We start from the raw sequence: 115,343 nt of genomic DNA, 5'->3' as shown, positions 1-115,343 counted from the left end.
GTCAAGGCCGCGGCCATCTTCGGCAAGAAGCGCGTCCTGCTCGCCGCCACCGGGCTCGGCTTCATCGGCGACCTGGTCGCCGCCGTCGCCACCGACTACCGCACCCTGTTGATCGGGCGCGGCATCGCGGGCATCTACACGGCCACCGCGCCGCTCGCCTACGCGATCACCCGCGACGTGTTCCCCCGCCGCTGGGTCGGCCTCGCCAGCGGAATCCTCGCCGGCGGTATCGGCCTCGTCGCCTTCGGCGGACCTTTCCTGTCCGGCTGGCTCCTGGACGACTACGGCTTCCGCGGCGTGCTGTGGTTCATGGCCATCAGCACCGCGCTGAGCTTCGTACTGGTGGGCGCCTTCGTGCCGGAGAGCCCGATCCGTGCGGCGGCCGGCCGAATGGACTGGGCCGGCGGAATCCTCCTGGGCGGAGGAATCACGGCGCTCGTCTACGCCGTCGGTGAGGGATCGCACTGGGGCTGGAGCAGCGGCAGGTTCATCACCTGGGTCGTCGGGTCGGCGGTCGCGTTGATCGCCTTCGTGCTCGTCGAGCGCAAGGTCGCCGAACCACTGTTCCCGTCGGCCATGACCCGGCGTCGTCCGGTGTGGACCGTGCTCCTGGCCACGTCCGTCGCGGCCGGCGCGCTCAGCGCCGTCGGCGTGGTGATCCAGTTGCTGATCCTGATGCCGAAGATCCCCACCATCTCCGACGGCCTGGGCTGGTCCGGGACCCACAACGCCATCGTCACCAGCCCGATCAGCGCCATGATCATCGTGGGGGCCGTCGGTACCGGCGCGCTCGCCCGCCGGATGGACTCGCGGATCCTGCTGGGCGCCGGCGCCCTGCTCGCGATCTTCGGCTACGGTCTCGGCACCCACCTGCACCACAGCGCTCCGCAGATCATCGGGATGGGTGTGTTCGCCGGGCTGGGCACAGGCATCGTCATGGCCAGCGTGCCCATCATGATCATCGAGGCGGTGACTCCCGAGGAGCAGGCCTTGGCCAACGGCGTCCAGACCCTCGGTATGGGCGTCGTGCAGATCATCGTCTCCCAGGTGGCCTTCGTCGTGATGGCACAGCACGGGGCGATCCTCAAGGGCACCCAGTTCTACCTCGACGCCGGGTTCACCAACGGGCTCTGGTTGGTCGTCGGTTGCGTCACCGTGGGTGCGGTACTCGTACTCCTGATCCCCAAGACCAAGCACCTCGACGAGGTGCAGGTCGGCCAGGCTGTCGCCTGACCCCACCCGCACAACCACCCGCACACGGAAGGCCGTTCTCCCGGCGACGGGCGAACGGCCTTCGGCGCGGGGCGGGTTCAGTCGTTGCGCACGTACTCCGCCGCCGCGTCGAGCAGCCAGTCCGTCAGATACCCGGCGAAGGAGGAACGGACCAACACCCAGAATCCGGCGCCGACTTCGTCCCGTGCGACTAGGACGACCTGGGCGCGGGCCAGGGTCGTCTGGGCGCAGCGTCCGGCGCCGAAGGCGCGCGGGTGCAGGTCCAGCGGGCAGCCGTGGGCCAGCAGATCGCGGGCACGCGCACCGGATACCAGAAGGGTCGTGCGCTGGGCCGAGACATCGGTGACGGCCACGTGCTCGTCACCGCTCGCCGCCCGGATCCGGCTCTCCACATCCCGCTGCGTGTCCGGCGGCCCCACCACCAGCCACTCGTCAGGACCCAGCCACAGCACGGTCAACTCCCCCGCCCGCACCACCGTGTCGGGCTCAAGGGGCAACGACAGACCCAACGCGAGTCCTACGGCGTCCGCCGCCGCGCCCTTCGCGTCGAGCCTGACGTTCACCTGGGCCAGGAAGGGCAGTTCGGCCAGCCGGACCGCGCCGCCGGAGGAGCGGGTCGTGGCCGCCAGCCGTTCGGCGGCGCCCGCGAGAGGGCTGCGGCGCGGGACGGAAAGGGCGGTGTCAGCCATCGCGGCGGGCTCCCTCGGGGTCGTAGAGGACGGGGCTTGCGACGGTGACCGGGATCAACTCGCCGCCGACGGGGGCGTAGAGGCGTTCGCCGATGCGGTCCCGGCCGCCCTTGATCAGGGCGAGGGCGAAGGTGCGGCCGAGGGCGGCGCTGCGGTAGCTGGAGGTGACATGGCCGAGCATCGGGACGGGCGGCGGCGGGAGCACGCTGTCGGCGATCAGTTGGGTGCCCTCGGGGAGGAACGCGGTGGGGTCGTCGGGAAGCAGGCCGACGAGGTGTTTGCGGTCGGGGCGGACGGCGTCGGCGCGGGCGTAGGAGCGCTTGCCGATGAAGTCGGGCTTCTTCTTCGAGACCGCCCAACTCATGCCCAGATCCTGGGGCGTCACGGTGCCGTCGGTGTCCTGGCCGATGATCGGGTAGCCCTTCTCGGCGCGCAGGACGTGCATGGTCTCGGTGCCGTACGGGGCGATACCGAAGGGGGCACCGGCCTCGTACAGCGCCTCCCACAGGGCGAGGGCCTCCCATGGTGACACGTTGATCTCGTAGGCGAGTTCACCGGAGAAACTGATCCGGCACACCCTGGCCTCGATGCCCGCGACGGTGGTGTCCCGCCAGGCCATGAACGGGAAGTCGTCGTTGCCGACGGCCAGTTGGGGCGCGAGCGAGCCGAGCACCTCACGGGAGCGGGGGCCGACCAGGGCGACGGTGGCCCACTGTTCGGTCACCGAGGCGCAGTGGACGCGGAGTTCGGGCCACTCGGTCTGGTGCCACTCCTCCATCCAGTCCAGTACGGCGGCGGCGTTGCCCGTGGTCGTGGTGACCAGGTAGCGGTCCGGTGCGAGGCGGATGGCGGTGCCGTCGTCGAAGACCATGCCGTCCGGGCGGCACATGACGCCGTAGCGGATCATGCCGACCTTCAGGTTGCTCATCATGTTGGTGTAGAGCCGGTCGAGGAAGACGGGCGCGTCCGGGCCCTGGACGTCGATCTTGCCGAGGGTGGAGCCGTCCATGAAGCCGACTCCCTCGCGGGCCGCCGCGCACTCGCGCAGGACCGCGGTCTCCATGTCCTCGCCGTCGCGCGGGTAGTACCAAGGGCGCTTCCACTGGCCGACGTTCTCGAACTGGGCGCCCTGCATCACGTGCCAGTCGTGCAGGGCCGTCGTGCGGATCGGGTCGTGCAGCGCGCCCCGGTCGCGGCCGGCGAGGGTGGCGAAGGAGACGGGTGTGTACGGCGGGCGGAATGTTGTCGTGCCGAGGTCCGAGATGTCGACGCCGAGGAGTTCGGCGACCACTCCGCTGGCCAGGACGCCGGAGGTCTTGCCCTGGTCGTTGGCCGTGCCGGCCGTCGTGTAGCGCTTGGTGTGCTCGACGGAGGTGAGGCCGGCGGCGGTGGCGCGGGTCAAGTCGGCGACGGTGACGTCTCGTTGGAGATCCACGAAGCGGGGGGCTTCGGTGGCGGAAGGGACCAGGAAGACCTGCATGGCGGGGGTGGTGTCGGGCTCCGTGGGCACCTGGGGCAGGTTCGGTGCCTCGGCGGTGTAGCCCTCGGCCTCGATCGCACGGATGCCTGCGGACGCGCCCTGCGCGAGGGTTTCGGCCAGGTCCGATGCCCCGTTCGCGCTGCCCGCGACCTCGACTGCCTGTCGGCAGGTGTCGGGGACGAAGGAGCCGAGGGTTTCGTCGTGGCGGAGTTTGCCGCCGGCCTGGCTGAAGAGGTGGGCGACCGGGTTCCAGCCGCCGGAGACCAGGAGGAGGTCGGTCGTGAAGTGCCGTGTCGTGGTTGCGCTTTCGGCGTACGGGGCGACCGTCACGGCGGTGAGTCGTGGGGCGCCCTCGGTGCCTACGACCGCGTGGCCGGTCAGTACCTCGATGCCGGCCTCGCGGGCTCGGCGTGCCCACTCCCTCGGCTCGTTCTCGGACGAGCGGGTGTCTACGATCGCCGCGATGTGGATTCCGGCCCTCGCGAGGTCCAACGCGGCTGCGTACGCGGTGTCGTTGGTGGTGAAGACGACGGCCTGGCGGCCGGGCAGGACGCCGTGGCGGTTGACGTAGGCGCGGGCCGAGGCGGCGAGCATCACTCCGGGGCGGTCGTTGTCCGCGAAGGCGAGTGAGCGTTCGTGCGCGCCTGTCGCGAGGACGACTCGGCGGGCTCGGATGCGCCAGACGCGTTCGCGGGAGACGTGGGTGGGGGCGGCTGCGCCGAGGTGGTTGGTGCGGCGTTCGACGGCCAGGAGGTGGTTGTCGTCGTAGTGGCCGAAGACTGTGGTGCGGGGCAGGATGCGTACGTCGGGGGCGGTGGTGAGGTTCTCGTTCAACTCCCTTACCCAGTCCTGGAGTTCGGCTGTGTCCAGGAGGCTGCCGCCCAGGTCGGGGCGGTCGTCGGCGAGGATGACTCGGGCTCCGGTGTGGGCGGCGGCGGATGCTGCGGCCAGGCCAGCCGGGCCCGCGCCCACGATCAGGAGGTCACAGTGGGCGTGGACGGCGTCGTAGCGGGCGGGGTCCGGTTCCGTGGCGAGGCGGCCCTGGCCCGGGAGGCTGGTCGCTACCAGGCCGTCGTACAGCTCGACCGTCGTCGCGGGGAGCATCGGCTCGGGGAAGGGGGCCTCTATCTGGATGACGGCGTTGGGTTCTTCGACGCCTGCGGTGAAGATGCCTCGGGGGCGGCCGAGTTTGATGCTGGTGCCGGTTTGGATGATGCCGTTGGCGAGGAGGGCGGAGGCGAGGGTGTCGCCTTTGTAGCCCGTGTATTCGGTGCCGTCGAAGGTGAAGGTGAGGGGGGTGTTTCGGTGGATTCGGCCGCGGGTGGGGTGGCGGAAGGGATTGCCCTCGGCAGAGCCGCTGATGGATGCAGCGCCCCCGCCGCCCCCACCCGTCCCGTCCTCCAGGGGCTCTGCCCCTTCGACCCCGTTCCCAGGGGGCTCCGCCCCCTGGACCCCCGTCGGCCCTGAAGGGGCCTCGTCCTCAAACGCCGGACGGGCTGATGGTGCGGGCCTGTGCTGAAGAGTGGACGCCGGGCCGGCTGGAAGTGACGTGCCCGGCTGCGAAGTCGCCGGACCGGCCGAGGACGCCTGGCCTGGCTGAGAGGGTGCCGGGCTCCCAGGCACAGTCCCGAAATCACTGGCCTCCGGTCGCGGCTCCCCCGCCCGATACACCCTCAGGATCTCGTTCGTCGACGTGTCCCGTACCGCGTTGAACCAGCGGCGGCAGCCCGCCGCGTGGCTCCAGCGTTCCGCGAACGGGCCCTTCGGGTTGGCGCGGAAGAACAGGTAGCGCGCCCACTCCTCGTCGCTCAGGTCTGCGGGGGTCTCCGGGTAGGCCACGTGGGCCTGGCCGCCGTAGTGGAACTCGGATTCGTCGCGGGGCCCGCACCAGGGGCAGGGGATCAGCAGCATGGTTGGGCTCCCTAGTGGGCCACCGCGGCGGCGCCGTGCTCGTCGACGAGCGCGCCGGTGGTGAAACGGTCGAGCGAGAAGGGGGCGTTGAGGTGGTGAGGCGTGTCGTGGGCGATGGTGTGGGCGTAGACCCAGCCGACGCCTGGAGTCGCCTTGAAGCCTCCGGTTCCCCAACCGCAGTTCAGGTAGAGGTTGTTGACCGGGGTGAGGCCGACTATGGGGGAAGCGTCGGGGGTGACGTCTACGATGCCGCCCCAGGTGCGCAGGACGTGCGCTCGGGCGAAGACCGGGAAGAGTTCCAGGGCCGCCGCCATCTGTTCCTCGATGATGTGGAACGCGCCGCGCTGGGTGTAGGAGTTGTACGAGTCGATGCCCGCGCCCATCACCAACTCGCCCTTGTGCGCCTGGCTCACGTACACGTGGACCGCGTTGGACATGACGACCGTGGGGTGGACCGGTTCCAGCAGTTCCGACACCAGTGCCTGCAACGGGTGGCTCTGGAGCGGGAGTTGGATGCCCGCCATGGCCGCGAGGACCGAGGTGTGGCCGGCTGAGCACAGGGCTACCTTGCCTGCCGCTATCGGGCCGAGTGTCGTCTGTACGCCGACCACCCTGCCGTCGACGATGTCCAGCCCGGTGACTTCGCAGTTCTGGATGATGTCGATGCCCGCGGCGTCCGCCGAGCGGGCCAGGCCCCAGGCCACGTGGTCGTGCTTCGCTATGCCCGCGCGTGGTTGGTAGGTGCCGCCCATGACCGGATAGCGCACGTCCGGCGAGACGTTGACGATCGGGCAGACCTCCTTGACCTGCCGTTCGTCGAGCCATTCCGCGTCCACGCCGTTCAGGCGGTTCGCCTCGACGCGGCGGACACTGTCGCGGACGTCCTGGAGGCTGTGGGCGAGGTTGAGCACTCCTCGCTGGGAGAAGAGGATCGGGTAGTCCAGCTCCTCCTCCAGGCCCTCCCACAGCTTCAGCGCGTGCTCGTAGATGCCCGCGCTCTCGTCCCAGAGGTAGTTGGAGCGGATGATCGTGGTGTTGCGGGCCATGTTGCCGCCCGCCAGCCAGCCCTTCTCCAGCACCGCGACATTGGTGATGCCGTGGTTCTTCGCCAAGTAGTGGGCGGTGGCCAGGCCGTGGCCTCCGCCGCCGACCACGATCACGTCGTACGAGCGTTTCGGCTCGGGGGTGCGCCAGAGCCAGTCGGGGTGTTCGGGGAGGTCGGCGCCCGGGGTGCGCGGGGTCATCGGGGGTCGTCCTCCTCGGACAGGTGCGGGTAGAGCGGGTGCTTCGCCGCGAGGGCTTCCGTGCGGGTGCGCAACTGGCCTGTGTCCGGCTCCGGTTGGAGGGCCAACGCGATCACGTCGGACACCTCCGCGAAGTCCTCCTCCGTGAAGCCTCGCGTCGCCAGTGCCGGGGTGCCGATGCGCAGCCCCGACGTGACCATGGGCGGGCGGGGGTCGAAGGGGACCGCGTTGCGGTTGACGGTGATGCCGATCTCGTGGAGGAGGTCCTCCGCCTGTCTGCCGTCCAGTTCGGAGTCGCGCAGGTCGACCAGGACGAGGTGGACGTCCGTGCCGCCGGTCAGGACCCTCACACCGGTCGCGGCCACGTCGGCGCGGGTGAGGCGTTCGGCGAGGATGCGGGAGCCGGCGAGGGTTCGGGCCTGACGTTCGGCGAACTCGGGTGAGGCGGCGACCTTGAACGAGACCGCCTTCGCGGCGATGACATGCTCCAGCGGGCCGCCCTGCATACCGGGGAACACCGCCGAGTTGATCTTTTTGGCGAGGTCGGCCTCGTTGGTGAGGATGACTCCGCCGCGCGGGCCGCCGAGGGTCTTGTGCGTCGTCGTCGTGGTCACGTGTGCGTGCGGGACCGGGTTCGGGTGCAGGCCCGCCGCTACCAGGCCCGCGAAGTGCGCCATGTCGACCATCAGCAGGGCGCCCACCTCGTCGGCGATCCGCCGGAACTCCGCGAAGTCCAACTGCCTTGGGTACGCCGACCAGCCCGCGATGATCATCTTGGGGCCGTGTTCCTTGGCGAGGCGTTCCACCTCGTCCATGTCGACCAGGTTGTCGGTCTCGGAGACGTGGTACGGCACCACGTTCAGCATCTTGCCGCTGTAGTTGAGGCGCATGCCGTGGGTGAGGTGGCCGCCGTGCGCGAGGTCGAGGCCGAGGATCGTGTCGCCGGGCTTCAACAGGGCGAAGAAGACCGCCGTGTTGGCCTGCGCGCCCGAGTGCGGCTGGACGTTTGCGAAGCCCGCGCCGAAGAGGGACTTGACCCGCTCGATCGCCAACCGCTCGGTGACGTCCACGTGTTCGCAGCCGCCGTAGTAGCGGCGGCCGGGGTAGCCCTCCGCGTACTTGTTGGTGAGGACCGAGCCCTGCGCCTCCAGCACGGCGGAGGGCGCGAAGTTCTCGGAGGCGATCATCTCCAACGTGGACTGCTGGCGGTGCAGTTCGGCGCGGAGCGCGGCGTGGACCTCGGGGTCCAGTTCGGACAGGGGGGTGTTCAGCGCGTTCATTCGGCGTTCTCGTCCTTCCGGCTAACCGCGGAGGCGGGACATCGTCGGATCGAACAGTGGCTCCGCCGCGACGACCGCCTCGACGCGCTCGTCGAAGTAGCCGATGTGCAACGTCGTTCCGGGGGTGGCGAGTTCGGAGGGCAGCCAGGCGTACGCGATGCCCTTGCCGATCGTGTAGCCGTAGGCCGCGCTGGTGACGTAGCCGACGGGGCGCTCGCCGTCGTAGACCGGCTCCTTGCCCATGACGACGGACCTGGGGTCGTCGATGGTGAGGCAGGTCAACTGCCTCTGTACGGCGGTCTTTCGGCGTTCCAGTGCGGCCTTGCCGATGAAGTCGCCCTTGTCGAGCTTGACGGCGAAGCCGACGCCGGCCTCGTAGGGGTCGTGCTCGTAGGTCATGTCGGTGCCGAAGGAGCGGTAACCCTTCTCCAGGCGGAGGCTGTTGAAGGCGCCGCGGCCCGCGATGACACCGCCGAGGGGCTGCGCCGCCTGCCACAGGGTGTCCCAGAGTTTCTGGCCCTGGTCGGCGGTGGTGTACAGCTCCCAGCCGAGTTCGCCGACGTAGGACAGGCGCATGGCGGTGACGGGGACCGTGCCGATGTAGGCGTGTTTGGCGCGGAAGTACTTGAGGCCGTCGTTGGTGAAGTCCTCGTCCGTCAGGGGCTGGAGGACCTTGCGGGCCAGGGGGCCCCACAGACCGATGCAGCAGGTGCCGGGGGTGATGTCGCGGACCTGGACCGTGCCGTCGGCGGGCAGGTGGCGGGTGAACCAGTCGAGGTCGAGGTTGCCGTTGGCGCCTACCTGGAAGCGGTCGCGGGACAGGCGGGCCACGGTGATGTCGCTGCGGATGCCGCCGTCCTCGTCCAGGAGCAACGTGTACGTCACCGAGCCGACCGACTTGGCTACCTTGCCGGTGACCAGGCCCTCCAGGAAGTCGGCGGCACCGGGGCCGGTCACCTCAAGGCGTTTGAGGGCCGTCATGTCGTACATCGCGACGGTCTCGCGGGTGGCCTGTGCCTCGGCGCCGACGATGGGCGACCAGTACTGGGCCGCCCAGTCGTTCGGGGTGGGGACCGAACGGCCTTCCACCAGGCCGGAGTTGGCCTCGTACCACTGCGGGCGCTCCCAGCCGTTCGCCTCCAGGAAGACCGCGCCGTGTTCCTGCTGGCGGGTGTAGAAGGGGCTGGTGCGGATCGGGCGCGGCTTACCGGACGGCTGGAGGGGGTGGAGGATGTCGTAGACCTCGACGAAGTTCTGGCAGTCGCGGGCCAGGACGTACTCCGGGGCGAGTTGGTGCTGTTCGAAGCGGTTGACGTCGCACTCGTGGAGGTCGAAGGACGAGCAGTGTCCGTCGACCAGCCATTCCGCCATCGCGCGGCCGACGCCCGCCGAGTGCGTGACCCAGACCGCCTCGGCGACCCAGAAGCCCTTGACCTCCGAACTCTCCCCGAGGAGCGGGAAGTTGTCGGTGGTGAAGGAGAAGAGGCCGTTGATGCCCTCCTCGACCTTCGCGTCCTTCGTCGCGGGGAGCAGGGACTGCGTCTCCGTCCACGCGGGCGCGAAGTCGTCCTCGGTGAACTTGAGGACGGACGGCATGTCCGCCGCCTCGTCGACCGAGAGGATCTCGTCGGCCGTGATGGGCATCGGGCGGTGGCCGTAGTAGCCGATGCCGATGGCGTCGAAGCGGTCGCGGTAGTAGAGGTCGGCGTCCTGGTGGCGCAGGATCGGGCGGACGGCCTCCTCGGTCTGTCCGGCGAGGGCGGGTACCGGTCCCGTCCAGGCGAGTTGGTGGCCGAGCGGGGTCAGCGGAAGGTTCATGCCGACCATGCGGGCGATCTTCGGGCCCCAGATGCCGGCGCAGCACACGACGATGTCGGCGGGGATCTCGCCCTGGTCAGTGAGGACGCCGGTGACGCGACCCTCGGACCGCTGGACGTCCAGGACCTCGTGGCGGGCCAGGAAGGTCACGCCACGCTCCGTCGCGCGGCGGATCTGGGCCTCCACCGCGAGGACGGCCTTCGCGAGGCCGTCGGTGGGAACCAGGAGGCCGCCGAGGACCCGGTCGGGGTTCACCAGCGAGTGCTGCTCGACGCACTCGTCCGCGGTGAGCAGACGGGCCTCGATGCCCCAGGCGGTGATCCAGCCGTGGCGGCGGTGGAGTTCCGCGACGCGCTCGGGGGTGGTGGCGACTTCGAGGCCGCCGACCTGGAGGAAGCAGGGCTTGCCGTCGACGTCGAGGGAGCAGAACTTCTCGACGGTGTAGCGGGCCAACTCGGTCATGGTCTTCGAGGAGTTGGTCTGGAAGACCAGCCCTGGGGCGTGCGAGGAGGAGCCCCCGGTGGCGGGCAGCGGGCCCTGGTCGACCACGGTCACTTCGGTCCAGCCTCGCGCGGAGATCTCGTCCGCCAGCGCCGCCCCCACGACGCCCGCTCCGATGATGACCACTCGGGGTCCCGCCATCGCCGCACCTCCGGCTAGAGAGCAATCCGGTTGCTGTCTGCGCAACATGCTTCAGGTTGCGCAACTCAATGTGCCCGGCGCGAGGAGTGGGTGTCAAGGGGTCCCGTGACGTCGGACGGCACCCCTGATCACCGGCCGGAACATGGCGATGCCCGGTGGGCGGTACGCACCTGCGCGCACCGCCCACCGGGCATGGTCAACCCTGTTCTTCCGCCGCCTACTTGACCCAGGCGTCCACCTTGGCCTGGTTGGCGTCGACCCACTTCTTCGCCGCCGCGTCGTCGGACAGCTTGTCCTGCGCTATGTACTTGGCGACGGTGTTCTGGTCCTCGTTCGTCCAGTTGAAGTTCTTCACCAGGTTGTAGGCGGGGCTGCCCGACTTGGCGAACTTCGCGCTGACGATCTTGTCCAGGTCGTAGACCGGGTAGTCGCAGGCGATCTTCGAGGCGACCGCGTCACAACCCGTCGTGTACGTGGGCAGCGTGACCTTCTTGAGCGCCACCTCGGACAGGAACCACTGCGGCTCGTAGAAGTAGCCGATGACCCACTGCTTGTTCTTCTCGGCGGTGCGGAAGGCCTGGATGAGCGCGGTCTCGCTGCCCGCGTACACCACCTTGAAGTCGAGCTTCAGGTTCTTCACCAGCGCGGCGTCATTGGTGACGTACGACGGGTCTCCGTCGAGGAGTTGGCCCTTGCCGCCCGACTCGGAGGTCTTGAACTTCGACGCGTACTTGTTGAGGTTCTTGTAGTTGAGGATGTCGGGGTGCGCCTTGGCCAGCCACGGCGGCACGTACCAGCCGATGATGCCTTTGTTGCCGGTCTGGCCGGCCTCGACGGCGGTCTTCTGGCCGGTGATGTACTTCTTCTTGAGGTCGTCGTGGCCCCAGTTCTCCAGGACCGCGTCGACCTCGCCGGTGCCGAAGCCCTGCCAGGCGATCTCCTCTTTCAGGTCCTTCTTGTTGACCGTACAGCCGAGTTGGTGCTGGGCGACGTACGCGACGACCGCCGCGTCCGCCTCGTAGCCCACCCACGGGTTGACCGCGAGGTTGAAGGTCCCGCACTTCGCCGAGCTGCCCGCGCTGCTGCCCGAGCCGGAGCCCGAGGACGTGTCGCCGACCTTCGCCCCGCCGCAGGCGGTGAGGGTGAGGCCGAGGACGGCCAGGCCGGCCGCGCCGGTTCGCCAGTGTCTTGCCATGGTGTCGTGCTCCTTTAAGCGCTGGTTCGGCGCGCGGCCGCCTGAGTGATCCGGTCGAACATGACTCCGAGCAGGACGATGGCCAGCCCCGCCGCCAACCCCTTGCCGTACAGCTCGCTCTGGGAGAATCCGGCCACGACGTCGTAGCCGAGGGCGCCGGCTCCCACCAGGCCGCCCACAACAACCATCGACAGCACATAGATCAGGCCCTGGTTGGTCGCGAGAGTCAGGGCGCTGCGTGCCATCGGCAGTTGAACCTTGGTGATGATCTGCCAGGTGTTGCACCCGGCCGCCGTGGCCGCCTCAACTGTCGTCTCCGGTACGGTCCGTACCCCGTCGGCGACGATCTTGATGGCGACCGGTACGGCGTACACGACGGCGGCGACGATCGCGGTGAAGCGGGTCGCGCCGAACAGCGCCAGGAACGGCACGAGATAGACGAACGGCGGCATGACCTGCGCCGCGTCCAGCGTGGGCCGCAGCAGCCGGTCCACCATCGTGCTGCGCCCCATCCACACGCCGAAGGCGATGCCGAACAGCATCACGATCACGGTCGCCACGACGGTCGAGGCCAGCGTGGTCATCGCGTCCGACCAGACGCCGGTGCCCACAAGCAGCCCTACACACACGGCGGTTGTGATCCCGGAGCGCCAGCCGCCGACGACCACGCCGATCCCGATCAGTGCCGCGCCGACGAGCCACCACGGCGAGTCGGTGAGCAGCGACTGGAACGGGTTGAGCAGACCGTTGGTGATCGCGTCCCGGAAGGCGTTGGTGATGCCGGAGAGGTTGTCCTGCGCCCAAGTCGTCACGCTGTCCGCCGCGTTGGCGATGTGCGTGCCCGTGGTGCCGTCACCGGGGAATTGCGCCGCCCAGAGGTAGGTGTGCGACAGATAGATCAGCACCACGGCGACCACCGCGCCCGAACCGAGCAGCGGGCGGCGCCACTTGAGGAAGCGGCCACTCGAATTGCGGGCCTGTTCCGCCCTGGTGCTGGACGCGGTGGTGACGCGGTCGAGGACGATGGCCATGATGACGATCGCCAGGCCCGCGTTGAACGCCGTACCGACGTCGAGCGACTGGAGGGCCTGCATGACGGTCTTGCCAAGGCCGGGGGCGTCGATCAGGGCCGCGATGGTGACCATCGCCAGGGCGGCCATGATGGTCTGGTTGACGCCCATCACCACGGTCCGTTTGGCCATCGGCAGCAGCACCTTGATCAGCGACTGCCAGCGGGTCGAGCCCATGGAGTCGGCCGCCTCGACCGTCGTCTCCGGGACGTTGCGGATGCCGTGCGCGGTGATGCGGATCGCGGGCGGGGCCGCGTAGATCACCGTGGCGATCACGGCGGAGGCCGGGCCGATGAGGAAGATCAGCGTCAGCGGCGCGAGGTAGACGAAGGTCGGCATCGTCTGCATGAAGTCGAGGAAGGGCGTGATGATCCGGTTGAACCGGTCGGACAGCCCCGCCCACACCCCCAGGGGGATGGCGAACACCAGCGCCACGAGCACGGCGGAGAGGGTGAGCGCCAGGGTGTCCATGCTCTCCTGCCACAGGCCCTGGAGCCCGAAGAAGGCGAAGCCGGCCATGGCGAGGAGCGCGACCCGCCAGTTGCCGACGGCCCAGGACACGAAGCCGGCGATGCCGACGACCCCGAGCCAGCCGATCTGCGGCACCGGACGGTCGCCGCTCGGCTGCGAGATCAGGTCCTGGACGAAGGTCACCAGGTTGTCGATGACCAGGCGGATCTCGTTGAAGAAGTAGAGGAAGAGCGGGTTGGAGTTACGGTTGGCGCCGACCGAGTCGTTGAGGTCGTTGAACCACCGGTGCAGTCCGGTGAGATCGGCCGCCGCGAGCGTCAGCGTCTGCTTGCCGCGCAGTACGGCGAACAGCACCAGCCATGCGACGAGGATCGCGCCGACCATCATGGGCCGCGTGATCTTGCGGCGCGGGCCCTTCAAGTCCGGTACGGCGTCCGCGACTTGCGCTGCGGGCTCCGGTTTCTCCACGGCGACGGTCATCACGCGTCGCCTTCCCGCCCGGCGACGACCGCGAGGATCTCCTCGTCGCCGACGATGCCGAGCAGCTTGCCGTTCTCGACGACCTTGACCGGCCTGTCGGCGGCCAGAACAGCCCGGGTGGCCTCGCGTACGACGACGTCCGGGCCCAACTCGGGCCCGTCCAGGGCGTCTTCGTCCACGGCGGGGCGCATGATCCAGCGCAGGGTGAGGACGTCCCCGCGCGGCACGTCCTTCACGAACTCACGCACGTAGTCGTCGGCCGGAGCACCGACCAGCTCGTCGCCCGTACCGCACTGCACCATCTTGCCGTCACGCATGATGAGGATGCGGTCACCCAACTTCAGGGCCTCGGACAGGTCGTGGGTGATGAACACCATGGTCTTGCCGACCTCGTGGTGCAGCCGGATGACCTCGTTCTGCATGTCGCGGCGGATCAGCGGGTCGAGCGCGGAGAACGGTTCGTCGAAGAGGAGGACGTCCGGGTCTCCGGCCAACGCCCGGGCGAGCCCGACGCGTTGCTGCATGCCGCCGGACAGCTGGTCGGGGTAGGAGTTCTCGTATCCGGAGAGGCCGACCAACTCGACGACTTCCAGGGCCCGTTTGGTGCGCTCGGCCTTGCTCATGCCGCGGATCTCCAGGCCGAACGACACGTTGTCGACGACCCGGCGGTGCGGCAGCAGCCCGAAGTGCTGGAAGACCATGGAGAACTTACGGCGCCGCAGCTCGCGCAGCCGCTTGGCGTCCGCGTCCCGGATGTCCTCGCCCTCGAAGACGATCTCCCCCGCGGTGGGTTCGATCAGCCGGGTCAGACATCGCACCAGGGTGGACTTCCCGGAGCCGGAAAGACCCATGACGACGAAGACCTCGCCGGGCGAGACCTCGAAGTTCACATCGCGTACGGCGGCGGTGCAGCCGGTGCGGTCCATCAGCTCACGACGGGTGAGCCCGCACAGTTCCTCTGAGTCGGGTACCTGGTCCGCCTTCGGCCCGAACACCTTCCACAGCTTGCGCACGGAGATGACCGGGGTGGGGCCCGAGTCCTGGGGCGTGCCGCGCCGCTGCGGCACCTCGGTCTGTGCTGGGGTCACGATCGACCTCTTTTCGGCGTTCAGCCGCGGAACCAGTGCTGCGGCCGGGGTTGGATGTTCTGCCAGATGTGCTTGGGCTCTCGGTACTCGTCCAGGCCGGTCGGTCCCAACTCCCGGCCCACGCCCGAGTGTCCGAAGCCACCCCATTCCGCCTGCGGCACATAGGGGTGGTAGTCGTTGATCCACACCGTGCCGTGCCGCAGCCGCCGGGCGACCCGCTGGGCCTTCCCGGCGTCCTGGGTCCAGACGGCGCCGGCGAGTCCGTACTCGGTGTCGTTGGCGATGCGTACGGCGTCGTCCTCGTCGGTGAAGCGCTCGACGGTCAGCACGGGTCCGAAGGACTCCTCGTGCACCACCCGCATGTCCTGCGTGCAGCCGTCGAGGACGGTCGGGGGGTAGAAATGCCCGTCGGCGAGGGCGAGTTCGGTCGGCCGCGCGCCACCGCAGCGCAGTACGGCACCCTCGGCGATACCGGCCGCGACATACGCCTCGACCTTCTCGCGGTGCTGTGCGGAGATCAGCGCGCCGGTCTCGGCCTCGGGGTCGAAGGGGCCGCCGAGCCTGATCTGCCGGGCGCGGCGCACCACTTCGTCCACGAAGCGGTCGTGCAGCGAGTCCTCGACGATCAACCGGGCGCCTGCGGAGCAGACTTGGCCGGAGTGCAGGAAGACGGCCGTGAGCGCGAAGTCCACGGCCGTCTCGAAGTCGGCGTCGGCGAAGATGACGTTGGGGTTCTTGCCACCCAGCTCCAGCGCCACCTTTTTCACGGTCGCGGCGGCGGTGGCCATGATGCGTTTGCCGGTCTCCAGGCCCCCGGTGAAGGAGACCAGGTCGACGGCGGGGTCCTCGGAGAGCGGCGCGCCCACCTCGGGTCCGGCGCCGAGCACGAGATTGGCGACCCCGGCCGGCAGCCCCGCCTCCTCCAGCGCCTTCATCAGCAGGATGGAGGTGGAGGGCGTCAGCTCACTGGGCTTGAGGACGATCGTGTTCCCGGCGAGCAGCGCCGGGGCGACCTTCCAACTGGCTTGCAGCAGCGGGTAGTTCCAGGGCGTGATGAGCCCGCACACCCCAACGGGCTCGTAGACGACCCGGCTTACGGCGTCGTCGCGCCCGGTGTCGATGACCCGGCCGGCGTCGGTCCCGCCGATCCCGCCGTAGTAGCGGAAGCAGGAGACGACATCGGCGATGTCGTACTCGCTCTCCACCAGCCGCTTGCCGGTGTCCAGCGACTCGGCGCGGGCGAATTCCTTGGCGTCGCGCTCGAGGATGTCTGCGGTGCGCAGCAGCAGGGCACCGCGCTCCCGCTCGGGGGTATGCGGCCAGGGCCCTTCGTCGAACGCACGGCGGGCGGCGGCGATCGCGGCCTCGGTGTCGGGACGCGTTCCCTCGGACACCGTCGCGGCGAGCGTGCCGTCGGCGGGACAGCGAATGTCACGGTGACCGCCGGCCACCGCGGCGCGCCATTCTCCGTCCACATACAGGTCTGCCACGTGTGGAGCCCTTCGAGCGAATTTCGTTGCGCATCGTGCACCGTATTGCTTGTGGTGGAACACCCTGGCGAATGTGCAGACATACGTCAAGGGGTTGGCAGATGACGATTTCGCCATGCGGCCCATTGCCCGGCCGCCTCTTGACCGAGAGCGGCACGGGACCCAACCATGTTGCGTATCGCTCACCATGTTGTGCGATACGCACCAGCATGACGCACCGACGGAGGCCTCCCATGTCCCCTCGACCGCACCCTGGCCGCGAATTCGTCCTCACTCTCTCGTGTCCGGACAGCGCCGGACTGGTCCATGCCGTGAGCGGCTTTCTCGTCCGGAACTCCGGCAACATCCTCGAAAGCCAGCAATTCGATGATCGCCTCAAGGGCCGCTTCTTCATGAGGGTCCACTTCGACGTTTCCGATCCAAACGCCGACCTGAAAACACTGCGTTACCGATTCGGCCCGGTCGCCGAGGCGTATCACATCTCCTGGACCCTCCGGGACGCGGCGACCCCGACCAGGACCCTGATCATGGTGTCCAAGTTCGGCCACTGCCTGAACGACCTGCTGTTCCGCAGGCGCACCGGCGCCCTGAACATCGAGATCCCCGCGATCGTCTCCAACCACCGCGACTTCGAGGGCCTCGCGGAGACGTACGGCATCCCCTTCCACCACATCCCGGTCACCAGGGACACGAAGGCCGAGGCGGAAGCCCGACTCCTCGATCTGGTACGGGATTTGGACATCGACCTGGTGGTCCTGGCCCGCTATATGCAGATCCTCTCCGACGACCTCTGCAAGCAGTTGGAGGGCCACGCCATCAACATCCACCACTCCTTCCTCCCCAGCTTCAAGGGCGCCCGCCCCTACCAGCAGGCGTACGACCGAGGAGTGAAGCTCGTGGGCGCCACCGCGCACTACGTCACGCCGGAACTGGACGAGGGCCAGATCATCGACCAGGACGTGGTCCGGGTGGACCACTCGCTCGACCCGGAGGAACTGGTGACGGTGGGACGGGACGTGGAGGCACAGGTGCTGGCGCACGCGGTGAAGTGGCACAGCGAGAGCAGGGTGATGGTGTACGGGAACCGTACGGTGGTGTTCCGCTGAGTGGCAGTCGTATACGGGCGCGGGCAGCGGTCGTGAGCGGGCGCCGGCGGGCATCATCCAGCCCGTCCGGCGCCCTGCCAACACAGGCCGCCTGTATCCAGCCCGTCCGGCGTTTGAGGACGAGGCCCCTTCAGGGCCGACGGGGGTCTGGGGGCGGAGCCCCCAGGGCGTCACGGTGCCGGTAGTACACCGCCGCGGACGGAGCCGGCGGCTCCTTCCCCAGGATCAGGTCCGCCGCCTTCTCCGCGATCATCATCACCGGCGCGTAGATGTTCCCGTTGGTCACGTACGGCATCACCGACGCGTCCACGACCCGCAGCCCCTCCACCCCGTGCACCCGCATGCTCGCGGGGTCCACGACAGCCATCTCGTCCGTGCCCATCTTGCACGTGCAGGACGGATGCAGAGCGGTCTCGCCCTCCTTGGCGACCCACGCGAGGATCTCCTCGTCGCTCTCCACGGACGGCCCGGGCGAGATCTCCCCGTCGTTGTACGGAGCCATCGCCGGCTGGTTGAGCAGCTTGCGGGCGACCCGGATCGACTCGACCCATTCTCGCCGGTCCTGCTCCGTGGACAGGTAGTTGAAGCGCAGCGCCGGATGCTCCAGCGGATCTTTGCTCTTGATCTTCACCGAGCCGATCGCGTCGGAGTACATGGGCCCGACGTGCACCTGGTACCCGTGGCCGCCGGCCGGCGACGAGCCGTCGTAGCGGACCGCGATGGGCAGGAAGTGGAACATCAGGTTGGGATAGTCGACGTCTTCGTTGCTGCGGGCGAACCCGCCCGCCTCGAAGTGGTTCGTCGCGGCGGGGCCCTTGCGGAAGAGCCATTGCAGGCCGATGAAGGGGGCGCGCCACTTCGCCATGTACGGCTGCATGGAGACGGGTTGCTTGCAGGCGTACTGGATGTACACCTCCAGATGGTCCTGCATGTTCTCGCCGACGCCCGGCAGGTCGTGGACGACGTCGATGCCGAGCGCACTCAGCTCCTCCGCGTTGCCGACGCCCGAAAGCTGAAGCAACTGGGGGGAGTTGATGGCGCCGCCGCAGAGGATGACCTCGCGGGCGCGCACCTGCTGGACCTTGCCGCGGTGCCGGTACTCGACGCCGACGGCCTTCTTGCCCTCGAAGAGGACGCGGGTGACCATCGCGCGGGTGGTGACGGTGAGGTTGGGCCGCTTGCGTACGGGCTTCAGGTACGCCTTGGAGGCGGAGAGCCGGCGCCCCCGGCTGACGTTGCGGTCGAAGGGCGCGAAGCCCTCCTGCTGATAGCCGTTGACGTCGTCGGTACGCGGATAGCCCGCTTCCTGCACGGCGTTGAGGAACGCGCCGAACAACGGGTTGGCGGCGGGTCCGCGTTCGAGCACGAGCGGGCCGTCGTGGCCGCGGAACTCGTCGTCGGGATCGGCCGCGAGGCAATTCTCCATCCGCCGGAAGTACGGCAGACAGTGCGCGTAGTCCCAGCTCTCCATGCCGGCGTCGGCGGCCCAGCGTTCGTAGTCCATGGGGTTGCCGCGCTGGAAGATCATGCCGTTGATGCTGCTGGAACCGCCCAGCACCTTGCCGCGCGCGTGGTAGACGCGCCGGTCGCCCATGTGCGGTTCGGGTTCGGACTCGTACTTCCAGTCGTAGAACCGGCTGCCGATCGGATAGGTCAGCGCGGCCGGCATGTGGATGAAGACGTCCCACGGATAGTCGGGCCGGCCGGCCTCCAGGACCAGCACCTGGTGGGCCGGGTCCGCGGAGAGCCGGTTCGCCAGTGCGCTGCCGGCTGATCCACCGCCGACGATGACGAAGTCGTATTGCAGGGGAGCCATGATCTCTCGTCTCGCTCGCGCCGTAGATACGCGAGGCATGCTAATACGAGTACCGCTATACGCACCAGGTTGCGCGCCACGCAACCTGGAGACGCAGGTTTCCGCACTGTTTCGCCGGTACGGAACCGTTTGTGAGTACGCGTACTCATGCCCGCGCCGCCCGGCCGCGTGACGATACGACTCGTCCGCACACAGCGCACCACCGGCAGATCAGAGAGTCAGCAGCACGTGCTCAGCGCCTTCGCCCGTACCGTCGTCCCCCTCCTCGGCCGTCTGACGGTGACCACCGGAGCGGTCGACACCGTCGCGCCCGGCAGTATCGTCGCGCCCAACCACACCGCCCTGGCCGATCCCGGACTCGTCCTGGCCGCGCTGCACCGGCTGGGCGTCGAGCCGGTCGTGCTCGCCACCGCGGGGCTGTGGAAGGTCCCCGTCCTCGGGCGCCGGCTCACCCGCGAGGGCCACATACCGGTACGCCGGGGCAGCCGTAGCGCGGCGGCGGCCCTGGATCTGGCGGCCGAGGCCCTCGCCGTCGGCCGGGTCGTGGTGATCTACCCCGAGGGCGGACTCCCCCGCCGCCGGGACTCCGGGGACCGCGGACCCGGCACCTTCCGCACCGGCCTGGCCCGGCTCGCCCTCACCACCGGCGCACCCGTCGTCCCGCTCGGCCACGCCGGTGCCCGCCGGATCGTCTCCGGCGGCCGGGTGAAGCAGCTCGCCGGTGTCCTCACCGCGCCGCTGCGCCGCCCCGACCTCCATGTCCACCTCGGCGAACCCGTCCACCTCACCGGGGACATCACCGCGGCCACCGCACAGGCCCGCTCGGCAGTGGAGGCCGCCTGGCAGCGGGCGGTCGGTCAACTGCCGCCATCGGCCCGGCATACCGGGGCTCGGTGAGCCGGTGCACGCACCGCCCCTTACCAGGCGAAAGGGCCTGATCAAAGTCCCGGCAGTAAACACGTTGTACCGCCCTGCGCGTATAGTTTCGCTGTGAGCAACTACAGTCCAGATACTGAAACGACAGGTTCGCAGTCCGGCGGAGTCCAGTCCGTGGACCGTGCCATCAGCGTGCTGGAGATCCTGGCCCAGCGTGGCGAGGCCGGTGTCAGTGAGGTGGCCGGCGAGATCGAGGTTCACAAGTCGACCGCGTTCCGGCTGCTCGGGGCGCTGGAGGCGCGCGGGTTGGTCGAGCAGGCGGGCGAGCGCGGCAAGTACCGGCTCGGCTTCGGGATCGTGCGGCTGGCCGGTGCGGTCACCGGGCGCATCGACATCACCCAGCAGGGCCGCCCGGTCTGCGAGCGCCTCGCCGAGGAGATCGGCGAGACCGTCAACATCGCGGTCATGCAGGAGCAGTACGCGATCAACCTGTACGAGGTGCGCGGCCCCGGCGCCGTCACCGCGCACAACTGGGTGGGCGAACTGACCCCGTTGCACGCGACCTCCAGCGGCAAGGTCCTGCTGGCCCACCTGCCCGCCAAGGAGCGCGCCGCGCTGCTCACGGAGGCCGGCCTGAAGAAGGTGACCCCGCGCACGCTGACCTCGAAGACGAAGCTGGAGAAGAACCTCGCCGAGGCCCGGGAGCGCGGATACGCCTGGACGCTGGAGGAGTTGGAGCTCGGGCTGCACGCCGTGGCCGCGCCGGTACGCAACCGCGACGGCGAGGTCATCGCCGCGGTGAGCGCCTCGGGACCGGCCTACCGGTTCACCGAGGAGCGGCTGCACGAACTCGCCCCGGTGCTGGTCAAGGGCGCCGAGGAGATCAGCCACCGCATGGGCTACCTGGGCTGAGCACACTCAACTCGACCGGCCCCGCGGGCTGATTGGGCCGAGTCACCCCGGGTTGATCCCCAGGCGCTCGTTCACCCAGTCGTGGAAGGCGCCGATGTGGTGCTCGCTGGGCACCAGCACCCCGCCCTTGGCGTACATCCGGGAGCCCATCCCGGGCTGCGTGCGCTCGCACGCCTCGAAGTCCTGCCGGTTGACCCGGTCGAAGAGTTCCACGGACCGGCTGACGTCCTTGCCGCTCTCGACGACGTGCGGAAGATAGAGCCAGTCGCACTCGACGATCGTGCGGTCGACGGCCACCGGGTACATCCGGTGGAAGATCACGTGGTCGGGGACGAGGTTGATGAACACCTGCGGCTTGATGGTGATCGCGTAGTAGCGGCGGTCCTGGTCCTCGCTCACCCCCGGGATGCGGTCGAGCCCCTCCGAGCCGTCCACGGTGAATCCCCGCACCTCCTCACCGAACTCCGCGCCGTGGCCGACGTAGTACTGGGCCGCGTAGCCGTCCGCGAACTCCGGTAGCACCTCGGTGAGTTCGGGGTGGATCGTGGCGCAGTGGTAGCACTCCATGAAGTTCTCGATGATGAGCTTCCAGTTGGCCTTGACGTCGTAGACGATGCGCCGGCCCACCGAGAGGTGGTCGATGTCGTAGTGCTCCAGCGACTCCACGTCGCCGAGCCGGGTGACGACCTCGCTGATGACGTCCTCGTCGAACGACGGCGGGTTCTCCGCCAGGTTGACCCACACATAGCCGAGCCACTCCCGGACGGCGACACTCACCAGCCCGAACTCGGTACGGCCGACGTCCGGCATCTTGGTGAGGTTGGGCGCCGCGACGAGCTTGCCGTTCAGGTCGTACGTCCAGGCGTGGTACGGGCATTGGAAGGCGCGTTTGACCTCGCCGGTCTCCTCGGTGCAGAGCTTGGCGCCCCGGTGCCGGCAGACGTTGAAGTAGGCGCGTATCGAGTTGTCGCGGGCCCGCGTGACGAGGATGCTCTCGCGGCCCACGTCGACGGTCCGGAAGGCGCCCGGTCTGGCGAGTTCGGAGGAGCGCACGGCGCAGAACCACATCGTCTCGAAGATGTGCTCCTGTTCCTGGGCGAAGAGGCCCGGGTCCGTGTAGGAGGAGCCGGGCAGGGTGGCGATCAGGCTGTCCGGCAGGCTGGTCGAGGTCACAGTGCACTCCTCGGAGAACGTCGTGGATCGGTCATTCACGCGCCGGGACGAACGACTCCGGACGGCGTAGTTACGGTCAACTCACCGTGGCGGCAAGCTGTTTGCGCCACCTCATGAACAGCCGCGGCTGGTTCATCGCGAGCACGGCGACCGGCTGCCCGGCACACCGGTAGACGGCGAGGAAACTGCGGTCGCCCGGGGCGCCCTCCTCGACGGTCACACTGTCGGCACCGGCGGCGTGACCGGCGAACTGGATCTTCACGCCGTACTGGTCCGACCAGAAGTACGGCGGCCGTTGCGCCCCGCCCTCCACCGCACCCCACGACAACAGCGCGGCCACGGCCGCCTCGGGCCGCTCCCGCGCCCCGGTCCAGTGCTCGACCCGCCGGTGCGAACCCGCCCGCGGGTCGTACCAGTTGGCACAGTCCCCTACGGCGACCACGCCGGCGAGAGTGGTCCGGCCGTCGGCGCCGCACTTGACGCCGTTGTCGAGTTCGACGCCTGATCCTTCCAGCCACTCGACGCACGGCCGGGCGCCGACGCCGACAACGACCGTGTCCGCGGGGACAGTTCGCCCGTCCTCCAGCAGCACGGCGTCGACGCGGGTCTCGCCGCTCAGCCCCTTCACCCCGACACCGCACAACAGCCGTACGCCGTGGGCCTCGTGGAGGGCGGAGACGATTCCGCCCATGGTCTCGCCGAGCGGTCCCGCGAGCGGGGTCGGAGCGGCCTCGATCACCGTCACGTCGAGTCCGAGGGCGTACGCCGTGGAGGCGACCTCGGCGCCGATGAAGCCGCCGCCGATCACCACCAGCTTTCCGCCCAGGGCGAGTTCGTCGCGCAGGGCGCGGGCGTCGTCCAGGGTGCGCAGGGTGTGCACCCCGGCCAGTCCGTCCGTGCCGGGCAGGTTGCGCGCCACCGCGCCGGTCGCGACGACGACCCCGTCGGCCCGCACCTCCCGGCCGTCGTCGAGGAGCAACACCCGCTCCACGCCGTCGACCTGGAGCCCGACCGCACGGGCGCCGAGCAGCCACTCCGCGCGCAGGTCCTCGTCGTCCGACTCCAGCAGGAGATCGGCCTCGGCGAGGGTCCCGGCGAGGAACTCCTTGGACAACGGCGGTCTGTCGTACGGGCGATGGGGTTCGTCACCGATGACGACGAGCCGTCCGTCGTAGCCCTGTCTCCGCAGCGAGCGTGCCGCCGACAGGCCGGCCAGCGAGGCGCCCACCACGGCCACGGTCCTCACGCGGGTCCTCCGGCGAGCCGGGACGCGACGCAGGGCGGCAGGTTCGGGGCGTCCGTGGACGGCACGACGTAGATCATGCCGTCCTGGACGAGCACCTCGTGGGTACGCACCGGGCGCTTGGCCGGCGGGGCGTCGACCGCTCCCGTCCGCAGGTCGAACTTCGAAGCGTGCAGCGGGCATTCCACCTCGCAGCCCTCCAGCCAGCCGTCCGCGAGCGAGGCGTCCTGGTGGGTGCACGTGTCGTCGATGGCGAAGACCTCGCCGTCGTCGGTGTGGAACACCGAAACCGGCGGATCGATGTCGAGCCGGTAGGCCTCGCCTCGCGGCAGATCCACGAGAAGGCACGCGGGAATCATCATGACACCTCGGTGCGTATAGCGAAACGGATTGCGGTAAGCGCAACGTCAGTTTGAGGGCGGCCCCAAACCGTTGTCAAGGTGTTCAGAGGCCAGGCGAAGCCCTGACCCAGTGTTGCTTTTCACGCAACCTCGTGCGCTATCAGCAACACCGGGGAGTGCTCAGAACCCGCGGTCGATCCACTCCTGAAGATGCGGGGCCTCGGCGCCGACGGTGGTCGTGTCCCCATGGCCGGTGTATACGACGGTGCCGCCCGGCAGCCCGAGCAGCCGGTCCCGGATCGAGTCGACGATGGTCGGGAAGTGGGAGTACGACCGCCCCGTGGCCCCCGGACCGCCCGCGAAGAGCGTGTCACCGCTGAAGAGGGCGTTCAGGGCGGGCGCGTACAGGCAGACGGCTCCGGGCGCGTGTCCGGGTGTGTGCAGCACCCTGAGGTCGGCATCCGCGACCTCGATCACCTGGCCGTCGGCGAGATGCGCGTCGGGGTCGCGGTCGGGGTGGGTCTGCTTCCACAGCGGCAGGTCGTCGGGGTGCAGCCAGATCGGAGCGCCGGTGCGGTCGGCGAGTTCGGGTGCGGCGTCGATGTGGTCGTTGTGGGCGTGGGTGCAGATGATCGCGGTCAGGCGGCGGTCGCCGATCGCGTCCGCGATGGCAGAGGCATCGTGCGCGGCGTCGATGACGACGACTTCATGGTCGTCGCCGACGATCCACACGTTGTTGTCGACGTCCCAGGTGCCGCCGTCGAGCGTGAACTGCCCCGAGGTGACGAGGTGTTCGATGCGCGCGGCCATCAGAAGACCACCACCGAACGCAGCACGTCGCCGCCGTGCATCCGCTCGAAGGCCTTCTCGACGTCCTCCAGCGCGATGGTCTCGGTGACGAACGCGTCCAGATCCAGCCGCCCCTGGAGATAGAGGTCGATCAGCATCGGGAAGTCGCGGGAGGGCAGGCAGTCGCCGTACCAGGACGACTTGAGCGCGCCGCCTCGTCCGAAGACGTCCAGGAGCGGGAGTTCGAGCTTCATCTCCGGGGTTGGGACACCGACGAGGACGACCGTTCCGGCGAGATCACGGCCGTAGAACGCCTGCTTGTACGTCTCCGGGCGGCCGACCGCCTCGATGACGACATCGGCGCCGAAGCCACCGGTCAGCTCGCGGATCGCCTCGACGGCGTCGGACTCCTTGGAGTTGACCGTGTGGGTGGCGCCCAGCGAGCGGGCCTTCTCCAGTTTCCGGTCGTCGATGTCCACGGCGATGATCCGCGCCGCACCCGCGAGCCGGGACCCGGCGATCGCCGCGTCGCCGACACCGCCGCAGCCGATGACGGCGACCGTGTCACCACGTCCGACGTTGCCGGTGTTGATCGCGGCGCCGATGCCGGCCATCACGCCACAGCCGAGCAGTCCGGCGGCGGCAGCCGATGCGGCCCGGTCGACCTTGGTGCACTGTCCCGCGGCGACCAGGGTCTTCTCGGCGAAGGCGCCGATGCCGAGGGCGGGCGCGAGTTCGGTGCCGTCGAGCAGGGTCATCTTCTGCTTCGCGTTGTGGGTGTTGAAGCAGTACTGCGGCCGGCCGCGTCGACAGGCCCGGCAATTCCCGCACACGGCACGCCAGTTGAGGATCACGAAGTCACCGGGGGCGACATCGGTGACGCCCTCCCCCACCGACTCCACGACGCCCGCGGCCTCGTGGCCGAGCAGGAAGGGGAAGTCGTCGTTGATGCCGCCCTCGCGGTAGTGCAGATCGGTGTGGCAGACCCCGCACGCCTCGACCCTCACCAGCGCCTCGCCCGGGCCGGGGTCGGGGACGAGGATCGTCTCCAGGCTGACGGGGGCGCCCTTCCCCCGCGCGACGACAGCACGGACCTGGTGCGTCATGGCCACTCCTCCGCTGATGAGAAACCCTGAGCAGAACGTTGCTCATTACGGCACGCTTAGCGCGTGCCGCAACACAGCATCACGGAGGGCGGAACGAGGGTCAAGGATTCGGGCCGGTAGGCAACGCCGACATCACCGGCCGCCGAGCCGCCGTAGAAAGGTGTCGACGACCATGTCGGGCTTGGCATCGTTGTTCGTCGAGCGCCTTCAGGTGGCGGCCGAGGCCGGGGAGGTGCGCCCGGACGCGCACTTCGGCGCGGTCGCGGACGCGATCATCGGCTCCCTCATGTACTGGGCGACCGCCCGCCGCACCGACCTGAGCATCGAGTCGGTGGACTCGCTGCAGGTTGTACTGCTGCGCGGTCTACGGGCGGACCCGGACGGCGGTTCGCAGCCGGTCGTGGCCACCGGGTGACGCTCGTCGAACGCGCCGCGCACCTGCGGGTCGCCGGCGCTCCGATCGACGTCCGCGGCGACGCCATCGGGTGCGCCGAGCGGACGGGCGTGCTGCCCAGGATCCGTGAGCAGCGCATCCGGATGGCGGAGCACGGCGTGTTCGTCCACGCCGACGGTTCCGTGGCCGCCCGTCTGCCGGTCGAGGAGATGAGCGATTCCGGGGACGCCATCGAGATCGCGCGCGAGGACCTCGTACGGACCCTCGCCGCCGCACTGCCCGCGTCGGCCGACCTCGTCCTCGGCGACTCCGTCGACGCACTCGCCGACGACGGCGACGGTGTCGACGTCCACTTCGTCTCCGGCCGATCCGAACGCTTCGATCTCGTCGTGGGTGCCGACGGCCTGCACTCGGTCACCCGCAGGCCGGCCTTCGGGCCCGAGCGTGACTATCTGCGCCACCTGGGCCTCTACGTCGCGCTCACCGACCTGCCTGCCGAGGCCCGGGCCGACCGGACCAACCCGCTGTACAACTGCCCCGGTCATCTCGCGAGCATCGCCCGCTACAAGGACGGGGCGTTCGGAGTGTTCCTCGTCCGCTCCGGGCTCCTCGACCACGACCACCGTGACCTCGACGCCCAGAAGAAGATCCTCCTGGACGCCTTCGCGGGACATACCGAGTGGAAGATCCCGCAACTGCTCGACGCGGTCCGTGCCGATCCCGAGTTCTGCTTCGACTCGGTCGGCCAGATCCATATGCCCACCTGGTCCCGAGGCCGTGTCGCCCTGGTCGGCGACGCCGCGCACTGCGCGGCGCTGCTCTCCGGCCGCGGCACCTCACTGGCTCTCAGCGGCGCGCACTTCCCGGCCGAGGAACTCGACGACGCGGGCGGCGATCACACCATGGCGTTCGAGCGGTACGAGCGACGACAGCGCCCCTACGTCGAGTTCGCCCAGAACAGCGTCACGGACGGCGGCGAACTCATCGTGCCCTCCACGTAGGAGGAGATCGACGCGCGCGACGCGAGACTTCAGGCCATCGCCGCCTGATGCCGGGCCCCGGGGGGCCACGACCGTGTACGGATAGAGTGCTGAGGGCTCGTGAATGGGACACGACGAGGGGGCTCGCGTTGGATCGTCCGGCAGGAGAGGGCCTGGAGGCCGACCACGCGGGTGGGTCGTCGGTGCTGCCCCCGCCACTGCGCCCCCGGCTCGCCCTGATCGCGGTCCTCGCCGCGCTGGTGGTCGTCGCGCTCGGGGTCAGGTACGCCGGTCACAGCGCACCCGGCGCGGTGGACAGCTGGATCTTCCCGCCGACGGCGGACAGTGTGCGGGCGCCGTGGCGCCAAGTCGCCCTGGCCCTGGACTTCTTGGGGGAACCCGCGGGCTCGGCGCTGGTGGTCGTGGCCGGTGTCGTGGGCTGCCTGCTCATGCGAAGTCCCCGTGCGGCCGTGCTCGTCGTCGCCGGGGCCGGGGCGACCGTGGGGACGACCACGCTGCTCAAGCATCTGGTGGGCCGTACCATCCACGGCCCCGGCAACCTGTCCTACCCGAGCGGGCACACCGCCTTCGCCACCGCGCTCGCCCTCATGGCGGCGCTGTTCGCGACGGACCGGCTCGGCCTCGGCAGGACGGCCGGTACGTCACTCGTGCTCGGGGCGGGGCTGGTGGCCGGCGCGGTCATGGGCTGGGCGGAGGTCGGGCTGGGCGCGCACTACCCGACCGACGCGCTCGGCGGCTGGTGCACCGCGCTGGCGGTGATCCCGGCGACCGCGTGGCTGGTCGACCGGACCGCCGACCGGCTGGGCGATCGCTCGTCCGGACGGACGGTCGACGCCGGTCGGCGCGAGCCCCTCTGACATCACCTCACGCCGGTCTACGCGAGCCCGCTGACGTCACCTCACGCCAGGCGGCGGAACACCGGCTTCACAGGCCGTCCGAGCAGCCATGGGGTGGGGTCGGCGGCGTCAAGTGCCTTGCGGTACACGGCACATGCCTGGGCCACCACGTCGACGGTGCGGTCGATGTCCTCGTCCTCCAGCGCGCTGCTCACCACGAAGGACGGGGCCAGCACTCCGCCCGCGAGGAGCCGGCGCAGGAACAGGGTGCGGTACTGCTGCGACGGCTGGAGGTTCTCGTCGAGGGTGGCGAAGACCAGGTTGCTGGCCCGGCCCCGCACGACGACGTGGTCGCCGACGCCCATGGCCGCCGCCGCGTCGCGGACACCGGCGGCCAGCCGCTCGCCGAGGGTGTGCAGCCGCGCGGTGATGCCCTCCTCGACGTACGTGGTCTGTACGGCCATCGCGGCGGCCAGGGAGTGCGTCTCCGCTCCGTGCGTGGTGGACAGCAGGAACACCCGGTCGCGGTCGCCGGTGTCGCGCAGCCCGCCCCGCTCCATCAGGTCGCGGCGCCCGGCCAGCGCGGAGACGGCGAAGCCGTTGCCCAGCGCCTTGCCGAACGTGGAGAGGTCGGGGACGACGCCGTAGAGGCCCTGGGCGCCCGCCTCGGACCAGCGGAAGCCGGTGATCATCTCGTCGAAGATCAGGACGCAGCCGTGCCGGTCGGCCAGTTCGCGCAGGCCGGCGAGGTAGCCGGGCGGCGGCTCGGTGTGGGTGGCGGGTTCGAGGATCAGGCAGGCGATCTCGTCCGGGTACCTGGCGAGCATCTCCTCCGTGGCGGCCAGGTCGCCGTAGGGGAAGGTCGCGATGAGTTCGGTGGTCGTCGACGGGATGCCGGCGGACATCGGGGTGGTGCCGATGAACCAGTCGTCGACGGAGAAGAACGGATGGTCGGAGCAGAGGGCCACCCGTGAGCGGCCGGTGGCGGCGCGGGCCAGGCGGACCGCGGCGGAGGTGGCGTCGGAGCCGTTCTTCGCGAACTTCACCATCTCGGCGGTCGGCACGGTGGCGAGGAAGCGTTCGGCGGCCTCGACCTCCACGATGGACGGCCGGACGAAGTTGCTGCCGCGGCCGAGTTCCCGCCGCACCGCCTCGATCACGCGCGGGTGGGCGTGACCGAGGCTGACCGACCGGAGGCCGGAGCCGTACTCGATGTACCGGTTGCCGTCTACGTCCCACACGTGGGCACCGCTGCCGTGGCTGATGACCGGGGCCAGGTTCTCGGGGTACTGGTCGTCGCCCTTGGCGTAGGTGTGAGCGCCCCCGGGAATCATGGCGTGCAGCCGCTCGTTGGCTGTCCGCGACAGGGGCAGGTGAAGCTCTTCGGTGTCCACGGGGACCTCAACTTTCTCTGTGCTTCAGGACCTCGGCGAGGCTCGGCGCCTCACGGTCCCGTTGGGACATCAATGCCACCGGCAGCGGCCAGGGAATGGCCAGCTCCGGGTCATCGAAGGCGATGGTCACGTCCTCGGTCGGATCGTGCGGGCGGTCGATCCGGTACGAGGTGTCTGCGGTGTCGGTCAGTGCCTGAAAACCGTGCGCGCATCCCGCGGGAATGTAAAGAGTTGGTTGTGATTCTCCTGTGAGTTCAAAGGAAGTCCAACTGCGGTAGGTCGGAGAATCCGGCCGCAGGTCCACGACGACGTCGAAGATCCGCCCGTACGAGCACCGCACCAACTTGGCCTCGCCCGCGCCGGATCGCAGGTGCAGACCGCGCACCACGCCCCGGACCGAGCGGGACAGGCTGTCCTGGACGAAGGCGTCCGGGTCCAGGCCCACCGAGCGGACCACGTCGGCGTCGAACGTGCGGCAGAAGAAACCGCGTTCGTCGGCGTACGGCGTCGGCTCGAAGAGGAACGCCCCCGCGATCTCCGGGACTTCGGTCGCTTTCATGGAGACTCCTGGCGGGGGTGGGCGTGGATATGGCCGGTCGCGGGGAACACGGCCGCGGTCAACGAGCTGAACTGGTCCTGGAGTTGGCGTGCGGCGGCCTGGTTCCGCTCGGTGAGGGTCCCCCGCAGTTCGGGCGCTCGCTTCTCCAGCGCCCGGAATTGCTCCAGCAACCGGTCGGCGTCGACCTCGCGCGCCGGGTGGCAGTACGCGCCGAGGCCCATCCGCTCCATGAGCGCGTCGCTCTTCGCCGCGTAGCTGAGCGCGAGCACCGGCGTTCCGGTCTTCAGCGCGCAGATCAGGTTGTGGTAGCGGACCGCCACCACGGTGTCGGCGGCGACCATCTCGTTCATCAGGTCGTCCAGCGAGGCCGGTTCGGCGGCGGTGACCAGCGGGGAGTCCACCGCTTCGAGGATCGCGGCGACCACCGTCGCATCGCACTGGTCGCCGGTGAGCAGCCGGACCGGTCTGCCCTCCTCGACGAGCGTGCGGACGAACCGGATCGTGCCGTCGAGATAGCGCCGGTAGATCTCGTCGGCGCGGGCGCGGTCGTCGTTGCCGCCGTGGAAGTCCATGACGCCGACGCAGACCGTGCCCGGCGCGTCCGAGGGCGCGCTCGCGGGCGGGGCCGGCAGGGAGAACGCCAGGTCCGGATACACCTCGTCGCGCGCGGTGTTCACGCCCATCGCCCGCATCGCGTCCCGGGACTGCGCGTCCCGGTAGGAGCGGTAGGCGGCCAGGCGGCCCGACCAGCGGACCAGGGCGCAGGTGGGCCGGTTGCGGATCTCGGCGGCGCCGACGCTGACCAACGCGACGCGCGTGCCCGTCAGTCGGCCGCTCGCGCAGAGCAGGAACAGGGAGTACGGGAAGCCCCAGGGCCGTAGCGGCAGGGTGGCTTCCAGGACGCCCATGCCCGGCACGATCACCACGTCGTGGCGGCGTACCCAGGCGGCGGTGCGGAAGATGTCGACGAACTTGCCCAGGCCCTTCGACGCGATCGAGCCCAGGCGGGACGCGGTGCGGTACTCGGCGCGGTTCCAGTGCATGCGGGTGGCGGGGATCCCGAACCGTGCCGTCACGGCCTCGGGCCCGCCGCAGAAGGCGTCCACGACCGCGTCCGGATGGTCGGCGCGGAGGTAACCGAGGACGGCTTCGAGCGACCCGTCGTTGCCGAGGTTGCCGGAGCCGAGGAGGCCGAACACCCCCACGCGCACCAGCTGTTGGGGCGCGGACGTCATGCGTGCCTCCCCTCGCGGCCGGCGACGAGGGCGTCCACGGAGACCGTGAGCTGGGCGGGGTCGACGGGGGCGCGGTCCTCGACCCGCTCACCGACGCCCGGGCGGACCCGGCTGGTCATCCACGAGGCCAGGTGGCGGTAGCAGGCACGCCGGTCGGCCGGGGACAGCGGTGCCCGTCGGATCGCGGACGCGAAGCCCCAGATGTACTCGGCGAGCAGCCGGGGCGTCGGGTGCAGCACGCCCGCCCGGCGCGGGTCGAGGTTGACGCAGCGGGCGCGCTTGGAGGGGTTGGCGCGCTCGGCGCGGGTGGGGTGGTCGCGGCGGAAGTACAGCAGTTCCGGCACCTGGTGGAAGCGTCCGTGCAGGGTGATCTCGGCGACGAAGGTGCGGTCCGCGTGGTGGTAGCTGTCCATCGGTTTCACCCGGCGCAGCACGTCGGCCCGGATGACTCCGTAGAAGTCGTCGCCGCCCGGTTCGAAGAGCAGGCTGCGGAAGCGCTCCGGCGCGCTCGGGGAGCCGGTGGCGAGCGTGTACTCGTAGGGCACCGTCACCTGTCCGTCGCCGTCGATGACCGCCTGGTCGGTGTGGGCGAGGATGACGTCCGGCCGCTCGTCCAGCGCCTCTATGCAGCGCGTCAGCAGGTCGCGGCCGTAGAGGTCGTCGTGCGAGGCCCACTTGAACAACTCGCCGCGGGACTCGGCGAATACGTGGTTGTGGTTCGGGGTGGCTCCGATGTTGCGGGGCAGCCGGAGGTAGCGGATACGCGAGTCCTGCGCGGCGTACTTGCGGCAGATGTCCTCGGTGGCGTCGGCCGAGGCGTTGTCGGAGACGACCAGTTCGAAGTCCTCGTAGGTCTGGCCGAGGAGGGCGTCGAACGACTCGGCCAGGTACTCCTCGCCGTTGTACACGGGCAGGCCGATGCTCAGCCGCGGTCGGTCGGTCATGAGGTCCTCACTTCGGGGATGGGTTCGCCGTGGCGCTCGCGCAGGGCGGAACGCAGTTGCAGCCACCACACGGCCGAGCCGCTGATGGTCGCGGCGGCGACGCCCCAGGCCGAGCCGGACGTGTCGCCGAGGGCCGCGCCACCGAGCCCGCCGCCGACGTAGCAGGCGGAGGCGAACAGCTGGCAGCGCAGGCTGCGGCGGGCCGCGCCGAGCGCGCGCAGTCCGGCCGCCGCGCCCGTGCCGAGGCCCGCCCCGGCGACGCTGAGGGTGATCTGCACGATGAGGTGCGAGGAGGAGTGCCAGACGTCGCCGAGCGCCAACTCGCCGAGCCTGCCCGGCATCAGCAGCAGTGCCGAGCCCCAGAGCAGCGCTCCGGTGGCCTGTCCCCCGCCGAGGTAGAGGCAGAACCTGCCCAGTCGGTGCGGGGCCTGCCGCAGCACGCGCGCCGCCTCGGGGACGGTGACCAGCGAGAGGCCCATCAGTACGGCGAGGAAGGGGCCGAGGAGGAGTTCGGCGCCGCGCACCGCGCCGACCGCGCTCACTCCGACGATCACGCCGAGGCCGTACGCCCGGAGCTGGCTGGCGCCGCTGAGGCTGACGTTCTCGACGAGGTACCGGTAGCCGAGGTCGCGCTGTTCGCGCAGCCAGCCGCGGGCCTGTGCCGTGCGGGGCCGTATGCCGGACTGGATACAGCCGTATCCCGCCGCGACCGTGGCGGACGCGCCCCAGGCGAGCACGAAGGCGGCCACGGTGTCGACATGGGCCGCCACGACCATGGCGGGGATGAGCGCGATGCCCCACACGATGTCGTTGACGAACGCCTTGCGCCCGTCGCCCGCGGCGAAGAACGAGAACCGCCAGGCGTCCTGGAGCAGCAGCCCCGGCATCATCAGACCGAGGGCGGCGAAGGCGGGCCCGACCCGGCCGCCGAGCCCGAGCCCGGCCGCCAGGCAGAGCACGCCGAGGGCCGTACCGACGCAGAGCGCGGTACCCGTCGACCGGGCCACCGCCCCGCGCCAGGACGCCTGCGGCACCCCGCTGAAGCGCACCACGAGCGGGTCGGTGGCCAGGCCCCGGGAGACGTTGAGCACCACGCCGTAGGTCACCCAGGCGAGGCTGAACACGCCGAACGCGGTGACCCCGAGCGAGCGGGCCACGTAGATGCCCACCGCGAAGTTGCTGATGCTGGAGGCCGCCTGGTCGGCCAGTCCCCAGGAGAGCCGGCCGACGAGGGCCCGCTTGGCGGACCGGACCGGCGCCGCCTTCTCCCCGTCGGTGGTCGTCGATGTCATGTCTTGATCAGTCCGGCCTCGTGCAGGGCGTCGGCCGCACCGGCGACGCTGTCGAAGGGCAGCCCGGACCGCTCGGCGACGTCCAGCAGACTGTGCTCGCCGTCGGAGAGGTTGAGCACCCAGAGCATGGCCATCTGCGCCTGCTTGGTGTCGCTGCGACCGCCGAGCGCGTCGTACAACCCGCGCCGGCCCAACTGCGGTTCGCCGTAAGGGCTGAGGTTGAGGTAGCGCCGGTTGCGGTCGAGAACGGTGAACGCCTCGCGGCAGACGGCGAGGGTGTCCGCCATCGCCTCCGGGGAGACGAAGTCCGGGTTGTCCGCCGAGGTGTGGTACTCGGGGTAGCCCGCGTACGGGGTCCGGCTGAGCGAGCCCACACCGAGGTTGAACCCGGGTGAGCAGTACTGCCGCTCGTCGTACCCGTACGGGGTGAACTCGTTGACGTGGTGCGGGCGTTCGGACGCCTTCAGCACGTGCCGCAGCACCAGGTCGATCTCCGCGTCGCCGCGCCTGCTCTGCTTGTACGTCAGTTGACCCGTGTCTCCGGCGCAGGCCAGCACGAGCCCGTGCTTGACCCGGTCGATCCGCTCCGCGTTGCGGGCCAGCCACGTGATCGCCCCGATGGTGCCGGGCGCGTAGATGAACCGGTAGGTGTAGTACGGCGTTTGCTGGGCCAGCGCGCGGGCCAGGAAGGTCGCGACCGCGATGCCGGCGAGGTTGTCGTTGGCCAGTGACGGATGGCAGGTGTGGCAGGAGACGATGACCTCGTCGGCCACCTGTCCGGGGACGACGTGCTCGGCGTAGGTGAGGTGGCCGTCCGCGAGGGTGGAGTCGATCCGCACCTCGTAGTCGCCGTCGGGCAGCGCGTCCAGGGTCTCCTGGGCCAGGCAGAAACCCCACTCCGGTTTGTAGTAACTCGTGCGGTACGGCACCCAGTTCGGGTGGTCCGGCAGCGTGTGCAGGTGTGCGCGCAGCTCGGAGAGCGGCATGGTCCGCGACACCGGCACGCTGTAGCCGAGCACGTGCAGGCTGGACGCGGCGAAGTCGACGACCCGCCGGCCAGTGGCGTCGGCGATGTACGCGTCCCGGATGTTCCACTCCTGCGGAACGGTCCAGTCGAGGACCTGGGTCCCGGTCGGCACCTCGTGCACGGTCAGCGGGAGGTACTCGCCGACGATGTCCAGGGTGGCGCGCACGCCGTCGCCGGTGATGCTCCGGCAGAGCGGGTACAGCCGCTCCACCAGTGCGTGCATCTCCTCGCCGACTTCGGTCATCGGCGCCACCGCAGGGTGTCGTCGACGGTGCCGGCCTCGGAGGCCGCCTTGAGCACGGCGAGACGGGTGAAGCGCTGCTCGAAGTCCTCCCGGGTCAGGTCGAACTTCCGGTAGGCGTCGGCGAGTTCGAGCGCGCCCTGCTTCACCGTCCACTCGCAGTCGAAGTCGGGGATCGCGGCGCGGAAGCGGGAGAAGTCCACCCGGTACGAGCGTGGGTCGGCGCCGTTCTCGCCGGTGATCACGACCTTCGCGCCGGACACCGCCTCGGCGACCTGCTCGGCGATCTCGGCGACGGTGACGTTGTTGACCTCGCTGCCGATGTTGAACGCCCGGTCGTGCACCGCCTCGCGCGGCGCGGTCAGCGCGGCCGTGAAGGCGCGGGCGATGTCGGCCGCGTGCACCAGTGGGCGCCAGGGGGTTCCGTCGGAGAGGACCAGCACCTCGCCGGAGAGCAGCGCGTGGCCCACCAGGTTGTTCAGCACGATGTCGGCACGCAGCCGGGGCGAGAAGCCGAAGGCGGTGGCGTTGCGCATGAACACCGGGGTGAAGTCGTCGTCGGCCAGCGCGTGCACGTCGTCCTCGACCCGCACCTTCGACTCCGCGTACGGCGTCACGGGGCGCAGCGGGGCGTCCTCGGTCACCAGACCGCCGCCGCCGGAGGCGCCGTAGACGGAGCAGGTCGACGCGTACAGGAAGCGTCCGACTCCCGCGTCGCGGGCCAGCTTCGCCAGCCGTACGGACGCGTGGTGGTTGATGTCGTAGGTGAGTTCCGGGGCCAGCGAGCCGAGCGGGTCGTTCGACAGCGCGGCCAGGTGGATCACGGCGTCGAACCCGGCGACGTGCTCGGCGGTGATGTCGCGCAGGTCCACCCGCACGCCGGGCGGGTCGGCGGGCTGCGGGCCGAGGACGGAGTCGGCGAAGAGGCCGGAGTCGAGGCCGACGACCTCGTGTCCCGCGGCGGTGAGGACGGGTGCCATCACGGTGCCCAGATATCCCTGGTGTCCGGTCAGTAGTACGCGCAAGGTGTTCAACCCCCCAGGTTGAGCGTGAGTTTGGTGACGGCGAAGGCCTCGGCGTAGCGCGCGTGGCATTCGATACCGCGGATCCGGGCGAGGCCGAGGAAGGCCTCCCGGTCGTACCACGGGCGGTGCCGCTGCGAGGGGTAGTGCTCCTGCAACAGCCGTACCTTCTGTTCGGCGGTCTCGGTCTCCAGCGGCTGGTAGGCCGCCGGCCGGCCGAGGTCGCCGTCCCACTTGACTATCTCGTAGCCGAGCACGAGGTGGTCGCGGAACGCGGTGGTCATCAGCTTGGCCAGGCCGCGGTGGTCCTGGTGGGCGTCGTCGGTGCGGGGCGCGAGGACCAGTTCGGGCTCGGTCCGGGCGCGCAGTTCCTCGACGGCGGCCTTGGCCTCCTCCCAGTGCGCGGGCAGTCGGCCGTCGGGCAGTTTGTGCACGGTCAGTCGCAGGTCGGCGCCCGGGCAGAAGGCGGTGAGCGCGGCCTGTTCCTCCTGCTCGCGCTCGCTGCCGCCGCCGGAGAGCACCAGCGCGTCGACGCGGATGCCCGGCCGGGCCTGACACAGCGTCAGCAGGGTGCCGCCGGCGCCGATGGCGATGTCGTCGCAGTGCGCGCCCACGACGACGATCCGGTCGAGCGGACCGGCTCCGAGCCTGATCACGCACGCACCCCCGCGCTGTCCCGCTCCCACACGGCCCACGGACGGTCGCCCCGGGTGTAGGCCTCGTCGAGCGCGGCCCGCTCCTTCACGGTGTCGGTCGGCTTCCAGAAGCCGCGGTGCTGATGCGCCACCAGCCGCCCCCGCTTGGCGAGTTGGGAGCATCCGTCGGCGACCAGGTCGCCGTTCTCCGGTATGTGGTCGAAGACCTCCTGGCGGAGCACGAAGTAGCCGCCGTTCTCCCACAGCGGCATGTCGCTCACCGCGGTGATGCCTCCGACCAGACCGTCTTCGCCCAACTCCACGCAGTGGAAGGAGGATTGGGGTGGTACGACCATCATCGACGCGCCCGCGTCGCGCTGGGCGAACTTGTCGATCATCTCCGGCAGCGGGGCGTCGGTCAGCACGTCGGCGTAGTTGGCGAGGAACATCTCGTCGCCGTCGAGGTGGTGGCGCACCCGGCGCAGGCGTTCCCCGATGGGCGACTCGATGCCGGTCTGCGCGAAGGTGATCGTCCAGTCGGCGATGTCGGTGGAGAGCAACTCGGTCTGTCCGCACCGCAGGACGAAGTCGTTGGACACCGTCTCCTCGTAGTTGAGGAAGAAGTCCTTGATGTGGTGGGCGCCGTAGCCGAGGCACAGGATGAACTCCTTGTGCCCGAAGTGCGCATAGTAGCGCATGACATGCCAGATCAGCGGTCTCGGCCCGACCATGGCCATGGGCTTGGGGACGTCGTCGGAGGTTCCGTTGCGCATGCGCATCCCGTAACCGCCGCAGAACAGGACGACCTTCATGCTGTGACCTCTTTCGACTGTGCCACTTCGACGATGCTCAGTTCCGGGATCGGGAAGACCAGTCGGCCGCCCCACTCGTGGACGAAGGACAACTGCTCGGTCAGCTCGGCCCGCAGGTTCCAGGGGAGGACCAGGACGTAGTCCGGCTTGTCGACGGCTATCTGCTCGGGCGGCAGGATCGGTATGCGGGTGCCGGGGGTGAACCGGCCGTGCTTGTACGGGTTGCGGTCGACCGTGTACGCGAGCAGGTCGGGGCGGATGCCGCAGTGGTTGAGCAGGGTGTTGCCCTTGCCGGGGGCGCCGTAGCCGACGACCGTCTCGCCGCGGTCGGCCGCGTCGATGAGGAAGCGCAGCAGGTCCCGGCGGACCTTGGCGACCCGGGCCGAGAACTCGGTGTACCCGGCCAACTCCTGGAGCCCGGCGGCCTTTTCTCGGGCCAGTACGTCGATCACCCGCTGGGAGGGTTCGCCCGCGATCTCGGCGGGGCGGGACCACAGCCGGATGGAGCCGCCGTGCGTGGGCACCAACTCGACGTCCACGAGGGTGAGTCCGCCGCTGGCGAGGGCCCGGATCGCGGAGGCGACCGTGTAGTACTGGAAGTGCTCGTGGTAGATCGTGTCGTACTGGTTGTCCTCGATCAGGGTCAGCAGGTGCTGCACCTCGATGGAGACCCAGCCGTCGTCGGCGACCAGGGCGCGCAGCCCCTGGGTGAAGCCGACCACGTCGGGGATGTGCGCGTACACGTTGTTGGCCACGACCAGGTCCGCCGGGCCGTGCTCGGCGCGGACGGCCGCGCCGGTGTCGGGGCTCAGGAAGTCCGTGAACGTGGGCACGCCCGCCTCGCGCGCCGCGGCGCCGACGTTGACCGAGGGCTCGATGCCCAGGCAGCGGATCCCCCGGTCCACCACGTGCCGCAGCAGGTAGCCGTCGTTGCTCGCGACCTCGACCACGAAGGAGTCGGTGCCGAGGTCGAGGCGCTGTACGGCGCCGTCGACGAAGGTGCGCGCGTGCTCCACCCAGGAGGTCGAGAACGAGGAGAAGTACGCGTACTCCTTGAACGTCTCCTCCGGCGTGATCAGCGGCGGTATCTGCGCCAGCCAGCAGTCCGTGCAGACCCGCAGATGCAGCGGGTACGCCGGTTCCGGCAGGTCCAGTTGGTCCGCGGCGAGAAAGCTCTCACACGGCGGTGTCGCCCCCAGGTCGACGACGCTCGCCATCGCTTCCGAGCCGCAGAGTCGGCATCGTGTCATGTGCTGTCCCCATCCCCCCTGCCCGCGTGGGTGTCCCCACCGCGAGCCAGTGCCGACCGTCCCGCGATCGCGGTGCGGTACTCCTCCAGCAGGCGCTCCAGGCCGACGGCCGGGCTGAATCCCTGCTCGTAGCGGTGCCGGGCCGCCTGTCCCATCTCCCGGTTGCGGTCCGGGTCGGCCGCGATCCGGCGGATCCCGGACGCGAGCGAGGCCGCGTCGCCCGGCTGGTGCAGCAGTCCGGTGACGCCGTCCTCGACGAGTTCGACGAAGGCGCCGTGACCGGCGGCGACGGTCGGCACCCCGGCCGCCATCGCCTCCACGACCACCAGGCCGAACGCCTCCAGCCAGGTCGAGGGCGCCACCACGGCGACCGACCGCGCGACGGCCTTGCGGCACTCCGCCGGGTCCAGCAGGCCGACGTAGCGCACGTCGTCGCGGCCCGCCGCCCAGGCGGTGACCTCCTTCTCCAGCGGTCCGGTGCCGGCGATCGCGAGCGGGACGCCCACACCGCCGCTGGCCGCGACCTCGTCCCACGCGGCCATGAGCAGCCGTACGCCCTTGGCCTCCGCGAGCCGGCCGAGATAGAGCACCTGCTCGCCCCCGCCGTCCCGCCGGATGTCGGGTTCGGGGACGAAGTTGTGCTTCACCGCGAGGCGTTCGGCCGGCATACCGGAGCGGACCAGGACGTCGCGCTGCGCGGCGGAGATGCACAGGAAGCGTTCCACGCCGGTCCACCAGCGCCGCCGGTTGACCGACAGGCTGACCGCGAGCGGCACGGTCGCGAGGCTGGAGTTCCGGTAGCAGCCGTGCCGGACGGCGGGCAGCGGCGTCGAGCCGACGCACTCGGTGCACGGTCGGCCGTCCCGCTGGAGCGTGCCGGGCGGGCACACCTGGGTGTAGTTGTGCAGCGTGGCGACGGCGGGTACTCCGGCGTCGGCGCAGGCGGCGAGGACCGCGGGCGACAGGAGCGGGAAGACGTTGTGGACGTGCACCACGTCCGGCCGCTCGGCGCGCAGCCTGGCCGCCAACTCCTTGCGCACGCCCGGGTTCCACGGCACCAGGAGCGGCACCGCGACCTTGCCGAGGAGGGAGCGGGCGCCGATGTCGTCGCTGCGCCGCTCGAACAGCTCGACCCGGTGGCCGGCCGCGCGCAGCAGCTCCACCTCCTGGTCGACGACGTTGTTCTCCCCGCTCGGCTGCGCCGAGTTGTAGCGGTTGTGCACCACGAGGACGTGCATGCTCAGCTCCCCTCGGATCTACGGGCCCAGCGCGGGACGTGTCGCCGAGGGGCTTCGGGCAGCGCGAGCGGAGTGGCCCGGACTGGGGCTGCCAACAGCGAGGCGGCCAGGGCCAGATGCAGCAGGTACGGCGAGGCGTCGCCGAGTCCCGCCTCGGTGTACGAGGCGATCGCGCAGTAGCTGATCAGGAAGATCGCGCAGGCCCGCTGGAGCGACGGCGGGCGCAGCAGGGCGACACCGCCGAGCACGATGATGATCGCGGCGACGAGGGTGACGCCGATCAGGCCCTGTTCGTTGTAGACGGCCAGCCAGCTGTTGTCGATGGGCAGTCCGCCGAACGACTTGTCGCCCAGGCCCACGCCGAACGCCTTCTCCCCGGTCGTCCGGGGTGCGGCCAGCAGGGCGTTCCAGACCTTGGCCCGGCCGGTGAGACTGGAGAAGTTCTCCTGGCTCTGGCCGCGCAGGAACCAGGTCTGGAGCGCGGAGGCGAAGCCCACCGCGGCCACCACGGAGATCAGCACCGCCCAGGTGAAGAAGCGGCGGGCCGGGGCGCTGGTCAGGATGAGCGAGCCGATCGCCAGGGCCAGTCCGAGGAGCAGGCCGAGGGTGGCCGTCCGGGTGTGGGTCAGCGCGAGCAGCACCAGCGACGGCACGATGACCAGCACGGCGCTGGTCCGGTCGGTCCGCTTGCCGATGACGAGCAGCACGGTGAGCCCGATGATGACCGCCGCGTACTGCCCGATCTGCGGCGGGGTGAGCGGCCACAGCGCGCCGACGAGGCGTCCGCCGTAGAGGTCGGGCAGGGCCTTGCCCGGGGAGACCAGCAGGCCGAGGGCGACCGAGCCGAGGACCGCGTAGTACATCCGGATGTGGTAGCGGACGAACGTCAGACTGCCGTCCCACCAGCGGGTGAGGAGCCACAGGGTGCCGATGAAGAGGGTCAGCCGGAAGCAGCGGAACAGCGCGCCCGTGCCGGACTCCAGGCTGGCGCTGGAGATCACGCTCGACACCAGCAGCAGGGAGAGCAGCAGCACATAGGCGCTGGACCGGACGCGCACCCGCTGGTTGACCGCGAGCGCCAGCGCGAACGCGGCGACCAGCGAGCCCATGGTGACCATCTGGATGAGGGAGCGGGGCAGCGGGACGATGGTCTTCGCCCCGGCGGAGCCGAGCGTGTTGAGGACCAGCAGCCCCCAGACGATCCCGACGATCTTCGGTGTGCCGGCCGGGCGCGGTGCGGCGCCGGGCAGAGTCTGTTCCAGCTCCGGTCCGCGGGTCAGGTTCTCGGCCATCTCAACCACCGGCCTGGAGGTCGAGGGTGCTGCCCTTGTCCTGCTGGTACGGCGCCGCCTGCCACTGCCCGAAGTCGAGCACCTTGCTCTGGTCCTCGGCGTCGAACTTCCACGGCCCGACGTAGACGTTGTCGTGCCAACTGTTGTGCTGCTTCTCGGTGATGGCCTCTGCCACCCCTTCGCCGTGGTACGGCGACCAGTCCGGATAGGTGCCGTAGTTGGAGAGCACCGCCATGCGGTCGCACATCTCCGTGCACTTGACGACGGACTCGTCGAGCACGAAGCGGTTGTCGTGGATGTCCACCCGCTGGGTCTTCCACCGGCAGTCGGAGTACAGCGGTGCCTTGGCGATCGCCGGTCGCACGCAGGTGCTCGTCTTCTTCACCAGCAGCGTGCAGTCACCGGAGGAGGTGTTGGCGGGGCTGTTGCAGAACCGGTCGGCGTTCTCCCACAGGGTGATCCCGGACCAGTTGTTCTCCAGCACGTTCCCGTAGATCTCGATCTTGTCGGTGCGGGCCGGGACCCGCGGTTCCCCGCCGGACTCGGACAAGTAGACGGTCGCGTAAGGGAAGTTGTCGCCGCTGTCGGCCGCCTTGCGGCCTTCGACCCAGTTGTTGCGCCGGATCGTGTTGTCCTTGACGACCGCGTTGTAGCTCGTCTCGTAGATCAGTGCGGCACCGTCGTTGGCCTCGATCACGTTGTTCTCGATACGGAAGTCGTTGTTGTTGGTGTCCGCCCACAGTCCGGTGCCGCGGTTGTCGTGCACCCAATTGCCGCTGATCTCGGCGCCGTTGACCTCCCAGAACTTGATGCCTCCGGTGCAGCCGCAGCCCTTCTGCTTCCGCTCCCAGTCACCGGTGTTGTTGCCGACGATCTCGTTCCCCTCGACCACCAGGCCGGTGATACGGCCGTTGCCCTTGTAGGCGTTCATGCCGTACTGGCCGTTGTCGCGCAGACAGTCGGCGCGGACCTGTTGGCGGGCACCGGCCATCAGCGCGGCGCCTGAGTTGTTCTGGATCGTCGAGTGTTCGATGACCCACCCGTCGGCCGAGTCGTGGTTGACGACGCCCTCGTCCTGCGGCGCGACGAACCCCTGCACGGTGAGATAGCGGATGCTCACGTCGGCGGCGTTGCCGGTGAAGGCGTACTGGTTGACCTTCCGGCCGTCGAACACCGCGCCCGGCGCGCCGATGTAGTGGTCCCCCTTCTTGGGGATCACCTGGGCGTAGCGGTCCCGCTCAAGTCGGTGCGTGCCCGGCTTGAGCCAGAACGTGGTGTTCGGAGGGCTGTTCTTGGTCTTCGTCGCCAGATCGCCGACCACCTTGGGGTCCACGGTCACCGCGCCCGCCGGTGCCTTCGCCGGTCCGGCGCCGGGGTTGGCGCACACCCGGGCCACGGTCCGGGCGGCGGACGTGGCCGTGGACGGCGCGGCGGACGGCTTCGTCGTGGCCGGGGCGCTCGACGTGCTGTCGCAGCCGGTCGCCGTCAGCAGGACCAGCGCCAGCGGTGCCACCGCCGACGCCCAGTACCGTGTCCTGTTCCTCACGCGCCCCCCTGGCCGCGGAACCCGAGCACGGTGGTGAACCCGTCCGTGCCGTCGGCGAAACCGGTGCCGACCAGCGTGGTGGTGGGTTCCTTGCGCCCGAATCCGGCGGAGTACCAGCCCAGCGGCGGTTCGCTCTCGCCGCGGTGTGCCCGCCAGGACAGCTCCTTCGGCAGGTCGAGCACCGCGGAACGCCCCTCGCCGTCGCGGATCCAGGTGAGGACCGCGCGGTGCCCCACCAGGTCCGCGGCGATCGCCGGTCCGAGGTGGAACGCCAACCGCACGTCCCGGCGCGGGCCGCCGCGCACCTCGTCGACGATCCTCAACTCCTGGCTCGCGGCCGTCAGTTCCACCCGGCGGCGGTGCACCGAGCCCTGGTAGCCGTCGTGCTCGGCGGCCCAACGGGCCACCCCCGCACCGGAGTTGTCCACGTCCAGGACCCGGGTGCGGGCCTGCCGGGTCCACAGGAACGGGCCGCCGGAGACGGACTGGTCAGCGCCGTCCAGCTCCAGGGTGTTGTGGCCGAGGGTCGAGCGGAAGTACCGCCGCCACTCGGGCTGCCCGTGGTAGCAGTACGTCCCCGGGTCGGCGAGCACGTCGATCCCGTCGTGCCGCACCTCCACGGACAGCGCGTCGGCGTGGGCGTGCGCGGCGATGGACAGGAAGCCGTGCGGACCGCCGTCGCAGCGGCACCAGATCTCCTCCGGACCGCGCAGGACGGTGAGCCCCGCGTCGGCGAGGTGAGCGGGCCTGGTCGCCGGACGGGCGGTCCCGTCCTTCGCGTACGGCTTGATGAGCGCGGCCAGCAGCGGGGTGCGCACGTCGGTGCCGGTGACCGTCGGCCACCAGCCGAGCCGGCCGAACACGGCGTCGCCGGTGGCCAGGAGCGAGGCCCAGCGGTCGGTGCCCTCGCCGTCCAGGATCAGGCCGTGGCCGTCGTCCGCGTCCCCCTGCCGGGGCGGTCGCAGCCGGTTGTCCACCACGGCGGCGAGCGCGTCGGTCATCCGCAGCAGCACCAGCCGGAGCGACTCGGGGACCGGCACGTCGGCGGCATCGGCCTCGGCCAGCGCGGCCAGGCCGAGTTCCAGGACGAGTCCGTGGTACTCGGTGGCCAGCTCGCGGTTGAGGCCGGAGTCGAAGGTGTTGGCGCGCAACTCCCGGTCCAGCGACCGCAGCGCGTCGGACCGCCAACGCACCGACGAGGGGAACCAGTTGAACGCGCAGGCCGCGGCGAACTGCCCGGCGGTCTCGGCGATGACGTGGTTGTTCGCCGAGGAGCCCCGGCTGGGGAAGGCGGCCAGCCAGCGCTGGTGGTGCCAGATCTGGTTCAGCGCGACCGGGTTGTCCTCGAACAGCTCGGCCGCGCCCGGCCAGCCGTCGAGCAGCCGGCGGACCCACACCCAGGACAGCAGCCGGATGCCCAGCTCGATGCCGCTGATCCAATGCACGCCGGACAGCGGCGGGTTGGCCTTCCACCACGACCGCAGATGCGCGGCGACCCGCTCGGCGTACCGCTCGTCCCCGGTGGTCGCGTAGGCGGCGGCGAGCACGGTGAGGTACTGGTGCCGGGACGGCTCCCAGATCTGCTTGATGTCCCCGGCCACGTCCTCGTCGCGGTACGGCACGTCGAAGGCGTAGCCGGACGGGGCCCGGCGCCCGGTCTTCGGGTCGTAGGACCAGTCCGGGTCGACCAGGTCGTCGCGGGCCACCCCGAAGAACTCGGCGTGCCCGGCCATCAGTTGGTCCGCCTCGGCGACAAGGCGTTTCATGGCGTCCGGCGCCACCGCGGCGACCGTGCCCGAGGGCAGGACGGCGGTGAACCGGGCGCCGTTGACGGTCGGGGAGTCGGGCCGCGCCGACCGCCAGCGCCGTCTGCGCACGGTGTCGCCCGCCCGGCCCGCGATCTCGCGCGGGCCCATCCGGGAGAGCCGGCGCAGGTACCAGCCCGGACTCCCCGAGGTCACGGTCATGGCGTCCTCGCCAGGGTCACCGGCGCACCGGCGCCCAGACCGGTCCCGACGGCGAGGGTGGCCGCCGTGGTGGCGACCAGCGACTCCAGCGGCACCGGCATGGGTCCCCCGGTCCGAACTGCCTTGATGAACGCGGCGAGTTCGGCGTTCTGCCCCTTGTCCCGGGCCTTGGGCAGCCGCGAACTGACCCACTTCTTGGGGCCGTGGACCGAGGCACGGACGAAGTCGTCGAGCTTCAGGACCTTGCCGTCCCCGACCAGGTCCAGGGTCTCCTTGGGGAAGCCTGAGGCACCGGTGGTGACATAGCCGATGGTGGCGGTGGAGCCGTCCGGGTAGCGCAGGACGACCTGGAGGTCCTCGTTGCCGGGCGCGGCCGTCGCGTACACGGAGACCGGGTCGGCGTCGAGGAGCCAGCTCGCCGTGTCGATGAAGTGGCCGCCCTCACCGGCGAACCGCGAGCCCTCGGCGCCCTGTTGGAGGTACCAGCTGCCGTGCTGGAGCTTGCCCGCGTTGACCAGGTAACGCAGGTTCGCCGGACCGGTCCGGGCACCGAACCGCTCCTTGGCCTCCTGGAGCAGCGGTGCGAACCGGCGGTTGAAGCCCACCTGGAGGCGGTCGTTGCCGGACTCCTCCACCGCCGCGAGCACTCCGGCCAGCTCGTCCTCGGTGAGGGCCAGGGGCTTCTCCACGAACACGGTCTTGCCGGCCAGCAGTGCCTGCCGGGTCAGTTCGGCGTGCGAGCTGTGCCGGGTGACCACGAACACCGCGTCGACGGACTTGTCACCGAGGACGGCGTCGAGGTCGGTGGTCGCCTTGGCGAAGCCGAACTTCCGCTGCGCGTTGGCCCCCGAGAGCGCCGTCGTGGTGACGACGGTCGCCAGCTCGACACCCTCGCGCCGGGCCAGGTGCGGCAGCAGCATCGACGTCGCGTAGTTGCCCGCGCCGACGAACGCGAGCCGCACCGGAGTCTTGGCGGACCGGGCCGGGGCGGACGTGCCCTCGCTGCGCCGGACCGCGGGCACGGCCACCGACGGGGCTTCCGGCTCCCCCGCTTCCTCCGTCTGCTCGGGGTACCGGAACAGCACGGCCACGGCCTTCAACTCGCCGTCTTTCAGGCGCTGATACGTCTCCACGGCGTCGTCGAAGTCGGCGACGTGCGAGATCAGGGGCTCCACGTCGACGCGGCCACGGGCGACGAGGTCGAGGAAGCAGGCCAGGTTGCGGCGCTCGGTCCAGCGGACGTAGCCGATCGGGTAGTCGCGTCCCTCCAGCTCGTACGACGGGTCGTAGCGCCCGGGGCCGTAGGAGCGCGAGAAGCGGACGTCGAGTTCCTTCTCGTAGTACGCGTTCCAGGGGAGGTCGAGGCGGCACTTGCCGATGTCGACGACCCGGCCGCGGTCCCGTGCGAGGTGGGCGGCCAGCTCGACGGGCTGGTTGCTGCCGCCGCCCGCGGCCAGGAAGACCTGGTCGACGCCGTGGCCGTCGGTGAGTTCGGCGACGGCCGCTTCCACGGCGGCGGAGGCGGGGTCGCCGCAGGCCACGGCGCCCAGGCGTTCGGCGAGTTCGCAGCGCGCCGGGTCCGGGTCGGCGCCGACCACGCGGACTCCGGCGGCGGTGAGGAGCTGCACCACGAGTTGGCCGATGAGGCCGAGGCCGATGACCAGCGCGACCTCGCCGAGCTGCGGCTCGCCCTGGCGGACGCCCTGCATCGCGATCGAGCCGACGGTGCCGAAGGCGGCGTGCCGCGGCGCGAGGCCTTCGGGGACGGGGGCGTAGAGGTTCTTCGGCACCCAGTTCAACTCGGCGTGCAGCGCGTGCTCGTTGCCCGCGCAGGCGACGAGGTCGCCGACCTTCACGTCGTCGATCCCGGCGCCGACCTGCTCGACCACGCCGCACAGCGAGTAGCCGAGCGGGGTGTAGGAGTCGAGCTTGCCCATCACCTTGCGGTAGGTGGCGGGCAGTCCGTTGGTGGCCACGCTCTGCATGACCTTGGCCACCTGGTCCGGCCGGGAGCGGGCCTTGCCCAGCATCGACATGCCGGCCTCGGACACCTTCATGAGCTCGGTGCCGGTGGATATCAGCGAGTAGGCGCTGCGCACCAGCACACCGCCCGGCTTGCACCCCGGTACCGGAACGTCGAGCACCGCCAGCTCGCCGCTCTTGTAGTTCTGTACAACCTGCTTCACCAGAACTCCTGATTCCTAAGCCGTCGACCGAGTGCTCTGAGCGGGGCCAGAGATCGCGTCGCGATACCAGTACTCGAGGGTCAGTACGTGCCACAGATGCTTGGAGTAGTCCGCCTGTCCGGCGGCGTCCTCGGCGACCATCCGGGCCAGCGCGTCGCGGCGCAGAAGACCGGAGCGGACGAGTTCGCCGTCGTTGACGACCTCGCGCACCAGCGGTGCCAGGTCCCGGCTCATCCAGGCCCGCAGCGGGGCGCTGAACAGGCCCTTGGGCCGGTACACGATCTCCTTGGGCAGGACCGAGGTGGCCGCCTCCTTGAGGACGGCCTTGCCCTGGCGCCCGACGATCTTGCGGTTGCCGGGTACGGCGAACGCCGCCCTGACCACCTCGATGTCGACGTACGGCACCCGGACCTCGGTCGACGCGGCCATGCTCGACCGGTCGGTGTAGGCGAGGTTCAGGCCCGGCAGGAACATGCGGGAGTCGGTCAGGCACATGCGGTTGACGAAGTCGTCGAGGTCGTTGTCCTGGTAGACGTCCGTGTGCTCGGTGATCACGTCGTCGACCGTCCCGGCCAGATCCGGGTTGACCAGGGCGAGCAGCTCGTCCTGGTCGTACATGGTGTAGCTGCGCCGGAACGCGGTCTCCTCGGGCAGATCGGCGAAGGAGAGGAACCGCTTCGCGAACCGCACCGACCGGTAGCCCCGGGTGGCCGACGCGACCGGCAGCCGGTCCACGATCCCGGACACCCCGCGCCGCAGGGGTCGCGGGACGCGCTGGTAGCGCAGCGCGAGCAGGTTGGCGAAGTGCTTGCGGTACCCCGCGAACAGCTCGTCCGCGCCCATCCCCGAGAGCATCACCTTGACCCCGGCCTCCCGGGCGGCCATGCAGATCAGATACGTGTTGATCGCGGCGGGGTCGCCGATCGGCTCGTCCAGGCTGTACGTCATCTGCGGCAGCAGGTCGAGCACGTTCGGGGCGATCTCGATCTCGTGCAGGTCGACACCGAACTGCGCGGCCACCTGCCGGGCGTAGCGCAGGTCGTCCGGCATCGCCTCGAACTTGGCGTCCTCGGCGCGGAAGCCGATCGTGTAGGCGGAGATCCCGGGCTGGTGGCGGGCCGCCAGCGCGGTCAGATAGCTGGAGTCGAGGCCGCCGGAGAGGAAGGTCGCCACGGGGACGTCGGAGATGAGGTGGCGGCGGGTCGACTCCTCGACGATGGCGGCGAGGTCCGGCCGCTCACCGGCCAGGGCGCGGTCCCGGCCCTCGGCGGCGACGTCCTTGAGGTTCCAGAAGCTGCCGCGCTCGACCCGGCCGTCGGGCCGGCACCGCAGCCAGCTGCCCGGCGGCAGCTTCTCCGCCTCGCGGAACGCGCAGCGGGAGTCCGGCACCCAGTAGTAGAGCAGGGAGGCCACGAGCGCCGCCTGGTCCACCTCCAGCTTCTTGCCGGTCGCGGCGGCGAGCGCCTTGAGCTCGGAGGCGAACATCAGGCCCTCGCCGCGCCGGAGCAGGAACAGCGGCTTGATGCCGAGCTGGTCGCGGACGAGCACCAGGTCACCGGTGCGCTCGTCGAAGATGCCGAACGCGAACATGCCGCGCAGCCGGGGCAGACAGTCCGTGCCCCAGCGCCGCCAGGCCTCCAGCAGCACCTCGGTGTCGGAGGTGCCGCGGAAGCGCACCCCGGTGGCCTCCAACTCGGCCCGCAGTTCGGGCGCGTTGTACAGCTCGCCGTTGTACGTCAGGGCGAGGCCGTCCGAGACCATCGGCTGGGCGCCGGTCTCGGACAGGTCGACGATGGCCAGCCGGCGGTGCCCGAGCTGCACCTCACCGTCGCCCAGGGGGTGGCCGTAGCGGCCCGCGCCGTCCGGACCGCGGTGGGCGAGGGTGTCGGTGAGCCGGTCGGTGACGGCCTTGCCGTCCGGCCATCGGTACGTGCCCGCGATGCCACACACGTCTACCGCACCTCCTGGTCGTTGTCCGGGACCCGGGCGGCCCGTATCGGCTGCCGTTCGGTGAGCCGTCGTTCCTCCCCCACTGCCTTGACGGCATGGGAGGTACCCCCACCGCTCTGCCAGGTCGGCGGTTCGCTGCGGCCGCGCAGCGCGTTGGCAAGCCCGTCCCACAGCGTGCCGTCGGTCCGGTCGCGCGGATCGGGGTCGATCAGCACCACACCGATCACCGGGATGCGCTGGTCCGCGAGTTGCCGTGCCACGGTGTGCAGCCAGGCGGCGCTGCCGTGCCCGGCGCGTACGACGAGGACGGTCCGGGTGCCGAGGTACTGGAGGTCGGTCCACGCCGTGCCGGGCGCCACCGAGCCGACGCCGATCCGCTGGTCCTGCGGGGACACACTCGCGGCCTTTTCGCCGCCGACCACGGTGGGGTCTCCGGGTTTCGGGCGGCGGCCCGAGAGCTGGGTGCCGGGGAGACCGTCGACGACGGTCACCGGCCCGTCCTCGCCCAAGGCCCGGGCGAGACCGAGGGCGATCGCGGTCGTGCCGCGCGCGCAGCCCAGTTCCAGCAGTGACAGGGGTTCCGCCGCGCCGCGCGCGGTGCGGGCCAGCGTCGTGGTGAGCCGTTCGCGGGCCAGCCGGGTGCGCTTGCGCTGCCACAACCGGCCCGACCGGCGCGGCAGTTCCGCGATGACGGAGGCGCCGAGGTTGGCCGCGATGTCCCGGCGCAGCACGGGGCGGTCCGCCACGACCACGCCGACGGCGGCCAGCGCGAGTCCGAGGAAGAGCCCGAGGACGAGTCCGACCACGCCGTCGGTGACGAGGGCCTTGGGCAGGGAGTGCCGTACCGCGCGCGGGGCGTCCACGATCTGGGTGGCGGCGATGAGCTGGGGCGCGCCGATGCGCGCCTCCTCCGCGCGTTCGCCGAAGTCGGAGATACGGGAGGTGAGTTCGGCCCGCTGGGCGAAGAGCGACTCGATGCTCGCCGAGTCCTTGGGGTCGGTGTCGGGTGTCCGGCCGCCGATCGCCTTGTTGACGTCGGCCAGCTCCGCCTGCATCCGGGCCTGCTGATCGAGCAGGCCCTGGGCGTTGGCGTTGGCGATGTCCCGGATGCGCTGGGCGTGGTCGGCGACGAACGCGTCGGCCAGTGCCTTGGCGCGGGCCACCGCCTCCGCGTCGGTGTCGGCCGTGACATCGATCTGGAGCACGTTGTTGGTCAGGCCGGTGCCCCGGTAGTCCCGCATGAAGTCCTCGGGTTTCTCCGAGGACTTGAGGGCCTTCAGGGCCCGGTCGGCGATCCGCGTGGTGCCCAGCAACTGGGCGTCGGTGCGGATCAGCGTTCCGGGGTCGTTCGGCTGGTCCTCCTGGTGCGCGACCAGCACCTTGGTCTCCGCGGCCGGCGCCGGCGGAAGCAGGACCGCCACGGCCGCGCCGCCCACCAGTCCGAGTACCGCCATGGCGCCCCACAGGCGGCGGCGTCTGCGCACCGCGACCACCAGCCCCTGGAGGTCGAGGAGCGGCGTGGAGGCCGACGACTCCGAAGTCGTGCTCGTCGTCACGCTGAATCTCCTGTCGCGTGGCCCTGTACCGCGAACGTCAAAGTGGCGTCGTCCGTAAGGCGTTCTGCGGTTTCCTTCGGTCGGGTGCGGACCGTGCCGGCGACGACGACGCCGACGACCTCGTGTCCGCCGTCCGCGCATGCCCCGGCGATGCCCGCGAGTTCCCCGGCGGTCCAGCTCCCGGCGCTGAGTACGGCCAGGACACCGGACTCGGTAACGCGGTCCGGCACGATCGGCCGGTCCACCGAGACCTCCACCAGCCGCAGCAGCGGATCGCCGCCGGCTTCGGTGACGAGTTGTCCGGCGGCCCGGCGGGCCACCTCGTCGCCTTCCGGTACGACGACCAACAGCCGCCGGGGGGAAGGCAGTTGGTCCTTTAGGCGAGCGCACACCCGCCGGTAGCGGATCCGTCGCTCGGCCTCGTCGCCGGACCGGTGCGGGGTCGGTGTGTCCCATCGGGTGTCGGTGCCGAGGAGTCGGCGGAGCCGGGCCCGTGAGCCACTGCTCTCGGGGTGCTGCCCGCGCCGTTCACCGGGTACGTCGACGGCGCCGAGGAACGGCGAGCCGAGTGCCGCGGCGATCTCCGGTTCGGTGCGCAGCCGGCGGCTCACCCGGGCGGCGGCGAGATGGCCGACGATCGCGAGCAGGAAGAACAGCAGGGCTCCGGCGCCGATGAGTTGTGTCCTCGTCGGCGCCGCCGCGCCGGTCGGCCGGGGCGCAGGGCCCATGACGACCATGTTGGCCTTGGCGGACGTCGGGTCGGCGTCCTCCAGCTTCTTCAGGGCGTCCTGCAGCGCGGTGCGCAGCCCCTCCAGCTCGGTGCGGGCCTGCACGCTCTCCACGGTCTGCCCCGGATCGGCAGCGGTGGCCAGGTCGGTGATGCGGCGGTTGGTCTCCGCGACCTGCTTGCGCAGCGCCTCGGTGGCCGTGTCCGCGGCGGGGTCGGTGCTGCCGCCCGCGATACGGGTGGCGAAGGTGACGAACTGCTGGGCCAGCTGGTCGGCGAGCCGCTGCGCGCGCTCCGGGGTGTCGGCCGTACCGGAAACCTTGATGATGTTCCCGTCGTCCGCCTTGGCACTCACGTCTTTCTGCAGCTCGGTGCCGTCGACGCCCTTCCAGTCGAGCGCGGCGGCCGCGCGGTCGGCCACCGCCGAACTGGTCGCGATGTCCACCTGGGTCAGCAGTTCGCGCTCTTCCCACTGGCCCGGCAGCAGGACCGATGCCTCTGCCGTGTACTTCGGCGGGAGCAGCAGCACCGAGGTGCCGTAGCCGAAGAGCGCGCCCACTACGGCGAGGACGGCGAGGAGCCGCCATCGCCGGCGGAGAATCCGTCCGATCGTGACCAGACGGATCGTGTCGTCATTCAATGGTGCGGCCTCTTCCCCTTACGGAGCGGCCCACCCGCGGCCACCGGGGCTTGGTCCCGGCAGGCGGCGGTGTAGGCGGCGAGCAGTGACGCTTGCGAGTTCTCCCAGGACAGCGGTCCGCTGATCCGCTCCTGGCCGATCTTGCCCATCCGGGCCCGCTTCTCGGGATCGTCGAGGAGCAGCGCGATGAGCTTGGCGAACTGGGCCTCGTCGTTGGCGGGCGCGTAGACGGCGGCCTCGGCGGCGGAGACGCGTGCCTCCCGGAGGTCGAAGGAGACGATCGGCCGTCCCATCGCCATGTACTCCAGGACCTTGTTCATGGTCGACACGTCGTTGAGCGGATTGTGCGGGTCGGGCGACAGACACACGTCCGCCGTGCACAGATAGCGCACCAGGTCGGCGTCCGGGATGCGTCCGGTGAACTGCACCTGGTCGGAGAGGCCGAGCTGTCCGGACAGTTCCACCATCGCGTCGAAGGCGTCGCCGGCGCCGACGAAGACCGCGTGCCAGTCGGTCCGGCCGACCTCGTCGCGGAGTTTCGCCAGGGCCCGCAGGGCGTAGTCGACGCCGTCCTGGGGGCCCATGACGCCGAGGTAGCACAGCAGATGGGGCTTGCCGCGCTTCAACTCCGGCTCCGGCGGGACGGGTTGGAAGCGGTCGGTCGCGGGCGCGCTGCGCACCACGAAGACGTCCTCCGGCCGCTTGCCGCCACGGCTCAGCGCGACGTCCCGGTAGCTCTCGTTCGTGGAGAGGACGATGTCCGCGGCCCGGTAGGTGCGCCGCTCCAGCGCGCACACGGCGCGGTAGAGCAGGTCCTCGCCGCGGTCGAACCGGGAGAGGTACAGCTCGGGCACCAGGTCGTGCTGGTCGAAGACGAACTTCGCGCCGCGCCGCTTCATCCACAGTGCGGGCAGGAACAGCAGGTCGGGCGGGTTGCAGGCGTGGACCACGTCGACCGGGCCGACCTTGCGGGCCAGCCGGACCGTGTGCCACAGCGCCGATCCGTACTCCCGCAGATAGCCGGCCGGTCCTCCGGTGGCGGCGCGCAACGGGTAGCGGTGGATCCGCACCCCGTCGATCACCGCCTCCGGTTCCGTGTCCCGCTTCTCCCCCTGGGGGCAGATGACGTGCACCTCCCAGCCCGCGTCGCGCAGCGTGGTGCACTCCTGCCACACCCGCCGGTCGAAGGGGACCGAGAGGTTCTCCACCAGGATCAGCGCGCGACGGTTCGTGCCGTCGCCGCCGGCTGTGTCGTCAAACGATGTGTTACCAGGCAAGGCCCATGTATCCCGGTTCGGTCCGGCGCACGTCGGCGTCGGGAAGGCGGATGAGGTCGACTATCAGCGGTTCGCCCGCGTGGGGCAGCGCCGCCAGTACGGCCGGGTCCTTGCTCCCGACCAGGCACACCTCCGCGTGGTCGAGCACCTCGTCGACGGAGTCGGCGAGGAGCTGCGCGAGATGCGGCAGCCGGCTCTCGATGTACTCGCGGTTCGCGCCGAGCAGCCGGGAGAGGCTCACGTTGGCGTCGTAGATCTTGAGGTCGTAGCCCCTGCCGAAGAGCCTCTCCGCCAGTTCGACGAGCGGGCTCTCGCGGAGGTCGTCGGTGCCGGGTTTGAAGGAGAGGCCGAAGAGGCCCACCTTGCGCTTGCCGGTGCGCTCGACCATGTCCACCGCGCGCTGGAGATGGTCGGAGTTGGAGGCCAGCACATGGGAGAGGATGGGCACCGAGACGTCGGCCCGCTGCGCCGCGAAGACCAGGCTGCGCAGGTCCTTGGGCAGGCAGGAGCCGCCGAAGGCGAAGCCGGGCCGCAGGTAGGCGGGGCTGATGTTCAGCTTGCGGTCGGCGAGGAACACGTCCATCACCTGGTGCGAGTCCACCCCGAGGGCCTGGCACACGGCGCCCAGTTCGTTCGCGAAGCCGATCTTGAGGCCGTGGAACGCGTTGTCCGCGTACTTGATGGCCTCGGCGGTCGGGATCGGAACCCGGAACACCTCGCCGGGCAGGCCCTCGTACAGCGCCGCCACCGCGTCGCCGCTCGCCGGGTCGAGTTCGCCGATGACGGTCTTCGGCGGGTCGAAGAAGTCCTTCACGCTGGTGCCCTCGCGCAGGAACTCCGGGTTGACCGCGACCCCGATGTCCACCCCGGCCGTACCGCCGACGTGCTTCTCCAGGATCGGCACCAGCAGGTTCAGACAGGTGCCGGGGAGCATGGTGCTGCGGAACACGACGGTCTGCCGCCCGCCCCGCTCGGCCAGCGCGGCGCCGATCTCCTCGGTGACCCGCTCCAAGTAGGTCGTGCACAGGCTGCCGTTGGGCTCCGACGGTGTGCCCACGCAGATCAGCGACACCTCGCTGTCCGCGATCGCCTCGCGGACGTCGCGGGTGGCGCGCAGCGCTCCGGTCCGCACGACCTCGGCGATGAGCTCGCCGATACGTTCCTCCACCACCGGGGCCTTGCCGTCGTTGACCAGGTCGACCTTCACCTGGTTGACGTCCACCCCGATGACCTCGTGCCCCATGCTGGCCAGGCACGCGGCCGACACACAGCCCACGTAGCCGAGCCCGAAAACGCTGACTCTCATGACCGGTCTCTCCCCCCAGGCAGGCCCCTGCGGCCTGCGGTCCGCGCGCCGGTCGGACGACCCCCGCGCATCAGTAGGCCCCCTGCCCGTGGAGCACGGCACGCAGCGTCTTCCACAAGATCACCGTGTCCAGGGCCAGCGACCAGTCCTCCACGTACCGCAGGTCGAGGCGCACGGCCTCCTCCCACGGAAGATCGCTGCGCCCGCTGATCTGCCACAGGCCGGTGAGCCCGGGCTTGACCAGCAGCCGCCGCCGGATGTCCGGGCCGTACTCGGCGGACTCCTCCGGCAGCGGAGGCCGGGGTCCGACGAGCGACATGGATCCGGTGAGCACATTGAAGAGCTGCGGCAGCTCGTCGATCGAGTACCGGCGCAGCACGGCTCCGACCCGGGTCACCCGCGGATCCCGGCGGAGCTTGAACAGCAGGCCCGCGCCCTCGTTGCGCTCGGCCAGTGCCGCACGCGCGCTGTGGGCGTCGGCGACCATGCTGCGGAACTTCAGCATGGTGAACTCGCGGCCGTCCTTGCCGACCCTGCGCTGGCGGTAGAACACCCCGCCCCGGCTGTCCGTCAGCACGAACAGTCCGACGAGGATCATCAGCGGTGCGAACAGCACCAGCAGGATCGCCGCGCCCATCCGGTCGACGACCCCCTTGATCGCCCGGCGGCCCCCGGTGAAGGTCGGCATGCTGACCCGCAGCAGCGGTATCCCGAGCACCGCGTCGACGTGCAGCCGCGGGCCGGCCACCTCCATCAGCACGGGGGCCACGATCATCTCGGCGTCGCTGCCCTCGAGGTTCCAGGCCAGCCGCTGCAGACGGTCCGGTGACCAGTGCGGGTCGGGTGTGACCGCGACGACCCGGTAGCCGTCGTGGCGGACGTGCTTGGCGACGTCCTCCAGCTGGCCGATGACCGGCACTCCGTCCAACTGGTCGCCGTCCAGGCCGCCTTGGTCGCCGTCGACCCCGCGGCCGTCCGTCGTGCACACGGCCTCGACCCGCCACCCGAGATGCGGGAACTTGCGGGTCCGGCTGATCAGGTCGCGGACGGTGGCCGGGCTCCCGGCGGCGAGCACCGGTCTCAGGCAGCGTCCCTCGTTGCGCTGTTTGTGCAGCCAGAGGCGGAGCACATAGCGCTCGGTCATGGTGACGATCGCGATCGCGGGGATCGCGACGAAGATCCAGAGCTTGATGTTGCGCGAGGTCAGCGCGATCCCGCCGAGTGCCAGGACGACGGTCGCCGTGAACAGCGAGCGTCCCAACCGGCGGAATTCCTCGGCGCCTTGGCCGAGCACGGCCGGGGACCAGGAGCGGCTCACCGCCAGCGCGCCCAGCACCAGCAGTTGGGTGCCGAAGGCGAGAATGCCCCATTTCTCATGCCAGTTGGCCGCGTCCCGGGCCCCGAAGAAGTCTCCGATCGCCCCCACCACGCAGGCCGTGGCCACGGTGTCGCTGAAGATCACGGTACGTCTGTACCGCTGTTCCCATTCGATCGCCGGCTGTCCGATCGCCCCGTTCGCCAGACGCTCGCGCGCCGACGGAAAGGGCCCGACTATTCCCCCCTGCCGCACTGAACCCCCCAAGGTCCACAGTGGTGTTGACGTGGTCGCCGCACACTGTCACTCCCCTACGGGAGGCCCCCGCCCCCCGCGCTGCAACTCCCCTACGGAAGCTCTCGCTCCGCTGTTCCCCCTCGGGAAGCCCGCGCCCCCGGCGCCTGACCTCCCGGCCTTCTCAGATCTTCGCGAACAACTCCCCCTGGCGACACCGGACTCGCGAGTCCCGCCAGGCTCCTGAAGCACACGGGAACCCGTCGCGACCCCAGATGTTCTCCACGCCCCAAGCCCCCCTCGGGCCAACAGAATTGATCACCCCCACGTCCGGCGCGAGAGACACAACCTGCTGGCCATCTGCATCGCCGGACCCATAGATCATCTTTTGTCGCCTGGTGTCACACCGTGCGAAGCAAGGTCAATCTAGACCATGTGTGCCCGCCTGAAGAGAGGTCTGTGTGGAATTTGTGCACAACATTTGACGCCGAGTCGATAGATCTTTGACTGCTCGCAGGTGCTTCGGTGACGGAAAACTTGCGTTGCGCCCGGCCACGGCGGGAGTTCCCCGGACCGTTGGCACTGGCAATCAAGACGTCCGGGCACTGATCGCCGGCACCGGGGAGCGGGCCTTCGCCGCGCCGCCCGCGCAGGAGGGCGCCGAGGGCGATCCCGACGGGGTCGCGGCCGTCGGCTCCGGGCCCGTGCGCGCCGGTCGGCACGCCTCCGGAGCCCGCGCGAAACAGCCCCGGCCGGGTGCGGGCACCCCGGAGGACGGTCCGTTCCGCACGGCACCGGATGCGGTGCCGCCCGGCGATCCGTTCCCCTCGCGAACGGTCCGAACCCGCCTCGGCGGGCGGGGCGTTCGCACCGTGGTGCCGCACGGCCGATCGGACCGCGATCCGCGAACTCCGTGGCCGGATCCGGTCGCGGGCATTCGCCGGTACGGAGACGCGCGACACGTCCGATCCGGGCCTCCGGGCGGTCCCCGAACCCGGCAGCCCCCATCCCGGCCGGGGTCGCTCACCTCGGCTCGTGGTCACACCCGCCCCACCCGGCACTCCTCCACCACTCACCCCGGGCGCCCGGAGACACACGCGCGAGGTGCCGGAAAACGCGGGACGCCCCGGTACGCCTGTGCACAGGCGTACCGGGGCGAGCCCGTCAAGTCCTCAGCCCTGGCTGCAGTAGTCCACCCAGCGGTGCGAGGAGATGTTGTTGTTGACGCTCTTGCCGAACTGGTCGAGTCCCGCGCCGTAGGTGAAGCGGTAGTTGCCGGTCGTGGTGTCGTACCAGCGGTCGCCCTGGCTGATGCAGGCGTGCGCGCCGCCGCCGTTGGGGGCGGTGTACAGGTCGACGGCGTCGAGGCCGCCCGCGTAGCCGTTGTTCCAGATGTCGGAGGTCAGGTTGCGGCAGCTGCCCCAGTTGTCGGAGTTGCCGGACCACTTGCACTCGCGGCCGCCGCCGTAGGGCTGGGTGTAGACGTGGAGGTAGCCGTCCCCGGAGGCGAGTTGCGCGGTCGCGGTCGCCCGGGAGCCCGCGTCCAGCGCGGTGGCGCTGGCGCTGGAGACCGGGGAGAAGAGCGCGGCGACGGCGGCGGCCGAGGCCGCGACGGTGAGGAGACGCTTGACGGACATGTTTTCCCTCGTTTTCGGTGTGGGTGTGGGTGCGGGTGGTGCGACCACGGCTCGGAGGCCGCGGTGGTCGGGGTGATGCGCCCGCGGCACGACAGCCGTGGTGGTCGGGTGTGCGTCCGCGGCACGACGGCCGCGGTGGTCGGGTGGTGCGCCCGCGGCACGACGGCCGCGGTGGTCGGGGTGAAGGCGGGCCGGGCTCAGTCGCCGCGGGCGACGATCACGCGGGCGCGGGGCAGCGCCTCGCGCTTGAGGCGCGCGAGGTCGGCCGTCTCCCGGGGGTGGCTCAGCCGAAGCAGTTCCCGGTACTCGGCGTCCAGGGACTTCGCCACGGACGACAGACCGCTGGAGACGGCACAGGCCGCCTCGGCGGAAGCCAGCCGTACCTCCTGGGCACGCGGCCACGGCGTCTCCGGCAGGGTGGCCGCGGCCCGGGCCCGGGCGGGGTCCGGGTAGTTGTACGTCCGCTCGCGCATGCAACGCGCCCACGGTTCGACGGCCGCCTTGTAGCGCTTGTCGTCCGTCACGAGGCCGACGCGCATGCCGGCCAGGCTGTCGGTGACCCGGGTGGCCCGGAACCAGGCCTGGAGATCCCCGTACAACTGCCGTTCGGCGGTGGCCTGGCAGCCCTGGTCGCTGTGGGAAACCCGCATGCCGTTCGGGAGCCGGGCCGAAAGCCCTTGTGGCCGCGCCCCGTTGAGGTCGCTCACCAGCGCGGCCCTGGTCCTGGCCGGCGCGGAGCGGAAGTACCGCTGGTTGGCGTTGCGCCGGACCTCGGCCTCCCGCTCCCGTCGCAGATCGGTCCCGTAGCCGTGGGCTCCGGCCCAGGCCGGGTCGTCCACGACATAGGGGAACCGGACCGAGACGTCGTCAGGCCTGGGCGGCTCGACCCAGTACTTGTGCCCCTCCTTCTCCATGCACTCCTTGATGAGGAGCTGCTCCGCGAGCCGTAGCGTCTCCGCCGTGCCGCCCGCGGCCCGGGGCGTGCTGCTCCCGGTCGCGCCGGGGGCGGCCGTGGTGCCCGCGCATCCGATGGCCGTCGTCGCCAGCAGGCCGGCGGTCAGCAGGGCCGAGGTCCAGCGGTGCATGGGGCGCCTCCCGGAGGTTCTGGTCGAACGGACGTGATGCTTTCGATCCGTTGACGCCCCACGGGCCTCGTCCGTATGCCCCTGGACCACAGGGTTTTTTCTTTCTCCGACGGTCATACGAGGGCGGCGCGCGCACCGTCCTCCCTGCGCCCGAACGACCTCGCGGACCGACCTCGCCGACCGACGGGAACGAGCCAACCGGCGAGAGAAGGGAGGAGCACCGACCGCTGACCGAGGCACGGCCAACAGGCATCACCTGCCATGACGTTGCAGGTGAGGGACACCGGTCCGCCGAAACGATCGAATCCGGTCACGGCGGTCCGGTCCTCGCTGTGTCGTGGGCATGTTCGCCGATATCTTTGCCGTGCCATGGGGCGGGCGGTGCGGCGATCGGGGAACGATGTTCGAAGTGCGGCTGCTCGGTCCGGTCGAGGTGTGGGCCGGAGACCGACGGGCCCCGCTCGGCGGCGTCAGACCCCTCGCGGTCCTGTCGGCACTGGTCGTCCACCTCGGTGAGGTGCTCTCCACCGACCGGCTCGTGGACTGTGTCTGGGACGAGCAGGCGCCGGCCACCGCGGGCGCCCTGGTGGCCACCCATGTCTCCGCCGTACGCCGGGCACTGGCCCAGGTCACGGACGCCGCGGTGGTCCGGACGCGACCGCCCGGCTACGTCGTCGACCTCGAACCGTCCCAGATCGACGCCCGCCGGTTCGAGGACCTGCTCGCCGCGGGCCGGGCCGCCGCCGCGGCGGGCCGCCTGGAGGAGGCCGCCGACCTGCTGCCCGAGGCGCTGGCACTGTGGCGCGGTCAGGAGGCGCTGGAAGGACTGGGCCAGTCGTTCGCCCGGATCGAGGCGGCCCGGCTGGCCGAACTGCGACTCGTCGCCCAGGAGGAGTCCTTCGGTCTGCATCTCGATCTGGGCCGCGCGGACCGGACGATCGCCCCACTGCTCGCGCACGTCGCCGCCCACCCCCTGCGGGAACGACCGCGCGGCCAGCTGATGACCGCCCTGGTCCGCACCGGCCGGGTCTCCGACGCCCTGCGCACGTACAGGGAGGGCCGCACGATCCTGCGAGAGGAGCTGGGCATCGATCCCGGCCCGGAGTTGCGGGCACTGCACCAGGCGGCACTGACCAATGACACTCAGGTGCCGGGCATCGCACGCCCGCCCCGGGCCGGGCGAGAACCTTCAGAGCCCCCGAAGCCGCCGCCGGGCGGCACGCCCGCCCGCCGGGCGTGGCCCGCGCCGTCCCATCTCCCGCCCGACATAGCCGACTTCGTGGGCCGCTCCGAGCAGATCGCCTGGGCCGCCTCGCTGGTGGGCGGGGTCGACGAGGCGGGCCGTACCGCTCCGCCGATCGGGGTGATCTCCGGCCGGTCCGGAACGGGCAAGACCGCGCTCGCCGTACATGTCGGCCACCGTATGTCCGAACTCTTCCCGGACGGCCGCCTGTTCGTGGACCTGCGGGCGGCCGACACCGCGCCGCTCCAGTCCGCCGACGCCCTCGCCCGGCTGCTGCGCGCCATGGGCGCCGACCCCGAGACCCTGCCGACCTCGGTCGAGGAGCTGACGGGTCTGTACCGCACCTACATCGGACACCGGCGCATCCTTCTGATCCTCGACAACGCGGCGGGCGAGGCGCACATACGACCTCTGCTGCCCCCCGGTCCGGGCTGCGCCGTCCTCGTCACGAGCCGCCGCCGACTGGTGGCGCTGGAGGGCTCCGCCCACCTGGACCTGGCCGTGCCCGACCGGGCGGAGGCGCTCGAACTGCTGCGCCGCGTCGCCGGTCCGGACCGCACGAGCGCCGAACCGGAGCGGGCCGCCGAGATCGTCTCGCTGTGCGGACGGCTGCCGCTGGCGGTGCGCATCGCGGGCGCCCGGCTGGCGGCCCGCCCGCACTGGGCGCCCGGCCGGCTCGCCGACCGGCTGCGCGACGAACGCCGCCGGCTGAGCGAACTGAGCGCCGGGGACCTGGAGTTGCGCACCAGCCTGGAACTCGGCTACGCCGACCTGGACCCGCCGGAGCGCCGGGCGCTGCGCCGGCTGGCCCTGCTCGACCTGCCGGACTTCGCGGCCTGGATCGCCGCCCCGCTGCTGGACATCGGCACGGAGGAGGCCGAGGAGGCGGTGGAGCGGCTGGTGGACTGCCACTTCATCGACGTGATCGGCGTCGACGACACGGGCCGCAGCCGGTACCGCATCCACGACCTGGCCCGCGAACACGCCCGCGAGCGCTGTCTGTCCGAGGAGAGCACCGAGGAGCGTACGGCGGCCGTGCTGCGGCTGGTGGCCTCCTGGCTGGGTCTGGCCGAGAAGGCGGCCGCGCTCGGCCCGGGCGGAGCCGCCCGGCGCTTCCCCGAACCGGCCGCCGTACGGCCCCTCGACGCGGCGACCGAGGAAGAGCTGCTGGAGCGGCCCACGTCCTGGTTCGCCGCCGAACAGGCCGGTCTGCTCGCGGCGGTGGAGTACTGCGCCGACCACGGCATGGTCCGCGCCGCCCGCGACCTGGCGGGAGCGCTGATCGCGAGTTCGGCGGCCCTGTACAACCAGTTCGACGCCTGGTCCCGCTCGCACGCCGCGGCCATGGCCGCCGTACACCGCGGCGGGGACGTCGAGGAAGAGGCCTGGCTGCTCGCGGGGCTGGGCCAACTGCGCTATGAGCAGGACGAGTTCGAGGAGTCGTACACCTACTTCGGCAACGCCCTGCGACTGTTCGAGGCGCGCGGTGACGTGCCCGAGGGGGTGGCGCTCGCACTCGCCGGGATGGGCACGGCCCGCCGTGAACAGGCCGGGTACGCCGAGGCGTCGGAGCTGTTGGACACCGCGCTGGAGCGGTACGGCGAGTCCGCCGAGCCGGGCGCGCGGGCCCGGGTGCTGTACGGCATCGGCTATGTGCACCGGGAACAGGGGCGCGACGCGCAGGCCCGGGAGGCTCTCGGGCGGGCACTGGACCTGTACCGCGCGGCGGGCGACCGGCACGGCGAGGCACTGACCCTGCGCTCGCTGGCCCTGTGCGACCGGGCCGAGGGCGCGCTCGCGGACGCCGAGCGGCTGCTGCACGAGGCACTGCGGATCTTCGCGGGTCTGCGGGACACCTTCGGCGTGATGTACACCGAACAGTCGCTGGCCAAGACGGAGTTGAGGCTCGGCCGGCTCGACGCGGCACGGGCGCGGCTCGGCCGCTGTCTGACCGTGGCCCGCGAGCGCCAGGACCGCTTCGGCGAGGCGCTCGTCCTGCGCACGCTGGGCGAGTGCCAGTTGGCCGCCGGCGATCCGGACGGCGCGCGCGAGCCGCTGGAGCGCGCGCTGTCGACCTGGGAGACCCTGCGGCTGCCCCTGTGGCGGGCCCGAACGCTGCGGAACCTGGCCGAGGTGCGGGAGGCACAGGGCGACGCCTCGGGCGCGCGGGCGGCCAGGGCCGAAGCTCTCGGTGTCTTCCGGGAGTTGGGCTGCCGCGAGGCACAGGAGCAGGCGGCCGGCGCCGGGTAGTCCGTACGGCTGCAGAAGTCCTGGTGACCCGCTTGCAGGCAACTTGCAGAGCACCTGCAGCGGGGTCCGCGATGCTGATGCACGTGACAGAGATCATCACTCTCTCGGACGCCCGGGTCGCCGCGGTGGCGGAGGACGACTGCGGCGAACCCCTGGTCGACCTGCGCGGCACGGGCAACCTGTGGATCGACCACCGCCAGGCCGACGACGACGGCGACTACGCCCACCTCAGGGCCGGCGCGCTACGGCGGCTGGTGCGGGCCCAGCGGCTGCTGCCGGCCGGGGTCCGGTTCCTGGTGGTGGAGGGGTACCGGCCGCCCGAACTGCAACGCCGGTACTTCGAGAAGTACGCGCAGACCATGCGCCGGGCCCACCCGGACGCGTCGCCGGAGCGGATCCGCGAGCTGGCGAGCGCGTACATCTCCCCGCCGGAGGTCGCACCGCACGTCAGCGGCGGTGCCGTCGACCTGACGCTGTGCGACCAGGACGGCCGGGAACTGCCGCTGGGCACGGAGGTCAACGCGACCCCCGAGGAGAGCGACGGCGCCTGCCGCACCGAGGCACCGGGCATCAGCGCCGAGGCACGCGCCAACCGGGCCCTCATGAGCTGGGCCCTCGACGCGACCGGCTTCGTCAACTACCCGACCGAATGGTGGCACTGGTCGTACGGCGACCGGTACTGGGCGCTGCTGCGCCGCGCACCGGCCGCCCGCTACGGCCCCGCCGCCCCACCCGGCTCGACGGCCTGACCAGCCACCGAGCGGACCGCACCACGACCGCACCGCACGACCGAGGGGGAACCAGCATTGGAGACCGGAACCTGCGCCGTCCCGCCACCGCGGCGGGAGGACGACGACCGGATGAGTCCGAAGGACTTCGACACGTCCTTCGCCGCCGACATGCCACGCCTGCGCCGACGGCTGCTGGCCCTGACCGGCAACCCGCACGACGCCGACGACCTGCTCCAGGAGACCTACCTACGGCTCTCCCGACGCGCCCGCGCCCAGAACCTGACGCGGCAGCAGCACCCGTACGCCTACACCTGCACCGTCGCCCTGAACCTGCTGCGCGACGCGTGGCAGCACCCCTCCCGGCGCGAGCAGTCCACCGACCGGCTGCCCGAATCGGGCTGGGACGGCGGGCTGGCCTCCTACGAGGCGTCCCAGATCACGCTGGCGCTGCTGGGTGTGCTCTCCGAGAAGGAGGCCGCGGCGGTGATCCTCGTGGACCTGGAGGGTCTCAGTCACGACACCGCGGGCGAACGGCTCGGCGCCCACCGCGGCACGGTCCAGCGCAACCGGATGCGCGGCCTGGCCAAGATGCGCGACGCGCTCGGCAACTAGCTCGTGCCGCTCCTCCACGGGGGTGTGGAGCGGCACGCACGTCCTCACCGCCGTCGCCGGTCCGTCCGGTGACGTCATCTCGACGAAGGAAGACTTCCGTGAACACCAGCAGCACGCGCCGCCGGACCAGCGGCGCGGTCCTGGGGGCCTCGGTCCTCGCCCTGTCCGCGTTCTTCTCCGCCCCGGCCCACGCCGCGCAGGACGCCACCTGCGGTGTCCTGGCGCCGGGCGCCTCGGCCACCGCGCAGGCCGCGGTGAACGCCGCCTGTTCGCAGATCGGCGTCTGGTACAGCTGGGGCGGCGGGCACGCGGCCACACCGGGCGCCAGCTACGGCTACTACGACGGCTCGGACCCCGACAGCCTCCACGACAACGAGCGCAAGGGCTTCGACTGCTCCGGCCTGATGCGCTACGCCTACTACCAGGCCACCGGCAAGGACCTGCTCAACGGCACGGCGGACGACCAGTTCCACAGCTCGCAGGCCTCGGCCCGCTTCTCCGCCGCGCAGGGCGCCGCCCCGCTGCTGCCGGGCGACCTGATGTTCTGGGGCAGCGGGCACGTCCACCACGTCGCCATGTATCTGGGCAACGGGCAGATGGTCGAGGCGTACGAGTCGGGCACCCACATCCGGGTCGCCCCCGTCCGCACCGGCGGCGACTACGCGGGCGCGATCCGGATCAACGGGTCGGGCACCCCCACCCCGCCGCCCGCGAACGGCGGTACGGTCTTCGAGACCTGGGGCACCGGTGTCCGCACCCACGCCACGCCGAGCACGCGCGGTGCCGTGGTGGACACCTTCGCCGGTCCGACCCAGGTGTCCGTCCAGTGCCAGGAGCACGCCGAGTCCGTCACGGCCGAGGGCTACACCAACGACATCTGGTCCAAGCTGGCCGACGGTTCCTGGCTGACCAACATCTACATCAAGGGCCCGGCCTCGCTGCCCGGCATCCCGGACTGCGGCGGCAGCGGCACCCCGCCGCCCTCAGGGGGCAGCAAGCCCTTCCAGACCTGGGGCACCGGCGTCCGCACCCACAGCCAGCCGAACGTCAACGCCGGCGTGGTCGACTACTTCGCCCAGCCCACCACGGTCAACGTCGTCTGCCAGTCCCACGCCCAGGAGGTCACGGCCGAGGGCTACACCAACGACGCCTGGTCCAAGCTGACGGACGGTTCCTGGCTGACCAACATCTACATCAAGGGCCCGGCCTGGCTGGACGTACCGACCTGCTGACCCGAAGCCGACGACGCGGGCGCCGTACGCCTCATTTGGCATACGGCGGCCCGCGCCCGCTCGAAGATCGGATACGGGCCATACGAAAAGGGCCCCCACAGGCTCTCGCCCGCGAAGACCCTTCGCTCTGTCGGGACGACAGGATTTGAACCTGCGACCCCTTGACCCCCAGTCAAGTGCGCTACCAAGCTGCGCCACGTCCCGATGCCCGTCTGACCTGGGGTTTCCCCTGGTTGAACGCGCATGGAAACAATACCGCACTCGCGTCGATGATCGCGCCCGCCTTTCTTCGGGCCCGCTTGACCTGAAGTCCGGTCGAAACCACGCCCTACGACACACCGCCTCCACCCTCCCCGTAGCCGTCAGCTCTCCTGCGGGCACGCCCGTTCACGTACCGCCGCGTCGCTCGGGGCAAGGGGGGCGATGGAGACACTCGGCACACTCAGGCCGACCGGTATCGCGTCGGCCCGTATCAGCCCGCGTACCGCAGGGACCAGAAGCAGGGCGGTCGGCACCACGAGGCTCATCGCGCCCGCGACGAGGAGGACCCGGTCGGCGCCGAGGGTCGCGGCGGCGGGGCCCGCCAGGGCCTGGCCGACGGGCAGCATCGCGAGGGAGCCCGCCACGTCGTACGCGTGGATGCGGTTGAGGACGTCCGGTGGGACCTGGGTCTGGACGCTCGTCGCCCACATCACGCCCCAGAAGGACAGACCCACCCCGGCGACAGCGGCTCCGGCGGCCATGGCCGGTACACCGAGCCCCGCTCCCACGGCCGCCGGGAAAGCGGCGAAGGCGAAGAGGGCGATCGCCCCGGCCCGGAGCATTCGGCGGGGGCGCAGCCGCAGGGCGAGCAGTCCGCCCACGACGGTGCCCGCGCCGAGGGCCGAGTTGATCAGGCCGTAGGCGCGCGGGCCGTGCTGTTGCACCACCTGGGTCGCCACGAGCGGTGTGGTCGGGCCCGATACGGCGATCATGTAGAGGCACCAGACGGCGATGACTCCCCAGAGCCAGGCGCGGGAGGTGAACTCCCGCCAGCCCTCGACCAGATCGGCCTTGAAGGCGCCCTTTCCGTGCCCGGGCGCGCGGCTGCCCGGGGCGAGCGGGGGCAGCCGCAGCAGCAGAAGGCACAGGGCGCTCACCGCGTACGTGGCGGCGTGGGCCGCGAACACGCCCCCGGGCGAGGTGAATCCGACCAGGACGCCCGCCACGGCCGGACCCGCGAGTTGGGCGGCGGACTCGGCGATGCGTATCGCGCCGTTCGCGCCCTGGATGTCGGAGGCGAGTCTCGGCACCGTACTCGCCACGCCGGGCTGGAACACCGCGCCCGCGACGCCGTTGGCGAAGCCGATCGCGCAGATCTCCCAGAGCACGACATGGCCGGTGAAGAAGACCGCGGCGGCGAGGGACTGGGTGCCGAGGCGCACCAGGTCGGCGCCGATCATCAGTTTCCGGGTGCTGAACCGGTCGGCGATCACCCCGCCGAAGACGACAAGTCCCGCGAAGGCGGCGGCCGTAGAGGCCATGGCGAGGCCGACCGCACCCGCGCCGTAGCCGTGTTCCAGGAGGCCGGCGGCGAGGGCCACGGGCAGCATGGTGTCGCCGAGCCGGGCGACGGCGCGTGCGACGAAGAACAGCGCGAAGTCCCGTGACCAGACGGGCCGTTCGCCACCATCGACGCCCCGCGCCACCGAACCGCCGTCCGCCACGGCAACGATGTCATCGCCTTCGGCTCCCCCGGCCACTCCGCCCACCCCCGCCCCTGCCGCTGCTCCCGCTTCCGCTTCCGCTTCCGCTTCCGCTTCCGGATCATGCCACGCACCACTGACAACGCCCGAGGGGATGTCAGTCGCCGGAGCCGGCCGGCAGGCCCAACTCGGGGTAGGTGTCGAGGAGTCGGGGCGGGGCCGCCTGGCGCCAGGAGTCGGCGAGGATGTCGCGGAGCTCGTCCTCGCTCTCCAGCGCGGAGAGGCGGGCCCGGACCCAGGCGAAGCCCGCCTCGTGGTCGGCGATCCAGAACTTGTCCGGCTCGGCCAGGACCAGTTCGTCGCGCTCCTCCTTGGGGCAGCGCACGGCGATGGAGGTCTCCTCCTCGGGCACCGTCACGAACATCTTCCCGGCCACCCGGAACGTGGGCATGTTCCAGGCGACCTTCTCCGTCGTGTCCGGGAGGGAGAGGGCGATACGGCGTACGTCTTCGGCATCCGGCATGAGACGCAACATAGCGTCCACCACTGACAATCACCTGGTCGGAGGCTCCGCATCGGCAACCCGCTTGTAGTAGAGCGTCGTCGGCCGCAACACCCCCGCCGGGCTCGCCGCGTAGTCCGGGATCACGCCGGCCCGGGTCCAGCCGGCGGTGCGGTACAGGTGCTCGGCGGGGCTGTCGGTCTCGGTGTCCAGATGCAGGAGGGTGATGCCGGCGGCGACGGCCGCGTCCTCGGCGGTGGTCAGGAGGCGGCGGCCGAGGCCCGCTCCCCTGGCCTCGCGGTGCACCATGAGCTTGACCAGCTCGGCGCGGTGGCGGCTGTTGGGCTTGTCGGGGAAGACCAGGCCGACCGTGCCGACGACCCGGTCGCCGTTCAGCGCCGCCCACACGGCGAGCTGCCCGGCGGCCACACCGCCGGCCCGCTCCCGCCACCACCCGACGGCCGCCGTCCGGCCGAGCGGCGCGAGGAAGCCGACCGAGGCGCCGTCGTCCACGGTGTCGGTCAGCAGGTCCGCCAACTCGTCGACGACAGCGAGCAGTTGGGGCGCGTCCAGGCGTGTCACCCTCACGGCAGCACCACCGCCAGCACATAGCGCACGCTGTCGGGCCCCGGGCAGCGGAACCGCGTCGGCCCCCACACCCGCAACCGCAGACAGTCACCGGCGTCCAGATGGTGCCCGGTGTCCTGGGCCGTCACGTCGAGGGCGCCCTCCAGGACCCAGATGTGCTGTTCCAGACCGGGCACGGGCGGGCGGTCGTAGGCGAGGTCGGCGCCCGCCCGGAGCCGCCCCTCGACGAGTTCGCCGCGCAGCCCGGTGTGCGGGGGCGACACGGACCGTCGTACGAAACCGGAGGCGCGGTCCTCCCACACCGGTTGCTCGGCGGCGCGGACCAGCAGGGCGGGTTCGGCCTCCACCTCGCTGAGGAGTTGGGACATGGTCCGGCCGTAGACACCGCACAGGCGGTTGAGGAGGGAGGCGGTGGGGCTGATCTCGGCGCGTTCGGCGCGGGAGAGGGTCGACCGGCTCACCCCGCTGCGCTCCGCCAACTCCCCCAGGGACCAGCCGTGTTGGGCGCGCAGCTCGGCGAGCCGGGCGCCGAGTCTGACGTCCATCGGGTCGACGGCCGTCACCGTTTCCTCGGATTTCATATGCGGGACGGTATCCCGGATATGAGACAGCGAGATTACATCCGGGCCACTTCTTCCAGTGCGTCCAGTACCGGTCGGATCAGCGGGTGCTCCTCCGTGCCGCGTCGTACGGCGGCGAAGACCCGGCGGGTCGGCGCCACTCCGTCGACGGGCCGGACCACCACGCCCGTCAGGTCCATGCCGCGCAGCGCCGAGCGGGGGACGAGGGCCACGCCCGCGTCGACCGAGGCCAGGGCGACAACGGCGCGGAAGTCGTCCGAGGAGTGTTCGAGGCGGGGCTGGAATCCGGAGTTCTCGCAGGCGAGGACGGTGACCTCGTGGCAGGGGTTGCCTGGGTAGGGGCCGATCCACGGGTCCTTGGCCAGTTCGGCGAGGGGGATCTCGTCGGTGTCGGCGAGGCGGTGGGTGAGCGGGACGACCACGTCGAACGGCTCGGCGTAGAGCGGGACATGGATCAGGCGGGGGTCGTCGGCGGGCGGGGCCCCGCGGTACTCGACGGCGACCGCGACGTCCACCTGCCGGTCCAGCACCATCGGCAGGCTGGCGTCGCCCTCGGCGTCCTGGACGCGGAGGCGGATACCGGGGGCCAGCGAGGAGAGCCGGGCCACCGCCGGTGCCACGACCTGTGCGATGCCCGTCGCGAACGCGGCCACCGTCACCGTGCCGGCCGCGCCCGAGCTGTAGGCGGCGAGTTCCGCCTCGGCCCGCTCCAGCTGGGCCAGGACCACATTGGTGTGGCCGAGCAGGATCTCGCCGGCCGGGGTCAGCCGTACGCCCTTGGCGCCCCGCTCGACCAGGCGGTGGCCGGTCTCCTGCTCCAGGGCGGCGAGCTGCTGGGAGACCGCCGAGGGGGTGAGATACAGCGCGGCGGCCGCCGCCGTCACGGTGCGGTGGTCGGCCACCGCACGGAGGATATGGAGCCGCCGCGCTTCGATCATGGATCGATTATCGCAATATGTCCGAGCTGTTCGGTCCTCCTGGGTATCCGGGCTGATCACCCCGCCCTCAGCCCTCCCAGCTCGCCCCTCCCAGCCGTCCTGGCCGCTCGGTCCGCTCAGGCGTCCAGCTCCGCCCGCGCAGCGACGAACGCGTCGACCGCCCGGTTCACGTCCTCCGTCGAGTGCGCGGCGGAGAGCTGGACCCGGATACGGGCCTGGCCCTGCGGGACGACCGGGTACGAGAAGCCGATGACGTACACGCCGCGCTCCAGGAGCAGCTCCGCCATCCGGCCGGCCAGCGTCGCGTCGCCGATCATCACGGGGGCGATGGCGTGGTCGCCGGGGAGGATGTCGAAGCCCTCCTCGGTCATCCGGCGGCGGAACAGGGCGGTGTTCTCGCGGAGTTGGACGCGCAGGTCGTCCGCGGACTCCAGCAGGTCGAGCACCTTCAGGGAGGCCGCCGCGATCACCGGGGCGAGGGTGTTCGAGAAGAGGTACGGCCGGGAGCGCTGGCGCAGCAGCGCGACGATCTCGGCGCGGGCGGCGACGTAGCCGCCGGAGGCGCCGCCGAGGGCCTTGCCGAGGGTGCCGGTGATGATGTCGACGCGGTCCATGACGCCGTGCAGTTCGGGGGTGCCCCGGCCGCCGGGGCCGACGAAGCCGACGGCGTGCGAGTCGTCGACCATGACCATCGCGTCGTAGCGGTCGGCGAGGTCACAGATCTCGCGCAGCGGGGCGACATAGCCGTCCATGGAGAAGACGCCGTCGGTGACGATCAGCTTGCGCCGGGCACTCGACGCTTCCTTCAACTGCTGTTCCAGATCGGCCATGTCGCGGTTGGCGTACCGGAGTCGGCGGGCCTTGGAGAGGCGGATGCCGTCGATGATCGACGCGTGGTTCAGCGCGTCGGAGACGACCGCGTCCTCCGGGCCCAACAGGGTTTCGAAGACACCGCCGTTGGCGTCGAAGCAGGAGGAGTAGAGGATCGTGTCCTCCTGGCCGAGGAACCCGGAGAGGCGGGCCTCGAGTTCCTTGTGGACCTCCTGGGTTCCGCAGATGAAGCGGACGGAGGCCATGCCGTAGCCCCAGCGGTCGAGGGCCGCGTGGGCGGCTGCGACGACCTCGGGGTGGTCGGCGAGGCCGAGGTAGTTGTTGGCGCAGAAGTTGAGGACCTCGCCGGGACGGCCGCCCGCGGTGACGTTCACCGTCGCGGACTGCGGGGAGCCGATCACGCGCTCGGGCTTGTGGAGTCCGGCGGCGCGGATCTCGTCGAGGGTGGTGCGGAGGTCGTCGCGCACGGAGTCGAACATGGGGAAAGCTCCTAAAGTTCCTTCGCCGAAAGGGAGTTACGCGGTCCAGTCGAGGATGACCTTGCCGCCCTTGCCGCTCGCGGCGTCCGCGAACGCCGCCTCGAAGTCACGGTGACCGTACCGGCCGGTGATCACGGGCGCGAGGTCCAGACCGCCCTCCAGCAGCACCGACATCGCGTACCACGTCTCGAACATCTCACGGCCGTAGATGCCCTTGATGGTGAGCATCGAGGTGACGACGCGGGACCAGTCGACCGGGAACTCCTGAGCGGGCAGGCCCAGCATCGCGATGCGGCCGCCGTGGGTCATGTTGGCGATCATGTCGCGCATCGCCTCGGGGCGGCCGGACATCTCCAGGCCGATGTCGAAGCCCTCGCGGAGTCCCAACTCGCGCTGGCCGTCGGCGATCTGAGCGTCCGTCACATTGAGGGCGAGGCTCACGCCGATCTTGCGGGCGAGCGCGAGGCGTTCCTCGCTCACATCGGTCACCATGACGTTGCGCGCACCGGCGTGACGGACGACTGCCGCCGCCATCAGGCCGATCGGGCCCGCACCGGTGATCAGTACGTCCTCCCCGACCAGCGGGAACGACAGCGCGGTGTGCACGGCGTTGCCGAACGGGTCGAAGATCGCGGCGACATCGAGGTCGACGGGGACGCGGTGCACCCACACGTTGGCGGCGGGCAGCGCGACGTACTCCGCGAAGGCCCCGTCCCGTCCGACGCCGAGCCCGACCGTGGCACGGCACAGATGGCGGCGCCCGGCCAGGCAGTTGCGGCACTTTCCGCAGACCAAGTGGCCCTCGCCGCTGACCAGTTCACCGATCGCGATGTCGGTGACGTCCCGGCCCGTCCCGACGACCTCGCCGACGAACTCGTGGCCGAGCACCAGCGGCGTACGGATCGTCCGCCGCGCCCAGCCGTCCCAGGACCGGATGTGCAGATCGGTGCCGCAGATCCCGGTCCGCAGGACCTTGATCAGTACGTCGCCGGGTCCGACGGCGGGCTCCGGGACGTCCGCGAGCCACAGCCCGGGCTCCGCCTTCTCCTTGACCAGCGCCTTCAACGCTACGGCTCCTGAGGGTGAGGTCCCGGGCGCGGGCACGGCGAACGAGCCCGTTCCGGGGGTGGGGGTGGATTCCGCTAGCAATCTGCCCCACCGGAGCGCCCGGGTCCATCGAGGTTTTCTTAAGCGGTGCCGCAGCTTTCCTTCACACCCCTCACCCCTCCAGCCGCGATACCTGGTAGTGGGCGATGTGCCAGCCGTCCGCCTGCCGCTTCACCAGTACGGCGAGCTTGACGGCGACCGGCGGCCGGTCGGCGAACGTGAACTCCGTGTCCAGATAGCCGAGTACGAGGTCGTCGGCGTACCGCCGGGTCTCCAGGACGTCGTAGGCGGCCTTCATTCCGAGAGGCTGGGAGGCGTAGTACTCGGCGACTCCCTGGCGGCCGACGGCGCAGGGGTGCAGCCCCTGGAAGATCGCGTCCTCGGTGAAGAGCCGGGCCACCGCCTCCGGTTCATGGGCGTCGACGGCCGTTTTCCAGGGCTCCAGGACGCCGCGCAGGATGACTTCGTCGTCGTTCGTGCTGTTCATCTCCGTCGACCTTTCTCAGTGACCGGCGCTCATACCGCCGTCGACATGCAGGATCTCGCCGGTGACGAAGGGGGCGCTTTCCAAGAAGAGCACGGCGTCGACGATGTCGCTCACCTCACCCATCCGGCCTACCGGGTGCAGACCGGCGAGGCCCTCGTAGGTCTCCTCCGCGTGCATCGGGGTCTTGATGGTGCCCGGCGACACGGCGTTGACGCGGATGCCCCGGGTGGCGTACTCGATGGCGAGGGACTTGGTGGCGGACTGCAGGCCGCCCTTGGTCAGCGAGGCCAGGGCGGAGGGGACGCGGGCGTCCGCGTTGTCGACCAGGCTGGTGGTGACGTTGACGATGTGGCCGCCGCCCCGGGTGAGCATGTGCCCGATGGCGAGCTGGGTGAGCCGGAAGAAGCCGGTCAGATTGATGCCGATCACGGTCGCGTAGTCGTCGGCCGTGTAGTCGGTGAAGGGCTTGGCGACGAAGATGCCCGCGTTGTTGACCAGCGCGTCGACCCGGCCGAACCGCTCGATCGCGGCGGCGACGACCCGCTCGGCGGTCGCCGGGTCGGCGAGGTCGCCCTGGACGGTCAGCACGTCCGCGTCCTCGGCGGGGGCGATGGTGCGCGAGGTGGCGACGACGGCGTAGCCGAGCTTGCGGTAGGCCTCGACGACGCCGGCTCCGATGCCCTGCGAGGCACCGGTGACGATCGCGACCTTCTGGTTCTGAGTGCTCATGACGACCTTCTCCGAAGGGGTGACTGAGGTGCTCCCGGTCGGTCGTTTCTACTAGCCGACCGGTCGCCTATTCGTGAAGGTAGGCGACCGAAGAGGTGAAAGCAAAGGTCGGAAGGGCTTTCCCCAGGACCGGAATCCTCGCTGCTGGGAGGCCCGGCCTCCCAGTCCACGTCAGCGGTGCGGGTCGCCCTCGGGCAGCCAGGCGTCGGGGGTCCGCAGGCCGAGGTCGCTGACGCCGTCGCAGAGCGCGTCCACGGCGGCGAGCACCCCGGTGCGTGTCTCGCTCTCGCGCCACACCAGCGACCAGGTCCAGTGCACGGCCGGTGCGACGATCTCGCGGCGCACCAGGTCGGGCGGCAGCGAAGTGGTCTGCCCCTTGGGCGAGTTGACGACCGGGCGGCGGCTGCGCCGGACGTGGTCGAAGAACGCGGGGCCGGTGATGCCGCCGTCGGAGATGGGCACCATGTGCGCCCCGGTGTCGTGGGCGAGCCGCTCGGCGTACACGTTCCAGGACGACCAGGAATTGGTGTCGTCGTCGAGGAGGACGGAGGTGTCCCGGGCGCGCACCTCACCGGTGTCGGTGCCCGGGGCCACCGCGTACAGCCGGTCGGCGCCGAGCAGGCGGGCGCGCAGGCCGTGCCGTTTCAGGTCCTCGTCGCGTACCCAGCACACGGCGAGGTCCAGGCTGCCGTCCGCGACCCGGGCGGCCTGTGTGTGCGAGGGCGCCACCCACGCGTCGACATGCACCTGCGCCGCCCCGGCGGTGCGCGAAGTCAGGTCCGCGGGAAGCCAGTTGACGTAGCCGAGCCGGACCGCCTCCGAACCCGCGAGCCGCCCGGCCCGGCGCCGGAGGTCGTCGGCCCGCTCCAGCAGGTCCCGGGTGTGCGGGAGCAGCGCGGCTCCGGCCGGGGTGAGGGAGACCGAGCGACGGTCGCGGTCGAAGAGCCGTACGCCCAGGTCGCGCTCCAGGGCCTTGATCTGCTGGGAGAGGGAGGGCCCGGCGATCAGGAGGCGGTCGGCGGCCCGGCCGAAGTTCAGCTCCTCGGCGACGGCGACGAAGTACCTCAGTTGGCGCAGCTCCACGTCCGTCATGCTACGCGGGCCTGGGAGGCCGTCCCTCTCAGCAGGGAGCAAGCCCGTCGTGGCGCCCGTGCCCGTCCCGGGTCAGGATGAGGGCATGGAAGTCCGGCGTCCCTTCGTCGTGCCGGGCGGGCCCGAACGGAGCGACGTCATGCGAGAGTTCCTGGTCGAGATCACCACCACCGTCCCCGAGGGCACGCCCAAGGACGAGGTGGACCGACGCCGTGCCGCCGAGGCGGTCCGCTCCCGCGAACTGGCCGCCACCGGTCATCTGGGGCGGCTGTGGCGCCCGGTCGGCGAACGGCGCAGCATCGGTGTCTGGCTCGCGGACGACGAGGACCAACTCCACGAGAAGGTGCTCGGCACGCTGCCCCTGCACGCGTGGATGACCTTCGCCGTCACCCCGCTGGAGCCGCACCCGAACGACCCCGGCCATGCGGAGTAACTCCCGCCGCACGCACGGGATCTCACCTTCGTGAGCCGCCGCGCCCTGGTCCCCGCGCCCCGGGCGGACGGCGGCGTGCCCTCGCCCTGGGCGCACGTCGCGCGGGTCGCCGCGGCCCTCGCGGCGGGCATGGGTGTCGGCCGCTTCGTCTACACCCCGATCCTCCCGCTGATGCACACGCAAGCGGGGCTCTCCACCGACGCGGGCGCCCACGTGGCCACCGCCAACTACGTCGGCTACCTCCTCGGCGCCCTCGCGGGCACCCTGCTGCCCGCCCTGGTCCGCTCCCGCACGGTGCTGCGTAGCGCGCTCGTCCTGCTGATCGGCACCCTCGCGGCGATGCCCGCCACCCACAGCACCACGGCCTGGATGGCGCTACGGCTCCTGGCGGGCGTGGCGAGCGCGCTGATCTTCGTGGTCGCGGTCAGCTCGCTCCTCGGCCAGTCGCGGGACCACCCGCCGCACCTCCCCGGCTGGGGCTTCGGCGGGGTGGGCGCGGGCATCGCGCTCTCCGGGCTGCTGGTCCTCGCCCTGCGCTCCGTCGCGGACTGGCAGGTCGCGTGGTGGTCCTCGGCCGCGCTCGCCACGGCGCTCGCGCTCGCCGCGTGGAACCTACGGCACGAGGTGCCGGTCGCGAGCCCAACGGAAGCCCCCGCGAAGAGAGTTGACCGGCGCTTCGGCGCGCTGTTCGTCAGCTACACCCTGGAGGGCATCGGCTACATCGTCGCCGGGACCTTCCTGGTCGCCGCGATCGGCCAGAGCTCCCCCGGCCGGCTCGGCAGCGGCGCGTGGGTGCTCGTCGGGCTGACGGCCGTACCGTCCTCGGCACTGTGGGCACGGCTCGGGCGCCGCTGGTCGCGGCCCGGGCTGCTGTGCGTGGCGCTGCTGCTCCAGGCGGTCGGCATCGCGCTGCCCGCGCTGGTCGGCGGGGCCGCGGCGGCTCTGCTCTCCGCGCTGCTGTTCGGCGCGACCTTCATCGGCGTCAGCACGCTCGCCCTGGCGACCGGGGCGGAGCTGCGGTTCCCGCGCTCGGTGGCCCTACTGACCGCCGGATACTCCGTCGGCCAGATCCTCGGCCCGCTGACCGTCGCCCCGCTCCTGCACCACGGCTACCACCCGGCCCTGCTCCTGGCCGCCGCGGTGGTACTCGCCGCGGCCGCGGCCGCCGCCGTCCTGCGCATCGGCTTCCCGCACCACGCGGTGGCGGTACGCCACTCCGTGCCGGACCGGGCACGACGGACCACGCCCACCGACGCCGGCCACTGATCAGGCGGCGCGGGCCCCAACAGGGCACGGCAGTCGGCACAGAAGGGGCTCAGCCGCCCGGTAGTCCTCACCACCACCCTGCGCAGCGGCTTCCCGCACCACACCGCAGCCGTACAACACTCGCTGCCCGACCAGGGTCGACGGACCACGCCCACCGACACCCGCCACTGATCAGGCGGCGCGGGCCCCGAGCAGGGCGAGGCAGTTGTCCCAAAGGGGGCTCATGCGGCCGGTGTTGTTGTAGAGCTTCGCGAACATCACCTGGCCCTCCAACTGGGCGACGACGGAGCGCGCCGCCTCCTGCGCGTCGGTCACGGTGATGTCCCCCCGGTCACGCGCCTCGCCGACGACCGCGGCGACCATCTCGACCTGGGCGTCGAAGATCTCCTGCAACCGCGCGCGAACGGCCTCGGTCTGGTTACTCATCTCCAGACTGAGGTTGCCGAACAGACAGCCCAGCACCGTGCCGCAGCCCTGCTGCACCGCGTGCTGCCCGGCCTCCGTCTCCTCGAACAACTGCCGTAGCCGGTCCAGTGGTCGCGCGTCCCCGCCGAGGACACGTGCCCATTCCCGGCGCTGGTCCGCCCAGTGTTCGTCGACGACGGCCAGCGCGAAGGCCTCCTTCGACTCGTAGAAGTAGTAGAAGCTGCCCTTGGGCACTCCGGCCGCCTTGCAGATCTCGGCCACCCCGAGCGCCGAGTAACCGCGCGCCTCGAAGAGCGACCGCCCGGCGGCGAGGATCTTCTCTCCGGCGTCACTTGTCCTACCCATATGACAACTATACGACCGGTCGGCTATGAGCCGACGATGTGCTCCAGCCTGACCACCAGCTCCGCCGCCGACGACTTGATCGTCTCAAGCCCCGGCTTCCCCCACGGCCGCGGCTCCGTGTCGACGACACACACGGTGCCCAGCACCATCCCCGTGGAGTCGATGAGCGGGGCACCCAGATAGGAACGGATCCCGAACTCGTCGACGACCGGATTGCCCGCGAACCGCGGATAGTCGCAGACGTCCTCCAGCACCAGCGCCTTGCGTCGGACCACCACATGGGGGCAGAAACCGTAATCACGCGCCAACTGCCGCCCCACCTCGGGCTTGGCGTGCTCCCCGCCCGAGCCGGGCCTGGGCAGTCCCGCCCCGCCCGGAGTGTGCAGACCGGCGAAGAACTGCCGGTTCTCGTCAATGAAGTTGACCATGGCGTACGGCGCCGCGGTGAGCTCGGCGAGATGGTCCGCGAAGGCGTCGAGGGCTGGGTCCGGACGCTCCCCCAGGCCCAACCCGCGCAGCCGTCGCCTCCGTTGAGGGGCCTCCTTGTCCTCCGGCGTGAGCAGCAGACGACCGGCCGGACGCGGCGGGTCGTAGCTCATGGGCGAACTCCGTCCGTGTGGACGTATGGCATATGAGGAACTCCATGAGGGTGTGCGGGAATCACATGTGGGCGCCATGGCTCGGCGCGTGCGCCGGAGCGTGGGCGATGAGATGGCGTACGAGGGTCAGCAGGGTCTGCACGCCGGAACTGGAGATCCGCGCGTCGCAGCGGACGACCGGGATCCCTGGGTCCAGATCTATGGCGGCCCGTACCTCCTCGGGGTCGTAGCGGTAGGAGCCGTCGAACTCGTTGATCGCGACGATGAAGCCGAGGCCGCGCTGCTCGAAGAAGTCGACGGCCGCGAAGCACTCCTCCAGACGTCGGGTGTCGGCGAGGATGACCGCGCCGAGCGCACCTTCGGACAGTTCGTCCCACATGAACCAGAACCGCTCCTGTCCGGGCGTACCGAACAGATAGAGCACGTGTTCCGGGTCGAGGGTGATCCGGCCGAAGTCCATCGCCACGGTCGTCTCGACCTTGTTCTCGATGCCTTCGAGATCGTCGGTCGCGGCACTGACCGTGGTGAGCAGCTCCTCCGTGCTGAGCGGCGCGATCTCGCTCACCGCGCCGACGAAGGTCGTCTTGCCGACTCCGAAACCACCCGCCACCAGGATCTTCAGTGCGGTGGGGAAGGGGTCGTGGCCACTCTCGTAGTCAGAGCTGTCGTCGTAGTCCATCGAGCACTGCCTCCAGAAGAGACCGGTCAGTGGGGTTGTGGTGGAACTCGGGTGGCTTGGTGGTCAGCGCCCCGCAGTCGACGAGGTCCGACAGCAGCACCTTGGTGACCGCGGCCGGCAGCTTCAGGTGGGCGGCGACCTCGGCGACCGAGACGGGCGCACGGCACAGGTCGAGGGCCTGCGCGTGCTCGGGACCGAGGTAGCCGAGAGGGGTGGCACCGGTGGCCATCACCTGCGACAGGAGGTCGAGCGCGACGGAGGGCCGGGTCCGGCCGTTGCTGACCGTGAAGGGGCGCACCAGACGTCCGGCCGCGTCGTCCAACCAAGGCCCGTCGCCGGCCGTCGCCACGCTCAAGGCCTCATCGCAGGGGATTCGACGGCGTGCTGCCGGGGAGCGGTCACGAGGTAGGGGCGGACGCTCTTGACCAGCATCGCCATCTCGTAGCCGAGGACGGCCGCGTCGGCCTCGCGGCCGGCGAGCACGGCGAGACAGGTGCCGGAGCCGGCGGTGGTGACAAAGAGCAGGGTCGAGTCGAGTTCGACGACGACCTGCCGGACGTCTCCGCCGTCACCGAAGCGGACGCCCGCACTCCGGCCGAGGGAGTACAGCCCGGAGGCCAGGGCCGCCATGTGGTCGGCGCTGTCGGGGTCGAGCCCGTGAACCGACTTCACGAGCCCGTCGCAGGAGAGCAGGACCGCGCTGGTGGTGTGCGGTACGCGCTGTACGAGGCCGCTCATCAGCCAGTCGAGATCGGATACATGGCCGGTCGGCGCATCGCTCGCCATGGTGGATCGACTCCTTGGGGTACGAAGGTCTGCGGGAGCGCTGGTGGGGGTGGGCGTGTGGGGGGTGGGGGCGTGCGTGGTCATCCGGCTGATGCGCTCCCGTCGTGCGGGGCGGTGAGGTCGTGACCGTGACCGGGCACATGCGCGTGCGCTTCGGCTATGGGGGCCGCGTCCATGTGGGGGGCGAGGGTGAAACGGTCCGTGCCGGTGCGGGTACCCGGACCTACGCCTGTCTCGGTGTCCGGTGTCATGGGCTGTGTGGTGTAACGGTGGAGTGCGGTGTTCATGTAGCCGGAGCCCATGTGTGTTGCCGACAGGTGCGGTTGCTCCACGGCGGACCGGTCCGGGGCGGACGGTTCCGCGTGGAGTGCGTCCATGTAGAGACCGCCCGTGTGGACTTCGCCGGCATAGACCTCACCGGTGGGCACGAACTCCGGGTGCGCCGACTCCCCATGCGAAGGCTCCACCTGCGAAGGCTCCACCTGCGGATCCTCCCTGTGCGGCGGCTCCATGGTCTGGAGTGCCTCCACGCGTGGTGACGCCGTGTCGGTCCCCTCCACCAGCTCCGCCGCCTCCATGTGCTGCCGTGCCTCCGCGAGCCCGATGCCCCGTTGGAACGCGGCCATCAGGCCCGGGTCGTGGCCCGCGGGGTCCTCGGAGTCCTGGCGCGGTGCCGGGCCGTCGCGGAGCTGGGGTGCGATGTGTTCCTGGGCGCGGCGCCGGGGCAATTGGGGCGGCTTGCCCATGGTGCCGCGTACCGCTCCGGCGCGTGGGACGGGCGGCGCGGTGACGTTCTCGGCCACGGTCCCCCGGTCGTCGGGACGGATGCCGGGTACCGCCTCCGAGGGGTTGGCGCGCTCCGCGTGGGCGCCGCGCACGGGCAACGGCACCGGTTCATCGCCGTTCCGCCCCGGTGCGGCGGGCGGTACGGAGTCCCGTCGTTGATGCCGGCCCGGCGCCCCTGACCCGCGCTGGTGCCGTCCCGGCCCGCCGGGCGATGCCAAGACGCCCTGGCCGGCGGCCTGTTGACCGCCCTCGGTCCCGCCCTGCGCCCCGATCTGCGGGGCCTGCTGCGGCGGTACGAGCGGTTGCCCCCCGCCCAGGGTGTCCTGCGGCTGCCCGGCGATCCCGGGGGCGCCCGGCGTCGTACCGCCCAACAGGGCCTGTGGCACGACGAGTACGGCCTGCACCCCGCCGTAGATGTTGGTCTGGAGGCGGACGTGGATGCCGTGGCGGCGGGCGAGTTGGGAGACCACGAACAGGCCGATGCGGCCGTCGGCCAGCAGGCTGGCGACGTTGACCTGGTCGGGGTCGGTGAGCAGGGTGTTCATCCGGCCCTGCTCGCCGAGGGGCATGCCGAGGCCGCGGTCCTCGACCTCGACGGCGAGGCCCGAGGTCACGAGGTTGACGCGGAGCAGCACTTGGGTGTGCGGGGCGGAGAACACCGTGGCGTTCTCGACGAGTTCGGCCACCAGGTGGATCACGTCGGCGACGGCGTGGCCGCGCAGAGTCCCGTCGATCGGCGGCACGAGTTTGACGCGGGAGTACTGCTCGACCTCGGCGATGGCGGAGCGCAGCACCTCGGTCATGGAGACCGGGTTGCTCCACTGTCTGCGGGAGACGGCGCCGCCGAGGACGGCGAGGTTCTCGGCGTGACGGCGGATGCGGGTGGCGAGGTGGTCGACGTGGAAGAGGCCCTTGAGCAGATCGGGGTCCTCGATCTCGTTCTCCAGCTCGTCGAGGATGGAGATCTCGCGGTGCACCAGGGACTGCAGGCGCCGGGCGAGGTTCACGAAGACCTCGACCTTCTGTTCGCTGCCCGCCTGGCTGGAGAGCTGGGAGGCCGCGACGACGGCGGTGACGGCGCCGTCGTGCGCGTGTGCCAGGTCGGCGGCGAGGAGGTCGAAGTCGTCGGCGTCCCCGGGGGGCCTGCTGCGTGGCTTGCGCTGGGGCGGGCCCTCGCCGCGGCGCAGCGCCTCGACCAGGTCGCGCAGATCGGCCTCGCCGCGCGCGCTGCTGCGGCGCAGGGCGCCGATGCGGTCGCTGACGGAACCGGCGGCACGGCCGGCGGCCACGGCGGCGATCAGGATGCCCGCGAACGTCACCGAGGTGGCTCCGGCGAGGACACCCCAGAGGGTGAGGCTGGTCCGTGCTCCGGTGGAGCGGACGGTGAACAGGACGGCCGCGCTGGCGCTCAGCGCGACCGCGATGGGCGGCAGCACGGCGAGGCGCAGGAGCTGGGGGCGTATGTGCGTCTCGGGCAGTGCGGGCACGGGGCGAGCGGCCGGTCGCCCGTGCCGGCCGCCCTCACGGCGGTCTGCGCGTGCGGCCGGTGCACGGAGTTGAGACATCGGCGTCCTCGTACTTGGTGCGTCGGGCCGTTGGTTCGCGCGGGGTGCGCGATTCGGGCATACGCCACAGTGGTGCCGGTCGAGAGAGCCGAAGAATTCGGCCCCACGTCGCCCGACGGACACTCACAGTAGTCGTCAACGCATCAGGTGCGGTGGGCAGTTGACAAAGTCCCACGGGCAGCGTCCCGCTCTGGTATGAGGTCTCGCACGGCAGACCGATAACCTCTCGGGCCGTACGCAGAAGAAGGACAAAGAATCGATCGACCCTGATCGGAACCGGTCGCGAACGGCCGTCAGGGGCTGAGGAGTTCGATGCCGCCCGGCTCTCGACCTCCACCTGTCCCGCACCCGCCGCCGGGTCGTGGAGGCGATTTCCGGAGCCGGGCCACCCTCGGACCTACCCCCGGAACATCACACAGCGTGTCTGCCCGAGGCCGATCGTCAGGCGTCGAAACGGCGGCGGGCGGCCTCGATGCGACCGAGGTACCGGTGGGTCCAGCCGCACATGGCGTCGACCGTCGCCCGGAGCCCCTGGCCGGACTCGGTGAGGGTGTACTCGACACGTGGCGGCACGGTGGGGTGGACGTCGCGCTCGACCAGACCGTTGCGCTCCAGCATGCGCAGGTTCTGCGTGAGCATCTTGTGGCTGATGCCCTCGATCCGGTTCCGCAGTTCACTGAAGCGCAGGGTGCCTTCACGGAGGGCCTCGATGATCAGGAACGCCCACTTGTTGGCGACGTCGGAGAAGATCTCCCGCGCCAGGGAGTCCGCGCGCCTCAGGTCCGCGTCCTCGGGCGAGTCCCTGAACTGCTTGGTCACCATAAGGTTCCCCCGTCACCGAAAAGTGCGTTCTTCCAGGTCAGCGGCAACTCTCCTACGGTTCCCGAGTAACCACAAGTGACCGAGAACGAACGAGGTGGGCAGCATGGCCATCACTCTGATCAACCCCGACGGACTGCCGACGATCCCGGTGTACCGGCAGGTGTCGATCGCTACGGGATCGAAGCTGGTGTTCATCGCCGGGCAGGTCGCCTGGAATGCCGAGGGGGTCACGGTCGGCGCGGGAGACCTCGCCGCCCAGGTCGAGCGGAGCTACCTCAACGTCGGCACCGCGCTGGCCGAGGTCGGCGTGTCCTTCGACGACGTGGCGAAGCTGACCGTCTACGTCGTCGACTGGACGCCCGACAAGATGCCCCTGTTCCTGGAGGGAGTCGCCCGGGCCGCCGCGAAGCTGGGGACCACGCCGATGGCACCGGGGACGCTGATCGGCGTGGCGTCCCTGGACGTACCCGACCATCTGGTCGAGGTGGAAGCCACCGCGGTCATCGACTGAGCGGGACCTGCTACGCGGTACCTGCGTAGCAGGAGGACCTCTCCGCCCCCGTCAGCGCTCGTTGGCGAGGTCGAGTTCCGCCGGAGTCGCCGCCGGGTTCGGTTCCGTCGCGACCGGCTCGGGGGTCGTCCAGTGGCGGGTGATCGTCCCCCCGAAGGGGCGCCACCAAGCAGTCGTCGTCAGGTCGCCGCCGGGTTCGAACGGCTCGCCCGGCGTCGGCGTGGCCACGGTCTGGCCCACCGCCGCTCCCTCGTCCGCCGTCCACTCGCCGGGCTCGGCCCACGGGTGCAGCGCCAGATTGAACGTGCCCCAGTGGATCGGCAGCAGCACCCCGTGCGGCTGCCCGCCCTGGAGGTCGAGGTGGGCGCGCATGCCCTCCTCGGGCGTCATGTGGATGTCGGGCCAGAACTCGCTGTACGCGCCGATCTGGATCATCGTGGCGTCGAACGGACCGTGCGCGGCACCGATGTCCTTGAAGCCCTCGAAGTAGCCGGTGTCGCCGCTGTGGTAGATCCGGTGCTCGTCACCGGCGACCACCCAGGAGGCCCAGAGCGTGTGCTGGGTGTTGCGCAGGCCGCGCCCGCAGAAGTGGCGGGCCGGTGTCGCGGTCAGAGTGAGACCGCCGACCTTGGTCTCCTCGTTCCAGTCCAGCTCGCGCAGCCGGTCCGGGGAGACACCCCAGTGCTCCAGGTGGGCGCCGACGCCGAGCGGCACGGCGAACAGGGTGTCCGTGTCGGCCAGCGCCTTGATCGAGGGCATGTCCAGGTGGTCGTAGTGGTCGTGCGAGATGACCACTACGTCGACCGGGCCGAGCGCGGCCAGCGGCAGGGGCGCCGGGTGCAGCCGCTTGGGTCCGGCGAACGGGAACGGGGAGCAGCGCTCGCCCCAGACCGGGTCGAAGAGGACCCGGTGGCCGTCGATCTCCGCCAGCACGCTGGAGTGCCCCATCCAGGTCAGCCGCAGGCCGGTCGCGGCGGGCTTGGCCAGGTCGGCGAGGGTCGTGGCGTGCACCGGGAGCGTGCCTTCGGGAGCGCGGCGGGCGCGCTGCTCCTTGTCGAGGTAGGACTTGCCCATCTCGCGCATCGTGCCGCCGGACGGGCGGACGTTCGTATTGCCCCCGGGGTTCTGGAAGACCCCGTCCTTGAAGTGGGGTGATCTGCGAATGCGCGCCAGGCGCTCGCCGCTCGGGTCCACGCCGAAGGCAGCGGGCTGCAGCGCGCGGAGCCCGGAGCTCAGCGTACGGAATCCGGTCACGATGCCTCCAGGTCGGGTCGTTCAGGCTTTCCATTATGGTCGACCCCTGTGACAACGCCGGTGCGTCGGCGTCACGGAGCCCGCTTTCCAAGGAAAGACCAAAGTTCCGCGCCGAAGGTCGACCCGGCGCAGCGGGATCCGAGCGTCCGGCGGCCCTTCCGTTGACAGGACCCGACACCACTCCCGATACTGACTCGCCGTTCAGTACTTGGCCTGCCGGCCGATGCCGCGAGGAGTCCCCATGACCGCCCCCCTGATGTCGCTCACCTGGACCGATCACGTCACCGGCCGCCAGGGCTTCCTGGTCGTCGACCGGCTAGTGCGCGGGGTGTCCAGCGGCGGACTGCGGATGCGGCCGGGCTGCACACTCGACGAGGTGGCGGGGCTCGCCCGCGGCATGACCATGAAAGAGGCGCTGCACTACGACCCGGAGGGCCGCTACGTCCCCCTGGGCGGCGCCAAGGGCGGCATCGACTGCGATCCCCAGGACCCGGGGGCGTACGACGTCCTCGTGCGCTACCTGCGCGCCATGCGGCCGTACATCGAGAGCTTCTGGACGACGGGTGAGGACCTCGGGCTGACCCAGGACCTGGTCGACCGGGCCGTCGCCGAGGCCGGGCTCGTGTCGTCGATCCAGGCCGTGTATCCGCTGCTCGACGACGAGAAGGCGGCCCGGCGGCGGCTCGCGGACGCCTTCGCGGTCGACGTGGACGGCATCGGTCTCGACGAGCTGGTCGGCGGCTGCGGGGTCGCCGAGTCGGTGCTCGCGGCGCTGGACCGGGCGGACGTGCCGTACGCGGGGACGCGGGTCTCCGTGCAGGGTCTGGGCACCATGGGCGGGGCCACGGCGCGGTTCCTCACGCGCGCGGGGCTGACGATCGTCGCCGTCGCCGACCTGAAGGGGACGATCGCGAACCCGGCCGGACTCGACGTGGACGCGCTGCTCGCGGCCCGGGACGGGTACGGCGCCGTGGACCGTTCCGCGCTGCGCCCCGGCGACCTCGAACTCCCCGGCGAGGACTGGCTGTCCGTCGAGGCGGAGGTGCTGGTCCCGGCGGCGGTGTCGTACGCGATCGACACCACGAACCAGCAGGGGATCGGCGCCCGCTGGATCGTCGAGGCGGCCAACATGCCCGTCCTCCCCGAGGCGGAGGAACTGCTGTCCGCGCGCGGAGTCGTCGTACTGCCCGACGTGGTCGTGAACTCCGGGACGAACGCCTGGTGGTGGTGGACCCTGTTCGGCGACATCGGCGCGGACGCGGACGAGGCGTTCGCCCACACCCGGCGTTCGATGCGCTCCCTGATCGACCTGATGCTGGCCCGCGCGGAGGCCGACGGCACGACCCCGCGCGCCGCCGCGCACGCCATCGTCGCGGACCGGCTGCCGGTCATCGCGGAGCGGTTCGGCTGGTACCGGTGAGGCACCGGGCAACACCTTCGTGGACCACGGAATAGGGTGATCACGTGGCGAGAGTGCGGTTGGGCGTGGCGGAGCGGCGTGCGGAGTTGCTGCGGGCCGCCGTCGAGCAGATCGAGGCGCGGGGTGTGGCGGCGGTCAGGATCGCCGACGTGGCCTCGGCGCTCGGGGTGAGCAACGCGCTGGTGCTCTATCACTTCTCGACCAAGGAGAAACTGGTCGCCGCCGCGTTCACCTTCGCCGCGGAGGACGATCTCGCGCATCTGCGCAAGCTGCTCGGCCGCCGTACGACCGCGCTGCGCCGGCTGCGGGCGGCGGTGCGCTGGTACGCGCCGACCGGGCAGGCCAAGGGCTGGCGGCTGTGGATCGAGGGCTGGGCGGCGGCGCTGCGTGAGCCCGCCCTCCTGGACGTCACCCGGGATCTCGACCGGCAGTGGAAGCGGGCGCTCGCGGAGGTCGTCGCCGAGGGGGTGACCGCGGGCGAGTTCCACTGCCCGGACCCGGCCACCACCGCCCTGCGCCTCACGGCGCTCCTCGACGGACTCGCCGTACAGATGACGGCGTACGCGGGAGCGGTGTCGCGGGCGCGGGCCCTGGAGTGGGTCGACGAGGCCCTGGCCCGCGAACTGGGCCTGGACCGGGCCGCGTTGACGGCGTCCTGAGCCGTCCCTCCGTAGGCACTCGGTTCAGTTCGCAGACCGTGGTACCCGTGACGGCGAGGTCGTGGACCTCGGCGCGGGGCTACGCTGCGGGCACGCGGACAGGCGCGGGCACGCGAAGGAGGTTTTTCCGGCAGCCGGGGACAGGGGGACGGTTCGGGGACATGTCACCACCCCGGCCCACCCATAGCCGTTCACCGCTCCCGCGCGGTCACCTCACCGGCCCCCCGGTTCCGCGGCCGCACCCGCCACCCCGCGGGCCCTTCACCCGGCGGAGCCTCACGCCCCGTCAAGCCACCCAGTCGATCCGCATCTTGATGTCGTCCGGCGACAACGCGCCCTTCGCCTCCGCATGGTCCCCGGAGGACTCGCCCCGCAGCCGGCGGCCGATCCACGGCACCAGGTACTCGCGTGCCCAGTGGACGTCGTCGCGCCGGATGTCGAGCGTGCCGCGCGGGGGCAGCGGCGGCCAGGGCTGGTCCGGGTCGGCCGGGATCTCGACACCGAGGACCTGGCCGGCGCGGAGCGCCACGCGCGTGTGCCCCTCGGGAGAGAGGTGGAGCCGGTCGCCGTCCCAGGCCCGCCGGTCCTGGACCGTCTTCAGGGACCACAGGTCGAGCACCGGACAGCCGTAGCGGTCGGCGATGGCCCGCACATGTCCGTTGTAGGTGGCGATCTTGCCGCGAAGGTGCTTGAGCACGGGCACGTTGCGGGTGTCGAAGCCGGTCGTCACCATGACGGTGCCGACGGCGGCGGTGAGGTCGGCGACCGCGCGCTCGAAGCGCTCGGCGACCTCGTCGGGGTCGGTGCCCGGACGGATGATGTCGTTGCCGCCCGCGGCCAGGGAGACCAGGTCGGGGGCGATCTCCTTGGCCCGGGTGAGCTGGTCGGCCACGATCTGGTCGAGCAGCTTCCCGCGCACCGCGAGGTTGGTGTACTCGAAGTCGCCCTCGGGCCGCCGGTCCGCGAGCAGTACCGCGAACCGGTCGGCCCAGCCGACCATCGCCCCGTCGGGCCCAGGATCGCCGACGCCCTCGGTGAAGCTGTCCCCCACCGCCACGTACGACCCGATCACTGATCTGTTGTCACTCTTCGAATCGTTAGCCACGGCAACCATAATTCACCCTGGAGTGTGACCTACGCGATCGTAATATGGGGTTGACGGGCGGTGAGATAAGCCACTTGTAAAGTGTTGTCCAAAGTCGGAATAAGCCCCTGATCAGGGGCGTTCACGCCGGGAACTGCCCTGACCGGGGTTCCGAGAGGTCAGCCGACGGTGACGCCGTGCGAGCGCAGGTAGGCGACCGGGTCCACGTCCGAGCCGTAGTACGGCGTCGTCCGGATCTCGAAGTGCAGGTGCGGGCCGGTCACGTTGCCGGTCGCGCCGGAGAGGCCGATCTGCTGGCCCTCGGTCACGGTCTGGCCGGCCGAGACGGACAGCTGCGACATGTGGGCGTACTGCGAGTACTCGCCGTCCGCGTGCCGGATCACGACCTCGTTGCCGTAGGCGCCGTCGTAGGCCGCCGAGACGACCGTGCCCGCGGCGACCGCCTTGATGGTGGTGCCGGTCGGGACGACGAAGTCGACACCGGTGTGGTAGCCGCTGGACCACATGCTGCCCGCGACGTGGTAGCCGGTGCCGATCGTGCCGCCGGTCACGGGGAGGGTGTAGCCGCTGGAGGTGCTCGTGCTGGTGCTGTCGTCGCTCTGGGTGGCGGTCGTCTTCTTCGACGAAGACGAAGAAGACGAACTGGAGGACGAACCGGACGACTTGGTCGTGCTCGTACCCGTGTCCGCGCCGGTGCCCGTGCTCGTGCCCGTCGCGGCCTTCTTGCCGAGGGAGAGCTTCAGGCCCGGGTGGATCAGCGACGGATCGCCGCCGATGGCCTCGCGGTTGTCCTGGTAGATCTTCTTCCAGCCGCCGGTGACGTCCTGCTCCTCGGCGATCTTCGCGAGCCAGTCGCCGGCCTTCACCGAGTACGTCTTGACGCCCTCGGTCTTGGCGGTCGCCGCCTTCTGCGTCACCGTCTTCTCAGTCGCCGGAACCGACTGAACGGCCTTTTCCGGAACGGAAGTCGTGGTGGCGGCATGAGCGCCGGTCGCCCCCATGAGCGGAAGGGCGAGTGCCGCGCCGCCCGTTCCGGCCACGGCTATCGAGCGGGAGAAACGCTGGGACTTCGGACGGCGGTGCTTACCCTTGGCGGGCATGACGAATTCCTCTCCGGCGCCTGCGGGGTGAGCTGTCGGGTGCGGGCTGGAGATGCCCGGCCGCGCGCTGGTCGCGGCTTAACCCCAAGCCCGTTCCGGAGACCGGAACAGGCGTCTTACCTGTGGGTCCCCCGCTCCTGCCGCATACGGGTGGGTGTGCGGAGTCCGGTCGGCGGCAGGATTGGGCGTCCGTCCGGATTGGTGGCGAACGTAAGCGAGGAAGACGCAAAGGGACAAGCAGGAGGTTCCACGGATATGCGTTCCTTGTGATCCCCTGTGGGAATTTACAGTCACCCTCCGTGAATTCCCACCGGACTCAACCCCTCAATTCCCCTGCAAAAGCACGCCAATTACGTGAACATGACGAACGACGTACGGTCACGAATATGACGCTGATCACGTGCGTTCCCCTCAGGTTCCTTTATTCCAGAGCGAGTTGGCACGAAGGCTGCAATTAGGACAGAAGGCTCAGATGCGACGCAGCCGGATAACCGTCGCATCGAGGTCACCGCGCAGCCCAGTACGCAGCCCGTGGTGCAACAGGACCGCACCCCTGTGGACTTCACCCGTTTCGAGGCATTCGTACGATGCTGTCGGGTCGAGCCCGCGCAGCCGGAGCGCCGACAGGGGCTCTCCGTAGTGCTGCGCCTGGAGGAGGGCGAGGACGACGGTCTCGTCGCCGCGCACGTACTGCACGGCGCTCAGTCCGCCGCTCGGCGCGCGCAGCCGGTGGAGGTCGCCGTGCTGCACGAGCGGCCGGATCTCCTTGTAGAGGTCGACCCAGCGGCGGGCCTCGGTGAGGTCCTCGTCGGTCCACTCCGAGAGGTCGCCACCCACACCGAGCACCCCGGCCATGGAACTCACGAACCGGAAACGCAGGCTGCTGACCCGGTCGTTGAGTTGAGTGTTCGGGCTGTCGGTGACCCAGGCGGCCATCACGCGCGCGGGGTGGATCTGGCTGAAGCCGTGCTGGATGGCGAGCCGGTCGAGCGGGTCGGTGTTGTCCGAGGTCCACACCTGGTCCGTACGGCTCATGATGCCGAGGTCGATCCGGCCGCCACCGCCCGAGCAGGACTCGAAGGCCACGCCCGGGTGAGCTTCCCGCAACCGGTCCAACAGGGCGTACAGGGCCCGCACATGGTCGACCCAGAGACGCTGCGGATAGGCGTCGCCGGGCCAGCCCGCGTCGGTGAAGCAGCGGTTGAAGTCCCACTTCACGTAGTCGATCGGGGCACTGGAGAGCAGCCCGTCGAGCTGCTCCCAGAGGTACTCCTGAACGTCCTCGCGGGCCAGGTTGAGGACGAGCTGATTGCGGAACTCCGTCCGCTTTCGTCCCGGTTGGAACTGCACCCAGTCGGGGTGCGCGCGGTACAGGTCGCTGTCCGGGTTGATCATCTCGGGCTCGACCCAGATGCCGAACTGCATGCCCAGCGCGTGCACACGGTCGGCGAGCGGCTTGAGACCCGCCGGGAAACGGTCCGGGTTGGGGGTCCAGTCACCGAGCCCGGCACGGTCGCTGGTGCGGGCGCCGAACCAGCCGTCGTCGACCACGAACAGCTCGACCCCGACCGCCGCCGCGCGCTGCGCGAGCGTCTCCTGCTGCTCCTCGGAGATGTCGAACTGGGTGGCCTCCCAGGAGTTGTAGAGCACCGGCCGGTCCTGGTCCGCGTCCGGGATGACGTACGTCCGCTGGTACGTGTGCCAGGTGCGGCTGGCGCCGCCGTAGCCGCCGTCGCTCCACAGCCCCGCGAAGAGGGGGGTCGTGTAGGACTCGCCCGGCGCCAGGAGCAGCAGCCCGGAGTCGTCGTACCCGGCACCGCCGGTGATCTGCACGCGCGCGTCCGGGAGTTGGGCCACGGCCAGCCGCCAGGACCCCGACCAGCCGAGGGCACAGCCGTAGACCTCGCCGCGCTCCTCGGTGGCGTCGATGTCGAGGGCCACCCAGGGCAGATGCTGATGCCCGGTGTGACCGCGCCGGCTGCCGATGACCTTCTCACCGTAGGTGAGCTCGGAACGCACCAGCCGCGACTCGGCGGCCCACCGCCCGTGCAACTGCGACAGCCGCCACCCCTCACGCTCGGGCAGCGTCCACACACCGGAGTCGGCGCGCAGCAGCTCCAACGGCTCGTCCCCGTCGTTGTCGAGGCTCGTCCAGCGCTCTACGACGTCGCCGCGCGTCCGGTAGTGCAGCGTGATCGCAAGGCCGGTGTCCCGGAAGCGGAGCCGCAGTTCGTCGCCCTCGGTGTCGTACCGCTCGAAGGTCCATTCCGTGCCGCGGCGCTCGGGGGTGCGCACGGACAGGGCGGGCCGGGCGAAGCGGGGGCCGCCCTCGACGGGGTACTCCTCGCGGCCGTCGAGCGGGGACTCGAAGGAGGAGCCGGAGGGCAGCGGGCGGGCGGCGAGTTCCTCGGCGTCGGCGAGTGCGATCGCGGGGCCCCAGTGCAGGTGGAGCAGCTCGTCGTGCTCGGTGAGATGGACGGCGTAGCTGCTTGTGGGGCCCGACAGCACCCACGTCCGGCCGTTCTCGGCGATCTCCAGCATCAGGTTCCTCACAGATTCGAACAAGTCCGCTCAAGCGCCAACATCATCGACGTCCGAGGGGTCGTGAGGCAACGCCTGTGGACAACTCATTGCCTCGGGAATCGATGTCGTATCGTCGAGAACGTGCCCGCCGGTGAGCCGCGCCGCCGGGCCGAGTGGGAGGAGTCCTCGTGACGCAGCAGATTCCGTCGACCGAGCCGGAGTTGTCCGGAGTGCGCAATTTCCGGGACGTGGGCGGACTTCCTACGGTGGACGGACGGCGGGTGCGGCACGGGGTGCTGTTCCGCAGCGGCCATCTCGCGCACGCGACCGAGGAGGACACCGCGTTCCTCGACTCGCTGGGTCTGCACACGATATTCGACTTCCGCAACGCGTCGGACCAGAAGCTGGAGGGTCCCGACGTCGAGCTGCCCGGCGTGCGCAATGTGAACCTGCCGCTGAGCGACCCGGCGGACGGCTCCGAGTTCTGGAAGATGGTCCGCGACGGCGAGATCGAGCAGTTGCGCGAGATCCTCGGCGGCGACAAGGGCGCGAACCGGATGATCGCCTCGTACCGCACGATCGTCAAGGACCGGACCGCCGAGCACTCCCAGGTGCTCCACTCGCTCGCCGAGGACAGTGTTCCCGCGCTGATGCACTGCGCGGCGGGCAAGGACCGCGCGGGTCTGTCGATAGCCGTGACGCTGCTCGCCCTGGGCGTGGAGCGCGAGGCGATCGTGACCGACTACCTGGAGTCGAACGCGAAGCACCGCCGCTACCAGGTGCGCCGCAGCAACTCCTCCGTCGCCGGCTACTCCCCCGAGGTGATGGAGCTCCTCAGTCCCCTCTTCGACGCCCGCGCCGAGTATCTGACGGCGGCCTTCGAGACGGTCGAGGAGACCTGGGGCAGCGTGGACGCCTATCTGGAGCAGGGGTTGGGGATCACCCCGGAGATCCGGGAGCGGCTGCGCGAGCGCCTGCTGGACTGAACTCGTGGCGGTGGCGGGCTACTTGGCACCCACGGAGAACAGCAGGTAGATGAAGGCCGCGAAGAGGTGGCCGACAGCGATGTAGATGAGGAGCCGTACCCACAGGGCGCGGGGGAACTTGTCCTCGATGTTGTTGCCGCTCATGGCGTCTCTCCGGTGATCGGGCCCAGGCACAGGGCGGCCGTGGGGCTCTGCAACAGGGTGTGGACGAACAGGACCTCGACGCCGGTCTCGTCGGCGGCGGCGAGCCGGTGCGGGGTGAGCGAGTCGAAGTGCGCGCTGTCGCCCGGCCCGAGGACGTGCGCGGTGTCGCCGAGCCGCAGCCGCAACCGCCCCTTGAGGACGTAGAGCCATTCCTCGCCGGGGTGCACGCGCACGATGTCGCCCTGGGAGCCGTGCGGGATGCGGACGCGCAGCGACTGCATCCCGCGGCCGTGGGCGCCGGCCTGCCAGTAGGTCCAGCCGCCCGCGTGGGTCGGTTCCATGTCGGCGGCGCGGACGACGGCGTCCCGGTCGGTGACCGTCTCGCCCAGCAGATCCGAGACTGTCGTACCGTAGATACGGGCCAGCGCGAGCAGCATCGGCAGCGAGGGCTGACGCAGCCCGGTCTCCAGCCGGGAGAGATGGGCGGGCGAGAGCCCGGCCGAGCGGGCGGCGGCCTCCAGGGTGAGGGAGGCGCGGCGGCGCAGGGCTCGGAGCTGGGGGGCGACGGTGGCCGGCAGGTCGTCGGCCGGTCCGGTCGACGGTTCCGACTCTGTCTCGGAAGAGCTCATGCTCTCTATTCAGCCCCAGGATTGCCTCTGCGGCAAATTTCTTGCCACAGAGGCAAAAACCCCGTCCCGAAGGCTCAGCGGTTGGCCACCGCCTGCTTCACGAGCGTCTTGCTGAAGTCCCACATCAGCCCGCCGCCGCTGTGCGCGTCGTCCATCACGGCCGTGAAGGCGTCCACGAACCGGTCCACCTCGCGCTCCCCGACGACCAGCGGCGGGATCAGCTTGATGACCTCCAGGTGGTCACCGGAGACCTGGGTGAGGATGCGGTGCCGCTGGAGCAGCGGTACGACCACCATCTGCGCGAACAGGCCCTTGCGCGCGGCCTGCAACATGGTCCAACGGCTGCGCAGCTTCAGCGACTTGGGCTTCCCGAACTCGATGCCGATCATCAGGCCCCGGCCGCGCACATCGGCGAGCAGCTCGTACTTGTCGACCAGCGCGGCGAGCCGCGACCTCAACTGGTCCCCGGTGGCACGGGCGTTGGCGACGATCTGCTCGTTCTCCATGACGGACAGCACGGCGAGGCCGGCCGCCATGGCCTGGGCGTTGGACCCGAAGCTCGCCGAGTGGACCAGCACCCGGTCCATGGACGAGTAGACCTTCTTGAAGATCCAGTCCTTGCCGAGGGTCGCGCCGACCGGCACATAGCCGCCGGACAGTGCCTTGGCCACACACACCAGGTCGGGCTCCACGCCGTCCTCGTGCTGGTAGGCGTAGAAGTCACCGGTGCGGCCGAGACCCGTCTGCACCTCGTCGGCGATGAGCAACGCCTTGTGCTGCCGCAGGAGTTCCTGCGCGGCCCGCAGATAGCCGGGCGGTGCCTCGTGCACACCCTTGCCCTGGATCGGCTCGACGACGAGGGCGGCGACGTCGCCCTTCTTCAACTCCCGTGCCAGGGCGTCGAGATCGCCGAGCGGCACGGCGGTGTCGGGCAGCAGCGGGGCGAAGCCGTCCCGGAAGCCGTCCTCGCCGTTGACCGACAGCGAGCCGGTGGTCAGGCCGTGGAAGGCGTGGTCGCAGTAGAGGACGCGCGGCTTCCCGGTCGCGTAGCGGGCGAACTTCAGCGCGGTCTCGACCGCCTCCGTACCGCTGTTGCCGAAGAACACCCGGTCCAGGTGCGGGCTGTGGGTGAGCAGCTTCTCGGCGAGCAGGCCGGGCAGCGGCTGGCAGTCGAAGCGGGTGAGGTCGGCGAGCTGGGCGTCGAGGACGTCGTGCAGGGCCTTGCGGACGACGGGGTGGTGACGGCCGAGGCCCATCACCCCGAACCCGGCGAGCATGTCCAGGTAGTCGTTGCCGTCCGCGTCCCAGAAGTAGGCGCCCTCGCCCCGCTCGTAGACCTTGTCGAAGCCGATGGTGCGCAGCATGCGCGGGAGCTGGTGGTTGAGGTACTTGGTGTGCAGCTCGTAGCGCTCGGCTCCGCGCTCGGCCATGAGCGCGGCGAGGTCGAACTCCTTGGTCATTCGGGTTTCTCCTTGGCTGCGTGGCCGGCCCTGTCCTTGACCGCCAGGCTTGCGCTGATCCGTCCGGCGACCTCGACGGGTGTGAGGCCGATGTCGGCGAGCACCTCGCCGCGTTTGGCGTGCGCGAGGAACTGCTCCGGGATGCCGAACCGCCGTACGGGCACGTCGACTTCGGCGTCGCCGAGCGCCAGCGCCACGGCGGCGCCGACACCGGAGGCCCGGCTGTTGTCCTCGACGACGGCCACCAGGCGGTGTTCGGCGGCGAGGCCGGGCAGCGCCGGGTCGACGGGTTTGACCCAACGGGGGTCCACGACCGTGCAGTTGATACCGCGCGCTTCGAGGAGCTCGGCGGCCTGGAGGCAGACGGGCGCCATCACTCCCACGGCGACGAGCAGCACCTCGGGTGTCTCCGCGCCCCGGTGCAGGATGTCGAGTCCGCCGACGCGGTCGATCGCGGGGATCTCCGGTCCGACCGACTCCTTCGGGAAGCGGACGAGGGTGGGCGCGTCGTCGACGGCGACCGCTTCCCTTAGCTGGGCCCGGAGTTGGTCGGCGTCGCGCGGCGCGGCGATCCTCAGCCCGGGCACGACCTGGAGGATGGACATGTCCCACATGCCGTTGTGGGAGGCCCCGTCGACGCCGGTGACGCCGGCCCGGTCGAGGACGAAGGTGACTCCGCAGCGGTGGAGGGCGACATCCATCAGGAGCTGGTCGAAGGCGCGGTTGAGGAAGGTGGCGTAGACGGCGACGACGGGATGCAGTCCGCCGGTCGCGAGGCCCGCCGCCGACACCGCCGCGTGCTGTTCGGCGATGCCTACGTCCCACACGCGGTCGGGGAACCTCGCGGCGAACTTGCCGAGGCCGACCGGGTGCAGCATGGCCGCGGTGATCGCCACGACGTCGTCCCGTTCCTCACCGATGCGCAGGATCTCGTCGCCGAACACACTGGTCCAGGAAGGGCCGTTGGAGGGCACGAGGGGTGCGCAGGTGAGCGGGTCCATCACGCCGACGGTGTGGAAGTGGTCCTCCTCGTGGGCGAGGGCGGGTTCGTAGCCGCGCCCCTTCTCCGTGAGGCAGTGGACCAGGACCGGGCCGTGGAAGCGTTTGGCTCGGCGCAGCGCGGACTCGACGGCGCCGATGTCGTGTCCGTCGATCGGGCCGACGTACTTGAGGCCCAGGTCCTCGAACATGCCCTGCGGGTTGAACGCGTCCTTGAAGCCCTTCTTCGCGCCGTGCAGCGACTCGTAGATCGTGTTGCCGACGACCGGGGTGCGCAGCAGGACATCCTTGCCCCAGGCGAGGACCCTCTCGTAGCTGTCGGTCGTGCGCAGGGTCGCCAGGTGGTTGGCGAGGCCGCCGATCGTGGGTGAGTAGGAGCGCTCGTTGTCGTTGACGACGATGATCAGCGGGCGGTCCTTGGCGGCGGCGATGTTGTTCAGCGCCTCCCAGGCCATGCCGCCGGTGAGCGCGCCGTCGCCGATGACCGCGACGACATGGCCCTTCTCGCCCTGCACCTGGCGGGCCTTGGCGAGTCCGTCGGCCCAGCCGAGCGCGGTGGAGGCGTGGCTGTTCTCGATGACGTCGTGCTCGGACTCCTCGCGCGAGGGGTAGCCGGACAGTCCGCCCTTGCCGCGCAGTTTCGAGAAGTCCTGACGGCCCGTCAGGAGTTTGTGCACATAGCTCTGGTGGCCGGTGTCCCACAGGATGCGGTCGGTTGGTGACTCGAAGACCCGGTGGAGCGCGATGGTCAGTTCCACCACACCCAGGTTCGGCCCGAGGTGGCCGCCGGTCCTGGCCACCGCGTGGACCAGGAACTCCCTTATCTCTTCGGACAGTTCGCCGAGTTCCGCCTCGGACAGCGACTTCAGGTCGCGTGGTTGCCGGATGCTCTCCAGAATCGTCACGTCGGGCCCCCTTCGGTCCGTGCTGTTTCAGCTCACGGTGACGGCCGGTTCCCCCGACGCGACGCCGTCCTGCTCCATCTGCTCGGCGATCTTCATCGCCTCCTCGATGAGGGTCTCCACGATCTTCGACTCGGGCACGGTCTTGATGACCTCGCCCTTGACGAAGATCTGGCCCTTGCCGTTGCCGGAGGCGACCCCCAGGTCCGCCTCCCGCGCCTCACCGGGTCCGTTGACGACACAGCCCATGACCGCGACGCGCAACGGCACCTCCATGCCCTCAAGCCCGGCCGTGACCTCGTCGGCGAGCTTGTAGACGTCCACCTGGGCACGCCCGCAGGACGGGCACGACACGATCTCCAGCCGGCGGGGCTTGAGGTTCAGCGACTCCAGGATCTGGAGGCCGACCTTGACCTCCTCCACCGGCGGGGCGGACAGCGACACCCGGATCGTGTCGCCGATGCCCTCGCTGAGCAGTGCCCCGAAGGCGACCGCCGACTTGATCGTGCCCTGGAAGGCGGGTCCGGCCTCGGTGACCCCGAGGTGCAGCGGATAGTCGCTCCGCGCGGCCAGCAGCCGGTAGGCGTTGACCATCACCACGGGGTCGTTGTGCTTGACGGAGATCTTGATGTCCCGGAAGCCGTGCTCCTCGAAGAGGGACGCCTCCCACAGGGCCGACTCGACGAGCGCCTCGGGCGTCGCCTTGCCGTACTTCTGGAGCAACCGGCGGTCCAGAGAACCGGCGTTGACCCCGATCCGGATCGGCGTGCCGTGGTCGTTGGCGGCCCGCGCGATCTCCTTGACCTTGTCGTCGAACTGCTTGATGTTGCCGGGATTGACGCGAACTGCCGCGCACCCGGCCTCGATCGCGGCGAACACGTACTTGGGCTGGAAGTGGATGTCCGCGATCACCGGGATCTGCGACTTGCGCGCGATGGTGGCCAGCGCGTCCGCGTCGTCCTGCGTGGGGCAGGCGACGCGGACGATCTGGCAGCCGGACGCGGTGAGTTCGGCGATCTGCTGGAGGGTGGCGCCGATGTCCGACGTACGGGTCGTGGTCATCGACTGGACCGAGACGGGGGCCCCGCCCCCGACCGCCACCGGCCCGACCTCGATGCGTCGCGACACACGTCGCTCGGCGATCGGCCGGACCGGCAGCTCGGGGACGCCCAGGGCTACGGCGGTCATGAGGTCAGTCGCGGTTTCCGGCGACGGTCTCGCGCATGGCCCGCAGGGACTCCTTGAGGGAGCCCATGGTGGCGAGGACGGCGGTGGGCTCGTAGCCGCAGTGCGCCATGCAGTTGGCGCAGCGCGGGTCCTTGCCGCGGCCGTACTTGTCCCAGTCGGTCTCCTCGATCAGCTCCCGGTACGTCGGGACGTACCCGTCGCTCATCAGGTAGCAGGGGCGCTGCCAGCCGAAGAGCGAGTAGTTCGGGATCGCCCAGGCCGTGCACGGGAAGTCGACCTTGCCCTCCAGGAAGTCCAGGAAGAGCGGGGAGTGGTTGAGCCGCCACTTCCTGCGGTTGCCGCCCGCGAAGGCCTTCTTGAACAGCTCGTGGGTCTGCGTGACGCCCAGGAAGTGCTCCTGGTCGGGCGCCTTCTCGTAGGCGTAGGCGGGCGAGATCATCATCTCGTCGACCTTGATGTCGTCGTTGAGGAAGTTCAGGACCTCGATGATGGTCTGCGGGGTGTCCGTGTTGAAGAACGTCGAGTTGGTGGTGACCCGGAAGCCGCGTTTCTTGGCCTCCTTCATCGCCTCCACCGCCTCGTCGAACACCCCCTCCTTCGCGACGGACTCGTCGTGCCGCTCCCGCAGCCCGTCGATGTGCACCGCGAACGCGAAGTACGGCGAGGGCGTGAACTTGTCCAGCTTCTTGCGCAGCAGCATCGCGTTGGTGCAGAGGAAGACGTACTTCTTCTTCGCCACCAACTGCCGCACGATCTCGTCGATCTGAGGGTGCATCAGGGGCTCGCCGCCCGCGATGGACACCATCGGCGCCCCGGACTCGAGCACCGCCCCGACGGCCTGCGCCACCGGCATGCGCTGCTTGAGCACGCCCGCCGGGTGCTGGATCTTGCCGCAGCCCTCGCACTTCAGATTGCACGCGAAGAGAGGTTCCAGCTCCACGATCAGGGGGAACTTGTCCCGCTTGCGGAGCTTCTGTTCAGCCAAGTAGGTAGCGACCTTGATTGTCTGGCGCAGCGGCATGGCCATCTGGCTCACCTCCGGGGGAGCAGCAAAGAACGGTGCCATTCGAAAAAAGCGGGAAGAACGGATCGAAGAACGCGGAAAGCCGATATTCCACCGCGCACCGTGCCGATCCGGACGAGTTCATGTTCAGGAGCGTCCACGACCACCCGTACGGCCGCAACCGGGCGCGCGCCCGTACGCACGGCGCTCAGCAGCGTGGCCGCCGACTCCATGTCGACCGCGATTGCGCCGGTCGCGAGCAGATCCGACCGTTCCTGTCCGCGGACGATGTGATCGGAGCCGGTGAGGGGGCCGGTGTGGACGGTGCGTCCGGGCAGGGCCCGCACCAGTTCCTTGACGAGCAGTTCGGTGCCGACGCACGGAACGGTTCCGCGCGCCTCCCTGGTCTCCTCGGCGACCACCAGGTCGCCGGGGTGCATGCCGGGGGCGAGTCCGGCGCAGAAGCCCGTGGCCAGTACGGCGGCCCCGGACAGCGCCGGGTCGGCGAGGCGCCGGGTGACGGCCTCCTCGGCCGCCTGCGGCCCCATCCCCGTCCGGATGACGGTGACGGGCCCGCCGGCGCCGGAGCGGTCGCCCGCACGCAGGGCGAGGTGCTCGATGCCGAGCGCGCAGGCGATCAACAGCGGCGGTCCGGCGGGCCGGGTGCTCATCAGCCCCCCTTGGCCGGGGAGAGAGGGGTCTGGGAGAACGGTTCTCCGTGCACGAAGCGCCCGAGCGCCGTGAGCGGGAAAACCTGCCGGTAGAGGTTGTAGTTGATGGAGAAGTCCCACGGGAAGCCCGTGCCGGTGAAATACGGCTCGTCCCAGGAGCCGTCCTCCCGCTGGGTCGTCGCGAGCCACTCGACGCCGCGCTCCACGGCTTTGGAGTCGTGCTCCCCCGCCGCGAGCAGGGCCATCAGCGCCCAGGCCGTCTGCGAGGCGGTGGAGGCGCCCCGGCCGCTCCATTCCTTGGCGTACTTGTACGAGCGCAGGTCCTCGCCCCAGCCGCCGTCCTCGTTCTGCACGGTCTCCAGCCAGGTCACCGCGCGCCGGATCGCCGGGTGCGAGCCGGGGATCCCGGCCGCGGCGAGGGCGGGCACCACGGACCCTGTGCCGTATACGTAGTTGACGCCCCAACGGCCGAACCACGAGCCGTCCGGCTCCTGTTCGGCGAGCAGCCACTCGATGCCGCGCCGGGTGCGCGGGTCGTGGGCGAGGCCCTCGACGGCGAGCATCTCGACGACGTGCGCGGTGACGTCCGCCGACGGCGGGTCGATCACCTCGCCGAAGTCGCAGAACGGCAGCCGGTTGGGGAAGGGGCTGGTGTTGTCGACGTCGAAGGCGCCCCAACCGCCGTTCTTGGACTGCATTCCGAGGTTCCAGCGGACCGCGCGCCCGGCGGCCCGGTCCAGGCGTTCCGGGTCGTGATGTCTGACCCGGCGCAGCGCGAGCACGACCTCGGCGGTGTCGTCGATGTCGGGGTAGTTGTCGTTGTGGAACTCGAACGCCCAGCCGCCGGGCGGCAGTTGGGGCCGTTTGACCGCCCAGTCGCCGGGGCGGACGATCTCCTCCCCGAGCATCCAGTCGGCCGCCTTGACCAGTTGGGGGTGGTCGGCGGGCACGCCCGCGTCGGCGAGCGCGATGGTCGCGAGGCAGGTGTCCCACACCGGGGACTGGCAGGCCTCGATCATCCGGGACCCGTCCTCGCGCCAGACCGCGAACCGGTCCAGGGATTCAAGTCCCGCGCGCATCACGGGGTGTTCGAGGTCGTAGCCGAGCAGGTGCAGGGCGATCACCGAGTACACGGCCGGCGGCTGGATGCCGCCCCAGCAGCCATCGTTCTCCTGCCGCTCGATGATCCAGCGCCCGGCCGATCTCATGGCCGCGCCGCGCAGCTTGCGTGGGGCGACCTTGCGGTAGAGGTGCAGCGCTTTGTCGAGCCGCTGGAAGGCGCCGTCCCAACTCGCCACCTTGGCAAGGGGCTTGACCGGGTTGGGGTTGTCCGCGTCGGTGTGGAGTTCGTCGAGCGGGAAGGGTGCGGGCCGTACCGGCCGCTTCGCGGAGACGACGGTGAGCGGCACGATGGTCTGCCGGGCCCAGCATCCGAAGTCGTAGATGTTGAGCGGTACCCAGGTGGGGAAGTAGAGGAGTTCCGGCGGGAGTTCGGGCAGGTCGTCCCACTTCCACCAGCCGAACAGGGCGAGCCAGATCCGGGTGAAGACCCGGGCCGAGGCGATGCCGCCCCGCTCGCGGACCCAGGCGGACGCCTTCGCCATGTGCGCGGCGTCCGGCGCGTCACCGGCCAGCCGGAGGGCGACGTACGCCTCGATGGTGGTGGAGATCTCGCCCGGGCCGCCGTAGAAACTGGCCCAGGCGCCGTCCTCGCGCTGTTCGCCGCGGATGAAGAGTGCGGCGGCCTGGGTCGTCGACTCGTCGCGGATGCCCAGGAACTGACGGAGCAACAGATCCTCGGCGTCCATGGTGACGTTCGTCTCCAGGTCGCCCTTCCACCAGCCCTGGGCGTCCTGCTGCGAGAGGAGGAAGTCGGTGGCGCGTTGTACCGCGAGCGCGGCGGCGTCGTGCACCCCGGCCGCAACGGGGGTGTTGATGTCGGTTTCGCTGGCCGCGGCGACACGGGGAGGCATGGCCCCGGTGCTTCCGTCGGTCGTCGCTGTCATGGCTTCCCCTTCGTGCAGTGGCATGTCTCTGCTGTGGGTCCGCCGTCGGCCGGTGCTCGTTCGTTCGCGGCACCGGCCGGCGACTACGCGAGGGCTATTCGACCGATAGTGATCATCTCTTTCGTACGACGACGAAGTCGGCGAGCGCCGTGAACCGTGCCCGAACCCGGTCGGGCATGTCGATGGCGTCGAGGACCTCGATGGCGATGGTGTGCTGACGGCGTGCCTCTTCGGCGGTCCACTCGCGGCCGCCGGCCTCCTCGATGAGCGCGGCGCGGGCCGCGAACTCCTCCTCGGAGAAGTTCTCGAAGTCGCTGCTCTTGGCGTCGGCGGCGAGGATCTCGCCGAGCCGCTCGGAGGCGGGTCCGCCCGCCGCGAGCGCCGCCACCACGGGCAGGGACTTCTTGCGCTGGCGCAGATCGCTCCAGGTCTGCTTTCCGGTGGCCTCCGGGTCGCCCCAGATGCCGAGGAGGTCGTCGACGGCCTGGAAGGCCAGGCCGAGGTGGTAGCCGTACTTCTCCAGGACGTCGGCGGTGCGGTCGTCCGCACCGCCGAGCACGGCCCCGATCGAGGAGGCACAGGCGAGCAGGGCGCCGGTCTTGTTGCCCTCCATCTCCAGGCACTCCTCGACGCTGACGCGGTCGCGGTGCTCGTAGGAGATGTCCTGCGCCTGTCCGTCGATGAGGGCGCGGGTGGCGGTGGTGAGGCGGCGGGTGGCGCGGCCGGCCTCGACGCTGCCGAGCTCCAGCAGGACCTCGTTGGCCAGCGCGAACAGGGCGTCGCCGACGAGGATCGCCTGGGAGGGGCCGTGCACCTTCCAGACGGTGTCGCGGTGGCGGCGCTGCTCGTCGCCGTCCATCAGGTCGTCGTGCAGCAGCGAGAAGTTGTGGACCAGCTCGACGGCTACGGCGCCGGGGATGCCGGTCTCGGGCGCGGCGCCGGTGACCTCTGCGGAGAGCACGGCGAGCGCGGGGCGTACGGCCTTGCCGCCGTCGCCGGCCGCGGGATTGCCCTCGGCGTCGATCCAGCCGAAGTGGTAGGCGGCGACGGTGTCCATGGGAGGTGCCAGGCGGTCCACGGCCGCCCGCAGTACCGGTGTGGCAAGGGTCCGGCCGCGCTCCAGGAGCGCGGACACGTCCACCGCGTCGGCAGCCGTCTCGGCCGGGGGCACAGTGGGCACAGTCTCTCCTCTTGTCGTGCTACCGGGGGTGCGGGGGCCTGCCGCATGCTGATCGACCTTCACCGGATCCCACCTCGCGGTGAAGCGCCGGTCGCCTCCGGCTGTCCGCCGGGGGTCCGGGGGTTGTCCCCCGGGACGATGCAGTACGCCGCCTCCTCGACTTCGAAGAGCTGACGGGGGCGGGGCCGGCCCAGGGCGGCGAGTGCGGCGTCCGCCGCGCTCACCCCGCTGCGGACCGCACTCTCCATGGTCGCGGGCCACCCTGTGGCGGTCCACGCTCCGGCCAGGTACAGGCCGGGGGCCTTGGTGCGGGCGCCGGGCCGCAGCCGTCCGACGCCGGGGGCGGGAGCGAACGTCGCCGTGCGCTCCCTGGTCACGAAGAAGTCCTTCACCTCGGCGCCGCGCGCACCGGGCAGCAGCCGCTCCAGCTCGGGCAGGTAGCGCTCCCGCAGCGCGGCCACGGTCTCGTCGATCTCGTCGTGCGCGGCGGACTGGGACAGCGCCAGGTACTGGCCGTCCTTCAGCCCGGACGCGTCGGTCCGGTCGAACACCCACTGCACGGGGCTGCCGAGCGCCGCGAAGAAGGGCCGGGTGAGCACCGTGCGGTCGTAGACGACATGGATGTTGAGGATGGGCGCGGTGTCGATCGCGAGCAGCCGCCCGGGGTCGTCGAGGGCGCCGTCGGGCAGCAGATCGTGGGCCTCGCGCTGGGGTACGGCGAGCACGACGGCGTCGGCCCCGATGCTCTCGCCGGGAACCTGAACGCTCCAACGTCCGTTTTCGTCAGTGGAGATGGAGGTGACGCGTGTACGGACTTCGGTGCGCACGCCCGCGGAGTCGAGCGCCTTGCGGGCGAGCCGGTCGTGCAGTTCGCCCAGCGGGACGTGTGCCCAGCCGATGTCGGCCGCGCCCGGGTCGGAGAGCAGACCGGTCTTGAACACCATCGCGGCGAGGGCGAGCGAGGAGTCGCCCGCGACCGCGTTGAGGGTGGCGACCCCCACCAGGTCCCACAGTGCCTCGACGGCACGCGCGGACTGACCGTGCGCGGTCAGCCAGATGCCGAAGTTCTGGTCGTCCAGCGCCGGATCGGCGAGGTCGAGCGCCTTGAGCGCGAGTGCGGCGCGGCCGACTTTGGCGCGCTCCGCGAGCGAGAGATGCGGGTAGGTCGCGAGGCTGCGCCCCAGATGCAGCGGCACGGGCAGCGGATCTCGCCGCAGTCTGCCGAGGCGGCGTCCCTCGGGGCGGTTCGCGTCGAGTACGGGCACGTCGAGACGATTTTGCAGCGGGGACAGCGCCGCGCCCTCGATGCGGTCGAGGAACCAGCGGTAGGCCGTGCAGCAGCGCAGGTACACGTGCTGGCCGTTGTCGACGGTGAGGTCGCCGCGCTGGAAGGAGAAGGCGAGCCCGCCGAGGCGCGGGCGGCCTTCGAGCAGGGTGACGCGGACTCCGGCGTCGGCGAGCGCGAGCGCGGAGGTGACACCGGCGAGCCCGCCGCCGATCACGACGGCATGCCGGCCGGCCCCGCCCGCCGGTTTGTCCGCGGGCAGCCCGTCGGACCGCGTCCCGTCGCTCATCGTGCACTCCCCCCTGCGCGCCCACCGTGCCGCTCGAACCAGCCACGGCGGACCGTTGCAGTCAGGGACGCCGCTTCGCACCGGAGGGTTGCGTGCCGCATTCCTCCGGTGACATCACCTTGGCCCACTTTGTCCATCAGGTGCGCCCCCTGAGGGTCCGGCGCGTGACGTGCCGGGCGTCCAGGCCGGACAGACCGCGCACCGCGACGTAGGCCTTCTCGCGGCCGGGCAGGGAGACGCGGCCGCGCAGGACGGCCTCCGGCTCGCGCTCGATGCGGTCGAGGAGGCGGCGGTAGATGCCGGCCATGGCAGCGACACAGGCGCCACTGCGGCGGTCGAGCATGGGGAGCAGCCGGTAGCCCTCGGCGAACAGGGTGCGGGCCCGTCGCACCTCGAAGTGGACGAGACCGGCGAAGTCGGAGCCCTCCGGCGGGTTCGGTCCGTTGAACCCGGCCGAGCAGCCGAACTTGGCGAGGTCGTCGGCGGGCAGATAGGTACGGCCGTCCTCGGCGTCCTCGCGGACGTCCCGCAGGATGTTGGTGAGCTGGAGCGCGAGCCCCAGGGTGTCGGCGTACTCCGAGGCGCGCTCGACTCCGCGCGCCCCCGCCTCCGTGCCGAACACGCCGAGCGAGAGCCGCCCGATCGCACCCGCGACGCACCGGCAGTAGACCTTCAGGTCGTCCCAGGTCTCGTAGCTCTCGCCGCGTACGTCCATCAGGACGCCGTCGATCAGCTCGTCCAGGCCGTCGAGCGGGACCGGGAAGGCCTCGGCCGTGTGCGCGAGGGCGACCGCGACCGGGTCGGTGTCGTCCTCCTCGACCTTGCCCTCGCGAACGCGCGTGAGCAGCGCCCGGGTGTCCTCCAGGCGCGCCGCCTTCACGTCCGTCGCCAGCGTGCCGTCGCCGATGTCGTCGACCCGCCGTGAGAACGCGTACAGCGCCGACATGGCACGGCGCTTGGGCGTCGGCAGCAGTCTGATGCCGTACGCGAAGTTACGTGCCTGCTGTCCGGTGACGGCCTCGCAGTAGCTGTAGGCGGCGAGTACCGGTGCGGACATGTGCGGTGCAGACTCCACGCTGCGGATCACCCCTCTCCTCGCAGAGTCACGCCCACCTCACGCAGCAACTGGATCTTGCCGGGCTTGGGTGGGCCGGGAAGTACGTCGTATTCAGCGGCGACGATCGCTCGGATCGCCGCCCTTCCCCCCGCCACGAACCCCGCGAGCAGCAGCTTCAATCTGCCGTGGACGCTACCCACCAGGGGGGCGCCTTCATTCAGGAGATCGCGGGCGCGTTCTGCTTCGTATGCAACCAGTGCGCGCACCGATGCGCCCGCGGAGGGCGTGGCGAGATCCGCTTCCTGGACGTGAAAGCGCTTCATGTCCTGGGCGGGCAGGTAGACGCGGTCGCGGCCGAGGTCCTCGGTCACGTCCTGCAGATGTTCGACGATCTGAAGTGCGGTACAGATCGCGTCGGACAGCCGGACCCGCTCGGGGGTCTCGGTGCCGGCGACGCCGAGGACCAGGCGGCCGACCGGGTTCGCGGACAGTTCGCAGTAGGCGACGAGATCGTCGTAGGTCTCGTAGCGCGTGACGAGCTGGTCCTGGCGGTTGGCGGCGATCAGGCCGAGGAAGGGTTCCGGGGTGAGTGCGCACCGGCGTACGGTCGGCTGGAGGCGGCGCAGCAGGGGGTGACCCGGGGTGCCGTCGAAGACGCGGTGCAGATCGGCCTCGAAGGCGTCGAGGAGGAGCAGGCGGTCCTCCGCGTCCTCGGGAGAGACGCCGAGCAGGCGGGCGTCGGCGCCGCCGGGGGCCAGGTCGCCGTCGCCGATGTCGTCGACGAGGCGGGCGAATCCGTACACCGCCATGAGGTCGGTGCGCCAGGCCCTGGGCAGGAAGAAAGGCGCCACGGGGAAGTTCTCACCCGCGGCCTTGTCGAGTGTGCCGCGCTCCGGATCACCGGTGCCGGTTCCCGTCACCGCTCACAGCCAGGGGCGGGGACGGCACATGCTTCGGTGAGCTGGGGAGTTTCCGTAGCCATTGCCGTCACATCTCCCGTTCTACACTGCCGACCCAATACACACTATTTCGGACACGCCGCCCGGTCGTCCGCACAGATACCCGCAGAAGGGTGTCGCGCATTATCGCCCCACTTGCCGCTATTCGGCACCGGTACAGCTTACGTTGTACAACGCAGCGAGCTTCCTCGGGGTGTCCTGCACATCACAACAACACACCGATTGGCGTCAAGATTCCTTGGGCCGGGCCGAGTTGACGTTTCCTTTGCAGACGCGGGGCCCCGCCGGAGCAGTTCCGGCAGGGCCCTGGGAAGCGTTCTGGGCCTATTCGCCCGTATGCGAGTGGACTACTTGCCCGTGAACTTCTCGTACTCCTTGAGGACCTCGTCGGTCGGGCCGTCCATCCTCAGTTCGCCACGTTCCAGCCACAGCACCCGGTCACAGGTGTCGCGGATGGATTTGTTGTTGTGACTGACCAGAAACACCGTGCCCGCGGACTTGCGCAGTTCGCGGATGCGCTCTTCCGAGCGGACCTGGAACTTGCGGTCGCCGGTGGCCAGCGCCTCGTCGATCATCAGGACGTCGTGGTCCTTGGCGGCCGCGATGGAGAAGCGCAGCCGGGCCGCCATGCCGGAGGAGTACGTCCGCATCGGGAGGGTGATGAAGTCGCCCTTCTCGTTGATGCCGGAGAAGTCGACGATCTCCTCGTAGCGCTCCCTGACCTGCTCGCGGGACATGCCCATGGCGAGCCCGCCCAGGATGACGTTCCGCTCGCCGGTGAGGTCGTTCATCAGGGCCGCGTTCACGCCCAGCAGGGAGGGCTGGCCGTTGGTGTAGACCCTGCCCTTCTCCGCGGGGAGCAGACCCGCGATGGCGCGCAGCAGGGTCGACTTGCCGGAACCGTTCGAGCCGATCAGGCCGACGGCCTCGCCGCGGTAGGCGACGAAGGAGACGCCCCTGACGGCGTGCACCTTGCGCACCCCGCGCTCCTCGCCGCGCTTGACTATGCGGCTGAGGGCGGAGGTGGCGCTGCCCTTGCCGGTCTTGGCGCCGTGCACCCGGTAGACGATGTGCAGCTCGTCCGCGATGACGGTGGGGATCTGGTTCTGCGGGGTCCCCTCCACGGTCTGCTCAGCCACGGCCGTACCTCTCCTCCGCCTGCCAGAAGTACACGAAGCCGCCGGCGAACAGGACCACGGCCCAGAAGGTGGCGATGGCCCACACGTGCGGGGGCAGGTTCGAGGAGCCGTAGCCGTCGATGAGCGCGAAGCGCATCAGGTCCATGTAGATGGCCGCCGGGTTTACCTGGAGCACCCGGATGAACAGCTCGGAGCGGCCCTCCAGGATGGTGGTGATGGAGAACATGACGCCCGAGGTGTACATCCAGGTGCGCAGGATGAACGGCATCAGCTGGGCGAGGTCCGGGGTCTTGGCGCCCATCCGCGCCACGATCAGCGCGAGCCCGGTGTTGAAGAGGAACTGCAGCACCAGCACCGGGAAGATCAGCAGCCAGGACAGGCTGGGGTAGCTGCCGAAGCCGACGACGATGATGAAGAGCACGAGCATCGAGAACAGCAGCTGCTGGAGCTGCTGGAGCGCGAAGGAGATCGGCAGCGAGGCGCGCGGGAAGTGCAGCGCGCGCACCAGGCCGAGGTTGCCGGAGATCGCGCGCACGCCCGCCATGATCGAGCTCTGCGTGAAGGTGAACACGAACACGCCCGTGACCAGGAACGGGATGTACACGTCCCGGGACATGCCCCGGCTGGCCTTCAGGATGACGCCGAAGATGAAGAAGTACACGGCCGCGTTCAGCAGCGGTGTGGCCACCTGCCAGAGCTGGCCGAGCTTCGCCTGGCTGTACTGGGCCGTCAGCTTCGCCTGGGAGAAGGCGAGGATGAAGTGCCGGCGTCCCCAGAGCTGGCGGACGTACTCGGCGAGTCCGGGGCGGGCACCGCTCACGGTCAGCCCGTACTTGGCGGACAGCTCTGCCGCCGTGAGGCCTTCGTCGGGCGACGGACGCGGGCTCACCGCGACCCCGCCGTCATGCGTTGTCTCACTCAAGGTCTGGAAGCCCTCGTCTTCGGATGCGTCTTACGGTTCTTCGGATGCGTCTTACGATCGTCTTGCGTTCGTCTTACGGAATTGTGCTACAGAACGCGACACGTCTCCGCCGACGGATACGGTCCGGGGAGAGTGTGCGCGCCGAACGCGCGGTCGAGCGCCTGCCGAGCTTGTCAGATCACGGGAGGACGGCCCAGCCGGGTCAGCCGCCACACCGTACGCCACCGGATGGGCCGGCGCGGTCCGCACGGAGTGGTCCAGCCCTCCCTGAAGCCGCCGAACCAGGCCTGAAGGGCCGGGCGCGAGGGACGGCGCACCAGGGTGAGCAGCAGCCAGACGCCGAGGTAGACGGGGACCAGGGGCGCGGGCAGGTTGCGGCGGGCCAGCCAGACCCGGTTGCGGGCGACCATGCGGTGGTAGACCGCGTGCCGCGAGGGGGCGGTCGTGGGGTGGTACAGGACCATGTCCGACCGGTAGTCGATCATCCAGCCCGCGTCGAGGGCCCGCCACGCGAGGTCGGTCTCCTCATGGGCGTAGAAGAACTCGTCCGGGAGTCCGCCGACCTCGGCGAAGACCTTCGTACGGACGGCGTTGGCGCCGCCGAGGAAGGTGGTGACCCGGGAGGAGCGCATCGGGTCGGAGGCCCGCAGCCGCGGGACGTGGCGGCGCTGGGTGGCGCCGGTCTCCGGGTCGGCGATGCGGAAGCTGATGATGCCGAGTTCGGGGTCGGCCGCGAAGGCCTGCCGGCACAGCTCGGCGGTGTCGTGCTGGGCGAGGAGCCCGTCGTCGTCGAGGAACATCACTATGTCGACATCGCGACCCGCGGGCCCGAAGGCGTCCAGACCGACGTTGCGGCCGCCGGGGATGCCGAGGTTCTCGGGCAGCTCGACGGTCCGGACGCCCTCGGGGACGTCCGGCACGGGCGAGCCGTTGCCGACCACGACCGCCTCGACCCGGTCGCCGTCCTGTTTGGCGACCGAGTCGAGCAGCGCTCGCAGTTCGTCGGGGCGGTTGCCCATGGTGATGATCACCGCGCCGACCTTCATGCCGCTCACTTCAGCCTGCTCGACGCGAGGATCGACACCAGGTGCAGCAGGGTCTGGAGCAGCGCGATGCCCGCCAGTACGGCGACGCCGAGCCGCGACCAGAACAGGTCGCCGCGGACCTGGTCCACGATCGCCAGGACCAGGATCAGCAGGGACGCCTCGATGCCGAGGATCAGCCGGTGGAACTTGAGCATCGCGGCGGCCCTGCGGGCCAGCGCCATCCCGGAGGACCGCATCTCGGACGCGGCCTCCTGCACCGGGGCCTTGCCGGTCTGGTGCCGGGCGACCCCGACCAGGTCGGTCTCGGCCTTGATCAGGATCGCGCCGAGCGCGGCCAGCGTCCCGAGGAAGGCCCACAGCCAGTCGATACGGCCGCTGCCCCACAGGTCGGCGGCGCGCAGTCCGAAGCCGACGAGCACGGCGGCGTCGGTCAGATAGGCGCCGACCCGGTCGAGGTAGACCCCGGCGAGGGAGTACTGCTTGCGCCAGCGGGCGATCTCGCCGTCGACGCAGTCCAGCAGCAGATACATCTGGACGCACACCACGCCGAGCACCGCGCCCGTGATCCCCGGCACCAGCAGCGCCGGGGCGGCGAGCACGCCGAAGACGGTCATCAGGTACGTGAGCTGGTTGGGCGAGACCCTGGTGTTCACCAGGTAGCGGTCGACCCGCAGGGACACCTCACGCATGTAGAGGCGTCCCATCCAGTGCTCACCGCTGCGCCGGTCCTTCACCCCTGCGGGGTGGACGACGGGACGGAGTTCAGCTACCGATGGCCTTGACATAGTTGGTGTACATGTCCTTGATCTGGTCGGTTTTCAGGTCGAGGTGTTCGAGGATGGTGTAGCGCCCGGGGCGGGTCTCCGGAGCGAACTCCACGGCGCGGACGAACTCGTCCACCGTGAAGCCGATCTCCTCCGGCAGCACCGGCAGTCCGTGTCGGCGCAGCACCTCGGCCATGGCGGCCGATTCCTCGTGGGCTCCGCGCAGGTACATCGCGAAGGCCGCGCCCAGTCCGCACTGCTCGCCGTGGGCGGCGGCGCGTTTGGGGAAGAGCAGGTCGAAGGCGTGGTTGATCTCGTGGCAGGCGCCGGAGGCAGGACGGGAGTCCCCGGAGATCGACATCGCGACCCCGGTGAGCACCAGCGCCTCGGCGAGCACCTGGAGGAAGGCGTTGTCGCCGACCCCGCCGGGGTGCCGCAGCACCGCCTCGCCCGCCTGCCGGGCCATGGCCGCAGCCAGACCGTCGATCTTCTCGCCCTTGACGCGGTTCGCGAGCTCCCAGTCCGCGATCGCGGAGATGTTGGAGATCGCGTCCCCGATGCCCGCCCGCACGAAGCGGACCGGTGCCTCGCGGATCACGTCGAGGTCGATGACGACCGCGATCGGGTTCGGCACGCCGTAGGAGCCGCGCCCCGCGTCGTTGTCGAGGGTGGCGACCGGCGAGCACAGACCGTCGTGCGCGAGGTTCGTCGGTACGGCGACCAGCGGCAGGCCCACGCGTGCCGCGGCGAACTTGGCGCAGTCGATGATCTTGCCGCCGCCGAGGCCCACGACCGCGTCGTAGTGACCGGCCTTCATGTCGCCGGCGAGCTGGATCGCGTCGTCGAGGGTGCCGCCGCCGACCTCGTACCAGGTGGCGCCGGGCAGACTCGGTTCGAGGCGCGCGCGCAGCCGGGCACCCGATCCGCCGCTGACGGCGACCGCGAGCCGGCCGGAGTGCGAGATGCGCTGGTCGGCGAGGACACAGGCCAGGTCGTCGAGGGCACCCGGGCGGATGTCGACGACGACGGGCGAGGGGATCAGGCGGGTCAGTACAGGCACGCGATCTCCCGACCCTTGGCCAGATCCTCGTGGTTGTCGATCTCGACCCACTTGACGTCGCCGATCGGCGCCACGTCGATCCGGAAGCCGCGGTTGACCAGTTCCTGGTAGCCGTGCTCGTAGAACTGCTGCGGGTCGGTCTCCCACACGGTCTTCAGCGCGTCGGCCAGTTCGAGGGTGGCATCGCCCTCGATGAGGGTGACGCCGATGTACTCGCCCGTCGCCTCGGCGGGGTCCATCAGCTTGGTGATCTTCGTCATGCCCTTGGCGGGGTCGACGACGACCTTCATCTCCTCGTCCGCAAGGGACTTGACGGTGTCCAGCGCGAGGATGATCTTCTTGCCGTCGCCACGGGCGGCGAGCAGCGTCCTCTCGACGGAGACGGGGTGGACGGTGTCGCCGTTGGCGAGGATCACGCCGTCCTTGAGGGCGTCACGTCCGCACCACAGGGAGTAGGCGTTGTTCCACTCCTCGGCCTTGTCGTTGTCGATGAGGGTGAGCTTGAGGCCGTACTTCTGCTCCAGGGCCGCCTTGCGGTCGTACACGGCTTCCTTGCGGTAGCCGACGATGATCGCGACCTCGGTCAGACCGATCTCGGCGAAGTTGCCGAGGGTGAGATCCAGGACCGTCGGTTCGCCCTCTATGCCCGCGGGCCCCACCGGCACCAGAGCCTTGGGAAGGCTGTCGGTGTAGGGGCGCAGACGCCGTCCGGCGCCGGCCGCCAGCACGAGGCCGATCATGCGGGTTCTCCTTCATCGTGTACGGCGGGTGCGCCTCCCAAATGGGAGGTCACCCAGAAGCGGATGCTCTCGACGAGCACCAGCAGGGCCACGGCCACGGCGAGCACCGTGAGCGCGACGGTGAACTGCGACGCGGTGAGCGCGGCGGCGAGGACGGTGACGAGCAGCGTCCGTCCTTCGTGCCCCCCTATGGCACGCACCAGCCAGGCCGGGGGCGCCCCGGCGTTGCCGCGGATGCGGTACACCGTGTCGTAGTGATGGTAGGCGACGGCGGCCACCAGGCCGAAAGCCGCTGGAAGTGCTCCGTTTACCTCCGCTTTGGCCGCGAGGACGAGGACGGTGCAGTATTCGGCCGCCCGGAAGAGCGGCGGGACCAGCCAGTCGAGGGCGCCCTTGAGGGGGCGGGACAGGGCCTGTCCGGCGGTGAGCGCGTAGACGAAGGCGCCGACCACGGGGGCCCAGGTGACGCCGGAGAAGAGGGACACGGCGAGGATGGCGGTGCCCGAGAGTGCGATCAGGAGCGGGGCGCCGAGGCGGCCGGGGTTGACGCGGGCCACGAAGGAGGCGAGCGGTCCGTTGTCGGCGAGGTCCGCCAGCGCCTGCGCCGCCCGGTCCGTGCGCTTCGCCTTCCGGGTCAGCGAGCGCAGCACCCGGCCTGCCGTCGTGTACGTCGCCGCGAAGGCGCAGCCGACGAGGAGGACGTAGAAGGTGATGCGGGGGGTCGTCGCGGCCGTGAGGACGGCGATCATCGCCCATCGTTCGCCGATGGGCAGGACTATCATCCGGCGCACCCAGACCGTCCAGCCGACGCTGTCCAGCTTGTCCGAAAGGGCGGCGGTGGGGCTGGTGTTGGCGGTGGCGTCGTGGTTGGCCTCGGTGAAGGAGAAGTCCACGACGTGCCGGCAGGTCTGGAGGATCATCGCGCCGAGCGCGAGCGCCCATACGTCGTCACCGCCGCCGCCCCGGGCCGCGCCCAGTGCGAGGCCGGCGTAGTAGGCGTACTCCTTGGCGCGGTCGAAGGTGGCGTCGAGCCAGGCGCCGAGCGTGGAGTACTTCAGGGCGTAGCGGGCGATCTGTCCGTCGACGCAGTCGAGGACGAACGAGAGGAGGAGCAGCACGCCGGCCACGACATAGCCGCCGCGGGTGCCGGTGGCCGCGGAGCCCGCCGCGATCAGCGCGGTGAGCAGGGAGGCGGTGGTGACCTGGTTCGGGGTGAGGCCGCGGCGGGCGCACCAGCGCGCGATGTAGCGGGAGTACGGGCTGATGAAGTGGGTGGTGAAGAAGCCGTCCCGGGACTTCACGGCCGACCTCAGGCGTACGGCCTCGTCGTCCACGGCGACGACGGCCTGCCGTGCCTCGTTGCGGGCCTGCGGGTCGGCCGGGACGGTGGCGACGAGGCTGCCCAGCTCGGGGCGGTGCACGTCGCAGCCGTCGGCGTCGAGGGCGATGACGATGCGGCCGGCGAGGTTGTCGAGGAGGGTCGTGCCCGTGCCCGCCGAGTGTTCGCGGGCGACCGCGCGGGTCAGCGCCTGGCGGCCGGCCGGCTGCGCGGTCACGGCGCCCGGTACCGCGGCGAGCGGGAAACGGGGGTCGGTGAGGCCGAGGCGCAGCGCGTGCAGGTGGCCCACGAACCCGGAGTCCACGACGGCGACGCGCTGGTCACCGGGGACCGCCGCGAGGAGCGCTTCCGCCTCGGTGGTGTCGGTGGCGGTCCTGACGTCGAAGCCGAGCGACCTCAGATCGCCCTCGATCGACGATCCGGGGACCGGCTGACCGGTGAGGATGGCGGTCGGCAACCGAACTCACTCCCTGGGGGCCGACGCCGGGCGCCGGTCATGTGCATGGTGGTGCGCCCCTTGGGTGGCACCCGGGCGGCATGTCGGCAGAGGCTATCGGATGCTCTCAAGCCCGTGTTCACCGGCCGTTCATGGCCTGATCAACACGGTCTGCCGGCGCCTCCGCCGAGATCATCATCAGGGATTCGGGGCCCGGCCGACAAACCGCACCCGCCAGACCGGGCATCGCGGGACATAGCGGAGGGCCTCTCCGTATCGGCATAGGGTGAATGCCCATGACATGGCTGATCACCGGCGGAGCCGGATACATCGGGGCGCATGTGGCACGGGCGATGGCGGACGCCGGGGAGCGGGTCGTCGCCCTGGACGACCTCTCGGCGGGGAACCCCGCGCGCCTCCCGGCGACGGTCCCGCTCGTCCACGGTTCCTCCCTGGACGGCGACCTGCTGAAGCGGGTGTTCGCCGAGCACGGGGTGACGGGGGTCGTGCATCTCGCGGCGCGCAAGCAGGTCGCGGAGTCCGTGGCGCGGCCGACGTACTACTACCGGGAGAACGTGGGCGGCCTGGCGACCCTTCTGGACGCGGTCGCGGACGCCGGCGTCGGGCGGTTCGTGTTCTCGTCCTCGGCGGCGGTCTACGGCGACCCGGGCGTCGACCTGATCACGGAGGACGCCCCGTGCGCGCCGGTGAACCCGTACGGCGGGACCAAGCTCACCGGTGAGTGGCTGGTCCGGGCGGCGGGCGCGGCGCACGGCATCGCGACGGTGTGCCTGCGCTACTTCAACGTGGCGGGCGCCGCCGCCCCCGAGCTGGCCGACACCGGTGTCTTCAACATCGTCCCCATGGTCTTCGACCGACTCACCCGCGACGAGGCCCCGCGGATCTTCGGCGACGACTACCCGACACCGGACGGCACCTGTGTCCGCGACTACATCCATGTCGCCGATCTCGCCGAGGCCCATCTGGCGGCGGCCCGACGGCTGTCCGACGACGGCGTCAGCGGCGACCTGACGGTCAACATCGGCCGCGGGGAAGGGGTTTCGGTCCGCGAGCTGGTCACAGAGATCGGCGAGGTCACCGGTGACCGGCGGCCGGCCCTCGTCGAGGGACGGCGCCCCGGGGACGCGCCGCGCGCGGTCGCCTCCGCCGGGCGGGCCGCCGTGGAACTCGGATGGACGGCCCGGCGCGGGGTGCGGGAGATGGTCGACTCGGCCTGGCAGGGGTGGCTGCTGCACCACACCCCATGAACTTAGGCTGCCCTGACCTGCGATTTGTTTGCGCAGGTCAGGGCACATGACAACGGTGTTCAGTGCCGCGTTGCCCGATACCCCCCACCCGTAGTTCACTGGGGTTCCGGGCAGTAATCAGGAGGGCGGCTTCCATGGGGGCAGGGCACGACCACGGGCATTCTCACGACGCTCCCGTGACCGGTACGGCGGCGGCCGCCTACCAGGGCAGGCTGCGGGTCGCGCTGGGGATCACGATCACCGTGATGGTGGTCGAGGTGATCGGCGGGCTGCTCGCGGACTCCCTCGCGCTCATCGCGGACGCGGCCCACATGGCGACGGACGCGCTGGGCCTCGGCATGGCGCTGCTCGCGATCCACTTCGCGAACCGGCCGGCCGTCGGCAACCGCACCTTCGGTTTCGCCCGCGCGGAGATCCTCGCCGCGCTCGCCAACTGTCTGCTGCTGCTCGGCGTCGGCGGTTACGTCCTGTACGAGGCGGTCCAGCGCTTCGTCACGCCCGCCGACACCGAGGGCGGGCTGACCATCGTGTTCGGCCTGATCGGCCTGGTCGCGAACATGATCTCCCTCACGCTGCTGGCGCGCGGCCAGAAGGAGAGCCTGAACGTGCGGGGCGCGTTCCTGGAGGTGGCCGCGGACGCGCTGGGCTCGCTCGCGGTGATCATCTCCGCCGTGGTGATCCTGACCACGGGCTGGCAGGCGGCCGACCCGATCGCCTCGCTCGCCATCGGCCTGATGATCGTGCCGCGCACGCTGAAGCTGCTGCGCGAGACCCTGGACGTCCTGCTGGAGTCGGCGCCCAAGGACGTCGACATGCAGGACGTGCGCGCCCACATCCTGGCCCTGGACGGAGTCGAGGACATCCACGATCTGCACGCCTGGACGATCACCTCGGGCATGCCCGTGCTCTCCGCGCACGTGGTCGTCCGCACGGACGTGCTGAACGCCATCGGCAACGAGAAGATGCTCCACGAACTCCAGGGCTGCCTCGGCGACCACTTCGACGTGGAGCACTGCACCTTCCAGCTGGAGCCCCGCGGGCACGCGGAGCACGAGGCGAAGCTCTGCCACTGACGGCTGACGGCTGACGGCTGACGGCTGACGGCTGACGGAAGCCGACCGAATCCGATGGAAATCGACCGCGTCGGACGGAACGCAACCGTCCGGCGCACACCCGTGTCCACACTCCCGCGAGCCCACCCCCGGACGGTTCCCCCGTCGCCGCGCCGGGCACGATGAACTGCCGGGAGTGCCGGATTCGTACGGCAGACTTGGCTTTGAAGACCGATGTGAAGGATGGGTATGCCGACCACACCTGCCACCGCGACGCACAACTCGTCGAACGGCACCGCTGACGCGATCTTGCTCGAACTGGTCGACGAGAACGGCGTGACGATCGGCACCGCCGAGAAGCTCTCCGCCCATCAGCCGCCGGGCCGGCTGCACCGCGCCTTCTCCGTCTTCCTCTTCGACGAGCAGGGCCGGCTGCTGCTCCAGCAGCGGGCGCTCGGCAAGTACCACTCCCCCGGTGTGTGGTCCAACACCTGCTGCGGCCACCCCTACCCCGGCGAGGCTCCCTTCGCGGCGGCGGCCCGGCGGACGTACGAGGAGCTGGGGGTGTCCCCGACGCTGCTCGCCGAGGCGGGCACGGTGCGCTACAACCACCCGGACCCGGACTCGGGCCTGGTGGAGCAGGAGTACAACCACCTCTTCGTCGGCATGGTGCAGTCCTCGCTGCGGCCGGACCCGGAGGAGGTGGTCACGACCGCGTTCGTGACCCCCGCCGAACTCACCGAGCGGCACGCCAAGGACACCTTCTCGTCCTGGTTCATGACGGTGCTGGACGCGGCCCGCCCGGCGGTCAGGGAGCTGACGGGCCCGTCCGCGGGCTGGTGAACTCCCCCGCTACGGCACCTGCGCGAGCCTGAGCGGCAGCGCGGCCCAGATCACCTTGCCGCCGCTCGCCGTGTGCTCGACGTCGCAGACACCGCCCGCCTCCCGGGTCACCTCGCGCACCAGGAGCAGCCCCCGGCCGCCGGTCTCGTCGTGGTCGGCGACCAGGGCGGTCGGGCGGTACGGGTGGTTGTCCTCGACGGACACCCGCACCCACTCGGCACCGACGGCGACCTCCACGGCGAGGGTCGGCGACAGCAGCACGGCATGCCGGACCACATTGGTGACCAGCTCGGAGACGATCAGCAACAGCCCCTCCAGCAGGTCTTCCGACAGGGGCACGCCCTGCCGGAGGAGCAGGTCCCGTACGGCGTGCCGCGCCTGCGGGACGGAGGCGTCGACGGCGGAGGCGGTGAACCGCCAGACTCCCTCGTACGGCAGCGGATCCGGCGGGGCGGGGGCCGGAGGATCGTCCCTGCCGCCTTCTGGGCGTGGGCCTGACCCACCCCCATCGTTCTCCATCGTCCGGTCGCCACCCTTGCGCTCGATTGTCACCACCCGA

The 115,343-nt window shown here is 70.6% G+C and carries 100 protein-coding genes, 1 tRNA gene and 1 riboswitch (1 of these 102 running past the window's edge); of the genes, 20 read left to right on the top strand and 81 right to left on the bottom strand.

Annotated features, from left to right (window positions below; translation table 11 throughout):
* Positions 1–1,233: the 3' portion of an MFS transporter gene (locus ACIRRY_RS03240; RefSeq protein ID WP_403967336.1), read on the top strand. It extends 231 nt beyond the left edge of the window; only the last 1,233 of its 1,464 coding nucleotides appear in the window; its start codon lies beyond the left edge, outside the window; it ends in the stop codon at positions 1,231–1,233.
* Between the two features lie 77 nt (positions 1,234–1,310).
* Here the strand turns inward: ACIRRY_RS03240 and ACIRRY_RS03235 are convergent, their stop codons facing one another.
* The 9 genes from ACIRRY_RS03235 to ACIRRY_RS03195 form a co-directional block, all read right to left on the bottom strand.
* Positions 1,311–1,922: a sarcosine oxidase subunit gamma gene (locus tag ACIRRY_RS03235; RefSeq protein ID WP_403967334.1), complete on the bottom strand. Its 612-nt coding sequence runs from the start codon at positions 1,920–1,922 to the stop codon at positions 1,311–1,313.
* Positions 1,915–5,313, bottom strand: coding sequence for a sarcosine oxidase subunit delta family protein (locus ACIRRY_RS03230; RefSeq protein ID WP_403967332.1), 3,399 nt, complete (start codon positions 5,311–5,313; stop codon positions 1,915–1,917). Before ACIRRY_RS03230 ends, ACIRRY_RS03235 begins: the two co-directional genes overlap by 8 nt.
* Before the next feature lie 11 nt (positions 5,314–5,324).
* Positions 5,325–6,557: a sarcosine oxidase subunit beta family protein gene (locus ACIRRY_RS03225; RefSeq protein WP_403967330.1), complete on the bottom strand. Its 1,233-nt coding sequence runs from the start codon at positions 6,555–6,557 to the stop codon at positions 5,325–5,327.
* Positions 6,554–7,837, bottom strand: a complete 1,284-nt coding sequence (glyA, locus tag ACIRRY_RS03220) for a serine hydroxymethyltransferase (RefSeq protein WP_403967328.1) — start codon at positions 7,835–7,837, stop codon at positions 6,554–6,556. The genes ACIRRY_RS03225 and glyA overlap by 4 nt, the downstream gene beginning before the upstream one ends.
* Before the next feature lie 21 nt (positions 7,838–7,858).
* A complete protein-coding gene (locus tag ACIRRY_RS03215; RefSeq protein ID WP_403967326.1) occupies positions 7,859–10,297 on the bottom strand; it encodes an FAD-dependent oxidoreductase in 2,439 nt (812 codons plus the stop codon).
* Between the two features lie 217 nt (positions 10,298–10,514).
* Positions 10,515–11,492, bottom strand: a complete 978-nt coding sequence (locus ACIRRY_RS03210; protein ID WP_403967324.1) for an ABC transporter substrate-binding protein — start codon at positions 11,490–11,492, stop codon at positions 10,515–10,517.
* A 14-nt stretch (positions 11,493–11,506) separates the two neighbouring features.
* Positions 11,507–13,513 carry an ABC transporter permease gene (locus ACIRRY_RS03205; RefSeq protein ID WP_403967322.1) on the bottom strand — a complete coding sequence of 669 codons (2,007 nt, stop codon included), beginning with the start codon at positions 13,511–13,513 and terminating at the stop codon, positions 11,507–11,509.
* The gene (locus ACIRRY_RS03200) at positions 13,513–14,601 is read right to left on the bottom strand and encodes a glycine betaine/L-proline ABC transporter ATP-binding protein (protein ID WP_262059602.1); all 1,089 of its coding nucleotides are present in this window, start codon (positions 14,599–14,601) and stop codon (positions 13,513–13,515) included. Before ACIRRY_RS03200 ends, ACIRRY_RS03205 begins: the two co-directional genes overlap by 1 nt.
* A gap of 20 nt (positions 14,602–14,621) precedes the next feature.
* Complete coding sequence (locus ACIRRY_RS03195; RefSeq protein ID WP_403967320.1) at positions 14,622–16,091, bottom strand: aldehyde dehydrogenase family protein; 1,470 nt, start codon at positions 16,089–16,091, stop codon at positions 14,622–14,624.
* Positions 16,092–16,324: 233 nt separating this feature from the next.
* On the opposite strand from ACIRRY_RS03195, the gene purU reads away from it, so the two are divergent.
* Positions 16,325–17,197: a formyltetrahydrofolate deformylase gene (gene purU / locus ACIRRY_RS03190; protein WP_403967318.1), complete on the top strand. Its 873-nt coding sequence runs from the start codon at positions 16,325–16,327 to the stop codon at positions 17,195–17,197.
* A 130-nt stretch (positions 17,198–17,327) separates the two neighbouring features.
* Here purU and betA read toward each other — a convergent pair whose 3' ends face one another.
* A complete protein-coding gene (gene betA / locus ACIRRY_RS03185; RefSeq protein ID WP_403967316.1) occupies positions 17,328–19,013 on the bottom strand; it encodes a choline dehydrogenase in 1,686 nt (561 codons plus the stop codon).
* Between the two features lie 228 nt (positions 19,014–19,241).
* Between betA and ACIRRY_RS03180 the strand changes: the two genes are divergently transcribed.
* Together ACIRRY_RS03180 and ACIRRY_RS03175 are read left to right on the top strand one after the other, a co-directional pair.
* Positions 19,242–19,910, top strand: a complete 669-nt coding sequence (locus ACIRRY_RS03180) for a lysophospholipid acyltransferase family protein (RefSeq protein ID WP_403968336.1) — start codon at positions 19,242–19,244, stop codon at positions 19,908–19,910.
* Positions 19,911–20,003: 93 nt separating this feature from the next.
* Positions 20,004–20,801, top strand: a complete 798-nt coding sequence (locus tag ACIRRY_RS03175; RefSeq protein ID WP_403967314.1) for an IclR family transcriptional regulator — start codon at positions 20,004–20,006, stop codon at positions 20,799–20,801.
* A 42-nt stretch (positions 20,802–20,843) separates the two neighbouring features.
* Here ACIRRY_RS03175 and ACIRRY_RS03170 read toward each other — a convergent pair whose 3' ends face one another.
* The 5 genes from ACIRRY_RS03170 to ACIRRY_RS03150 all read right to left on the bottom strand — a co-directional run bounded on the left by ACIRRY_RS03170 (position 20,844) and on the right by ACIRRY_RS03150 (position 25,453).
* The gene (locus ACIRRY_RS03170; RefSeq protein ID WP_403967312.1) at positions 20,844–21,974 is read right to left on the bottom strand and encodes an aromatic ring-hydroxylating dioxygenase subunit alpha; all 1,131 of its coding nucleotides are present in this window, start codon (positions 21,972–21,974) and stop codon (positions 20,844–20,846) included.
* A gap of 76 nt (positions 21,975–22,050) precedes the next feature.
* Complete coding sequence (locus ACIRRY_RS03165; protein WP_403967310.1) at positions 22,051–23,220, bottom strand: NAD(P)/FAD-dependent oxidoreductase; 1,170 nt, start codon at positions 23,218–23,220, stop codon at positions 22,051–22,053.
* Positions 23,217–23,579, bottom strand: a complete 363-nt coding sequence (locus tag ACIRRY_RS03160; protein ID WP_019069625.1) for a bifunctional 3-phenylpropionate/cinnamic acid dioxygenase ferredoxin subunit — start codon at positions 23,577–23,579, stop codon at positions 23,217–23,219. Before ACIRRY_RS03160 ends, ACIRRY_RS03165 begins: the two co-directional genes overlap by 4 nt.
* Positions 23,580–23,738: 159 nt before the next feature.
* Complete coding sequence (locus ACIRRY_RS03155) at positions 23,739–24,368, bottom strand: MBL fold metallo-hydrolase (protein WP_403967308.1); 630 nt, start codon at positions 24,366–24,368, stop codon at positions 23,739–23,741.
* Complete coding sequence (locus ACIRRY_RS03150) at positions 24,368–25,453, bottom strand: S-(hydroxymethyl)mycothiol dehydrogenase (protein WP_403967306.1); 1,086 nt, start codon at positions 25,451–25,453, stop codon at positions 24,368–24,370. Before ACIRRY_RS03150 ends, ACIRRY_RS03155 begins: the two co-directional genes overlap by 1 nt.
* A gap of 172 nt (positions 25,454–25,625) precedes the next feature.
* Here ACIRRY_RS03150 and ACIRRY_RS03145 point away from each other — a divergent pair, with 172 nt between their 5' ends.
* The 3 genes from ACIRRY_RS03145 to ACIRRY_RS03135 all read left to right on the top strand — a co-directional run bounded on the left by ACIRRY_RS03145 (position 25,626) and on the right by ACIRRY_RS03135 (position 27,705).
* Complete coding sequence (locus tag ACIRRY_RS03145) at positions 25,626–25,868, top strand: hypothetical protein (protein ID WP_403967304.1); 243 nt, start codon at positions 25,626–25,628, stop codon at positions 25,866–25,868.
* Entirely contained in the window at positions 25,865–26,848 is a 984-nt protein-coding gene (locus tag ACIRRY_RS03140; RefSeq protein ID WP_403967302.1) for a monooxygenase, read from the top strand. Before ACIRRY_RS03145 ends, ACIRRY_RS03140 begins: the two co-directional genes overlap by 4 nt.
* Positions 26,849–26,976: 128 nt before the next feature.
* Complete coding sequence (locus tag ACIRRY_RS03135) at positions 26,977–27,705, top strand: phosphatase PAP2 family protein (protein WP_403967300.1); 729 nt, start codon at positions 26,977–26,979, stop codon at positions 27,703–27,705.
* A gap of 41 nt (positions 27,706–27,746) precedes the next feature.
* Here ACIRRY_RS03135 and ACIRRY_RS03130 read toward each other — a convergent pair whose 3' ends face one another.
* From ACIRRY_RS03130 to ACIRRY_RS03020, 23 genes are all read right to left on the bottom strand, one after another.
* Positions 27,747–29,078, bottom strand: a complete 1,332-nt coding sequence (locus ACIRRY_RS03130) for a glutamate-1-semialdehyde 2,1-aminomutase (protein ID WP_403967298.1) — start codon at positions 29,076–29,078, stop codon at positions 27,747–27,749.
* Between the two features lie 7 nt (positions 29,079–29,085).
* Positions 29,086–29,637 carry a dTDP-4-dehydrorhamnose 3,5-epimerase gene (rfbC, locus tag ACIRRY_RS03125; RefSeq protein WP_403967296.1) on the bottom strand — a complete coding sequence of 184 codons (552 nt, stop codon included), beginning with the start codon at positions 29,635–29,637 and terminating at the stop codon, positions 29,086–29,088.
* Positions 29,634–30,872, bottom strand: a complete 1,239-nt coding sequence (locus ACIRRY_RS03120; RefSeq protein WP_403967295.1) for a polysaccharide pyruvyl transferase family protein — start codon at positions 30,870–30,872, stop codon at positions 29,634–29,636. The genes rfbC and ACIRRY_RS03120 overlap by 4 nt, the downstream gene beginning before the upstream one ends.
* Positions 30,869–31,816: a glycosyltransferase family 2 protein gene (locus tag ACIRRY_RS03115; protein ID WP_403967293.1), complete on the bottom strand. Its 948-nt coding sequence runs from the start codon at positions 31,814–31,816 to the stop codon at positions 30,869–30,871. The genes ACIRRY_RS03120 and ACIRRY_RS03115 overlap by 4 nt, the downstream gene beginning before the upstream one ends.
* Positions 31,813–33,108, bottom strand: a complete 1,296-nt coding sequence (locus tag ACIRRY_RS03110) for a hypothetical protein (protein ID WP_403967291.1) — start codon at positions 33,106–33,108, stop codon at positions 31,813–31,815. Before ACIRRY_RS03110 ends, ACIRRY_RS03115 begins: the two co-directional genes overlap by 4 nt.
* Positions 33,105–34,379 (bottom strand): DUF4910 domain-containing protein, encoded by a 1,275-nt coding sequence (locus ACIRRY_RS03105; RefSeq protein ID WP_403967289.1) that lies wholly within the window; start codon positions 34,377–34,379, stop codon positions 33,105–33,107. Before ACIRRY_RS03105 ends, ACIRRY_RS03110 begins: the two co-directional genes overlap by 4 nt.
* Positions 34,376–35,401, bottom strand: coding sequence for an NAD-dependent epimerase/dehydratase family protein (locus tag ACIRRY_RS03100; protein ID WP_403968334.1), 1,026 nt, complete (start codon positions 35,399–35,401; stop codon positions 34,376–34,378). Before ACIRRY_RS03100 ends, ACIRRY_RS03105 begins: the two co-directional genes overlap by 4 nt.
* Before the next feature lie 5 nt (positions 35,402–35,406).
* On the bottom strand, positions 35,407–36,054 hold the full coding sequence (locus tag ACIRRY_RS03095) for a PIG-L deacetylase family protein (RefSeq protein WP_403967287.1): 648 nt from the start codon (positions 36,052–36,054) through the stop codon (positions 35,407–35,409).
* Positions 36,051–36,845: a sugar phosphate nucleotidyltransferase gene (locus tag ACIRRY_RS03090; RefSeq protein ID WP_403967285.1), complete on the bottom strand. Its 795-nt coding sequence runs from the start codon at positions 36,843–36,845 to the stop codon at positions 36,051–36,053. The genes ACIRRY_RS03095 and ACIRRY_RS03090 overlap by 4 nt, the downstream gene beginning before the upstream one ends.
* Complete coding sequence (locus ACIRRY_RS03085; RefSeq protein WP_403967283.1) at positions 36,842–38,095, bottom strand: class I SAM-dependent methyltransferase; 1,254 nt, start codon at positions 38,093–38,095, stop codon at positions 36,842–36,844. The genes ACIRRY_RS03090 and ACIRRY_RS03085 overlap by 4 nt, the downstream gene beginning before the upstream one ends.
* Positions 38,092–39,333 (bottom strand): glycosyltransferase, encoded by a 1,242-nt coding sequence (locus tag ACIRRY_RS03080; protein WP_403967282.1) that lies wholly within the window; start codon positions 39,331–39,333, stop codon positions 38,092–38,094. Before ACIRRY_RS03080 ends, ACIRRY_RS03085 begins: the two co-directional genes overlap by 4 nt.
* A gap of 2 nt (positions 39,334–39,335) precedes the next feature.
* Positions 39,336–40,625, bottom strand: a complete 1,290-nt coding sequence (locus tag ACIRRY_RS03075; protein ID WP_403967280.1) for an O-antigen ligase domain-containing protein — start codon at positions 40,623–40,625, stop codon at positions 39,336–39,338.
* Between the two features lies 1 nt (position 40,626).
* Positions 40,627–42,171, bottom strand: a complete 1,545-nt coding sequence (locus ACIRRY_RS03070) for a right-handed parallel beta-helix repeat-containing protein (protein ID WP_403967278.1) — start codon at positions 42,169–42,171, stop codon at positions 40,627–40,629.
* Positions 42,168–44,138, bottom strand: coding sequence for an alginate lyase family protein (locus tag ACIRRY_RS03065; protein ID WP_403967276.1), 1,971 nt, complete (start codon positions 44,136–44,138; stop codon positions 42,168–42,170). The genes ACIRRY_RS03070 and ACIRRY_RS03065 overlap by 4 nt, the downstream gene beginning before the upstream one ends.
* Positions 44,135–46,324, bottom strand: a complete 2,190-nt coding sequence (locus tag ACIRRY_RS03060; RefSeq protein WP_403967274.1) for a bi-domain-containing oxidoreductase — start codon at positions 46,322–46,324, stop codon at positions 44,135–44,137. The genes ACIRRY_RS03065 and ACIRRY_RS03060 overlap by 4 nt, the downstream gene beginning before the upstream one ends.
* A gap of 15 nt (positions 46,325–46,339) precedes the next feature.
* Positions 46,340–48,274 carry an asparagine synthase (glutamine-hydrolyzing) gene (asnB, locus tag ACIRRY_RS03055; protein WP_403967272.1) on the bottom strand — a complete coding sequence of 645 codons (1,935 nt, stop codon included), beginning with the start codon at positions 48,272–48,274 and terminating at the stop codon, positions 46,340–46,342.
* Between the two features lie 2 nt (positions 48,275–48,276).
* Positions 48,277–49,830, bottom strand: a complete 1,554-nt coding sequence (locus tag ACIRRY_RS03050) for a Wzz/FepE/Etk N-terminal domain-containing protein (protein WP_403967270.1) — start codon at positions 49,828–49,830, stop codon at positions 48,277–48,279.
* Positions 49,827–51,197 (bottom strand): Wzz/FepE/Etk N-terminal domain-containing protein, encoded by a 1,371-nt coding sequence (locus tag ACIRRY_RS03045; RefSeq protein ID WP_403967268.1) that lies wholly within the window; start codon positions 51,195–51,197, stop codon positions 49,827–49,829. Before ACIRRY_RS03045 ends, ACIRRY_RS03050 begins: the two co-directional genes overlap by 4 nt.
* Positions 51,194–52,474: a glycosyltransferase family 4 protein gene (locus tag ACIRRY_RS03040; RefSeq protein WP_403967266.1), complete on the bottom strand. Its 1,281-nt coding sequence runs from the start codon at positions 52,472–52,474 to the stop codon at positions 51,194–51,196. Before ACIRRY_RS03040 ends, ACIRRY_RS03045 begins: the two co-directional genes overlap by 4 nt.
* A complete protein-coding gene (locus ACIRRY_RS03035; protein WP_403967264.1) occupies positions 52,464–53,780 on the bottom strand; it encodes a nucleotide sugar dehydrogenase in 1,317 nt (438 codons plus the stop codon). Before ACIRRY_RS03035 ends, ACIRRY_RS03040 begins: the two co-directional genes overlap by 11 nt.
* A gap of 70 nt (positions 53,781–53,850) precedes the next feature.
* Positions 53,851–55,350: a sugar transferase gene (locus ACIRRY_RS03030; RefSeq protein WP_403967262.1), complete on the bottom strand. Its 1,500-nt coding sequence runs from the start codon at positions 55,348–55,350 to the stop codon at positions 53,851–53,853.
* 1,151 nt (positions 55,351–56,501) lie between these two features.
* Positions 56,502–56,966: a hypothetical protein gene (locus tag ACIRRY_RS03025; protein ID WP_403967260.1), complete on the bottom strand. Its 465-nt coding sequence runs from the start codon at positions 56,964–56,966 to the stop codon at positions 56,502–56,504.
* Between the two features lie 197 nt (positions 56,967–57,163).
* Positions 57,164–58,051: a hypothetical protein gene (locus tag ACIRRY_RS03020; RefSeq protein ID WP_403967258.1), complete on the bottom strand. Its 888-nt coding sequence runs from the start codon at positions 58,049–58,051 to the stop codon at positions 57,164–57,166.
* A gap of 400 nt (positions 58,052–58,451) precedes the next feature.
* On the opposite strand from ACIRRY_RS03020, the gene ACIRRY_RS03015 reads away from it, so the two are divergent.
* The 4 genes from ACIRRY_RS03015 to ACIRRY_RS03000 all read left to right on the top strand — a co-directional run bounded on the left by ACIRRY_RS03015 (position 58,452) and on the right by ACIRRY_RS03000 (position 64,119).
* A complete protein-coding gene (locus ACIRRY_RS03015; protein ID WP_403967256.1) occupies positions 58,452–61,544 on the top strand; it encodes an AfsR/SARP family transcriptional regulator in 3,093 nt (1,030 codons plus the stop codon).
* A gap of 83 nt (positions 61,545–61,627) precedes the next feature.
* The gene (locus tag ACIRRY_RS03010; RefSeq protein ID WP_403967254.1) at positions 61,628–62,293 is read left to right on the top strand and encodes a M15 family metallopeptidase; all 666 of its coding nucleotides are present in this window, start codon (positions 61,628–61,630) and stop codon (positions 62,291–62,293) included.
* 111 nt (positions 62,294–62,404) lie between these two features.
* Positions 62,405–62,887, top strand: coding sequence for an RNA polymerase sigma factor (locus ACIRRY_RS03005; protein ID WP_403967252.1), 483 nt, complete (start codon positions 62,405–62,407; stop codon positions 62,885–62,887).
* A gap of 98 nt (positions 62,888–62,985) precedes the next feature.
* Entirely contained in the window at positions 62,986–64,119 is a 1,134-nt protein-coding gene (locus ACIRRY_RS03000; RefSeq protein ID WP_403967250.1) for a C40 family peptidase, read from the top strand.
* Positions 64,120–64,249: 130 nt separating this feature from the next.
* On the opposite strand, the gene ACIRRY_RS02995 is transcribed toward ACIRRY_RS03000, so the two are convergent.
* The 11 genes from ACIRRY_RS02995 to ACIRRY_RS02945 all read right to left on the bottom strand — a co-directional run bounded on the left by ACIRRY_RS02995 (position 64,250) and on the right by ACIRRY_RS02945 (position 73,138).
* Positions 64,250–64,323, bottom strand: a tRNA-Pro gene (locus ACIRRY_RS02995).
* A gap of 158 nt (positions 64,324–64,481) precedes the next feature.
* The gene (locus ACIRRY_RS02990) at positions 64,482–65,825 is read right to left on the bottom strand and encodes an MFS transporter (RefSeq protein ID WP_403967248.1); all 1,344 of its coding nucleotides are present in this window, start codon (positions 65,823–65,825) and stop codon (positions 64,482–64,484) included.
* Between the two features lie 136 nt (positions 65,826–65,961).
* On the bottom strand, positions 65,962–66,327 hold the full coding sequence (locus ACIRRY_RS02985; protein WP_403967246.1) for an MmcQ/YjbR family DNA-binding protein: 366 nt from the start codon (positions 66,325–66,327) through the stop codon (positions 65,962–65,964).
* Between the two features lie 30 nt (positions 66,328–66,357).
* Entirely contained in the window at positions 66,358–66,894 is a 537-nt protein-coding gene (locus ACIRRY_RS02980; RefSeq protein WP_403967244.1) for a GNAT family N-acetyltransferase, read from the bottom strand.
* Positions 66,891–67,475 (bottom strand): helix-turn-helix domain-containing protein, encoded by a 585-nt coding sequence (locus tag ACIRRY_RS02975; protein ID WP_403967242.1) that lies wholly within the window; start codon positions 67,473–67,475, stop codon positions 66,891–66,893. The genes ACIRRY_RS02980 and ACIRRY_RS02975 overlap by 4 nt, the downstream gene beginning before the upstream one ends.
* Before the next feature lie 35 nt (positions 67,476–67,510).
* Positions 67,511–68,413, bottom strand: coding sequence for a LysR family transcriptional regulator (locus tag ACIRRY_RS02970; RefSeq protein ID WP_403967240.1), 903 nt, complete (start codon positions 68,411–68,413; stop codon positions 67,511–67,513).
* 116 nt (positions 68,414–68,529) lie between these two features.
* On the bottom strand, positions 68,530–69,723 hold the full coding sequence (locus ACIRRY_RS02965) for a glycine C-acetyltransferase (RefSeq protein ID WP_403967238.1): 1,194 nt from the start codon (positions 69,721–69,723) through the stop codon (positions 68,530–68,532).
* A 36-nt stretch (positions 69,724–69,759) separates the two neighbouring features.
* Entirely contained in the window at positions 69,760–70,788 is a 1,029-nt protein-coding gene (gene tdh / locus ACIRRY_RS02960; protein ID WP_403967236.1) for an L-threonine 3-dehydrogenase, read from the bottom strand.
* A gap of 154 nt (positions 70,789–70,942) precedes the next feature.
* Positions 70,943–71,317, bottom strand: a complete 375-nt coding sequence (locus ACIRRY_RS02955; RefSeq protein ID WP_403967234.1) for a YybH family protein — start codon at positions 71,315–71,317, stop codon at positions 70,943–70,945.
* Positions 71,318–71,332: 15 nt separating this feature from the next.
* Entirely contained in the window at positions 71,333–72,046 is a 714-nt protein-coding gene (locus tag ACIRRY_RS02950) for an SDR family NAD(P)-dependent oxidoreductase (RefSeq protein WP_403967232.1), read from the bottom strand.
* Between the two features lie 171 nt (positions 72,047–72,217).
* The gene (locus ACIRRY_RS02945) at positions 72,218–73,138 is read right to left on the bottom strand and encodes a LysR family transcriptional regulator (RefSeq protein WP_403967230.1); all 921 of its coding nucleotides are present in this window, start codon (positions 73,136–73,138) and stop codon (positions 72,218–72,220) included.
* Positions 73,139–73,277: 139 nt separating this feature from the next.
* Here ACIRRY_RS02945 and ACIRRY_RS02940 point away from each other — a divergent pair, with 139 nt between their 5' ends.
* On the top strand, positions 73,278–73,571 hold the full coding sequence (locus tag ACIRRY_RS02940) for a muconolactone Delta-isomerase family protein (RefSeq protein ID WP_403967228.1): 294 nt from the start codon (positions 73,278–73,280) through the stop codon (positions 73,569–73,571).
* Positions 73,572–73,700: 129 nt separating this feature from the next.
* On the top strand, positions 73,701–74,837 hold the full coding sequence (locus tag ACIRRY_RS02935) for a YbfB/YjiJ family MFS transporter (protein ID WP_403968332.1): 1,137 nt from the start codon (positions 73,701–73,703) through the stop codon (positions 74,835–74,837).
* 171 nt (positions 74,838–75,008) lie between these two features.
* On the opposite strand, the gene ACIRRY_RS02930 is transcribed toward ACIRRY_RS02935, so the two are convergent.
* From ACIRRY_RS02930 to ACIRRY_RS02900, 7 genes are all read right to left on the bottom strand, one after another.
* Positions 75,009–75,608, bottom strand: a complete 600-nt coding sequence (locus tag ACIRRY_RS02930; RefSeq protein ID WP_403967226.1) for a TetR/AcrR family transcriptional regulator — start codon at positions 75,606–75,608, stop codon at positions 75,009–75,011.
* Between the two features lie 23 nt (positions 75,609–75,631).
* Positions 75,632–76,207, bottom strand: coding sequence for a GAF domain-containing protein (locus ACIRRY_RS02925; protein ID WP_403967224.1), 576 nt, complete (start codon positions 76,205–76,207; stop codon positions 75,632–75,634).
* A gap of 61 nt (positions 76,208–76,268) precedes the next feature.
* Positions 76,269–76,886, bottom strand: coding sequence for an ATP/GTP-binding protein (locus ACIRRY_RS02920; RefSeq protein WP_033281764.1), 618 nt, complete (start codon positions 76,884–76,886; stop codon positions 76,269–76,271).
* Complete coding sequence (locus tag ACIRRY_RS02915; protein WP_033281763.1) at positions 76,864–77,235, bottom strand: DUF742 domain-containing protein; 372 nt, start codon at positions 77,233–77,235, stop codon at positions 76,864–76,866. Before ACIRRY_RS02915 ends, ACIRRY_RS02920 begins: the two co-directional genes overlap by 23 nt.
* 2 nt (positions 77,236–77,237) lie before the next feature.
* Complete coding sequence (locus tag ACIRRY_RS02910; protein WP_019069670.1) at positions 77,238–77,672, bottom strand: roadblock/LC7 domain-containing protein; 435 nt, start codon at positions 77,670–77,672, stop codon at positions 77,238–77,240.
* 80 nt (positions 77,673–77,752) lie between these two features.
* Complete coding sequence (locus tag ACIRRY_RS02905) at positions 77,753–80,023, bottom strand: ATP-binding protein (RefSeq protein WP_403967221.1); 2,271 nt, start codon at positions 80,021–80,023, stop codon at positions 77,753–77,755.
* Between the two features lie 441 nt (positions 80,024–80,464).
* Positions 80,465–80,845 carry a winged helix-turn-helix transcriptional regulator gene (locus ACIRRY_RS02900; RefSeq protein ID WP_403967219.1) on the bottom strand — a complete coding sequence of 127 codons (381 nt, stop codon included), beginning with the start codon at positions 80,843–80,845 and terminating at the stop codon, positions 80,465–80,467.
* A gap of 103 nt (positions 80,846–80,948) precedes the next feature.
* Here ACIRRY_RS02900 and ACIRRY_RS02895 point away from each other — a divergent pair, with 103 nt between their 5' ends.
* Entirely contained in the window at positions 80,949–81,356 is a 408-nt protein-coding gene (locus tag ACIRRY_RS02895) for a RidA family protein (protein WP_403967217.1), read from the top strand.
* A gap of 51 nt (positions 81,357–81,407) precedes the next feature.
* Here the strand turns inward: ACIRRY_RS02895 and ACIRRY_RS02890 are convergent, their stop codons facing one another.
* Positions 81,408–82,610, bottom strand: a complete 1,203-nt coding sequence (locus ACIRRY_RS02890; RefSeq protein ID WP_403967215.1) for an MBL fold metallo-hydrolase — start codon at positions 82,608–82,610, stop codon at positions 81,408–81,410.
* A gap of 241 nt (positions 82,611–82,851) precedes the next feature.
* On the opposite strand from ACIRRY_RS02890, the gene ACIRRY_RS02885 reads away from it, so the two are divergent.
* Both ACIRRY_RS02885 and ACIRRY_RS02880 read left to right on the top strand, forming a co-directional pair.
* Complete coding sequence (locus ACIRRY_RS02885) at positions 82,852–84,030, top strand: Glu/Leu/Phe/Val dehydrogenase dimerization domain-containing protein (protein ID WP_403967213.1); 1,179 nt, start codon at positions 82,852–82,854, stop codon at positions 84,028–84,030.
* Between the two features lie 65 nt (positions 84,031–84,095).
* Entirely contained in the window at positions 84,096–84,689 is a 594-nt protein-coding gene (locus ACIRRY_RS02880; protein WP_403968330.1) for a TetR/AcrR family transcriptional regulator, read from the top strand.
* A gap of 286 nt (positions 84,690–84,975) precedes the next feature.
* On the opposite strand, the gene ACIRRY_RS02875 is transcribed toward ACIRRY_RS02880, so the two are convergent.
* The 3 genes from ACIRRY_RS02875 to ACIRRY_RS02865 all read right to left on the bottom strand — a co-directional run bounded on the left by ACIRRY_RS02875 (position 84,976) and on the right by ACIRRY_RS02865 (position 89,435).
* The gene (locus ACIRRY_RS02875) at positions 84,976–85,761 is read right to left on the bottom strand and encodes an SGNH/GDSL hydrolase family protein (protein ID WP_403968328.1); all 786 of its coding nucleotides are present in this window, start codon (positions 85,759–85,761) and stop codon (positions 84,976–84,978) included.
* Positions 85,762–85,952: 191 nt separating this feature from the next.
* Positions 85,953–86,894, bottom strand: coding sequence for a peptidoglycan DD-metalloendopeptidase family protein (locus tag ACIRRY_RS02870; RefSeq protein WP_403967211.1), 942 nt, complete (start codon positions 86,892–86,894; stop codon positions 85,953–85,955).
* Positions 86,895–86,898: 4 nt separating this feature from the next.
* A riboswitch (cyclic di-AMP (ydaO/yuaA leader) is annotated at positions 86,899–87,057 on the bottom strand.
* 305 nt (positions 87,058–87,362) lie between these two features.
* Positions 87,363–89,435, bottom strand: a complete 2,073-nt coding sequence (locus ACIRRY_RS02865; protein WP_403967209.1) for an alpha-galactosidase — start codon at positions 89,433–89,435, stop codon at positions 87,363–87,365.
* 170 nt (positions 89,436–89,605) lie between these two features.
* On the opposite strand from ACIRRY_RS02865, the gene ACIRRY_RS02860 reads away from it, so the two are divergent.
* Positions 89,606–90,403, top strand: a complete 798-nt coding sequence (locus ACIRRY_RS02860) for a tyrosine-protein phosphatase (protein WP_403967207.1) — start codon at positions 89,606–89,608, stop codon at positions 90,401–90,403.
* 18 nt (positions 90,404–90,421) lie between these two features.
* Here ACIRRY_RS02860 and ACIRRY_RS02855 read toward each other — a convergent pair whose 3' ends face one another.
* The 20 genes from ACIRRY_RS02855 to ACIRRY_RS02760 all read right to left on the bottom strand — a co-directional run bounded on the left by ACIRRY_RS02855 (position 90,422) and on the right by ACIRRY_RS02760 (position 111,642).
* A complete protein-coding gene (locus ACIRRY_RS02855) occupies positions 90,422–90,547 on the bottom strand; it encodes a DUF6126 family protein (protein WP_403967205.1) in 126 nt (41 codons plus the stop codon).
* A complete protein-coding gene (locus ACIRRY_RS02850; protein WP_403967203.1) occupies positions 90,544–91,176 on the bottom strand; it encodes a helix-turn-helix domain-containing protein in 633 nt (210 codons plus the stop codon). The genes ACIRRY_RS02855 and ACIRRY_RS02850 overlap by 4 nt, the downstream gene beginning before the upstream one ends.
* A 74-nt stretch (positions 91,177–91,250) precedes the next feature.
* Positions 91,251–92,636, bottom strand: a complete 1,386-nt coding sequence (locus ACIRRY_RS02845; RefSeq protein ID WP_403967200.1) for an aspartate aminotransferase family protein — start codon at positions 92,634–92,636, stop codon at positions 91,251–91,253.
* Complete coding sequence (dxs, locus tag ACIRRY_RS02840) at positions 92,633–94,540, bottom strand: 1-deoxy-D-xylulose-5-phosphate synthase (RefSeq protein WP_403967198.1); 1,908 nt, start codon at positions 94,538–94,540, stop codon at positions 92,633–92,635. Before dxs ends, ACIRRY_RS02845 begins: the two co-directional genes overlap by 4 nt.
* A 27-nt stretch (positions 94,541–94,567) precedes the next feature.
* On the bottom strand, positions 94,568–95,725 hold the full coding sequence (ispG, locus tag ACIRRY_RS02835) for a flavodoxin-dependent (E)-4-hydroxy-3-methylbut-2-enyl-diphosphate synthase (RefSeq protein WP_403967195.1): 1,158 nt from the start codon (positions 95,723–95,725) through the stop codon (positions 94,568–94,570).
* Between the two features lie 4 nt (positions 95,726–95,729).
* Entirely contained in the window at positions 95,730–96,752 is a 1,023-nt protein-coding gene (gene hpnH / locus ACIRRY_RS02830) for an adenosyl-hopene transferase HpnH (RefSeq protein WP_403967192.1), read from the bottom strand.
* Between the two features lie 5 nt (positions 96,753–96,757).
* A complete protein-coding gene (locus ACIRRY_RS02825; RefSeq protein WP_403967189.1) occupies positions 96,758–97,399 on the bottom strand; it encodes a 1-hydroxy-2-methyl-2-butenyl 4-diphosphate reductase in 642 nt (213 codons plus the stop codon).
* Positions 97,399–99,405: a squalene--hopene cyclase gene (shc, locus tag ACIRRY_RS02820; RefSeq protein WP_403967186.1), complete on the bottom strand. Its 2,007-nt coding sequence runs from the start codon at positions 99,403–99,405 to the stop codon at positions 97,399–97,401. Before shc ends, ACIRRY_RS02825 begins: the two co-directional genes overlap by 1 nt.
* Before the next feature lie 112 nt (positions 99,406–99,517).
* Positions 99,518–100,648, bottom strand: coding sequence for a polyprenyl synthetase family protein (locus ACIRRY_RS02815; protein ID WP_403967183.1), 1,131 nt, complete (start codon positions 100,646–100,648; stop codon positions 99,518–99,520).
* Positions 100,645–102,159 carry a hydroxysqualene dehydroxylase HpnE gene (gene hpnE / locus ACIRRY_RS02810; RefSeq protein ID WP_403967180.1) on the bottom strand — a complete coding sequence of 505 codons (1,515 nt, stop codon included), beginning with the start codon at positions 102,157–102,159 and terminating at the stop codon, positions 100,645–100,647. The genes ACIRRY_RS02815 and hpnE overlap by 4 nt, the downstream gene beginning before the upstream one ends.
* Positions 102,156–102,260: a DUF6380 family protein gene (locus ACIRRY_RS02805; RefSeq protein WP_403967177.1), complete on the bottom strand. Its 105-nt coding sequence runs from the start codon at positions 102,258–102,260 to the stop codon at positions 102,156–102,158. Before ACIRRY_RS02805 ends, hpnE begins: the two co-directional genes overlap by 4 nt.
* Positions 102,261–102,295: 35 nt before the next feature.
* The gene (gene hpnD, locus ACIRRY_RS02800; RefSeq protein WP_403967175.1) at positions 102,296–103,246 is read right to left on the bottom strand and encodes a presqualene diphosphate synthase HpnD; all 951 of its coding nucleotides are present in this window, start codon (positions 103,244–103,246) and stop codon (positions 102,296–102,298) included.
* Complete coding sequence (hpnC, locus tag ACIRRY_RS02795; protein ID WP_403967173.1) at positions 103,243–104,136, bottom strand: squalene synthase HpnC; 894 nt, start codon at positions 104,134–104,136, stop codon at positions 103,243–103,245. Before hpnC ends, hpnD begins: the two co-directional genes overlap by 4 nt.
* Positions 104,137–104,522: 386 nt before the next feature.
* Positions 104,523–105,314, bottom strand: a complete 792-nt coding sequence (locus ACIRRY_RS02790) for an ABC transporter ATP-binding protein (RefSeq protein ID WP_403967170.1) — start codon at positions 105,312–105,314, stop codon at positions 104,523–104,525.
* Positions 105,307–106,236, bottom strand: a complete 930-nt coding sequence (locus ACIRRY_RS02785) for an ABC transporter permease (protein ID WP_403967167.1) — start codon at positions 106,234–106,236, stop codon at positions 105,307–105,309. The genes ACIRRY_RS02790 and ACIRRY_RS02785 overlap by 8 nt, the downstream gene beginning before the upstream one ends.
* 173 nt (positions 106,237–106,409) lie before the next feature.
* Entirely contained in the window at positions 106,410–107,282 is an 873-nt protein-coding gene (locus tag ACIRRY_RS02780; RefSeq protein WP_403968326.1) for a glycosyltransferase family 2 protein, read from the bottom strand.
* A gap of 5 nt (positions 107,283–107,287) precedes the next feature.
* Positions 107,288–108,067 (bottom strand): CDP-alcohol phosphatidyltransferase family protein, encoded by a 780-nt coding sequence (locus ACIRRY_RS02775; RefSeq protein ID WP_403967165.1) that lies wholly within the window; start codon positions 108,065–108,067, stop codon positions 107,288–107,290.
* Positions 108,045–109,106 carry an iron-containing alcohol dehydrogenase family protein gene (locus tag ACIRRY_RS02770; protein WP_403967162.1) on the bottom strand — a complete coding sequence of 354 codons (1,062 nt, stop codon included), beginning with the start codon at positions 109,104–109,106 and terminating at the stop codon, positions 108,045–108,047. Before ACIRRY_RS02770 ends, ACIRRY_RS02775 begins: the two co-directional genes overlap by 23 nt.
* A complete protein-coding gene (locus tag ACIRRY_RS02765; protein ID WP_403967160.1) occupies positions 109,094–109,846 on the bottom strand; it encodes a sugar phosphate nucleotidyltransferase in 753 nt (250 codons plus the stop codon). Before ACIRRY_RS02765 ends, ACIRRY_RS02770 begins: the two co-directional genes overlap by 13 nt.
* Complete coding sequence (locus tag ACIRRY_RS02760) at positions 109,843–111,642, bottom strand: DUF5941 domain-containing protein (RefSeq protein ID WP_403967157.1); 1,800 nt, start codon at positions 111,640–111,642, stop codon at positions 109,843–109,845. Before ACIRRY_RS02760 ends, ACIRRY_RS02765 begins: the two co-directional genes overlap by 4 nt.
* Before the next feature lie 275 nt (positions 111,643–111,917).
* On the opposite strand from ACIRRY_RS02760, the gene galE reads away from it, so the two are divergent.
* The 3 genes from galE to idi all read left to right on the top strand — a co-directional run bounded on the left by galE (position 111,918) and on the right by idi (position 114,784).
* The gene (gene galE / locus ACIRRY_RS02755) at positions 111,918–112,889 is read left to right on the top strand and encodes a UDP-glucose 4-epimerase GalE (RefSeq protein ID WP_403967154.1); all 972 of its coding nucleotides are present in this window, start codon (positions 111,918–111,920) and stop codon (positions 112,887–112,889) included.
* A 134-nt stretch (positions 112,890–113,023) separates the two neighbouring features.
* Positions 113,024–113,962 carry a cation diffusion facilitator family transporter gene (locus tag ACIRRY_RS02750; RefSeq protein WP_403967151.1) on the top strand — a complete coding sequence of 313 codons (939 nt, stop codon included), beginning with the start codon at positions 113,024–113,026 and terminating at the stop codon, positions 113,960–113,962.
* Positions 113,963–114,190: 228 nt separating this feature from the next.
* Positions 114,191–114,784 (top strand): isopentenyl-diphosphate Delta-isomerase, encoded by a 594-nt coding sequence (gene idi, locus ACIRRY_RS02745; RefSeq protein ID WP_403967148.1) that lies wholly within the window; start codon positions 114,191–114,193, stop codon positions 114,782–114,784.
* Positions 114,785–114,793: 9 nt separating this feature from the next.
* On the opposite strand, the gene ACIRRY_RS02740 is transcribed toward idi, so the two are convergent.
* Complete coding sequence (locus ACIRRY_RS02740; RefSeq protein WP_403968324.1) at positions 114,794–115,303, bottom strand: ATP-binding protein; 510 nt, start codon at positions 115,301–115,303, stop codon at positions 114,794–114,796.
* Positions 115,304–115,343: the final 40 nt, after the last annotated feature.

This window comes from Streptomyces sp. NPDC101776, assembly GCF_044766845.1.
Taxonomy (GTDB): domain Bacteria; phylum Actinomycetota; class Actinomycetes; order Streptomycetales; family Streptomycetaceae; genus Streptomyces.
This window is presented reverse-complemented; position numbering and strand designations above follow the sequence as displayed.

Coding starts and splice junctions, on each gene's coding strand:
- ACIRRY_RS03235 (WP_403967334.1), bottom strand. CDS start 1,922: ATGGCTGACACCGCCCTTTCCGTCCCGCGCCGCAGCCCTCTCGCGGGC.
- ACIRRY_RS03230 (WP_403967332.1), bottom strand. CDS start 5,313: ATGCTGCTGATCCCCTGCCCCTGGTGCGGGCCCCGCGACGAATCCGAG.
- ACIRRY_RS03225 (WP_403967330.1), bottom strand. CDS start 6,557: ATGACCCCGCGCACCCCGGGCGCCGACCTCCCCGAACACCCCGACTGG.
- glyA (WP_403967328.1), bottom strand. CDS start 7,837: ATGAACGCGCTGAACACCCCCCTGTCCGAACTGGACCCCGAGGTCCAC.
- ACIRRY_RS03215 (WP_403967326.1), bottom strand. CDS start 10,297: ATGGCGGGACCCCGAGTGGTCATCATCGGAGCGGGCGTCGTGGGGGCG.
- ACIRRY_RS03210 (WP_403967324.1), bottom strand. CDS start 11,492: ATGGCAAGACACTGGCGAACCGGCGCGGCCGGCCTGGCCGTCCTCGGC.
- ACIRRY_RS03205 (WP_403967322.1), bottom strand. CDS start 13,513: ATGACCGTCGCCGTGGAGAAACCGGAGCCCGCAGCGCAAGTCGCGGAC.
- purU (WP_403967318.1), top strand. CDS start 16,325: ATGTCCCCTCGACCGCACCCTGGCCGCGAATTCGTCCTCACTCTCTCG.
- betA (WP_403967316.1), bottom strand. CDS start 19,013: ATGGCTCCCCTGCAATACGACTTCGTCATCGTCGGCGGTGGATCAGCC.
- ACIRRY_RS03160 (WP_019069625.1), bottom strand. CDS start 23,579: ATGATGATTCCCGCGTGCCTTCTCGTGGATCTGCCGCGAGGCGAGGCC.
- ACIRRY_RS03155 (WP_403967308.1), bottom strand. CDS start 24,368: ATGGCCGCGCGCATCGAACACCTCGTCACCTCGGGGCAGTTCACGCTC.
- ACIRRY_RS03150 (WP_403967306.1), bottom strand. CDS start 25,453: ATGACGCACCAGGTCCGTGCTGTCGTCGCGCGGGGGAAGGGCGCCCCC.
- ACIRRY_RS03145 (WP_403967304.1), top strand. CDS start 25,626: ATGTCGGGCTTGGCATCGTTGTTCGTCGAGCGCCTTCAGGTGGCGGCC.
- rfbC (WP_403967296.1), bottom strand. CDS start 29,637: ATGAAAGCGACCGAAGTCCCGGAGATCGCGGGGGCGTTCCTCTTCGAG.
- ACIRRY_RS03120 (WP_403967295.1), bottom strand. CDS start 30,872: ATGACGTCCGCGCCCCAACAGCTGGTGCGCGTGGGGGTGTTCGGCCTC.
- ACIRRY_RS03115 (WP_403967293.1), bottom strand. CDS start 31,816: ATGACCGACCGACCGCGGCTGAGCATCGGCCTGCCCGTGTACAACGGC.
- ACIRRY_RS03110 (WP_403967291.1), bottom strand. CDS start 33,108: ATGACATCGACGACCACCGACGGGGAGAAGGCGGCGCCGGTCCGGTCC.
- ACIRRY_RS03105 (WP_403967289.1), bottom strand. CDS start 34,379: ATGACCGAAGTCGGCGAGGAGATGCACGCACTGGTGGAGCGGCTGTAC.
- ACIRRY_RS03090 (WP_403967285.1), bottom strand. CDS start 36,845: ATGAAGGTCGTCCTGTTCTGCGGCGGTTACGGGATGCGCATGCGCAAC.
- ACIRRY_RS03085 (WP_403967283.1), bottom strand. CDS start 38,095: ATGACACGATGCCGACTCTGCGGCTCGGAAGCGATGGCGAGCGTCGTC.
- ACIRRY_RS03080 (WP_403967282.1), bottom strand. CDS start 39,333: ATGCACGTCCTCGTGGTGCACAACCGCTACAACTCGGCGCAGCCGAGC.
- ACIRRY_RS03075 (WP_403967280.1), bottom strand. CDS start 40,625: ATGGCCGAGAACCTGACCCGCGGACCGGAGCTGGAACAGACTCTGCCC.
- ACIRRY_RS03065 (WP_403967276.1), bottom strand. CDS start 44,138: ATGACCGTGACCTCGGGGAGTCCGGGCTGGTACCTGCGCCGGCTCTCC.
- ACIRRY_RS03035 (WP_403967264.1), bottom strand. CDS start 53,780: ATGAGAGTCAGCGTTTTCGGGCTCGGCTACGTGGGCTGTGTGTCGGCC.
- ACIRRY_RS03025 (WP_403967260.1), bottom strand. CDS start 56,966: ATGTCCGTCAAGCGTCTCCTCACCGTCGCGGCCTCGGCCGCCGCCGTC.
- ACIRRY_RS03020 (WP_403967258.1), bottom strand. CDS start 58,051: ATGCACCGCTGGACCTCGGCCCTGCTGACCGCCGGCCTGCTGGCGACG.
- ACIRRY_RS03015 (WP_403967256.1), top strand. CDS start 58,452: ATGTTCGAAGTGCGGCTGCTCGGTCCGGTCGAGGTGTGGGCCGGAGAC.
- ACIRRY_RS03005 (WP_403967252.1), top strand. CDS start 62,405: ATGAGTCCGAAGGACTTCGACACGTCCTTCGCCGCCGACATGCCACGC.
- ACIRRY_RS02985 (WP_403967246.1), bottom strand. CDS start 66,327: ATGCCGGATGCCGAAGACGTACGCCGTATCGCCCTCTCCCTCCCGGAC.
- ACIRRY_RS02975 (WP_403967242.1), bottom strand. CDS start 67,475: ATGAAATCCGAGGAAACGGTGACGGCCGTCGACCCGATGGACGTCAGA.
- ACIRRY_RS02970 (WP_403967240.1), bottom strand. CDS start 68,413: ATGATCGAAGCGCGGCGGCTCCATATCCTCCGTGCGGTGGCCGACCAC.
- ACIRRY_RS02965 (WP_403967238.1), bottom strand. CDS start 69,723: ATGTTCGACTCCGTGCGCGACGACCTCCGCACCACCCTCGACGAGATC.
- ACIRRY_RS02955 (WP_403967234.1), bottom strand. CDS start 71,317: ATGAACAGCACGAACGACGACGAAGTCATCCTGCGCGGCGTCCTGGAG.
- ACIRRY_RS02950 (WP_403967232.1), bottom strand. CDS start 72,046: ATGAGCACTCAGAACCAGAAGGTCGCGATCGTCACCGGTGCCTCGCAG.
- ACIRRY_RS02945 (WP_403967230.1), bottom strand. CDS start 73,138: ATGACGGACGTGGAGCTGCGCCAACTGAGGTACTTCGTCGCCGTCGCC.
- ACIRRY_RS02940 (WP_403967228.1), top strand. CDS start 73,278: ATGCGAGAGTTCCTGGTCGAGATCACCACCACCGTCCCCGAGGGCACG.
- ACIRRY_RS02935 (WP_403968332.1), top strand. CDS start 73,701: ATGGGTGTCGGCCGCTTCGTCTACACCCCGATCCTCCCGCTGATGCAC.
- ACIRRY_RS02930 (WP_403967226.1), bottom strand. CDS start 75,608: ATGGGTAGGACAAGTGACGCCGGAGAGAAGATCCTCGCCGCCGGGCGG.
- ACIRRY_RS02925 (WP_403967224.1), bottom strand. CDS start 76,207: ATGAGCTACGACCCGCCGCGTCCGGCCGGTCGTCTGCTGCTCACGCCG.
- ACIRRY_RS02920 (WP_033281764.1), bottom strand. CDS start 76,886: ATGGACTACGACGACAGCTCTGACTACGAGAGTGGCCACGACCCCTTC.
- ACIRRY_RS02910 (WP_019069670.1), bottom strand. CDS start 77,672: ATGGCGAGCGATGCGCCGACCGGCCATGTATCCGATCTCGACTGGCTG.
- ACIRRY_RS02905 (WP_403967221.1), bottom strand. CDS start 80,023: ATGTCTCAACTCCGTGCACCGGCCGCACGCGCAGACCGCCGTGAGGGC.
- ACIRRY_RS02900 (WP_403967219.1), bottom strand. CDS start 80,845: ATGGTGACCAAGCAGTTCAGGGACTCGCCCGAGGACGCGGACCTGAGG.
- ACIRRY_RS02895 (WP_403967217.1), top strand. CDS start 80,949: ATGGCCATCACTCTGATCAACCCCGACGGACTGCCGACGATCCCGGTG.
- ACIRRY_RS02885 (WP_403967213.1), top strand. CDS start 82,852: ATGACCGCCCCCCTGATGTCGCTCACCTGGACCGATCACGTCACCGGC.
- ACIRRY_RS02870 (WP_403967211.1), bottom strand. CDS start 86,894: ATGCCCGCCAAGGGTAAGCACCGCCGTCCGAAGTCCCAGCGTTTCTCC.
- ACIRRY_RS02865 (WP_403967209.1), bottom strand. CDS start 89,435: ATGCTGGAGATCGCCGAGAACGGCCGGACGTGGGTGCTGTCGGGCCCC.
- ACIRRY_RS02855 (WP_403967205.1), bottom strand. CDS start 90,547: ATGAGCGGCAACAACATCGAGGACAAGTTCCCCCGCGCCCTGTGGGTA.
- ACIRRY_RS02850 (WP_403967203.1), bottom strand. CDS start 91,176: ATGAGCTCTTCCGAGACAGAGTCGGAACCGTCGACCGGACCGGCCGAC.
- ACIRRY_RS02845 (WP_403967200.1), bottom strand. CDS start 92,636: ATGACCAAGGAGTTCGACCTCGCCGCGCTCATGGCCGAGCGCGGAGCC.
- ispG (WP_403967195.1), bottom strand. CDS start 95,725: ATGACCGCCGTAGCCCTGGGCGTCCCCGAGCTGCCGGTCCGGCCGATC.
- hpnH (WP_403967192.1), bottom strand. CDS start 96,752: ATGGCCATGCCGCTGCGCCAGACAATCAAGGTCGCTACCTACTTGGCT.
- ACIRRY_RS02825 (WP_403967189.1), bottom strand. CDS start 97,399: ATGAGCACCCGGCCCGCCGGACCGCCGCTGTTGATCGCCTGCGCGCTC.
- shc (WP_403967186.1), bottom strand. CDS start 99,405: ATGACAGCGACGACCGACGGAAGCACCGGGGCCATGCCTCCCCGTGTC.
- hpnE (WP_403967180.1), bottom strand. CDS start 102,159: ATGAGCGACGGGACGCGGTCCGACGGGCTGCCCGCGGACAAACCGGCG.
- ACIRRY_RS02805 (WP_403967177.1), bottom strand. CDS start 102,260: ATGCGGCACGCAACCCTCCGGTGCGAAGCGGCGTCCCTGACTGCAACG.
- ACIRRY_RS02780 (WP_403968326.1), bottom strand. CDS start 107,282: ATGAAGGTCGGCGCGGTGATCATCACCATGGGCAACCGCCCCGACGAA.
- ACIRRY_RS02775 (WP_403967165.1), bottom strand. CDS start 108,067: ATGTCAAGGCCATCGGTAGCTGAACTCCGTCCCGTCGTCCACCCCGCA.
- ACIRRY_RS02765 (WP_403967160.1), bottom strand. CDS start 109,846: ATGATCGGCCTCGTGCTGGCGGCCGGCGCCGGACGGCGTCTGCGCCCC.
- galE (WP_403967154.1), top strand. CDS start 111,918: ATGACATGGCTGATCACCGGCGGAGCCGGATACATCGGGGCGCATGTG.
- ACIRRY_RS02750 (WP_403967151.1), top strand. CDS start 113,024: ATGGGGGCAGGGCACGACCACGGGCATTCTCACGACGCTCCCGTGACC.
- idi (WP_403967148.1), top strand. CDS start 114,191: ATGCCGACCACACCTGCCACCGCGACGCACAACTCGTCGAACGGCACC.
- ACIRRY_RS02740 (WP_403968324.1), bottom strand. CDS start 115,303: ATGGAGAACGATGGGGGTGGGTCAGGCCCACGCCCAGAAGGCGGCAGG.